This is a genomic window from Streptomyces sp. NPDC031365, assembly GCF_055569765.1.
Map to the genome: position 1 here is coordinate 187,120 of NZ_JBVIIM010000007.1, position 111,648 is coordinate 298,767.

The 111,648-nt window shown below is 72.1% G+C and carries 88 protein-coding genes and 4 pseudogenes; 35 read left to right on the plus strand and 57 right to left on the minus strand.

Going from position 1 to position 111,648, the window contains the following annotated elements:
* Window positions 1-138: 138 nt before the first annotated feature.
* The 3 genes from ACZ5C2_RS13900 to ACZ5C2_RS13910 all read left to right on the plus strand — a co-directional run bounded on the left by ACZ5C2_RS13900 (window position 139) and on the right by ACZ5C2_RS13910 (window position 2,673).
* Window positions 139-345, plus strand: a complete 207-nt coding sequence (locus ACZ5C2_RS13900; RefSeq protein WP_468789875.1) for a hypothetical protein — start codon at window positions 139-141, stop codon at window positions 343-345.
* Between the two features lie 141 nt (window positions 346-486).
* Window positions 487-1,725, plus strand: a complete 1,239-nt coding sequence (locus tag ACZ5C2_RS13905) for a PP2C family protein-serine/threonine phosphatase (RefSeq protein WP_468789877.1) — start codon at window positions 487-489, stop codon at window positions 1,723-1,725.
* Window positions 1,726-1,968: 243 nt separating this feature from the next.
* The gene (locus ACZ5C2_RS13910; protein WP_468789879.1) at window positions 1,969-2,673 is read left to right on the plus strand and encodes a S1 family peptidase; all 705 of its coding nucleotides are present in this window, start codon (window positions 1,969-1,971) and stop codon (window positions 2,671-2,673) included.
* A 101-nt stretch (window positions 2,674-2,774) separates the two neighbouring features.
* Here ACZ5C2_RS13910 and ACZ5C2_RS13915 read toward each other — a convergent pair whose 3' ends face one another.
* The 3 genes from ACZ5C2_RS13915 to ACZ5C2_RS13925 all read right to left on the minus strand — a co-directional run bounded on the left by ACZ5C2_RS13915 (window position 2,775) and on the right by ACZ5C2_RS13925 (window position 6,480).
* Complete coding sequence (locus ACZ5C2_RS13915) at window positions 2,775-3,851, minus strand: lytic polysaccharide monooxygenase auxiliary activity family 9 protein (RefSeq protein ID WP_468789881.1); 1,077 nt, start codon at window positions 3,849-3,851, stop codon at window positions 2,775-2,777.
* Window positions 3,852-4,054: 203 nt separating this feature from the next.
* A complete protein-coding gene (locus ACZ5C2_RS13920) occupies window positions 4,055-5,191 on the minus strand; it encodes a glycoside hydrolase family 12 protein (protein ID WP_468789883.1) in 1,137 nt (378 codons plus the stop codon).
* Between the two features lie 266 nt (window positions 5,192-5,457).
* Window positions 5,458-6,480 (minus strand): LacI family DNA-binding transcriptional regulator, encoded by a 1,023-nt coding sequence (locus ACZ5C2_RS13925; RefSeq protein WP_468789885.1) that lies wholly within the window; start codon window positions 6,478-6,480, stop codon window positions 5,458-5,460.
* Window positions 6,481-7,452: 972 nt separating this feature from the next.
* Here ACZ5C2_RS13925 and ACZ5C2_RS13930 point away from each other — a divergent pair.
* Together ACZ5C2_RS13930 and ACZ5C2_RS13935 are read left to right on the plus strand one after the other, a co-directional pair.
* Complete coding sequence (locus tag ACZ5C2_RS13930; protein ID WP_468789887.1) at window positions 7,453-9,015, plus strand: vWA domain-containing protein; 1,563 nt, start codon at window positions 7,453-7,455, stop codon at window positions 9,013-9,015.
* A gap of 103 nt (window positions 9,016-9,118) precedes the next feature.
* Window positions 9,119-11,035 carry an AMP-dependent synthetase/ligase gene (locus tag ACZ5C2_RS13935; protein ID WP_468789982.1) on the plus strand — a complete coding sequence of 639 codons (1,917 nt, stop codon included), beginning with the start codon at window positions 9,119-9,121 and terminating at the stop codon, window positions 11,033-11,035.
* Between the two features lie 25 nt (window positions 11,036-11,060).
* Here the strand turns inward: ACZ5C2_RS13935 and ACZ5C2_RS13940 are convergent, their stop codons facing one another.
* The 6 genes from ACZ5C2_RS13940 to ACZ5C2_RS13965 form a co-directional block, all read right to left on the minus strand.
* Window positions 11,061-11,633 (minus strand): GNAT family N-acetyltransferase, encoded by a 573-nt coding sequence (locus tag ACZ5C2_RS13940; RefSeq protein WP_468789984.1) that lies wholly within the window; start codon window positions 11,631-11,633, stop codon window positions 11,061-11,063.
* Window positions 11,634-11,681: 48 nt separating this feature from the next.
* A complete protein-coding gene (locus tag ACZ5C2_RS13945) occupies window positions 11,682-12,209 on the minus strand; it encodes a DUF1990 family protein (protein WP_468789986.1) in 528 nt (175 codons plus the stop codon).
* Complete coding sequence (locus ACZ5C2_RS13950) at window positions 12,202-13,425, minus strand: cysteine desulfurase-like protein (protein WP_468789988.1); 1,224 nt, start codon at window positions 13,423-13,425, stop codon at window positions 12,202-12,204. The genes ACZ5C2_RS13945 and ACZ5C2_RS13950 overlap by 8 nt, the downstream gene beginning before the upstream one ends.
* 38 nt (window positions 13,426-13,463) lie before the next feature.
* On the minus strand, window positions 13,464-14,561 hold the full coding sequence (locus ACZ5C2_RS13955) for an AI-2E family transporter (protein ID WP_468789990.1): 1,098 nt from the start codon (window positions 14,559-14,561) through the stop codon (window positions 13,464-13,466).
* Between the two features lie 142 nt (window positions 14,562-14,703).
* The gene (locus ACZ5C2_RS13960; RefSeq protein WP_468789992.1) at window positions 14,704-15,909 is read right to left on the minus strand and encodes a glycoside hydrolase family 64 protein; all 1,206 of its coding nucleotides are present in this window, start codon (window positions 15,907-15,909) and stop codon (window positions 14,704-14,706) included.
* Window positions 15,910-16,041: 132 nt separating this feature from the next.
* The gene (locus ACZ5C2_RS13965; RefSeq protein WP_468789994.1) at window positions 16,042-16,887 is read right to left on the minus strand and encodes a GntR family transcriptional regulator; all 846 of its coding nucleotides are present in this window, start codon (window positions 16,885-16,887) and stop codon (window positions 16,042-16,044) included.
* Window positions 16,888-17,194: 307 nt separating this feature from the next.
* Here ACZ5C2_RS13965 and ACZ5C2_RS13970 point away from each other — a divergent pair, with 307 nt between their 5' ends.
* From ACZ5C2_RS13970 to yicI, 5 genes and pseudogenes are all read left to right on the plus strand, one after another.
* Window positions 17,195-18,613 (plus strand): cellulose binding domain-containing protein, encoded by a 1,419-nt coding sequence (locus ACZ5C2_RS13970; protein WP_468789996.1) that lies wholly within the window; start codon window positions 17,195-17,197, stop codon window positions 18,611-18,613.
* Between the two features lie 226 nt (window positions 18,614-18,839).
* Window positions 18,840-23,147: pseudogene (locus ACZ5C2_RS13975) on the plus strand (GH92 family glycosyl hydrolase).
* An 89-nt stretch (window positions 23,148-23,236) separates the two neighbouring features.
* A complete protein-coding gene (locus tag ACZ5C2_RS13980; protein WP_468789998.1) occupies window positions 23,237-23,989 on the plus strand; it encodes an IclR family transcriptional regulator in 753 nt (250 codons plus the stop codon).
* A 102-nt stretch (window positions 23,990-24,091) separates the two neighbouring features.
* Window positions 24,092-25,357: a PP2C family protein-serine/threonine phosphatase gene (locus ACZ5C2_RS13985; RefSeq protein ID WP_468790000.1), complete on the plus strand. Its 1,266-nt coding sequence runs from the start codon at window positions 24,092-24,094 to the stop codon at window positions 25,355-25,357.
* A 264-nt stretch (window positions 25,358-25,621) separates the two neighbouring features.
* Window positions 25,622-27,892 carry an alpha-xylosidase gene (gene yicI / locus ACZ5C2_RS13990; RefSeq protein ID WP_468790002.1) on the plus strand — a complete coding sequence of 757 codons (2,271 nt, stop codon included), beginning with the start codon at window positions 25,622-25,624 and terminating at the stop codon, window positions 27,890-27,892.
* A gap of 5 nt (window positions 27,893-27,897) precedes the next feature.
* On the opposite strand, the gene ppk2 is transcribed toward yicI, so the two are convergent.
* The 12 genes and pseudogenes from ppk2 to ACZ5C2_RS14050 form a co-directional block, all read right to left on the minus strand.
* Window positions 27,898-28,905 carry a polyphosphate kinase 2 gene (ppk2, locus tag ACZ5C2_RS13995; RefSeq protein ID WP_468790004.1) on the minus strand — a complete coding sequence of 336 codons (1,008 nt, stop codon included), beginning with the start codon at window positions 28,903-28,905 and terminating at the stop codon, window positions 27,898-27,900.
* 287 nt (window positions 28,906-29,192) lie between these two features.
* A complete protein-coding gene (locus ACZ5C2_RS14000; RefSeq protein WP_468790006.1) occupies window positions 29,193-30,638 on the minus strand; it encodes a cellulase family glycosylhydrolase in 1,446 nt (481 codons plus the stop codon).
* A gap of 120 nt (window positions 30,639-30,758) precedes the next feature.
* Window positions 30,759-31,511, minus strand: a complete 753-nt coding sequence (locus ACZ5C2_RS14005) for a sulfite exporter TauE/SafE family protein (RefSeq protein WP_468790152.1) — start codon at window positions 31,509-31,511, stop codon at window positions 30,759-30,761.
* Window positions 31,512-31,783: 272 nt separating this feature from the next.
* Window positions 31,784-32,101, minus strand: coding sequence for an SCO5918 family protein (locus ACZ5C2_RS14010; protein ID WP_468790008.1), 318 nt, complete (start codon window positions 32,099-32,101; stop codon window positions 31,784-31,786).
* Between the two features lie 254 nt (window positions 32,102-32,355).
* Complete coding sequence (locus tag ACZ5C2_RS14015) at window positions 32,356-34,020, minus strand: DEAD/DEAH box helicase (protein ID WP_468790010.1); 1,665 nt, start codon at window positions 34,018-34,020, stop codon at window positions 32,356-32,358.
* Between the two features lie 944 nt (window positions 34,021-34,964).
* Window positions 34,965-36,236, minus strand: coding sequence for a vWA domain-containing protein (locus ACZ5C2_RS14020; protein WP_468790012.1), 1,272 nt, complete (start codon window positions 36,234-36,236; stop codon window positions 34,965-34,967).
* Entirely contained in the window at window positions 36,233-37,465 is a 1,233-nt protein-coding gene (locus tag ACZ5C2_RS14025; protein ID WP_468790014.1) for an AAA family ATPase, read from the minus strand. Before ACZ5C2_RS14025 ends, ACZ5C2_RS14020 begins: the two co-directional genes overlap by 4 nt.
* Before the next feature lie 62 nt (window positions 37,466-37,527).
* Complete coding sequence (locus ACZ5C2_RS14030; RefSeq protein WP_468790016.1) at window positions 37,528-38,931, minus strand: hypothetical protein; 1,404 nt, start codon at window positions 38,929-38,931, stop codon at window positions 37,528-37,530.
* Window positions 38,932-39,156: 225 nt separating this feature from the next.
* A pseudogene (locus ACZ5C2_RS14035) lies at window positions 39,157-39,252 on the minus strand (iron chelate uptake ABC transporter family permease subunit); the annotation flags it as partial.
* 270 nt (window positions 39,253-39,522) lie between these two features.
* Window positions 39,523-40,704 carry a spore photoproduct lyase family protein gene (locus ACZ5C2_RS14040; RefSeq protein ID WP_468790018.1) on the minus strand — a complete coding sequence of 394 codons (1,182 nt, stop codon included), beginning with the start codon at window positions 40,702-40,704 and terminating at the stop codon, window positions 39,523-39,525.
* A gap of 280 nt (window positions 40,705-40,984) precedes the next feature.
* Entirely contained in the window at window positions 40,985-43,261 is a 2,277-nt protein-coding gene (locus ACZ5C2_RS14045) for a catalase (protein ID WP_468790020.1), read from the minus strand.
* Between the two features lie 311 nt (window positions 43,262-43,572).
* Entirely contained in the window at window positions 43,573-43,809 is a 237-nt protein-coding gene (locus ACZ5C2_RS14050; protein WP_468790022.1) for a hypothetical protein, read from the minus strand.
* A 177-nt stretch (window positions 43,810-43,986) separates the two neighbouring features.
* Here ACZ5C2_RS14050 and ACZ5C2_RS14055 point away from each other — a divergent pair, with 177 nt between their 5' ends.
* Complete coding sequence (locus tag ACZ5C2_RS14055) at window positions 43,987-44,460, plus strand: carboxymuconolactone decarboxylase family protein (RefSeq protein WP_468790024.1); 474 nt, start codon at window positions 43,987-43,989, stop codon at window positions 44,458-44,460.
* 82 nt (window positions 44,461-44,542) lie between these two features.
* Here ACZ5C2_RS14055 and msrA read toward each other — a convergent pair whose 3' ends face one another.
* On the minus strand, window positions 44,543-45,055 hold the full coding sequence (gene msrA / locus ACZ5C2_RS14060; protein ID WP_468790026.1) for a peptide-methionine (S)-S-oxide reductase MsrA: 513 nt from the start codon (window positions 45,053-45,055) through the stop codon (window positions 44,543-44,545).
* 116 nt (window positions 45,056-45,171) lie between these two features.
* Here msrA and ACZ5C2_RS14065 point away from each other — a divergent pair, with 116 nt between their 5' ends.
* Entirely contained in the window at window positions 45,172-46,104 is a 933-nt protein-coding gene (locus ACZ5C2_RS14065) for a phosphotransferase family protein (RefSeq protein WP_468790028.1), read from the plus strand.
* Window positions 46,105-46,513: 409 nt separating this feature from the next.
* On the opposite strand, the gene ACZ5C2_RS14070 is transcribed toward ACZ5C2_RS14065, so the two are convergent.
* The 4 genes from ACZ5C2_RS14070 to ACZ5C2_RS14085 all read right to left on the minus strand — a co-directional run bounded on the left by ACZ5C2_RS14070 (window position 46,514) and on the right by ACZ5C2_RS14085 (window position 52,321).
* Window positions 46,514-46,957: an ATP-binding protein gene (locus ACZ5C2_RS14070; RefSeq protein ID WP_468790030.1), complete on the minus strand. Its 444-nt coding sequence runs from the start codon at window positions 46,955-46,957 to the stop codon at window positions 46,514-46,516.
* 90 nt (window positions 46,958-47,047) lie between these two features.
* Window positions 47,048-49,174 (minus strand): prolyl oligopeptidase family serine peptidase, encoded by a 2,127-nt coding sequence (locus ACZ5C2_RS14075; RefSeq protein WP_468790032.1) that lies wholly within the window; start codon window positions 49,172-49,174, stop codon window positions 47,048-47,050.
* The gene (locus ACZ5C2_RS14080) at window positions 49,147-50,931 is read right to left on the minus strand and encodes an N-acetylglutaminylglutamine amidotransferase (protein WP_468790034.1); all 1,785 of its coding nucleotides are present in this window, start codon (window positions 50,929-50,931) and stop codon (window positions 49,147-49,149) included. The genes ACZ5C2_RS14075 and ACZ5C2_RS14080 overlap by 28 nt, the downstream gene beginning before the upstream one ends.
* A gap of 193 nt (window positions 50,932-51,124) precedes the next feature.
* Window positions 51,125-52,321, minus strand: a complete 1,197-nt coding sequence (locus ACZ5C2_RS14085; RefSeq protein WP_468790036.1) for a carboxylate-amine ligase — start codon at window positions 52,319-52,321, stop codon at window positions 51,125-51,127.
* Between the two features lie 161 nt (window positions 52,322-52,482).
* Between ACZ5C2_RS14085 and ACZ5C2_RS14090 the strand changes: the two genes are divergently transcribed.
* Both ACZ5C2_RS14090 and htpG read left to right on the plus strand, forming a co-directional pair.
* The gene (locus ACZ5C2_RS14090; RefSeq protein ID WP_468790154.1) at window positions 52,483-52,791 is read left to right on the plus strand and encodes an LmrA/YxaF family transcription factor; all 309 of its coding nucleotides are present in this window, start codon (window positions 52,483-52,485) and stop codon (window positions 52,789-52,791) included.
* A gap of 103 nt (window positions 52,792-52,894) precedes the next feature.
* Window positions 52,895-54,793: a molecular chaperone HtpG gene (gene htpG, locus ACZ5C2_RS14095; RefSeq protein WP_468790038.1), complete on the plus strand. Its 1,899-nt coding sequence runs from the start codon at window positions 52,895-52,897 to the stop codon at window positions 54,791-54,793.
* A 47-nt stretch (window positions 54,794-54,840) separates the two neighbouring features.
* Here htpG and ACZ5C2_RS14100 read toward each other — a convergent pair whose 3' ends face one another.
* From ACZ5C2_RS14100 to ACZ5C2_RS14130, 7 genes are all read right to left on the minus strand, one after another.
* Complete coding sequence (locus ACZ5C2_RS14100; RefSeq protein ID WP_468790040.1) at window positions 54,841-55,410, minus strand: DUF2269 family protein; 570 nt, start codon at window positions 55,408-55,410, stop codon at window positions 54,841-54,843.
* Between the two features lie 387 nt (window positions 55,411-55,797).
* On the minus strand, window positions 55,798-56,190 hold the full coding sequence (gene mnhG, locus ACZ5C2_RS14105) for a monovalent cation/H(+) antiporter subunit G (protein WP_468790042.1): 393 nt from the start codon (window positions 56,188-56,190) through the stop codon (window positions 55,798-55,800).
* Entirely contained in the window at window positions 56,187-56,453 is a 267-nt protein-coding gene (locus tag ACZ5C2_RS14110; RefSeq protein ID WP_468790044.1) for an MrpF/PhaF family protein, read from the minus strand. Before ACZ5C2_RS14110 ends, mnhG begins: the two co-directional genes overlap by 4 nt.
* Window positions 56,450-57,052: a Na+/H+ antiporter subunit E gene (locus tag ACZ5C2_RS14115; RefSeq protein ID WP_468790046.1), complete on the minus strand. Its 603-nt coding sequence runs from the start codon at window positions 57,050-57,052 to the stop codon at window positions 56,450-56,452. Before ACZ5C2_RS14115 ends, ACZ5C2_RS14110 begins: the two co-directional genes overlap by 4 nt.
* Window positions 57,049-58,578 carry a Na+/H+ antiporter subunit D gene (locus tag ACZ5C2_RS14120; RefSeq protein WP_468790048.1) on the minus strand — a complete coding sequence of 510 codons (1,530 nt, stop codon included), beginning with the start codon at window positions 58,576-58,578 and terminating at the stop codon, window positions 57,049-57,051. The genes ACZ5C2_RS14115 and ACZ5C2_RS14120 overlap by 4 nt, the downstream gene beginning before the upstream one ends.
* The gene (locus tag ACZ5C2_RS14125) at window positions 58,575-59,006 is read right to left on the minus strand and encodes a Na(+)/H(+) antiporter subunit C (protein WP_468790050.1); all 432 of its coding nucleotides are present in this window, start codon (window positions 59,004-59,006) and stop codon (window positions 58,575-58,577) included. The genes ACZ5C2_RS14120 and ACZ5C2_RS14125 overlap by 4 nt, the downstream gene beginning before the upstream one ends.
* Window positions 59,003-61,831 (minus strand): Na+/H+ antiporter subunit A, encoded by a 2,829-nt coding sequence (locus ACZ5C2_RS14130; protein ID WP_468790052.1) that lies wholly within the window; start codon window positions 61,829-61,831, stop codon window positions 59,003-59,005. Before ACZ5C2_RS14130 ends, ACZ5C2_RS14125 begins: the two co-directional genes overlap by 4 nt.
* 564 nt (window positions 61,832-62,395) lie before the next feature.
* Between ACZ5C2_RS14130 and ACZ5C2_RS14135 the strand changes: the two genes are divergently transcribed.
* The 3 genes from ACZ5C2_RS14135 (at window position 62,396) to ACZ5C2_RS14145 (ending at window position 66,186) form a co-directional block, all read left to right on the plus strand.
* Window positions 62,396-63,304: a hypothetical protein gene (locus tag ACZ5C2_RS14135; RefSeq protein ID WP_468790054.1), complete on the plus strand. Its 909-nt coding sequence runs from the start codon at window positions 62,396-62,398 to the stop codon at window positions 63,302-63,304.
* 184 nt (window positions 63,305-63,488) lie between these two features.
* On the plus strand, window positions 63,489-64,664 hold the full coding sequence (locus tag ACZ5C2_RS14140; protein ID WP_468790056.1) for a S1 family peptidase: 1,176 nt from the start codon (window positions 63,489-63,491) through the stop codon (window positions 64,662-64,664).
* 199 nt (window positions 64,665-64,863) lie between these two features.
* Entirely contained in the window at window positions 64,864-66,186 is a 1,323-nt protein-coding gene (locus ACZ5C2_RS14145) for a lipase family protein (protein ID WP_468790058.1), read from the plus strand.
* Window positions 66,187-66,388: 202 nt separating this feature from the next.
* On the opposite strand, the pseudogene ACZ5C2_RS14150 reads toward ACZ5C2_RS14145, so the two are convergent.
* A pseudogene (locus tag ACZ5C2_RS14150) lies at window positions 66,389-66,652 on the minus strand (snapalysin family zinc-dependent metalloprotease); the annotation flags it as partial.
* Window positions 66,653-66,746: 94 nt separating this feature from the next.
* On the opposite strand from ACZ5C2_RS14150, the gene mgrA reads away from it, so the two are divergent.
* Both mgrA and ACZ5C2_RS14160 read left to right on the plus strand, forming a co-directional pair.
* On the plus strand, window positions 66,747-67,790 hold the full coding sequence (gene mgrA / locus ACZ5C2_RS14155) for an L-glyceraldehyde 3-phosphate reductase (RefSeq protein ID WP_468790060.1): 1,044 nt from the start codon (window positions 66,747-66,749) through the stop codon (window positions 67,788-67,790).
* A 107-nt stretch (window positions 67,791-67,897) separates the two neighbouring features.
* Complete coding sequence (locus tag ACZ5C2_RS14160; protein ID WP_468790156.1) at window positions 67,898-68,380, plus strand: MSMEG_6728 family protein; 483 nt, start codon at window positions 67,898-67,900, stop codon at window positions 68,378-68,380.
* 55 nt (window positions 68,381-68,435) lie between these two features.
* On the opposite strand, the gene ACZ5C2_RS14165 is transcribed toward ACZ5C2_RS14160, so the two are convergent.
* From ACZ5C2_RS14165 to ACZ5C2_RS14205, 9 genes are all read right to left on the minus strand, one after another.
* A complete protein-coding gene (locus tag ACZ5C2_RS14165) occupies window positions 68,436-69,722 on the minus strand; it encodes an ABC transporter substrate-binding protein (protein WP_468790062.1) in 1,287 nt (428 codons plus the stop codon).
* Complete coding sequence (locus ACZ5C2_RS14170; RefSeq protein WP_468790064.1) at window positions 69,719-70,858, minus strand: branched-chain amino acid ABC transporter permease; 1,140 nt, start codon at window positions 70,856-70,858, stop codon at window positions 69,719-69,721. The genes ACZ5C2_RS14165 and ACZ5C2_RS14170 overlap by 4 nt, the downstream gene beginning before the upstream one ends.
* Window positions 70,851-71,747 carry a branched-chain amino acid ABC transporter permease gene (locus ACZ5C2_RS14175; protein ID WP_468790066.1) on the minus strand — a complete coding sequence of 299 codons (897 nt, stop codon included), beginning with the start codon at window positions 71,745-71,747 and terminating at the stop codon, window positions 70,851-70,853. Before ACZ5C2_RS14175 ends, ACZ5C2_RS14170 begins: the two co-directional genes overlap by 8 nt.
* A complete protein-coding gene (locus tag ACZ5C2_RS14180; protein WP_468790068.1) occupies window positions 71,744-72,547 on the minus strand; it encodes an ABC transporter ATP-binding protein in 804 nt (267 codons plus the stop codon). The genes ACZ5C2_RS14175 and ACZ5C2_RS14180 overlap by 4 nt, the downstream gene beginning before the upstream one ends.
* Window positions 72,544-73,326, minus strand: coding sequence for an ABC transporter ATP-binding protein (locus ACZ5C2_RS14185; protein WP_468790070.1), 783 nt, complete (start codon window positions 73,324-73,326; stop codon window positions 72,544-72,546). Before ACZ5C2_RS14185 ends, ACZ5C2_RS14180 begins: the two co-directional genes overlap by 4 nt.
* 1,022 nt (window positions 73,327-74,348) lie before the next feature.
* Window positions 74,349-75,599 (minus strand): PucR family transcriptional regulator, encoded by a 1,251-nt coding sequence (locus ACZ5C2_RS14190; RefSeq protein ID WP_468790072.1) that lies wholly within the window; start codon window positions 75,597-75,599, stop codon window positions 74,349-74,351.
* A gap of 143 nt (window positions 75,600-75,742) precedes the next feature.
* Window positions 75,743-78,952, minus strand: a complete 3,210-nt coding sequence (locus ACZ5C2_RS14195; RefSeq protein ID WP_468790074.1) for a helix-turn-helix transcriptional regulator — start codon at window positions 78,950-78,952, stop codon at window positions 75,743-75,745.
* Between the two features lie 211 nt (window positions 78,953-79,163).
* On the minus strand, window positions 79,164-80,066 hold the full coding sequence (bdeA, locus tag ACZ5C2_RS14200) for a bis(hydroxyethyl) terephthalate hydrolase (protein WP_468790076.1): 903 nt from the start codon (window positions 80,064-80,066) through the stop codon (window positions 79,164-79,166).
* A gap of 430 nt (window positions 80,067-80,496) precedes the next feature.
* Complete coding sequence (locus ACZ5C2_RS14205; RefSeq protein ID WP_468790078.1) at window positions 80,497-80,709, minus strand: hypothetical protein; 213 nt, start codon at window positions 80,707-80,709, stop codon at window positions 80,497-80,499.
* Window positions 80,710-80,823: 114 nt separating this feature from the next.
* Here ACZ5C2_RS14205 and ACZ5C2_RS14210 point away from each other — a divergent pair, with 114 nt between their 5' ends.
* A complete protein-coding gene (locus ACZ5C2_RS14210; RefSeq protein WP_468790080.1) occupies window positions 80,824-81,030 on the plus strand; it encodes a hypothetical protein in 207 nt (68 codons plus the stop codon).
* Between the two features lie 65 nt (window positions 81,031-81,095).
* On the opposite strand, the gene ACZ5C2_RS14215 is transcribed toward ACZ5C2_RS14210, so the two are convergent.
* Complete coding sequence (locus tag ACZ5C2_RS14215) at window positions 81,096-82,781, minus strand: tetratricopeptide repeat protein (RefSeq protein ID WP_468790082.1); 1,686 nt, start codon at window positions 82,779-82,781, stop codon at window positions 81,096-81,098.
* Between the two features lie 433 nt (window positions 82,782-83,214).
* On the opposite strand from ACZ5C2_RS14215, the gene ACZ5C2_RS14220 reads away from it, so the two are divergent.
* Window positions 83,215-84,036 (plus strand): SAM-dependent methyltransferase, encoded by an 822-nt coding sequence (locus ACZ5C2_RS14220; RefSeq protein WP_468790084.1) that lies wholly within the window; start codon window positions 83,215-83,217, stop codon window positions 84,034-84,036.
* A 79-nt stretch (window positions 84,037-84,115) separates the two neighbouring features.
* Here ACZ5C2_RS14220 and ACZ5C2_RS14225 read toward each other — a convergent pair whose 3' ends face one another.
* Together ACZ5C2_RS14225 and ACZ5C2_RS14230 are read right to left on the minus strand one after the other, a co-directional pair.
* Window positions 84,116-85,036, minus strand: coding sequence for a helix-turn-helix domain-containing protein (locus ACZ5C2_RS14225; protein ID WP_468790086.1), 921 nt, complete (start codon window positions 85,034-85,036; stop codon window positions 84,116-84,118).
* A 157-nt stretch (window positions 85,037-85,193) separates the two neighbouring features.
* Window positions 85,194-85,424, minus strand: a complete 231-nt coding sequence (locus ACZ5C2_RS14230; protein WP_468790088.1) for a DUF397 domain-containing protein — start codon at window positions 85,422-85,424, stop codon at window positions 85,194-85,196.
* A gap of 172 nt (window positions 85,425-85,596) precedes the next feature.
* Between ACZ5C2_RS14230 and ACZ5C2_RS14235 the strand changes: the two genes are divergently transcribed.
* The 4 genes from ACZ5C2_RS14235 (at window position 85,597) to ACZ5C2_RS14250 (ending at window position 91,185) form a co-directional block, all read left to right on the plus strand.
* Complete coding sequence (locus ACZ5C2_RS14235) at window positions 85,597-86,163, plus strand: ATP-binding protein (protein ID WP_468790090.1); 567 nt, start codon at window positions 85,597-85,599, stop codon at window positions 86,161-86,163.
* Between the two features lie 29 nt (window positions 86,164-86,192).
* Window positions 86,193-86,738 carry a hypothetical protein gene (locus ACZ5C2_RS14240; RefSeq protein ID WP_468790092.1) on the plus strand — a complete coding sequence of 182 codons (546 nt, stop codon included), beginning with the start codon at window positions 86,193-86,195 and terminating at the stop codon, window positions 86,736-86,738.
* 216 nt (window positions 86,739-86,954) lie between these two features.
* A complete protein-coding gene (locus ACZ5C2_RS14245; protein WP_468790094.1) occupies window positions 86,955-89,687 on the plus strand; it encodes a SpoIIE family protein phosphatase in 2,733 nt (910 codons plus the stop codon).
* Window positions 89,688-89,814: 127 nt separating this feature from the next.
* Window positions 89,815-91,185 carry an FAD-dependent oxidoreductase gene (locus tag ACZ5C2_RS14250; protein ID WP_468790096.1) on the plus strand — a complete coding sequence of 457 codons (1,371 nt, stop codon included), beginning with the start codon at window positions 89,815-89,817 and terminating at the stop codon, window positions 91,183-91,185.
* Window positions 91,186-91,485: 300 nt separating this feature from the next.
* Here the strand turns inward: ACZ5C2_RS14250 and ACZ5C2_RS14255 are convergent, their stop codons facing one another.
* Window positions 91,486-93,858, minus strand: a complete 2,373-nt coding sequence (locus ACZ5C2_RS14255; RefSeq protein ID WP_468790098.1) for a glycoside hydrolase family 65 protein — start codon at window positions 93,856-93,858, stop codon at window positions 91,486-91,488.
* A 159-nt stretch (window positions 93,859-94,017) separates the two neighbouring features.
* Window positions 94,018-95,769, minus strand: a complete 1,752-nt coding sequence (locus tag ACZ5C2_RS14260) for a sensor histidine kinase (protein ID WP_468790100.1) — start codon at window positions 95,767-95,769, stop codon at window positions 94,018-94,020.
* Window positions 95,770-96,086: 317 nt separating this feature from the next.
* Here ACZ5C2_RS14260 and ACZ5C2_RS14265 point away from each other — a divergent pair, with 317 nt between their 5' ends.
* A complete protein-coding gene (locus ACZ5C2_RS14265) occupies window positions 96,087-97,289 on the plus strand; it encodes a globin domain-containing protein (RefSeq protein WP_468790102.1) in 1,203 nt (400 codons plus the stop codon).
* A gap of 58 nt (window positions 97,290-97,347) precedes the next feature.
* Here ACZ5C2_RS14265 and ACZ5C2_RS14270 read toward each other — a convergent pair whose 3' ends face one another.
* From ACZ5C2_RS14270 to ACZ5C2_RS14285, 4 genes are all read right to left on the minus strand, one after another.
* Complete coding sequence (locus ACZ5C2_RS14270; RefSeq protein ID WP_468790104.1) at window positions 97,348-97,722, minus strand: roadblock/LC7 domain-containing protein; 375 nt, start codon at window positions 97,720-97,722, stop codon at window positions 97,348-97,350.
* A gap of 88 nt (window positions 97,723-97,810) precedes the next feature.
* Window positions 97,811-98,329 carry a roadblock/LC7 domain-containing protein gene (locus tag ACZ5C2_RS14275; protein WP_468790106.1) on the minus strand — a complete coding sequence of 173 codons (519 nt, stop codon included), beginning with the start codon at window positions 98,327-98,329 and terminating at the stop codon, window positions 97,811-97,813.
* Window positions 98,330-98,367: 38 nt separating this feature from the next.
* Window positions 98,368-99,147 carry a hypothetical protein gene (locus ACZ5C2_RS14280; protein WP_468790108.1) on the minus strand — a complete coding sequence of 260 codons (780 nt, stop codon included), beginning with the start codon at window positions 99,145-99,147 and terminating at the stop codon, window positions 98,368-98,370.
* The gene (locus ACZ5C2_RS14285) at window positions 99,144-99,548 is read right to left on the minus strand and encodes a hypothetical protein (RefSeq protein WP_468790110.1); all 405 of its coding nucleotides are present in this window, start codon (window positions 99,546-99,548) and stop codon (window positions 99,144-99,146) included. Before ACZ5C2_RS14285 ends, ACZ5C2_RS14280 begins: the two co-directional genes overlap by 4 nt.
* Before the next feature lie 451 nt (window positions 99,549-99,999).
* Here ACZ5C2_RS14285 and ACZ5C2_RS14290 point away from each other — a divergent pair, with 451 nt between their 5' ends.
* The 4 genes from ACZ5C2_RS14290 to tgmB all read left to right on the plus strand — a co-directional run bounded on the left by ACZ5C2_RS14290 (window position 100,000) and on the right by tgmB (window position 103,417).
* Window positions 100,000-101,151, plus strand: a complete 1,152-nt coding sequence (locus ACZ5C2_RS14290) for a hypothetical protein (protein ID WP_468790112.1) — start codon at window positions 100,000-100,002, stop codon at window positions 101,149-101,151.
* Between the two features lie 627 nt (window positions 101,152-101,778).
* Entirely contained in the window at window positions 101,779-102,105 is a 327-nt protein-coding gene (locus tag ACZ5C2_RS14295; protein ID WP_468790114.1) for a YkvA family protein, read from the plus strand.
* Between the two features lie 120 nt (window positions 102,106-102,225).
* Window positions 102,226-102,417, plus strand: a complete 192-nt coding sequence (tgmA, locus tag ACZ5C2_RS14300; protein ID WP_004935783.1) for a putative ATP-grasp-modified RiPP — start codon at window positions 102,226-102,228, stop codon at window positions 102,415-102,417.
* Window positions 102,418-102,433: 16 nt separating this feature from the next.
* Window positions 102,434-103,417: an ATP-grasp ribosomal peptide maturase gene (tgmB, locus tag ACZ5C2_RS14305; protein WP_468790116.1), complete on the plus strand. Its 984-nt coding sequence runs from the start codon at window positions 102,434-102,436 to the stop codon at window positions 103,415-103,417.
* Between the two features lie 43 nt (window positions 103,418-103,460).
* Here tgmB and ACZ5C2_RS14310 read toward each other — a convergent pair whose 3' ends face one another.
* The gene (locus tag ACZ5C2_RS14310) at window positions 103,461-103,676 is read right to left on the minus strand and encodes a hypothetical protein (protein WP_468790118.1); all 216 of its coding nucleotides are present in this window, start codon (window positions 103,674-103,676) and stop codon (window positions 103,461-103,463) included.
* Window positions 103,677-103,770: 94 nt separating this feature from the next.
* Window positions 103,771-104,247 (minus strand): hypothetical protein, encoded by a 477-nt coding sequence (locus tag ACZ5C2_RS14315; RefSeq protein WP_468790120.1) that lies wholly within the window; start codon window positions 104,245-104,247, stop codon window positions 103,771-103,773.
* Window positions 104,248-104,434: 187 nt separating this feature from the next.
* On the opposite strand from ACZ5C2_RS14315, the gene ACZ5C2_RS14320 reads away from it, so the two are divergent.
* A complete protein-coding gene (locus ACZ5C2_RS14320) occupies window positions 104,435-105,406 on the plus strand; it encodes a GlxA family transcriptional regulator (protein WP_468790122.1) in 972 nt (323 codons plus the stop codon).
* 24 nt (window positions 105,407-105,430) lie between these two features.
* Here the strand turns inward: ACZ5C2_RS14320 and ACZ5C2_RS14325 are convergent, their stop codons facing one another.
* The 3 genes and pseudogenes from ACZ5C2_RS14325 to ACZ5C2_RS14335 form a co-directional block, all read right to left on the minus strand.
* Window positions 105,431-105,667 carry a DUF5133 domain-containing protein gene (locus ACZ5C2_RS14325; protein ID WP_468790124.1) on the minus strand — a complete coding sequence of 79 codons (237 nt, stop codon included), beginning with the start codon at window positions 105,665-105,667 and terminating at the stop codon, window positions 105,431-105,433.
* Between the two features lie 143 nt (window positions 105,668-105,810).
* Window positions 105,811-106,492, minus strand: a pseudogene (locus tag ACZ5C2_RS14330) (ATP-binding cassette domain-containing protein); the annotation flags it as partial.
* A 112-nt stretch (window positions 106,493-106,604) separates the two neighbouring features.
* Window positions 106,605-107,462 (minus strand): aldo/keto reductase, encoded by an 858-nt coding sequence (locus tag ACZ5C2_RS14335; RefSeq protein ID WP_468790126.1) that lies wholly within the window; start codon window positions 107,460-107,462, stop codon window positions 106,605-106,607.
* 226 nt (window positions 107,463-107,688) lie between these two features.
* On the opposite strand from ACZ5C2_RS14335, the gene ACZ5C2_RS14340 reads away from it, so the two are divergent.
* The 4 genes from ACZ5C2_RS14340 to ACZ5C2_RS14355 all read left to right on the plus strand — a co-directional run bounded on the left by ACZ5C2_RS14340 (window position 107,689) and on the right by ACZ5C2_RS14355 (window position 111,503).
* On the plus strand, window positions 107,689-108,102 hold the full coding sequence (locus tag ACZ5C2_RS14340; RefSeq protein ID WP_468790128.1) for a VOC family protein: 414 nt from the start codon (window positions 107,689-107,691) through the stop codon (window positions 108,100-108,102).
* A 595-nt stretch (window positions 108,103-108,697) separates the two neighbouring features.
* The gene (locus ACZ5C2_RS14345; protein WP_468790130.1) at window positions 108,698-109,594 is read left to right on the plus strand and encodes a Gfo/Idh/MocA family protein; all 897 of its coding nucleotides are present in this window, start codon (window positions 108,698-108,700) and stop codon (window positions 109,592-109,594) included.
* A 297-nt stretch (window positions 109,595-109,891) separates the two neighbouring features.
* Window positions 109,892-111,097, plus strand: coding sequence for a glycoside hydrolase family 64 protein (locus tag ACZ5C2_RS14350; protein ID WP_468790132.1), 1,206 nt, complete (start codon window positions 109,892-109,894; stop codon window positions 111,095-111,097).
* A gap of 199 nt (window positions 111,098-111,296) precedes the next feature.
* Complete coding sequence (locus ACZ5C2_RS14355; protein WP_468790134.1) at window positions 111,297-111,503, plus strand: hypothetical protein; 207 nt, start codon at window positions 111,297-111,299, stop codon at window positions 111,501-111,503.
* Window positions 111,504-111,648 lie beyond the last annotated feature (145 nt).

Below are 111,648 nucleotides of genomic sequence, written 5' to 3' on the forward strand. Positions count from 1 at the left end.
CTAACCTCCCCCCCCTCCCTCTCCCCCCCCACCCATCCCCACCCCCCCCCCCCCCCCCCCCCCCCCCCCCCCCCCCCCCCCCCCCCCCCCCCCCCCCGGCGCACACGGCCGTATCCTCCCTCCCCCGGAATGACCGCCATGCCACGCCAGCACGAGTCCCGTGAGCACCCTCCCCGACCGCAGGATCTGATCGACGAGGTCGTCGTCCGCTTCGACGCCTACGCCCGGGCCCGTGCGGCACGCGAGAGCCTCTTCCCGACCGCGCGTACGACTCCACGCCAGGAGCAGCGGGCTTTCGACGATCTGCAGGCCGCCGTCGCACGCCTGCGCAGCAGCCTCGGCTGAGCGACGCCCGGCGCGAGTGGCCCGCGCGGAGCACCTCCCGGGCGACGTCTGCCGCGAGCCGACCGCCCGTCGTTCGGAACTTGGGCGCATAGTCGAAGACAGGGATGAGCGAGAGTCGGCGGACGGACCTGGAGAGCGCACGTGACCACACCGCGGATCGACTACCGGACGTTGTTCGCCGCGACGCCCAGTGCCTATCTGGTGCTGACCCCCGACCTGGTCATCGTCGAGGCCAACGAAGCGTACCTTCGGGTCACCGGCCGGACCAGGGACGAACTCCTCGGCCGGCGCCTCTTCGAGGTCCACCCCGACAATCCGGAGGATCCGACCGCCGACGGGGTCCGCAACCTGACCGCCTCCCTGCACCGGGTTCTCCGCCTGAGGAAAACGGACACGATGGCGGTGCAGAAGTACGACCTCGTCGTCCCCGGGCACCCCGGGGTGTTCCAGGCCAGGTGGTGGTCCCCCGTCAACACACCCGTCCTGGGACCCGACGGAGAGGTCCAGTGGATCATCCACCGGGTGGAGGACCTGACGGATTTCATGCTGTCCCATCTCCGGGCCGAGCTGTCAGGCGCGGACAGTGATCGAGACGATCCTGAGGCAGAGCTCTTCACCCGCGCGCAGGACCTCCAGCGTCTGAACGAGGAACTCCGGGAGGCCCACGACCGGGAACGCCGGACCGCCCTCACCCTGCAAGAGGCCATGCTGCACTCCCCCGACCTGGCCGCGCACGACGAGATCGCCGTGCGCTACATGCCCGCCACCCGGTCACTCAACGTCTGTGGCGACTGGTACGACGTGATCGACCTGCCCGATGAGAAGTTCACCGTCGCGGTCGGCGACGTGGTCGGCCACGGTCTGGAGGCCGCTGCCGTGATGGGTATGCTCCGCAGCGCCCTGTCCGCCGCGGTCCGGGCCGTCCCCGAACCCGGCCAGGCCATGGACATCCTCAGCGGGTACGCCCGTACGTTCGAGGGCGCGCTGGCGACGACCGCGGCCAAGGCGGTCGTCGACCGCCGCAATCGCCACATCACCTACACCAGCGCCGGCCACCTCCCACCGGTCCTGTGCCGCCCGAACGGCACCGCCGTCCTGCTCGACCAGGCCACCGACCCCCCGCTGGGGGTTCTGACCGACCAGAAGCCCCGCCCCCAGGCCACGGTGTCCTACACGCCGGGCGACACCCTTGTGCTGTACACCGACGGTCTCGTCGAGCGCCGCGGCGAGGACATCGACGCCGGCCTGCTCCGCCTCACCGACGCCGTGGCCCGCCACGCCCGGCTGAGTCCCGACGACCTGGCCGACACCCTGCTCGCCCGCCTCGGCGTGGCGGACGGCGGACCCGACGACATCGCCTTGATCGTCGTCCGCCTGTAGCCCGGCCGTCCTGTCGGGGAGCGCCGGGTCGCCCTCATCCCTGCCCGGGTATAGCACCGCGCTATCCCCAAGTGTGAGTACCGCCGTTCAACGATTCTCCGGGATTCTGGGCCAAGCCCTGATGAACTCGCCCGTCACGAAGGTGAGTTCCACAGGGCGCGGCCCTCGGGGCCGTCACCCCCACACCCACACGCCCGTCCGGCGTGTCTCCCGAATCGAGGAACCTTGCGCATATCAAGGCTCATGCCCGCTGTCGCCGCGGCAGCGGTCTCCGTCCTCGCGCTTCTCGCCCCCAACGCCAGTGCGGCACAGGCGCCGGCACCCCCGGTCACCCAGGGCCCGCTGCCCATCATCGGCGGCGGGTACGCGGGCAGCGGCCCCTGGGCCGCCCGGCTGTTCTCGAACGGCAGGGAGACCTGCTCGGCGACGATCATCGCCCCCACCTGGATCCTCACCGCCAAGCACTGCGTCAGCGGCGGCGGGCTGTCGTTCCGCATCGGCAGCCTGGACCAGCACAGCGGCGGCACCGTCGCCAATGGCGTCCAGACCTACACTCACGGCTCGGACCTGGCGCTCGTCCGCCTCGACCGTTCCGTGTCGGCGACCTACGCCCGCCTGGGCCAGCCGGGCACCGTGCGCGTCGGCCAGAGCGTGCAGGTGTACGGCTGGGGTGCCACCTCCCGGTGCGGTTCCGAGGCCAACTGCCAGTCCCAGTACCTGAAGGTCGCGAACGTCACGGTCACCAGCGGGTGCAGCGACGCCTACGGCGGCTCCGCCATCTGTGCCCGCCGGGGCGACGGCATCACCGCCGGGGGCGACTCGGGCGGCCCGATGATGGCGAACGGCATCCAGGTCGGTGTCGCCTCCACCAGCGACCGCCAGACGACCACCGCGTACACCAACGTGACGGCGTACCGCTCCTGGATCCAGTCGGTCGCGGGCGTCTGACACGGACCGGGCACCCGTCGGGCCCCGCACCGCGTCGTGGACGCTGGTCGTGTGCGGGGCCCTTCGTGCCGGTCGTGGGGACGACGGCCCTCGGACGGGCGCTACGGTGCCACGCAGCCGATCGTTCCCGCCGGGAGGTCGTTGCCCGACGAGGTGGCCGTGAAGCCGAATGTCACGCTCCCGTCGGGCGCGATCACGCGGTTGTGGTCGACGTTCCTGACTGTCACGGTGCCGTCGGAGCCGGTGGACAGGGAGCCGTTCCACGCGCTGCCGATCCGGGCCCCGTCACCGGGCTTCCACTGTACGGCCCAGCCGTTGAGCGGTGACGTTCCGTGGTTCATCACCTCGACCGAGCCCTGGAAGCCGCCGTCCCAGGAGTTCACCACGTTGTAGACAGCCATGCAGGAGTCGGTGTGCGGGGGCGGATCCGTGGGAGTGGGGTCCGGGTCGGGCGTGCCGCCCGAGTCCCCGATGCCGGTGACCTCACCGTTTCCGCCGTCGAAGACGATGTCGGAGCACGAGAAGAAGTTCTCCTGGCTGTCCGATCGCACCCACTGCATGAAGATCAGCGCGTCGCCGGAGCGGCCGGAGGGCAGGTTCAGATCCCATTGGTAGTGACCGCCGTTGGTGCCCGGTGAGCCCTGCTGGGGCGGGTTGGTGACGGTCTGGATGAGCTCCAGGTCGTTCCATCCCAGCTGGGAGGTGGGCGACCAGCCGGGCTTGGTGAGATAGACCCGGAAGTCACCCGGGTGAGCGGCCCAGTTGCTGTACTTCACGTTGATCGTCGATCCGGACGTCAGATGCGTCCGGGGCCAGTCGGAACGGGCCGCGTTGTAGGCGGAGAAGTCGTACGGGGACCGGTCGCCGGCGCTGCAGAGCGTGCCGTCCGGCACGTAACCGGCGCCTCGTCCGCCGGCGTTGGAGTCCAGCACGGCGAACCAGTTGTACAGCGCCGTGGCGCCGCTCTGGTTCAAAGCGTCCCGGCACGCCGGGTTGGTGGGGTCCAGTGCCCCGGTGCCGGTGACGGCGTCGAGTTGGCAGAGGTACGTACGCGAACCGGGCATCATCGACACGCCGTGCGCCTGCGCGTCGTTCTGCCACAGGACGCTCAGGCCGAGCCCTCCGAGAAGGGTGGCCAGTACCGCTGCCAGGGAGACGAATCTACTGCGTAAGGCCATGGAATCTCCTGTGCCGGTGGTGGGTTGATCGGGCGGGGGTGGGCGAGAGGGAGAGGCGGAGGGGGTGGAACCCCTGCCCGTCCGGGGAGGGGCCTCGACCGGACGGGCAGGGGGCGCAAGCCGGGGCCGGCCCTGGCGGCGCAGGGAGGAAGAGCGGGCCCCGGAGCGGGAGGACACGACGGACGCAGGGCCCGCCGGACGTGTTACGCGGTCGTGCAGGCTGTGCCGTTCAGGCTGAATCCGTTCGGCTGCGCGAAGGAGCCGCTGTAGGTTCCCTGGAATCCGAAGCTCTGGCTTCCGCCGGGCGCGATCCGCGCGTTGCTGTCGGTCGCACGGGCCGTCACGGCTCCCGAGGCGGGGGTGACGGACGCGTTCCAGGCGTTGGTGACACGCTGGCCGGAGGGCAGGGTGAAGCCGAGCGCCCAGCCGTCGACGGGGGCCGAACCGGCGTTGTGTACGGTCACGTTCGCGGTGAAGCCGCCCGGCCAGACGTTGGTGGCGTACGACACCGTGCACGCCGCCGGGTCACCGGGGTCACCCGGGTCTCCGGGGTTGCCGCCGCCGGTCTCGATGCTGGAGGAGAAGGAGTTCACCGTGAGCCCCGCTCCGTTCTGCCAGGGCTCGAACCCCGCCTGAATGCTCGTCAGGTACCAGTCGTTCTGCGCCAGTCCGCGTGCGACGGTCTCCCGGACGAAGTCCATGACGTCGAAGCTCCAGCTGCCGATCGCGGACGGCGCGACGAACGACAGCACGTCGTTGGTCCCGTTGCCGCCCGACCACACCTGCCAGCTGCGTCCGCCCACGGTGGCCGTTCCGACCTGCGAACCGATCGGCTGGACCGGGCCCACCTTGTTGAACCAGATCATGATCTCGGTCCGGTTCACCCCGTCGGTCCGGGGCGTCGGGTCCAGCCAGATGTCGTACGAGGCGTTGTACACGGCGTCGCTGACATAGCCGTAGGAAATGCTGCTGGGCGCGCGGGAGATGTCGCCGAGCCGCGCGGGGAGCTCGGTCCCCGGCGAGCAGTTGGTGTAGTGGCAGCCGTTGAAGACCGACGGGTACGACTTGGGGGCGCCGTTGGTGGGCACCGAGCCGTCGGCCTGTGCGACGCGGAAGCCGGTGTCCGTGGCGGTGACGCACTGGGGGGCACTGGTGCCCCAGCGGTTGTTCTGGACGACGTAGCGCCCCTGGATGGTGGTCGATCCGTACTGTTCGCAGATCGTGGTGTCGGCCTGGGCCGGAGCCGTCGCGGTCACCAGCGCCGCGACCACGGCGAAAGCGGTGAGAAGTGTCGCGAACAGGCCGCGTGGGGCGCGGGTTCGGTGCCGTAACCGTCGCATGCGGGGGCCTCTCCAAGAGGGTGCGGGGGCAATCGGCGGGAGCGCTCCCGTCTCCCCATGTGATGGGAGCGCTCCCAAGTGGTTCGGGACCGGACTGTAGAAGGCTCACCTGTCCCTGACAAGACTGTGCGCGGAGATGCGTCGAATTCACTTCGAAGCCGCAGGTCAGCAAGATGATCCACAAGGGCACGCAGCTCGGGAGCGCTCCCGAAAACATTCGATGACCGTGATGCCCGCGCACGGGCGGTGGGGGCCGGCGGACGGGGTCAGGCGGAGCCGCGGAGCACCAGTTCCGTACGGAGGATGACATGCCGCCAGGCCACCGTCGTGTCCTCCATCTCCTCCAGGAGCAGCCGCACCATGGTCCGGCCGATGTCCTCCAGCGGCTGCCGTACCGTGGTCAGCTTCGGGTCGGTGTGCTGGGCGAGCGGGAAGTCGTCGAAGCCGATCACCGCGACGTCCTCCGGTACCCGTCGGCCGGCCGCACGCAGGGCGTTCAGCGCTCCCGCGGCCATGGTGTCCGAAGCGGCGAACACGGCGTCGATCTCCGGTGCCCGCTCGATGAGTTCGGCCGTCGCGCGGCGCCCGCTGTCCTCCGAGAAGTCGCCCTCGGCGATCCAGGAGGGCCTGCCCTCGACCCCGCCCCGCTGCAACGCCTCGCGGTATCCGCGCAGCCGGCACTGGGCCACGTACATGTCGAGGGGCCCGGTGATGGTCGCGATCGTGCGGCGGCCGGAATCGATCAGGTGCGTCACCGCGCTGCGGGCACCACCGGCGTTGTCCGCGTCGACGTAGGTCACGCCCTCGTCACCCGAGCGCCGCCCCAGCAGCACGGTGGGCAGACCCACCTCGGCGAGCATGTCGGGAAGCGCGTCCTCGGCGTGCACGGACATCAGCATGACGCCGTCGACCCGGCCGCCACGCGCGTACTCCACGAGGCGCCGGCGTTCGGCGTCGGTGCGGACCAGGGTCAGCAGCAGTTGCACCTTGGTGTCGGTCAGGGCGTCGCCGACAGACCGGACGATCTCGGAGAAGAACGGCTCGCCGAACATCCGCCAGTCCGGCTCCGTCATGACCAGGGCGACGGCGTCGGCACGCCGGCCCGCCAGCGAACGGGCGGCGAGGTTGGGGACGTAGCCCAGTTCGGCGATGGCCCGTTGCACGGCACGGCGCGTCGAATCCTTGACGCCCGCCGCGTTGTTGATGACGCGGGAGACGGTGCCCCGCCCCACACCGGCGAGCGCGGCCACCTCCTCGAGCGTCGGTGTGCCGGGACGCTGCCTGACCATGACCACCCCCACGAGACCACTCGATCTTACGGGGCCCGAGGCCCGGTACGAACGGTCCGCCCACGCGGCATCACCCCGGTTGCCGACCGGAGTCGGCGCATCGGCCCGGGGCCGCGCGTGCGGTCTCGGGCCCCACGTCCGGCGGACGGGTGTTCCGGGCCGGCGCGATGGCGTGACGGGCGGCACCACGGTCGGCCCGGTGCACGGGGGTCGGCACCGCGCTTCCGGCGACGAGGACCACGACGAAGAAGCAGCCGGACGCCGTCGCGCCGGTGAGCGGCGCGGGCATCAGGCCTGGGCGGTGAGGACGGCGCCGGGCGCCGGCACTCGCGACGCCCGGGCGTGGTGGCCGACGAGACAGCCGCCGGACACCCCGCTCACCCCCATGACCGGCCAGGCGGGCCGGCAGCCCGCCGCCGGCCGCCGGCCCGCCGTGCGAAAGCCGAATCCGTACGCGGCGCCGGCGAAGGCGGAGGCGGAGGCCAGGAAGAAGAGCGGCAGCGAGTCCGTGGTGGGTCAGGACGAACGGGGAAGGGAGCGTGGCGCAGTCGGCTCTCGTGACCGCGGACGGCGATCGCGTACAACCCGCCGGCATGACGGCACGGCGGACCGCCGACGCCGCGCCGGCCGTGAAGCCGGAGTGAGCGGCCGCAACCGCGCGGCCGGTCCCCGAACCGGGCCACCCGGGCGGGCGGCCCGATCGGTCCGCCGCACGGATCGCCACGCACCACCCGCGCCGGTCCGAACCGGCCGCGCATGACGTACGCCCCCGTACCGTTCGCCCCGGCCCGGCCCGGTTTCGGCCGCTGGGGCGTGAGACCGCAGGTCAACGGAGGATCACCCACCGGTCTCGGCAGGCCCTCTCCGTGCCCTCTTCGAGACACACCTGCAATGCTCCGTACCGCACGTTCCGGCCCGCCCCGCCGTCAGAGTCACAGAAGTCGGCATCAACCAACCAAGGGGGCACGGACGATGAAGTGGCACGGGACACGGCGGCCGGTCGGGGTGCTGCTCGCGCTCACGGCGGCGGGCGGACTGCTGATCAGCGGTTGCAGTGGGGAAAGCGACAACGGCTCCAAGGCGGGCGGCACCGCCTACGACCGCGGGGGCGGCGACTCGGCACCGCTGCCCGCTCCCGACCGCCCCCGGAGCTCGGGCGGACAGTACGGCGGTGAACGGCACGAGGGCGAGCAGGACTCACGTGACATCGCCCCCGCACCCGACTACCTGTCCACCTTCGCCCTGGACGTCGACACGGCCTCGTACGGCTACGCCCGTCGCACCCTCGCCGAGGGCCGGCTGCCCGACCCCTCGACCGTCCGTCCCGAGGAGTTCGTCAACAGCTTCCGGCAGGACTACGAACGTCCCGGCGGCGACGGCTTCACGGTCACCGTGGACGGCGCCCGCACCGACGAGGAGGACTGGTCCCTGGTCCGTGTGGGCCTCGCCACCAGGCCCGCCGACCCGGGCGGCGAACGGCCGCCCGCGGCCCTCACCTTCGTCATCGACATCTCGGGCTCGATGGCCGAGCCGGGCCGTCTCGACCTCGCCCAGGAGTCCCTCGGCACGATGACGGACCAGCTGCGCGACGACGACTCGGTCGCCCTCGTCACCTTCAGCGACGAGGCCGAGACCGTCCTGCCGATGACCCGGCTCGGCGGCAACCGGGGCGGGATCCACGACGCGATCGACAGCCTCGAGCCGACCGACTCCACCAACCTGGGCGCCGGTGTGAAGACCGGGTACGAGACGGCCGTCGAGGGTCTGCACAAGGGCGCCACCAACCGTGTCGTTCTCGTCTCGGACGCCCTCGCCAACACGGGGGAGACCCAGGCCGACGCGATCCTCGAACGCATCGCGGAGTCCCGGCGCGAGCACGGCATCACTCTCTTCGGCGTGGGCGTCGGCAGTGACTACGGCGACGCGCTCATGGAGAAGCTCGCGGACAAGGGCGACGGCCACACGGTGTACGTGTCCGACGAGGAGGACGCACGGGAGGTGTTCTGCGAACAGCTGCCCAGGAACATCGAACTGACGGCCCGTGACGCGAAGGCACAGGTCGCCTTCGATCCGGAGACGGTCGCCGAGTTCCGCCTCGTCGGCTACGACAACCGCCGGGTCGCCGACGAGGACTTCCGTGACGACCGCGTCGACGGCGGCGAGGTCGGTCCGGGCCACACCGTGACCGCCCTGTACGCGGTGCGCACCCGCCCGGGCGCGGAGGGGCACCTGGCCACTGCGACGGTACGCTGGCTGGACCCCGACGGCCGCACCCCGCACGAGGAGGCGGGCGACCTGGAGACCGGCGGTCTCGTCGGCTCCGTCTGGCGCGCGCGGCGCGGTCTGACGGTCACCGCGACCGCCGCCTACTTCGCCGACGCGCTGCGCTCCTCCGACCGCCGCTACAGCGCCCTTCCCGGTGCCCCCGGACTCGGCGAGCTCTCCGAGCGTGCCGGTTCCCTGGCGGACCGGACCGAGGACCAGGACATCCGCGCACTGGCCGAGGCGATCCGCGCGGCGGACCGTCTGGACTGACCCCGGCCCATTGACTCGTCCTTACGCACAGGTAAGTTTACTCCCGAGTAAGTAAGCACGGCAGCAACCAGCACGAGAGCACCAGCCGCGACCGGGAGCCGTCATGGGTGTACGCAAGGATCTGAAACGGGCGAAACGACGCACCGATCTGGCGGGTCGGGTCAGAGCCGAAACCGTCAGGGACGAGCGGGGCGTCGTCCGTGAGGCCCGTACGGCGGCTCTCGCCGCGCGGCAGACCACCGGCAGCACCGCCGACATCCCGTTCACCAACGCGGCCGAGGCGCCCGACACGGTGGTCCTGCGCCGCGAGGAAGCCGGCGCCTGGCACCCGGTCACGGCGGCGGCCTTCGCCCATGAGGTCACCGCCGTGGCCAAGGGACTGATCGCCGCCGGGCTGGAACCGGGCGACCGGGTCGCCGTGATGTCCCGCACCCGCTACGAGTGGACGGTCCTGGACTTCGCGATCTGGTCCGCCGGCGGCCAGACCGTACCGGTCTACGCGACCTCCTCGCCTGAGCAGGTGGAGTGGATCGTCCGTGACTCCGGCGCCCGGCACGTCGTCACGGAGACCCCGGAGAACACCGCCACCGTCAGGACGGGCACCGCAGCCCACGCCGCGCCGCCGCGCCTGTGGGAACTGGACGCGGGCGCCCTGGCCGATCTCACCGCCCTCGGCGAGGGCGTGCCCGACGAGGAGGTCACCAAGCGGCGTACGGCACTGGCCCCCGGGACCGTGGCTACCGTCTGCTACACCTCCGGCACCACCGGGCGGCCCAAGGGCTGCGTCCTCACCCACGCCAACCTGTACGCGGAAGCGGCCAACACGGTCGAGCTGCTGCACCCCATCTTCAAGGAGGTCACGGACCAGGTCGCCTCGACCCTGCTCTTCCTCCCGCTCGCCCACATCCTCGGCCGCACCCTGCAGATCTCCTGCCTGATGGCCCGGATCGAGATCGGCCACTGCCCCAGCATCAAGCCCGACGAGCTGCGGCCCCGGCTCAAGGCGTTCCGCCCGACGTTCCTGGTGGGTGTCCCCTATCTGTTCGAGAAGATCCACGACACCGGCCGGGCCACCGCCGAGAAGCTGGGCCGCGGCGCCTCCTTCGAGCGGGCCCACCGCGTCGCGGTCCGCTTCGGCGAGGCCCATCTGAACCGGTTCCTCGGCCGCGGCAAGGGCCCCGGACCCGGGCTGTACGCCGCCTGGGCACTGTACGACCTGCTGGTCTACCGCCGGGTCCGCAAGGAACTCGGCGGGCGCATGCGGTACGCCATCAGCGGCGGCTCCCCACTGGAGCGCGACCTCAATCTCTTCTTCTACGCGGCCGGAATCATGATCTACGAGGGTTACGGCCTGACCGAGACCACCGCGGCCGCCACCATCGTCCCGCCGCTGAGCCCCCGCCCCGGCACGGTCGGCCTCCCGGTCCCCGGCACCGCGGTCCGGATCGCCGACGACGGCGAGGTGTGCGTCAAGGGCGACATCGTCTTCGGGTCGTACCGCAACGACCCGGCGGCCACCGACGAGGTGCTCGACGACGGCTGGTTCACCACCGGCGACCTCGGCTCCCTCGACGAGGACGGCTTTCTGACCATCACCGGCCGCAAGAAGGACATCCTCGTCACCTCCGGCGGCAAGAACGTCTCCCCCGCCGTCCTGGAGGACCGGCTGCGCAGCCGCCCGCCCGTCGGCCAGTGCCTCGTCGTCGGCGACAACCGCCCCTTCGTGGCCGCCCTGATCACCCTCGACCCGGAATCGGTCGCCCACTGGCTCTCGGTGCGCAAACTGCCCGCCGGCACGCCGATGTCCGAGGTCGTCCGCGATCCCCGGATGCGAGCGGAGGTGCAGAAGGCCGTGGACTACGCCAACGAGGCCGTCTCCCGTGCGGAGTCCATCCGTGCCTTCGCCCTGGTCGAGGGCGAGTTCACCGAGGAGAACGGGCTGCTGACGCCCTCACTCAAGGTCAAACGGCAGGCGGCTCAGGAGATGTACTCGGCGGAGATCGCGGCGCTGTACCCCTGACCCGCGCGCGGGCCGCCCGGGTGCGTCAGCGCAGGTCGAGCCGCATCAGGACACGGGGGTGACCGGACAGGACCGAGGTCGTGTCGGCGGCATGGCTGAAGCCGGCCCGCTCGAAGTTCTTCCGGAGCCCGGCGTACGCCATCGTCAGGTCGACGCGGGCGTCGCCGTTGTCGAGGGGGTACGCCTCGACGGCGGGGGCGCCGTGCGCACGGGCGTACTCGACCGCGCCGGTGATGAGGGCGTGCGAGATGCCCCTCCCCCGGTGGCCGGGGCGCACGCGGATGCACCACAGGGACCAGACCGGCAGCCCGTCGACGTGCGGGATCTTGCGGTTGCGCGCGAAGGAGGTGTCCGCGCGCGGCGCGACGGCGGCCCAGCCGACCGGCTCGTCGCCGTCGTGGGCGAGCACGCCGATGGGCGTGCCCGTACGGCACAGTTCGGCGACGTACTCTCCCCGGGCCGGTCCGCGGAGCTCGTTGTTGAGCCTGGACGGGATGCGGTAACTCAGGCACCAGCAGACGCTGGCCCCGGGTGACTTGGGACCGAGCACGGCACGGACGTCCTCGAAGACGGAGGCGGGGCGGACTTCGATGGCCATACACCCACGATGCCACGCCGCGCGGGGCGGCGCCGTGCCGTACGGCGATCACGGCAGAGCGCGAAGGTACCGGGTACGGGCGCCGAGTTGGGCGAGCAGCAGGACGGGGAAGAGGAACCGCCAGGGGCCGGCCGGCGCCGCCCGGGTCAGTGAGCGGAGGGTCAGCAGGACCCGGCCTTCGTCGTCCCGGTGCACGATGAAGGCCTCCTCCCCGCTCACCGGGTGCCCCCGGCGGGTGCCGTACGCGAAACCGCACCGGTCCCCGGTCTCCACCACGGCGACGACCTCGACCGGCTCCCGGACGGCGAACGGGCCGACGCCCGCCGTGATGACGTACCGCCCGCCCTCCCGCACCCTGAGACCGCCTCCGTCGACGGGGACGACGGAGAAGCCACTGCGCCGTTTGACCTCCCAGCGCGCCACGGCGTCCGTGGCGGCCGTCCAGGTGTCCCCTCCCCGTCCGACGGTCACGGTTGTCTCGAACCGGCGGAACCCGGACGGGGACGCGGGCCAGAGCGGGATGTGCGGGGAGGTCGCACCGCGGGCGGAGTAGGTCAGGCCCGCGTCGTCACCCATGGGTCGGCGCCGTCCGGTCCAGGAAGGCCGCGAGACCTGCCAGGAGGCGGTTGACGTCCTCGGCATCGGTGTACGGGGCCAGGCCGATGCGGAGGCCGCCGGTGTCTCCGAGGCCGAGGTGGCGGGACGCCTCCAGGGCGTAGAAGCTCCCGGAGGGCGCGTGGATGCCGCGCTCCGCGAGGAAGCGGTAGGCGTCCTCGGTCCGGCGGCCGTCGAGCGTGACCAGCAGGGTCGGGGTGCGCCGGGCGGCCCGGGAGCGGACGGTGACCCCGTCGAGGGCCGCCAGGCCCTTCTCGAGCCGGGTCCGGAGCGCGGCCTCGTGCTCCTCGAGCAGCGCGTACGTCCTGGCCAGGCGGTTCCGGCGGTGGCCGTCCGACTGCCCGGAGAGACCGGCCAGGAAGTCGACGGCCGCACGGGTGCCCGCCAGGAACTCGTAGGGCAGCGTGCCGAGCTCGAAGCGCTCGGGAACGGCGTCCGCGGAGGGCAGCAGCTTGTCCGGGCGGAGGGTCTCCAGCAGTTCCGGGCGGGCGGAGAGGACCCCGTGGTGGGGGCCGAGGAACTTGTACGGGGAGCACACGAAGAAGTCCGCGCCGAGCGCCTCGGTGTCGACCAGGTTGTGCGCGGTGTAGTGCACGCCGTCGACGTAGAGCAGGGCGCCCACCTCGTGCACGATGCGGGCGATCTCGGCGATCGGGGGGATGGTGCCGATGAGGTTCGAGGCGGCGGTGACGGCGACCAGCCGGGTGCGTCCGGAGAGGTGGGCCCGGATGTCGTCGGCGGTGAGTTCGCCGGTGTCCGGGTCGAAGTCCGCGTGGCGGACGGTGGCGCCGGCCCGTTCGGCCACCTGTACCCAGGGGCGGATGTTGGCATCGTGGTCGAGGCGCGTGACGACCACCTCGTCGCCGGGTGACCAGTCGGCGGCGAGGGTGCGGGCGAAGTCGTAGGTGAGCTGGGTGGCACTGCGGCCGAAGACGACGCCCGCCGGGTCGGCGCCGAGGAGGTCGGCCATGGCAAGGCGGGCCTCGGTGACGACGGCGTCGGCGTTGCGCTCGCCGGGCAGCAGGCCGCCGCGGTTCGAAAGGGGCCGGGACAGCGCGGCGCCGATCGCCTCGATGACGGGCAGCGGCGTCTGGGTGCCGCCGGGGCCGTCGAAGTGCGCGGTGCCGGCGGCCAGCGCGGGCACCTGGGCGCGCAACGCGGTGAGGTCGTACGTCACGGGGGGGGCTTCCTCTCGATGTGGTGCCGGCGGGCCGGTCAGGTGGCCGAGCCGTCGGCCGCGGGTTCCCGCGGCGGGTCGGTGAGCTGCTCGCGCAGATAGTTCCAGACGACCGCGATCAGCGCGGCGACGGGTACGGCGAGCAGGCTGCCGACGATGCCGGCGAGGCTGCCGCCCAGGGTCACCGCGAGCAGCACGACGGCCGCGTGCAGTCCGAGACCGCGGCTCTGGATCATGGGCTGGAACACATTTCCCTCGAGTTGCTGCACCACGATGATCACGGCCAGCACGAGCAGCGCGTCCGCCAGTCCGTTGGACACCAGCGCGATCAGCACCGCGACGAGTCCGGCGAACAGGGCGCCGATGATGGGCACGAACGCGGACACGAAGGTCAGGACCGCCAGCGGCAGCACCAGCGGTACGTCGAGGATCCACAGGCCCAGGCCGATCAGCACGGCGTCGATCAGGCCGACGAGTGCCTGCGAACGCACGAACGAGCCCAGGGTGAGCCAGCACCGTTCGGCCACGACCGGGATGTCGGTGGCGAGCCGGCCGGGGAGCTGGCGGCGCAGCCAGGGCAGGAAGCGCGGGCCGTCCTTGAGGAAGAAGAACATCAGGAAGAGCGCCAGTACCGCCGTGACCACCCCGCTGACGACGGTGCTGACGCCGGTGACGGCGGTGGTGGCGATGGACCCGGCGCTGTCCTGGAGGCGGGCGGTCGCGGTGTCGAAGGCATCCGCGATCTGGGCATCGTCGATGTTCAGCGGCGGCCCGGCGGCCCATTCGCGCAGCCGCTCGACACCTTCGACGACGCCCTCTCCCAGCTTGCCGGACTCCGACGCCACGGGTACCGCGATCAGCGCCACGGTGCCCGCGGCCACCAGCAGGAAGAGCACGGTCACGAGGGACGCGGCGAGCGCGGGGGCCATGCCGCGCTCGCGCAGGTAGCGGGCCGGGGGCCAGGTGAGCGTGGTGAGGAGCAGACCGACCACGAGGGGCCAGACGACCGACCAGGTTCGGCCCAGTATCCACAGCACCACCGCGGCGGCCGCCAGGACCAGCAGCAGTTCACCGGAGACACGCGCCGAGGCGCGCAGCACGGCACGGGTCTTCCCCGCGTTCAACGTCGCAGACATGGAGGCACCTTACGGTGCCCGCGGGCCGCTGTGATCACCCGGGAACCGTGCCCGGCGCCGCTCGGGCCGTCCGGCGCCGTTGCCGGTGGCGGCACGTGTGCGGCGCGCCGCCACCTCTGCCGTGTCCGCCGTAGGGAAGCGGTCAGTTGAACGGGGCCAGCGTCAGGGAGGCCCCGCTCGGGTTGCCGTCGTGGACGAGCGACTCGTGGGCACCGACGTCGTCGAAGGCGAAGCCGTACGCCTTCCCGTCGGTCATGTGTGCGTGGATGATCCGGGAGTAGTGGTTGGTGACGGGCTCCTGGTAGAAGCCTGCCGCACTGGAATCGGGCTGGTCGGGGTTGGCGAGGAGGGTCGTGCGGTTGAAGCCGGCGCACAGGGTGCGCGAGATCGGGCCGCGCACCTGGTCGTTGGGGGCGTCGAGATTGCGGTGGCAGCCGAAGACGGACGAGGCGTCCGGTTTCTGGAAGCTGGTGACGACGGCGCCCGAGCTGTTGGTGAAGTTCATGACGCCACCGGAGACCCGGCCGTGGTACCTGACGTCGGGCCGGTCACGGAAGGGTGTGACCGTCAGGGTCGAGCCGGAGTACTTCTGCCAGACACGGTTGATGTAGTCGTCCATGATCGACGCCGGCAGGGCGCCCGTCTCCACTCCGTACAGGGGTGCCAGGGCGCGCAGCACGGTGCCGTCGGAACGGGTCTGGATCAGGTTGGCCCAGCCTCCGGACTGTCCTCTGAGGGCGTTGAAGACTCCGTTGTAGCCGCCCGGTTTGAGCGCACCGGCGGTTGCCGTGCTGCCGTCGCCACGTCGCACTCCCACCGTGTAGGGGGCGGAGAACATGTCGACCTGGGTGCTGTTGAGCCACAGGCCGTCGTTGTTGAGTGTGTACTCCGACCAGTTGAACAGGATGTTCCGGTTCGGGTCCGTGGGGTTCTGCACGGCGGGCTGCACCAGGCCGCCGGTGGTCAGCTTGAAGACCATCTTCTGGCCGTAGGAGAAGTAGATGCGGCCGGAGAACTTCGGAACCTGGATGGTTCTGCTCTGCCCTGCCGCCGGGCCCGGTATCGAGGCGTCGGGTGCGGGCGTGGGCGGGTTGCCGCCTGCGGGCCAGGGGTGGAAGGTGCCGTTCGCGTCGGCCCAGCCCTGTCGGCCGGTCGACAGCTGGGTGCCGAGGTTGTAGACGTACACCTGCTCGCCACGGGCCGAGTTGTTGGTGATGGTCAGGGGGATGGTGTCGGGGACCGCGGCATGGGCGGGGGTTGGCACTCCGGTGGCGAGCAATGAGCCGCCGAGCGCCGTGGCGATGCTCAACCCGGCCACCATGACCCGGCGTTTGAGTGTGCGCAGCATGCTCCTTCTCCGTTCAACTGTGGCCGAGAACCGTTCTGAGAGCGCTCTCAGAAGCGTCCCGCCCTGGTATGGACCTGTCAACGGGTCGGGAGTCGGTGATTCCGGATTCATCCACGGCGCCGGGACGGCCGGTCAGTCTCCGCCCTGCACCACACCGTGCGTCGAGAAGATGACAGGAGCACCGGAGGTGAAGTCACCCGGGGGAATACCCGGATGGTGCCCCTCGGGCGGCTTCGGCCGCGCGGCGGCCGGGCCGAGCGTGAGCCGGGACACGATGCGGTAGCGGTCGCCCCGGTAGAGGGAGTGGACGTACTCCACCGGGCGGCCGCCGGTGTCGGTGGTGAGCCGCTCGAACAGCAGGGCGGGCGACAGCTCGGGCACATCGAGCAGATCCGCCTCGGCCCGGGTCACCACGGTGGGCTCGATGGACTGCACCGCCTCACTGACCCGCACACCGTGCCGGTCGCTGAAGTGCTCGTACAGATCGCCCTGTTCGAGCTCCTCACTGGTGAGGTCCGGTACCAGGTCCGCCGGGACGTGCAGATGCTCGATGGCCATCGGCGAGCCGTCGACCAGCCGGAGGCGTGCCACGTATCGGATGCGGGCCGCGGGCGAGACGCGCAGCCTGCGGCCCACCCGGGCGCCGGCCGGCAGGGTGCGGGTCTCCAGGACCCTGCTGGTCCACACACCGCCCGCCCGGGGCACGGTGAAGGAGTTCCGTTCCGGGACCAATTCCTGGGTGATCTTCTCGGCGGCCACGAACATGCCCCGTCCGTGCTCACGCACCAGCAGCCCCGCGACGACGAGTTCGTCCACCGCGGCACGCAACGTCGGCCGTGACACGCCGAGTCGGGCGCACAGGACACGTTCCGAGGGGATGGCGTCGCCGGGGCGCCGGACCTCGATGAGTTCGAGGATCGCGTCACGGACCCGTTCACGCTTGAGCATGGCGCCTGAGGCGGCGGGGTCGATCTTCATGGAGGACTCTCGTTCTTCATCAGCCAGGGGCGGCCGTCGGGCCACTGGTATGGCTCCGACCATAACTGGCGTGCCTGGTGCACGAGTCGCTCCTGTCGTATGAAACCCCGCTCCTGCAAGGAGGGTTGACGCGCCTATTGGTCTATGCCACCTTCTGTCGACATCGACTGGTAAGGCTCTGGCGGCCAACTGGTCAGGCCGTAGGGCCGGGGCCGTCACCGTGGGCTTCATGGCAATGCGGCAGACCCCACGCCCGCCGCGCACAGACGATCCACCGTGCGCCACCCCCACCACGAAAGGACCACGGATGAGTACTCGTCCCACCGGCCGCCGCACCCGCGCGGCACTCGCGCTGACCGCTCTGCTGGGCAGTGCCGCCCTGGCCGGTCTCCCCGCGACCACCGCGACTGCCGCGGACGGCGCCGTCACGGTGCAGTACCGCACCAGCTCCGGCGGGGCCACCGCGGACCAGAGCGAGCCCTGGTTCAAGGTCCGCAACACCGGTTCCTCGCCCGTGCGACTGAGTCAGGTGAAGGTCCGCTACTACTTCAAGGCCGACGCCCCGGGCGCCACGTACCGCTTCGCCTGCTCCTGGGCGGTCAAGGGCTGCTCTTCCCTCACGGGCACGTTCGGCACGCTCTCCCACCCCACCCCCACGGCCGACCGCTACCTGGAGATCGGATTCGTCCCGTCCGCCGGTTCACTGGCTCCTGGCGCCGACACCGGCGACATGCAGCTGCGTTTCCACCGGTCCGACTGGCAGACGCTGAGGCAGAGTGACGACTACTCCTTCGGCGGCGCCCAGGCCTCGTACGCCGACTGGAACAAGGTCACCGCCCAGCTCTCCGGTGCCACGGTGTGGGGCACCGCCCCGGAGGGCAACGACCCGACCGACCCCACCGACCCTCCCGGTGACGGCGGCCAGACGCTGTTCGACGACTTCGACTACACCTCGCACACCGACCCCGCGATCTCCGCGCACGGCTGGAGTGTGCGTTCCAACTCCGGTGGCCCGGGGGTACCCGGCGCAGCCTGGGACCCCTCGAAAGTCACCTTCAGCTCCTCGGGCGGCAACTCGGTGATGAACCTGGAGACCTCCACCGCGGGAACCGGAGCCTCCACGACACACACCGAAGTCCTGACCAGAAGCACGAAGTTCAGGAACGGCACCTACGCCGCCCGGGTCAAGTTCTCCGATGCCCCCAAGTACGGTCCCGACGGCGATCGCATCGTCCAGACCTTCTTCACCATCAACGACCTCAAGGCCCCGATGGCCGACGACTACGCCGAGTACGACTTCGAGTACCTGCCCAACGGCGGCTGGGGCGAGCCGGCCAACATCCTGTACACGACGTCCTGGGAAACCTACAACCCGGACCCCTGGCAGGCCGTCAACCAGCACAGCGAGAGCCGGCGGAGCTTCGCGGGCTGGCACGACCTCGTGGTGACCATCGACGACAACGCCATCACCTACTACGTCGACGGTCAGCACTTCGGCACCCATGACGCCGCGTACCTGCCCGAACGCCCGATGTCGATCAACTTCAACCAGTGGCTGATCGACCTCGACGGCCAGACGTCGACCACGCCCCGCGCCTACGACCAGCAGGTCGACTACGTACTGCACGTCAAGGACCAGGTCCTCACCCCGGCCGAGGTCGGCGCGCGGATCGGTGCGCTCCGCGGCGCCGGCACGTCCTTCGTGGACGAGGTCCCGGCGCCGTGACGCTCTGACCGTCGCGCCGCTTTCCCGACTCACCGGCCGGGGCCCCACGTCGAGGGGTCCCGGCCGCCGTGCGTGACCTCGCGTGCCAGTTCCCGCGAAGTTCACCCGATCTTTCCCCGGGTCTTCCGCCGGCGAGCCCGAGGCGCTGAACTATAGGCCGCGACCGCAGGACGGCCGCAGCTAGACAACGTTGTCACCTTTGTGGGAAAGCAGGAACACCAACACGATGTGGAACGCCACGGAGTCTTCTCCACCCAAGCCCCCGCCGGGCCGCCGCAGACTTCTCACCACCGCGCTGGTCCTCGGCGCGCTGATCGCCGGGCTGACGCCCGCGGCCGGTGCCGCCACGCGGAGCAACCGGGACATCACGGCGTTCGACGCCGTGGACCCGTTGATCGGCACCCGCCTGGACACGTCGCAGAACAAGGGGAACAGCGCGTACGGCAACACCTGGCCGGGTGCCACGGTGCCGTTCGGCATGGTGCAGTCCTCCCCCACCACGTACCGCACGTCCGACGGGGACCAGAAGGGCGGATACGAGTACACGGCCGACAAGATCCGCGGCTTCGGCATGACCCGGCTCTCCGGGACCGGCTGCGAGGGGCGCTTCAGCGGCTTCGACTTCCCGGTGCTGCCCTACACCGGCCGGCTCACCGAGGGCGCCCTGCCCTCCAGCCCGGCCGAGAAGATCACCGACTACTACGTCGGTTTCGACCACGCCGACGAGACGGCCGGCCCCGGCCACTACTCCGTCGACCTGGCCAACGGCGTCGAGACGGAGCTGACCGCCACCACCCGCACCGCCGTGAGCCGCTTCGGCTTCCCCTCCGAGGGCAGCGCCACGCTGCTGTTCGACGTGGCCGGTTCCAACAACCGGGTCTTCGGCAGCGAGGTGAAGGTCGACGGGAACACCGTCAGCGGCTGGGTGGAGACGGCCTCGGTGTGCGACGAGGGCGGGCGCTACCGAGCGTACTTCTCCACCACCTTCGACCGCCCGGTCAGAGCCCACGGCACCTGGCAGGCCTCCGACGTACGGCCGGGGTCACAGGCCGCCTCCGGTGGTGACACCCAGCACGGTGCGGGCGCCTATCTCGTCTTCGACCGGGGTGCGAAGGTCACCGCGAAGACCGGCCTCAGCTACGTGAGCGTCGCGGGCGCGTCCCGCAACGCCGCCACCGAGACCCGCGGCCGGGGCTTCGACCGGGTACGGGACCAGGCCGCACGTGTGTGGCGGGACGCGCTCGGCACCGTCGACGCGGACGGCGGCACCCGCGCCGAGCGGGTGAAGTTCTACACCGCGCTGTACCACTCGCTGCTCCACCCGAACGTCTTCGACGACGTCGGCGGCGAGTACCGGGGCTACGACGGAAAGACCCACCGGGTCGCCAAGGGCCGCCACCACTACGTCACCTACGCGGGCTGGGACACCTACCGCAGCCAGGCACAGCTGATCGCCCTGCTGTTCCCGAAGGTCGGCAGCGACATCAACCAGTCGATCACCGACATGGTGCGCCAGACCGGCACCTGGCCCAACTGGCCGCACCTCAACCAGGCCCAGCAGAAGATGAGCGGCGACTCGCTCCAATCGGTGGTCGCCTCGATCGACGCCTTCGGCAGCACGGACTACGACCGCCGGGCCGCGCTGGAGTCGATGAAGGCGACCCAGAGCCTGCCCGCCGACTCCACGCTGCGGCGGCACGCCTACCAGTACGCGAGCGTCGGTTTCATCGAGAACCGCAAGGGCGACTCGGCGACGTCGAAGACGCTCGAGTACGCCGTGGACGACTTCGGCATCGCCCAACTCGCCCGGCGCCTGGGCGACAGGAACACGTACGACCGGTTCATGGTCCGTGCGCAGAACTGGCAGAACGTATTCGACGAGGCCGGCGACCACATCCGGCCTCGCGGGCGTACGGGCTTCGACCGGGGCTTCAACCTCGGTGAGCGGGGCAACCAGTTCGAACAGGCCACCGGCTACCAGTACGGCTGGATGGTGCCGCACAACGTCGGCACCCTGATCGAGAAGCGGGGCGGCATCGAGGCCACCACCAAGGCGCTCGACGGTCACACCCGTGAGCTGGACGCCGGCGTGTACAACACCTCGGGCGCGTACCTGAGCAACCAGCCCAGCTTCACCATGCCGTTCGTCTACAACTGGCTGCGGCAGCCGCACCGTACGGCGGACGTGCTGCGCCGCGCCGTGGACGAGATGTACGACACCACACCCTCGGGGCTGCCCGGCAACGACGACCTCGGCTCGCTGAGCAGCTGGTACGTGTGGACGAACCTCGGGCTCTTCCCCGCTGTCCCCGGCACCGCCGATCTGGTGGTGAGCGGCCCGATGTTCGACCGGGTCGTGGTGGACAGCGCCGACAGCCGGCGGAGGATCACCCTTGACGCTCCCCGCGCGGACGAGGCGTCCTACGTCACGGGGCTGAGGGTGAACGGCCGCGCCACCACGCGCTCCTGGCTCCCCGCGGAGTTCACCCGCGAGGGCGGCAGGCTCAGCTTCAGGATGTCGGCGAAGCCCGGTGCCTGGGGCACCCGCGCGGGCGACGTCCCCCCGTCGCACACGGACGGCACGGACGCCCGGAACAACATCGGCATCACCCCGGACGACCACGGCAACCTCGGGTCCCTCGACCTCAGCGACAACTCCCTGTCCCGTCAGCGGCTGGCCGAGGCCGGAGCGGCGCCGGGTGCGAAGCTCGCGCTGGGTGACACCGGTGTCGAATTCAGCTGGCCGGACACCGGGTCCGGGGAGCCCGACAACTGGATACCGCACGGCCAGCGCATCCGCCTGGACGGCGCCCCGGCCACCGGGATCTCCTTCCTCGGCCTCGCCACCAACGGGCCCTCGCAGGGCACCGCGGTGGTCGAGTACACCGACGGCTCCACCCAGTCCGTACCGGTGCGGTTCACCGACTGGACGCCCGGGACGAACTACCAGTTCGGCAACGAGCCGCTCGTGACCACGACGGGCCGCAACCGGGCCTCGGGCGGGGCGGACACCGTGGAGACCAAGGTCTTCGCCACGCGTCCCCAGCCGCTGGACCCCAAGAAGCGGGTCGCCGCCGTCGTCCTGCCGCAGGGCACCGACCGCGGCGTCATGCACGTGTTCGATGTCGCGCTCACCGACAACCCGGATCTCGAGGTTCCCGGTCTGGTGCCCGCACGCATCGTCCTGACCCCGACCGGGACGCCGGAGTCCGCCCAGGCCGTCACCTGGCGGACGGCGGCCGCACTCACCTCCGGCGAGGTGCGGATCCGCGAGGCCGGCACCGAACGGTGGCGGACCGTGGCCGCCCGCGCCAACGAGGAGCTGGAGGCGGGCGGCGAGCGGGTGCGCACGCACTCCGCGGTCATCGACCGCCTCTCCCCCGGCACCGCGTACGAGTACCGGGTGGGCACCGGCGACCGGTTGAGCCCCGCGTACCGGTTCACCACCGCCCGGCCGGCGGGCGAGGAGTTCACGTTCCTCTACTTCGGCGACGCGCAGAACGAGCTGTCGGCGAAGTGGGCACCGGTGGTGAAGCAGGCCTACAACCGCTATCCGGACGCCGTCGGCAGCGTCAACGCGGGTGATCTGGTCAACTCCTCGGGCAACGACAGCGAGTGGCGCGACTGGTTCGGGGCGATGAACGGATACAGCCAGACGACCAATGTCATCGCCGCGCCCGGCAACCACGAGTACGCGGGTGACACGTTCCTCAAGACGTGAAAGTCGACGTTCGAGTACCCGGGCAACGGGCCGCGCGCCACACCGGCCGAGGGTGACACACCCGCCGAGCGGCAGCGCGCGGCATACGAGGCGCACATGGCGGAGGCGCTCGCCGAGACCGCGTACTCCACCGACTACCAGGGGGTGCGGTTCATCTCCCTCAACGCCGGCACGCACGACGCCCGCTCGCTGATGACGCCGGACGATCTCCCGGCGTGCAGCGAGAACTGCCCCGACCCGGAAACGCTCTGGCTCGGCATGCAGGCCCGCTGGCTGGACCGCCTGCTTGAGGACAACCCCGGAAAATGGGCGGTGGCGGTCTTCCACCAGCCGGTGTTCTCCGGGGCCGAGGGGCGCGACGAGAAGGCGGTGCGTGACGCCTGGCTCCCGGTGTTCCAGCGGAGCGACATCGACCTGGTGCTGATGGGACACGACCACGTGTACGCCCGTGGGTACGCGGACGCCGATGCCACCGCCACTCCCGGCGTGACCACGGGTCCCGTCTACACGGTCGCCGTCTCGGGACCGAAGTACTACGAGCTCGCCCCCGACGACGACAACGTGTGGACCCGCAACGGGGCGACCCAGGTGGTCCGCGCGGGGCACACCTCCACGTTTCAGGGGATCAGGGTCACCAAGGACACGATCCGCTACGAGGCGGTCGTCGCCGCCAAGTGGGACGACCGGTCCACGACGGACAAGGAGGTCGGTGAGGTTCTGGACTCGTTCACCATCACCAAGTACGACGACGGCACCACGTACGTGACCGAGGACGGAGTGGCGGTGCCGCCCGAGCGGACCACCGACGACTGACGGCCGTCCCGGGACAGCCCCCGTCCCACGCCCGGGTGGGACGGGGGCCTGCCTTGCCTGTGGCGGGGGTCTGGCGCAGGCTGGGTCACATGGGTGCGAGCCCGACGCTCATCTCCTCCGTACAGCGTGCCTTCCGGCTGCTGGAGGCGACGAGCGCCCATCAAAACGGTGCGCCGGCGAAGCAGCTGGCGCGTGAGACGGGGCTGCCCCTGGCCACGGCCTACCACCTGCTGCGCACGCTCGTGCACGACGGGTATCTGCGCAAGCTGGACGACGGCGGTTTCGTGCTGGGCGACCGGTTGCAGACCCTGCACACGACGGGCAGCGGTCAGGCGCTGCTCAGCCGGGTCCGGCCCGTGCTCACCGCGCTCCGCGACGAGCTCTCCAGCGCCGCCTATCTCACCTTCTACGAGGACGGAGAGATCCGGGTCGCCGAGATCGTCGACGGGCCGCGCTCTCCGCGGGTGGATCTCTGGGTCGGTTTCGAGGATGCCGGGCATGCCACCGCCCTGGGCAAGTCCGTGCTCCGGGAGCTCGGCGACGAGGCGCGCCGGGAGTACCTCTCCCGGCACCCGCTCAATGACCTCACTCCCCGGACGGTCACCACGGCTCCGGCGCTGATCCGCCAGATCGAGACCACTGCCATGGCCCCGGCCGTGGCGGATCTGGAGGAATACGCCCTGGGTACCGTCTGTGTCGCGGTCCCGGTCTACAGCGGCCGCACGCTGGGTTCGCTCGGTGTGTCGATGCCGAAGGACCGGCTCTCCCGGCTCGACGAGGTCCGACAGCGGCTTCTTCCCACCGCCGGCCGGGTGACCCGAAGCCTCTCGCTCACCATCTGAAAAGCCCACCCTTGCGACGGTCCACATTGACCATCTTTCCTGAATAAGCAGATATTTCGGGACGCGCGCATGCCGCGCAGAGGTGAGGACACCGGACGACGCATGAGTCACGCCCCTCGGCACGGACGCGACCACTCGCCCATACGGCCGCACCGGTGGGGGACCGGGCGTACCCGGTCCCCCCGGGTGCTGGCACTCTCGCACTGGGCCGCCGGCACACCGGCCCTGTCGATACTGATCGTCCTTCTCATCGTGTGCGTCGACCTCCTCGGCGAAACGGGCAAGGTCTGGCTGCCGCTGCTGGCCGCCGGGCCGGCGCTGGCCGCCGCCACCAGCCGGCCGCTCGGGGTCATGGGGGTCGGTCTCCTCGCCACCCTGCTCGGCGCCGCGATCGGCGTCCGGCACGGCATGCCCGTCCCGCAGCTGACCGTCGTACTCGCCGCGCTGGTGACCGTCACCCTGGCCGGCGTTCTCGCCAGCGCCCTGCGCGCCCGCCGCGAGCGGGTGCTCGCCGCCGTCCGCTCGGTCGCCGAGACCGCCCAGCACGCCCTGCTCACACCGGTCCCCGAGACGGTCGGCCCGTTCCAGGCGGCGGTCCGCTACAGCGCCGCCGCGGCGGAGGCCCGGATCGGCGGTGACCTCTACGCCCTCATCCCCACCCCGTACGGGGTCAGGATGATCGTCGGCGATGTGCTCGGCAAGGGCCTGCCGGCCGTCGGGACCGCGGCTCTCGTACTCGGCGTCTTCCGGGAGGCGGCCCACGACGAGCCGGATCTCCGGGACGTCGTGAGCCGGATCGAACGGAGCCTGGCCCGCAACCTCGGCAGCGACGACTTCGTCACCGCCGTGGTCGCCGGATACCCGGAGCCCGGGCGGCTGGAGATGGTCAACTGCGGACACGCGCCTCCGCTGCTGATCCGCGGCACCGACGTGGTACCGGTGGATCCCGTCCGCCCCGCACCGCCCCTGGGGCTGCGGTCCCTGTCGACCGAGTCCCCGTGCCTCCAGGTCGTGCCGTTCGTCGAGGGGGACCAACTGCTCCTCTACACCGACGGAGTCACGGAGGCGCGCGACGCCGCCCGTGAGTTCTACCCCCTGGCGGAGGGGCTGGCCCGGCACCTGTGCGACGAGCCGGCCCGCACCCTGGCCGCGCTGCACGAGGAACTGCTGCACCATGTGGGCGGCCGGCTGCACGACGACGCGGCGCTGCTGTTGCTGCGCAAGCCCGTCGCCGCTACCGGGTCGGCGGACGCCGGCGCGCACCCCGCCGCACTCGCGCCGGCCGGCACCCCCGCGGTCCGGCCGCTCACCGACCTGCGGGAACAGGCGGCCGACGACCCCTGCGACGACCGTGAGGACGTCGCCTGATTCCCCTGTCCCGGCCAACCCTTCCCGCCTCGTTGGTGAAGCGCTTCGACGAAAAACGGCTCCTGTCGAGGTGGAGCCTGGCGTTGCACCGGGTGCAATTTGTCTGGCCCGATTACTGATACGTCAGCAGGAGCCGGCCGCGCTGGCCCTCCAGCGGCACGATGCGCTGACGCAAGGGCGTGACAGGTTCCAGAGCTCCTGTCATAGTTGCTGGTCAGAGGCTGATACTCGGCCCCATGCCGCCCTCCCCCTGCGAGGAAGACCATGAAATTCACTGACGGCTTCTGGCGCATCCGCGACGGTGTCCAGATCTCGTATGCCACCGAGGTGCGTGACGTACGCTCCGAATCGAAGCGCTTCACTGGATACGCCTCCTTGAAGAAGGTGACACGCAGGGGCGACACCCTCAACGCACCGCTGATCACGGTCGAGTGCTTCTCCCCCGCCGAAGGCGTCATCGGCGTCCGGGTCACCCATCACGCGGGCAGACACCGCCCCGGACCCGACTTCGCGCTCACCGGCGAGGCGGACGGCGCGGGGACGGTACGCCGCGAGGGCACGGTCACCGAGCTGACCAGCGGCCCTCTGACGCTGCGGCTCGACGGCGCGGGTCCCTTCGGTCTGACGTTCCACGACGCGGACGGACGGGAACTGACCCGCGCCGGTGCCAAGGGCACCGCTTTCGCCACCACCGGCGAGGGGGCACACCATGTGCTGAGCCGCCTGTCGCTCGGTGTCGGCGAACAGATCTACGGCCTGGGCGAGCGCTTCACCCCGTTCGTCAAGAACGGCCAGACCGTCGACGTCTGGCAGGCCGACGGCGGAACGAGCAGCGAACAGGCCTACAAGAACATCCCGTTCTATCTCTCCTCACGCGGCTACGGTCTCTTCGTCAACCACCCCGGCGCCGTCTCCTTCGAGATCGGCTCCGAGTCCGTCGGACAGGTCCAGTTCAGCGTCGAGGACCAGTCACTGGAGTACTACGTCGTCGCCGGGCCCACTCCCAAGGAGGTCCTCGGCCGCTACACCGCCCTGACCGGACGCCCGGCCCTGCCCCCCGCCTGGTCCTTCGGTCTCTGGCTCAGCACCTCGTTCACCACGTCCTACGACGAGGAGACGGTGACATCGTTCGTCGACGGCATGGCGGAGCGGGGCATCCCCCTGTCGGTGTTCCACTTCGACTGTTTCTGGATGCGCGAGTACCAGTGGTGCGACTTCCAGTGGGACCCGGACGTCTTCCCCGACCCCGACGGCATGCTGGCCCGGCTCAAGGAGAAGGGCCTGCGCATCAGCGCCTGGATCAACCCGTACATCGCCCAGAAGTCGCCGCTCTTCGAGGAGGCCGCCGCCCTGGGACACCTGGTGCGCCGGGCCAATGGCGACGTGTGGCAGTGGGATCTGTGGCAGGCCGGCATGGGCCTGGTCGACTTCACCAGCCCGGAGGCGCGGGCGTGGTTCCAGTCGAAGCTCACCCCGCTGCTCGACCAGGGCGTGGACTGCTTCAAGACCGACTTCGGCGAGCGTATCCCCACCGACGTCGTCTGGCACGACGGCTCCGACCCGGAGCGGATGCACAACTACTACACGCACCTGTACAACCGGACCGTGTTCGAGCTCCTGGAGAAGGAGCGCGGGCAGGGCGAGGCCGTGCTCTTCGCCCGGTCCGCGACCGCGGGCGGACAGCAGTATCCGGTCCACTGGGGCGGCGACTGCTGGTCGTCCTTCGAGGCGATGGCCGAGTCGCTGAGGGGCGGTCTGTCCCTGTCGCTGAGCGGGTTCGGCTTCTGGAGCCACGACATCGGCGGTTTCGAGGGCACACCGAACCCGGAGGTGTTCAAGCGCTGGCTCGCGTTCGGTCTGCTGTCCTCCCACAGCCGGCTGCACGGCTCCACGTCGTACCGGGTGCCGTGGGAGTTCGGCGAGGAGGCGGTCGACGTCGCCCGGCGGTTCACCCTCCTCAAGCACCGCCTGATGCCGTACCTGTACGGCGCCGCCGCCGAGACCCACCGCACGGGCGTCCCGATGATGCGGCCGATGGTGCTGGAGTTCCCGCACGACCCGGCGAGCCGCCTCCTCGACCGCCAGTACATGCTGGGCGCCGACCTCCTGGTCGCGCCGGTGTTCAGCGAGGACGGCGAAGCTGAGGTGTACCTGCCGGACGGCACCTGGACCCATCTGCTCAGCGGCGAGCGGGTCACCGGCCCGTGCTGGCGCACCGAACACCATGGCTGCGACAGCCTCCCCCTGTACGTCCGTGAGGGCGCCGTGCTGCCGCTGGCGGGCGACGACTCCCGGCCGGACGGCGACTGGCTGAACGCCCCGGTCCTGCTCGCGCACCCGCCGGCCGCGCCCGACTACACGGCGGAGGTCATCGTGCCCGACACGGCGGGGCTGCCGGCCGCGACGTTCCGCGTCCGGCGGGACGGTGACGTCCTGCGGGTCACGGCGTCGGGCACCGACCGTCCGTTCACGGTGCGCGTCGCCGGCGGGGCGCGGGCGGAGGGTGTGGGCGAGGTGACCGTGCCGTTGGGATGAGCGGGTCAGGTGCCCGGGTGACTGCCCGGGCCGTGGCCGGGGCCCGCGAGGGGGGTCGGTGAGAGGGCCTCGGGTTCCTCACCGGCCTCCATCAGGGTGTCCGCCGCCCCCACGATCAACGGGTCCGGCTTTCCCAGCGCCTCGTGGTCCTTCGCCGGATAGTCGCAGCGGTCGAGCAGGCTGCGCATGGCCTCCAGCCGGCCCCGGCGCTTGTCGTTGTTCTTCACGACGGTCCACGGCGCCCGGGGCGTGTCCGTGGCCCGGAACATCTCGACCTTGGCCTTGGTGTAGTCGTCCCAGAGGTCGAGCGAGGCGAGGTCCATCGGGGACAGCTTCCAGCGCCGCACCGGATCGACCTGCCGGATCGCGAAGCGCGTCCGCTGTTCGGCCCGGGACACGGAGAACCAGAACTTCACCAGCATGATGCCGTCGTCGGTGAGCAGCCGTTCGAACATCGGCGTCTGATCGAGGAACTGCCGGTACTCGCTCTCCGTGCAGAACCCCATGACCCGCTCGACCCCGGCGCGGTTGTACCAGGAGCGGTCGAAGAAGACGATCTCGCCCCGGGCCGGCAGATGAGCCACGTAGCGCTGGAAGTACCACTGTCCCGCTTCCCGCTCGGTCGGCTTCTCCAGGGCCACCACGCGGGCACCACGGGGGTTCAGTCTCTCGATGAACCGCTGGATGGTGCCGCCTTTGCCGGCCGCGTCCCGCCCCTCGCAGACCACCACGATCCGCTGACCGGTGTCCTTCACCCACCGCTGCATCTTGAGCAGTTCGATCTGCAGGATGCGCTTGTTCCGCTCGTACTCCGCCCTGCGCATCTTGCGGTCGTAGGGGTGGTTCTCCCGCCAGGTCCCGATCGGGGTGCCGTCGGCGTCGAGGAGCACGGGGCGCTCCGGGCGCCGGTCGTCCACCTCCAGCCCCTGGAGCAGATCGTCACCGGTCGTGCCGGAGGGCGTCCCCTCGGCTTCCGCACGGCCCTCTGGTGTGTCCGGGTGTTCGGCCGTCACGTCGTCTCCCGTCTCTTCCTGCCCGCTGACTGAAGCCTATGCCGCCCGAGGACGTCGCGATGACTCGACCGGGGGCTCGGGGAAGCGGCGGGACTTCGTCCACGGGCCGGTGGACCGTGAGCCTGCGTGACCCGGCCGTCTGCCTCGCGTCCGACCTGGCCTCCGCGAGGAACGGTGGGGCGCTGCCCGCCGACGGCGGGTACGCCGGCGCGATCCCTGCCCTGAGGGCGCCGGAACGCCCGTCCGTCCGGCCGCGGGCGCCGGACGGACAGGTGCCGGGTGGCGGATCAGCCGGTGGGGAAGCTGTCCGGGGTCCGGATGTGGTCACGGATCCAGACACCGGCGGGCTTCAGCGAGGACGTCCCGGTCCACGGACCGTTGTTGCCGCACGTGCCGGTGGTGAAGACGGCACCGGAGCGGTGGTCGTCGGAGAAGTTCCAGTTCACCCAGCTGATCTTCTTGTCCGCCATCAGGTCGAGGTAGCGCTGGGACATCGTGAAGTCGTCGGCCCCCTCGCCGGCGTAGTTCTGGGTGCCGAACTCGGTGACGAACATCGGGATCCGGTCGGCGGCGCGGGAGAGGGCCGCCAGGTACTCGTCCCGGTGCGAGGCGGCGTAGAAGTGGAAGGTGTACATGATGTTGGAGGCGTTGACCGGGTTGTTCACGACCTCGGACTCGTCGGCGCCCTCGGAGACGCCGAGCGAGGACCAGGCACGTGTGCCGACAAGGACGGGGGCGTCGGAGTCGACCCCGCGGATGACCGGGATGATCTGCTCCGCGTAGTTCTTGATCCGCGACCAGCTCACGTCACTGGGCTCGTTGGCGATCTCGTAGAGGATGTTGTCGCGACCCTTGTTGCGGCTCGCGATGTCGGTGAAGAACTTCCGGGCGTTGTCGAGGTTCGCCATGGGATCGCCGGGGTCGAGCATGTGCCAGTCGACGATCACGTACATGCCGCGGTCGCTCGCCTGCTGGATCAGGGAGTCGGCCAGGCGGGTGAAGTGCGCGGGATCGGTCTCGTAGCCGCCCTCCTGCACATAGGTGGAGACGCGCAGGACGTCGGCCTTCCAGTCCTCGGCCAGGGCGTCGAGGGATCCGCCGGTCAGGCACTGGGGGTACCACTGGGTGCCGTGGGTGCTCATGCCGCGCAGCTGGACCGGGTTGCCGTGCTCGTTGCAGAGCTTGGTGCCGCAGACCTCGAGCTGTCCGTTGACGTCCACGGGGGTACCGGCCCGGGGCGGGTCGGTGGGCGGGTCGGTCGGTGTGGTGCTGCCGCCTTCACAGGGCAGCCCGTTGACGGTGCAGTTGAGGGGCAGTCCGGTGCCGGTGGCGTTGAAGCCGAAACTCTGCCGGCCGCCGGGGGTGACGGTGGCGTTGTAGGCGACGCTGCTGAAGCGGTAGTGCTGCCCCTGCTGGGTCTTGGTGGCGGACCAGTGGCTGCCGATCGTCGTTCCGGCGGGCAGGTCGAACTCGATCGTCCAGCCGTCCGCCGGGGTGGCGCCTTCGTTGGTGACCGATACGTCGGCGCCGTACCCGGTGTCCCAGGCGGTCGTGCGCGTGATCTCTGCCGTGAGGCGGGCGTCCGCCGCCCCGGATCGCACGGTGGCCGCGTCCGCGCCGGTGGGGGCCGGTGCGGCCGGTGCGGCGGTGGCGGTGGTCAGGACGAGGAGGAGGGCACTGGCGAGGGCCGCGGCGGCTGCGGCGGGACGTAGCTGGAAACGTGCCGGTGTCATGGGGGCTCCGTCCAGGACGTGGATGGTTAGGAAAGTTTCCTAACCAGACGGAAGCAGAGGTGGCCTTGGATTGCAAGGTGCATGGCAAGCCCGGTCGATCGGCCCGGGAGAAGGGCCTGGTCAGCGGAGCAGCAACTGCACGAGGGCGACGGTGCCGATCACGACGATGAGGGCGCGCAGTACCGCGGGACTGAATCTGCGGCCCGTCATCGCCCCGAGCTGGCCGCCCAGCGCCGATCCGGCGGCGATGAGTGCGACGGCCGTCCAGTCGAAGTCGGCGACGAACAGGAAGAAGGTCGCGGCGACCGTGTTCACGATCGCGACGAGCACGTTCTTGACGGCGTTGAGACGCTGCAGGGGCTCATCGAGGAACAGGCCCATGAGGGACATGTAGATGATGCCCTGCGCGGCGGCGAAGTAGCCGCCGTAGACGCTGGCCAGGGTCAGGCCGGTGAACAGCGGCCATCCGCCCTCGCGCCGGACGGGCTGCTCCTCGTTCCGGCGGCGGTGCCGCACCTTCTTGCTGATCAGGGGCTGGAGCGCGACGAGGACGAGGGCGAGCCCCACCAGGGTCGGCACGATGGTCTCGAACGCCTCGGCGGGCAGGGCCAGCAGGAGCGTGGCCCCCGCGAGCCCGCCCAGCGCCGAGCCGACGCCGAGCCGGCGGACGCGGCGGGCCTGCCCGGCGAGCTCCCGCCGGTAGCCGACGGCCCCGCTGACGGCGCCGGGGATCAGGCCGAGCGCGTTGGAGACCGTCGCGGTGAGGGGCGACAGTCCGGTGGCGAGCAGGACGGGGAAGGTGACCAGGGTTCCCGAGCCGACGACCGCGTTCATGGCACCGGCGCCGATGCCCGCCGCGAAGACGCCGAGCATCTCCACCGGAGTCACGCCGTGACTCCGGTCACGTCATCGCCGCTCGGTGATGTCCTGCACCGGTGGTGGCCCGGGGAAACGTTCATGGCACGACGCTGGCCCGGGGGGGGGGGGGGGGGGGGGGGGGGGAGGGGGGGGGGGGGGGGGGGGAGGGGGTGGTGGGGGCGTCCCCCCCCCCCCCCCCCCCCCCCCCCCCCCCCCCCCCCCCCTCCCCCTCCCCCCCCTCCCCCCCCCCCCCCCCCCCCCGCGTCCGGCTCGCCGGCTCTCATGCCTCAGCCCTGCGGGCCTGCCGGGTGGCCGAGCAGTTCCGATGCCGTCTCGAGCGGGGAGAGCTCACGCACCGGCGGCACGGCCTCGGGGTGGGCGTGACAGGTGAAGCCGAGGCGGGTCATGGCCCGGACGACTTCGCCGCTGGTGAAGTCGCGGCGGTCCTGGCGGGTGATGACCTGTCCGACCTGCTTGACGGGGTAGCGGCGGCGACCGATGGTCACGGACTCACCCGTGACCGGCTCGGGTGTGATGCCCTTCATCGACTCCAGGACTCCGGCCTTGGTCAGGTCGAACGGGTATCGGGCGATGACGCAGCGCATGGTGCCTCACTGGGGAGAAGGAAGACGGGCCGACCTGGTGGGGTGAGTGGCCCACAGGGGACTGAAGCGGTTCGGGAGCGAACGGCGACATGGCGGGGCCGCTTCCACGGCCGTGACGCCTTGTCGCCATGACGCCTTGTCGTCGTGACATCGCACGCACAGGGGGTGCCGGGCGGGAATGCCGTCCGGATCATTCCGGGGCTGCGGGCCCCGGCACCGCTCACTGGAGCCGGCGTGATCCAGACGGCAGATCCCTAGGCCGCGCGGTCCGCGGCCGGCTTCCTCGGCGCCCTGCGGCGCGATGCCTCGCCGGTGGGTCGCCCCTCGGCGTTCCGGGTCTGGGCGACCACCCTCTGGCCGGTCCGGCCCTGTGCCGTACGGCCCTGTGCGGCGCGTTCGCCGGTGGTGCGGCCGCCGCCCTGGGTGCTGCGGCCTTCGGCGTTGCGGGGCTGCGCGTCGCGTCCCTGGCTGCTGCGGCCCCGGCGACCACGTGATGCCGAGGACGCGGCGCGGCGAGGGCGCTCGACGACCGGCGCCGCGATCACGACCGGAACGCCGGAGGGAGCCTGGGCACCCGTGATGCGGCTCAGCTCCTCATCGCCCGACCGCACCTGGGTGATGCGCGGGGTGATGCCCGCCTGTGCCATCAGTCGGCTCATGTCGCGCCGCTGGTCACGCGTCACCAGGGTGATGACGCTGCCGGACTCGCCGGCGCGGGCCGTGCGTCCGCCGCGGTGCAGATAGTCCTTGGGGTCGCCGGGCGGGTCGACGTTGACGACCAGATCGAGGTTGTCGACGTGGATGCCCCGCGCCGCGACGTTCGTCGCCACCAGCACGGTCACCCGGCCGTCCTTGAACTGGGTGAGGGTCCGGGTGCGCTGGGGCTGGGACTTGCCGCCGTGCAGGGCCGCGGCGCGCACGCCGCTGCTCAGCAGGTGCTTGGTGAGCTTGTCCACCGCGTGCTTGGTGTCCAGGAACATGATCACGCGGCCGTCTCGCGCCGCGATCTCGGTCGTCGTCCGGCGCTTGTCCGTGTCGTCGACGTGGAGCACATGGTGTTCCATCGTGGTGACCGCGCCCGCGGACGGGTCGACGGAGTGGACCACCGGGTCGGTCAGGTAGCGCCGTACCAGCAGGTCGACGTTGCGGTCGAGGGTGGCGGAGAAGAGCATCCGCTGGCCGTCGGCACGCACCTGGTCGAGCAGCCTGGTGACCTGCGGCAGGAAGCCCATGTCGGCCATCTGGTCGGCCTCGTCGAGGACGGTGATGGTGACATCGTCCAGGACGCAGTCCCCGCGATCGATGAGGTCCTTGAGCCGCCCGGGCGTCGCCACGACGACCTCAGCGCCGGCCCGCAGGGCCGAGGCCTGCTTGCCGATCGAGAGACCACCGACCACGGTGGCCAGACGGAGTCGCACGGATCGGGCGTAAGGGGTCAGCGCGTCGGTGACCTGCCCGGCCAGCTCTCGGGTGGGGACGAGCACGAGGGCGAGCGGCCGGCGGGGCTCGGCACGACGGCCCGCCGTGCGGGCCAGCAGCGCCAGCCCGAAGGCCAGGGTCTTTCCGGAACCGGTGCGACCACGGCCGAGTACGTCACGGCCTGCCAGGGAGTTCGGCAGCGTGGCCGCCTGGATGGGGAACGGCACCGTCACGCCTTCGTGGCCGAGCGTGGCCAGCATCTCTCCCGGCAGGGCGAGTTCGGCGAAGTCCTCCACCGGGGGAAGCGCGGGGGTGGTCGTCACCGGGAGAGCGAACTCCCCGGTCACCGGGGTCCGTCGGCTACTGGAGCCCGAGCCCTTGGAACGCCGCTGCGCGCCGACGCGGTCGGCCGCGGCGCCTGTGCGGCGGCCGCCCTTGGCGAAACCCTGACCGCCGGAGCGGGCGCGGGTCGTTCGATTGTTCGCGCGAGCCTGTGTCAAGTGGAACCTTCCTTGATGTGGCACGTATCAAGGAATGTCCGCCGCAGTGGAACAACGCAGGGAATTGCAAGAACGAGCCGGATTGAGGTGGTCACGTCGGCTGTTCCGCCCGGTTCATGAGACGAGACCCTGAAAAGCAGCGAACCGGAGCCCGCACCTTCTGGTGCCGACCCCAGCTGCGACGTAGACGTCAGTATGGCGCACACGCGGTCTTTCCGGCCTGCGGCTTTTTCGATTACCACGACTACAACCGAGATCGACAGTAGCACGGAGCGTTTGGGCCCGTACAGCAGGCCGTGTCCGGGCTGCGCCGCGCTCCGGGGCGGTGGCCGGGGCGCGGAACCGGGCGCGTCTCCTGCACCATCCGGACGACGCGGCCGCCCGGGTGGCGCAGGGCGCGGAGGAAGCAGGCCCGGGGCAACGGCCTGCCGTGGCACACCCACTGGTCCGCCTCCGGCGCAGTCCGTGCACACCGCCGACATGGTGTGTCCCGCGTGGCGGCGGTGTGCGGAATCACCCCTTTCGGGGACGCGGGCGCCACCTGCACCCGTGACCGCGATGGGAGTGCGGACGGTCCCCCCAGGACGGGGAGCCTCACGCTCCTCGTGCGGTCGCGGACGGTCCGGGTGATGTCGGTCACCTCTGCGCGGGAGGCGCCGATGGCCCGGCTGACAGCGTCGGTCCGGGCCCGGGTGAGGATGCAGCCGGTTCTCGCGCCGGTGCCCGCCGAGGAGATGGGTGATGCGGGGCCGGCGCGGTGATCCCACCCCGGGATGAGGGTCGGGCGGAGCCCGGTCGTCGGCGGGGGCAGCGTGGTGACCACCGGAGTGCCGCCGATGCCGGTCGTCGCCGAACCCCGTCCCGGGTACTGCGGCCGATCACCGACGCGGACCGGGACTGGGCCCCCTGCCGCCCCGTACCGCGCGGAGCTGAGCGGGTCCCGTTCACCGGCCGGCCTGCCCCGCGCCGATGGTCACCACGCGCGCCCAGTCGGGCGGGGTGTCCGGTACGCAGTCGGGGTCGTCCTCGTTCCACGAGCCGCGCTCGTACGGGCGGGGGAACAGGCCCACCACCGTCCGGCACGGAGGCCGAGAGTCCGGCCAGGGTGTCTGTCCGTCGGTGAGGACGACGACGACATCCGGCCGGGGCCGCGAGGAGAGCGCCCTGGCGAATCCGGACCGCAGATCCGTGCCGCCGCCGCCGACCAGGGGGATGCCCTCGGCTCGGCACAGCTGGTGCGCCTCGCCTGCCGCCGCGTCGCAGGGCACCACGGAGACCGTGTCGCGGCGGCCGCCCACGGCACGGGAGATCGCGGTCACCTCCAGCAGCGCGCTGCCCAGTTCGGCGTCGCTGACCGAGCCGGAGGTGTCGATGACGACCGACACCCGGGGCGGCGTGCGCCGCAGGCTCGGCAGTACGGCGCCGGGCACCCCGGCCGATCTCCGGGCGGGCCGGCCGTAGCTGTAGTCGTCGCCCGCGCCGGAGCCGGAGACCGCCGAGCGGAGCGCCGCGCCCAGCAACTGCCGCCAGGGCTGCGGCGGATGAAAGGCCTCCTCCGCCCAGCGCCGCCACGTCTTCGGTGCGTTGCCCGGCCGGGCGGTGATGCCACGCGCCACGCGGAAGCGCACCGCGTCGCGTTCCTGGCCGGTGAGACCGTGCGCGCCCTCCGGGCCCAGGTCCCAGTCCCGTTCGAGTCCGTCGGCGCCGCTGCCGCAGTCCAGCCAGACCATGCCCTGGGTGTGCGGGCCCAGCCGGAACTGACGCAGGTAGTCCTCCATCAACTCCCCGGAGTGCAGTCCCAGCGTCCCCGGGAAGATCACGTCGTCGGGTGGCCGCAGCCCGTCGCCGTACACGTCGTCGTTGATCTCGCAGTCGGCGGCGATGTTCATCCGCAGCCGCTCCCCGGGTCCGTTGAGTCCGCGTTCGCGGGCCACCCGGTCGCTGCGTCCGTGATGGTCGCGCAGCAAGTGGGACACCTCGTGCACCCAGGCGCCGGCCAGCTTCTCCTCCGGCGTGGCGGCCACGAACGCCGGCGAGACGTAGCACCGCCAGTACCGGTCGACGGCCATCGTGGGGACGCGCCGGGACTCGACGGGGTGCAGCGCGAACAGCGCCGTGGCGAGGTAGGGCCGGGCGCGGGCGGCCTGCAGCCGGGCGGCGAGCAACTTGTCGAGGTCGAGTGCGGGGGCCGGCTTCACCGGCGGGTGCGTGGTCATCGGCCCGGTCCCGCTCCGTTCCCGGTCCTGGCCGCGGCCCGGTCCGCGCGCCGGGACAGGGACACGGCCGGGGTGAGCCGTTCGATCGTCGCCGGTACGTCCCAGTCCTCGCGGCGCAGCGTGGCGAGGGTGGTCGCGGGAACGACGACCAGGTCGGGCGCACCGGTGTCGACCGCGCGGGCGAGGAGGCGCCAGGCGGCGTCCCAGCGGGTCTTCTCGGGACGGGCGCGCACGGCGGCCACCACCGCGTCCAGCGCGGCCTGGCGCAGATCACCCCGCTCGGGCAGCTCGCCTCCCTCGGGGTCGGCGAGCAGTACCTCGGGGTCGGGGAGGTCCATCCGGTCCAGGCTCGCCAGCAGTTCCAGCCCCGGTCCGTCACCGACGGTGCCCCGGACCAGCAGGGAGAGGACGTCCCGGGAGGAGCCGGCCGCGGTGGCGAAGGCGATCAGGTTCAGGGTCATCTCCCAGCTGCGCGGCGAGGGCCAGGGGCCACCGCGGCGGGTTTCGCTGGTGGGCAGCCGGTGTGTCAACGGGGGCCGGGCAGTGAGGAACGCGCACACCGCGCGGCGGGCGAAGGCGACCGCCTCGGGCAGCTTGTGCGGGTCGAGCCGGGGCAGAGTGGCCCGGGGCCAGGTCCCGCCGAGACCGCGGACGACGACCTCGTGGTCGTGGGTCCAGTTCAGGTGCACGAAGCGGTTGGCCAGCGGCGGGCTGAGTTCCCAGCCGTCGGCCGCCGAGGCGCGCGGGTTGGCGGCGGCGACGATTCGTACGCCGGGCGGCAGCCGGAGGGCGCCGATGCGCCGTTCCAGCACCAGGCGCAGCAGCGCGGCCTGCACGGCGGGCGGCGCGGTGGACAGTTCGTCGAGGAACAGCAGGCCCCGGCCGGCCCGCACCAGCCGTACGGCCCAGTCCGGCGGGGCCATCGGCACGCCCTGTTCGGCGGGGTCGTCCCCGACGATGGGCAGTCCGGAGAAGTCGGACGGCTCGTGCACGCTGGCGATCACGGTGGTGAGCGGCAGGTCGAGTGCGGTGGCCAACTGGGTGAGCGCGGCGGTCTTGCCGATCCCCGGCTCCCCCCAGAGGAGAACGGGCAGGTCGGCGGCCACGGCGAGGGTGAGGGCCTCCAGCTGGTTGTCGGGGCGCGGTTCGGTGGTGGTGTCGCGCAGGAGGGTGAGCAGGTCGCCGGCGACGTCGAGCCGGGAGGGGGCGGGGAGGGCGTGTACGGGCATGGATCATCACCTGTGGGTGTGGGGAGCGGGTGGGCATGGAGGAACGCGGGGTTCCCGGGACGTCAGGAGCAGGCCGCGTGGCGCGGGTGGGAGCGCTGGTCGCCGGGCCGGGCGGGCGCCGGGCAGATCCGGTCGTCCGCGGGCCCTCGCAGGCCCGTCCGGTACAGCCCGTGGGCGAGTCGCCGCAGCGCGGCTGCCTCGAGTTCGTCCCGCAGGGGTCCGCCGCGCAGGCGTGCGTTGGGTCCCAGCAGGTTCTCGACGACGGCCAGCGCACCGGCCGTGTCACCGTGGTGCAGGCGTTCGCGTACGCCCGTGAGACAGTCCGGCCGGCGGTGTGCCCGGTCGATGATCTGCAGGCAGGGCACCGGTGTGCCGGTCAGTTCGGCCAGCAGTTCCTCCCGCCTGATCTCGTCCGCGGCGTGGTCCAGGGGGACCAGTACGCCGTCGGCCAGGCCGATCCGGTGCCGTGCTCCGCGGCACTCCACGATGTGAGGCTGCGCCGGGCCGGGTACCGGGCGCGGACCGGTCGCCGTACGGCCCGGTGCGAGGGCGGCGGCGACCAGGGGATGCAGCCGGCCGGCATCGATCGCAGCTGCACGGAGCAGTTCGAGGTCGGGGAGGGCATGCGTCGCGGCGTCCGGCAGGACGGGCAGCCCGGACAGCGGGGCGGCGGTGCCCGGCGGGCCGATCCGCGCGGTGGACGGAGCGGGTCCGTCGCCGTCGTCGGGGACGGTCAGGACCAGCCGGTGCCCTGCCCCGATCCGCACGGCGACCGCGCCCGACGTGTGACCGGCGTCGCGGAGGACGATGCGCGCCTCGTCGGCCCAGCGGTCCACGGCGCAACGGTGCCCGGGCGGGAGCAGCCCGGAGGAGTCCGTACCCACCGTCTTCCCGAGACTGCCACCGGCCGGCAGGCCGGCCCCGGACCGGTCCCGCAGTTCGTCCGCGCGGCGGGCGTCCCACAGATGACGGTGGAGGTCGAGCCGGAACCGCGGGCCGGGACGCGGATGCGGATGCCGCCGGACGGGGTCACGCAGACGCGTGCCGTCCCACAGTGCCAGGCTCATGCGCTGACCGCCCTCCGCCCAGGCGGGCGGTGTCCGGACCACGAGATGCACCGGGCACGGCCCACCAGAGGCCGCCACGTCGTAGCGGGCCAGGGCGACCGTGAGGCCGGGGCGCAGCAGTCCGTCGGGGGCAATTCTCGGCATGTGCCAACGCAGCAGGTCGGGCGCCAAGTGGCGAAGGTCCGAGCGGACTTGCGTCGCGAGTTCCCGGCCGTGGGTGCGGGCCAGCGGGCGTAGGCGCAGGTCGACGTCGATGCCCGCGGCGGCGCATGCCCCGGCCCAGTCGCCGACGTGCCGGCGGGCGGTCGCGGTCTCGATCATGGAGGGCGGCACGGCGTACTCACGCACGCGCAGCCAGAGGGAAAGGCGGGAGTCCCCGTCTGCGGAAGGTGTGTGCATCAGCACTCACCTTGCGTGGACGGGACCCCCAATCTGAGAACAGAGTGAGTGGTCATCGCGCCGAGCATAGCCCGTCACTCACACCGTGTCAGGTGACTGCCCTCCGCCGCCGCCTTCCGCGCACACGAGGCACGGTGTGACAGCCGCCCTGCCACGCACCGCGGCCCCTCCGGTGGAGCGATGGACGCCCTCGCCGCGGGGCCCGCGGTTCCTCCGGCCGGTCCGCTAGCGCCGGCTGCGCACCAGCACGTACAGGAAGTACGGCGTTCCGATCACGGCCGTCATGAGGCCGGCGCCCAGCTGGGCCGGTGCGATCACGGTCACGCGGCCGGACGCGAGGAGCACGATCCGGTCGGCGACGGCCGCCGCCTGGTCGAGGTCGTGCAGGACGACACCGACCGCGATGCCGTGCTCCTCGGCCAGGTCGCGTATGAGGTCGAGGAGTTCGACCTGGTAGCGCAGGTCGAGGTAGGTGGTGGGTTCGTCGAGAAGGAGGACACCGGTCTCCTGGGCGAGGCAGTCGGCCAGCCACCTCAATGAGCGTTGTCGGGGGGTGACCTGCGGCAAAGCCGGACAGGTCCTGCCGTCCTGTCAGAAGGCGTACCGCACACCGAGCCACGGTGCGTGACGGGCGAGAAGTTCGCGCAGGTCCGCGAGAGCGCGCCGTTTGATGTCGGCGCGGTAGCGGAGGTTGAGGGCGCCGTTCTGGGAGCGCTTGGTCTCCTGGGCGGTGGGCTGCCACAGGACGTCCTCGCCGCGCGGATGCCAACGGAGGTTGACCCCGTGCAGGTCCGCGTTGTGGGTAAGCATGATCACTTCGGCCAGCGCCTGCCGCTTGACGCGCTGCGGCAGCACGTCGTCCATGTGCCGCAGCAGTTCGGCCCAGGCCTCCATCCAGCCGGGGCGGATCACGACGGGCGAGAGGTTGAAGTGCACCTCGTAGCCTGCGTCGAGGAAGTCCGCGGCGGCGGCGATCCGCCGGTCGACCGGGCTGGTGCGCAGGTCCAGCAGGCGGGAGTCCTCGGCCGGCATGACCGAGAACCGGACGCGGGTACGGCCGCGCGGGTCGAGTTCCAGCAGGTCGGGGTTGACGAACTTGGTCGCGAAGGACGCCTTCGCGGTGGGCCAGTCACGGAAGGCGCGGACCAGGTCGGCGGTGTTGTCGCAGACGAGGGCGTCGACGGAGCAGTCGCCGTTCTCCCCGATGTCGTACACCCAGGCCTCGGGGTCGCACTGGTTGGGCTCCGGTTTGGTGCCCTGGGCGGCGACGTGGCGTCCGAGGTGGGAGATGATGTGGTCGATGTTGGTGAAGAGGGTGATCGGATTGGCGAAACCCTTGCGGCGGGGCACGTAGCAGTACACGCAGGACAGGGCGCAGCCGTTGGACGGGCCGGGGGCGATCCAGTCGGCCGAGCGGCCGTTGGGCCGCGTGGTGAGCGTCTTCTTCACTCCCAGCACGAGCGTTCCGCGTTTGATCCGCATCCAGCGGTCGGCGCTGCCCTCGTTGCCGTGCAGCCCGGGAATGCGCCAGTGGGAGTCCACCTCGATCAGCCGGGCCCCGGGGAACCTGGCCAGGATCTCCCGGCCGCGGGGCGAGACGGCGGCCGCCGGTTCGGCGTGGATCTCGCGGATCGTGAGGAGCCGGCGCGCGTGGTCGGAGTCCCGGAATGCCGGCCCGGACGGCGCCGGCCGGGCCGCGGGCTCCCGCGCCAGCTCGTCGAGGCCGAAGAGCGGCTCCTGCGGGCCGTGGGACGGGGAAGAGTGGTGGCACATGTTCTGACCGGCTGTTCGGACGGGGAGGCGGTACGGAGTGTCCGCCGGCCGGGTCCGGTGGAATCCGGCCTTCCTCCCCACTGTACGGCGCCGAGCCGCCCCCCGCGGCCGACAGCACCGCAGGTCACCGTGCGCGGCGACACTCCCCGGCGCTCGCGCTGCACGGAGTGGCCAGGGGGCGCGACCGGCCCGCGGGCATCCGTCGCCGTCAGGGCCGAAAGGCCGCCGGGGTTCGCCGGCGGCCGTTCGTCCGGCTCGTGGTCGCGGAGGCAACAGTGGGTCAGGCCCGGGTGGTGAAGCGTTCCCAGACGCGGTGTGAGCCCAGCAGCTCGCGTACCTGCTCGAGGGTGGTGGAGCCGGAGTCGGCGACGACGACGCCCGGGGCGTCGGCGGGGACGCCCGCCGCCGTGAGGGCCGTCTCGCCCCCCGCCCACGCACCGATCGCCTTGCCGTGCCGGAACGCCTCCGCCAGCAGCTGGTCGACCCTCGGGTCCGTCGACGGCCGCTGCGCCGACGGCGCGCCCTTGCCGTCACGCACGCCGGTCGCGTCCCCGCCCACCGCGGGCGGACCTGCCACCAGTACGGCGTCGAACTCGATGGAACGCGCGGTGACGTAGGTGCGCTGAGCCGTCAGCGCGCCCGCGCCCGTGCCGAGCGTGCCGCCGTTCGGTGCGACGACCAGGGGAACCATGCCCGCTTCGAGTACCGCGTCGCGTACCGCGTGCACCCCGTCGAGGTCGCCGTCCGGGGCGGTGAGGATGCCGATGACGCGTCCGTCCACCGGCCAGGTCTGCCCGACCTGCGAGAGCGCCGGACTCGGCGCGACGTCGGCGAGCGGCACGGTGGGCTCCGGCGCGGGCAGCCCGAGCCCTTCGGCGACTCCGGCGCACAGCTCGGGGTCGATGTTGGCCAGGACCTGGAGGGTCCGTTCCCTGATGGCCTCTTCGTAGCACTTGCCCAACTCGAAGATGTAGGCCCCGATGATGTGCTCGCGCTCCACCGGGCTCATGCTCAGCCAGAACCGGCGGGGCTGGCTGAAGTGGTCCGCGAACGACTCCGGCGCCTCGCGCACCTTCGACGCCTCCGGAATGCGCACCGGTGTCTCGATGAACGCGCTCGTGTCGGCGCCCGCGGTGAACGGGCATCCGCCGTCGAGGGAGTTGGGCCGGTAGGGGGCCACACCCCGGTGCACGGCGGTCTGGTGCATGCCGTCGCGCAGCATGTCGTTGACCGGGGCCTGGGGCCGGTTGATGGGCAACTGAGGGAAGTTGGGCCCGCCGAGACGCGTGATCTGGGTGTCCAGGTACGAGAACAGCCGGCCCGCGAGCAGCGGGTCGTCGGTGACGTCGATGCCGGGCACGAGATGGCCGACGTGGAAGGCCACCTGCTCGGTCTCGGCGAAGAAGTTGGACGGGTTCCTGTTGAGGGTCATCAGCCCGATCGGCTGCACCGGCGCGAGCTCTTCGGGGACGATGTTCGTCGAGTCCAGCAGGTCGATGCCCTCGAAGGTCTGGTCCGGGGTGTCGGGGAAGGTCTGGATGCCCAGTTCCCACTGCGGATACGCGCCCGCCTCGATGGCGTCGGCGAGGTCCCGGCGGTGGAAGTCCGGGTCGTTGCCGTTGATGAGCTGTGCCTCGTCCCACACCAGGGAGTGCACGCCCAGCTTGGGCTTCCAGTGGAACTTCACCAGCGTGGTGCCGCCCTCGGCGTTCACCAGGCGGAAGGTGTGGACGCCGAAGCCCTCCATCATCCGGTAGGAGCGCGGGATACCGCGGTCGCCCATGAAGAAGATCGTGTGGTGGGTCGCCTCGGTGTGCAGCGAGACGAAGTCCCAGAAGGTGTCGTGCGCGCTCTGCGCCTGCGGGATCTCCCGGTCGGGGTGCGGCTTCACGGCATGCACCACGTCGGGGAACTTGATGGCGTCCTGGATGAAGAAGACCGGGATGTTGTTGCCGACCAGGTCGAAGACGCCCTCGCTGGTGTAGAACTTCGTCGCGAAACCGCGGGTGTCGCGCACGGTGTCGGCGGACCCGCGCGAGCCGACCACCGTGGAGAACCGCACGAACACCGGCGTTTCGACATCCGCGGCGAGAAATCCCGCCCTGGTCACGGAGGCCGCCGTGCCGTAGCTCTGGAAGACCCCGTGCGCGCCCGCCCCGCGGGCGTGGACCACGCGCTCCGGGATGCGCTCGTGGTCGAAGTGCATGACCTTCTCACGCAGATGGTGGTCCTGCAGCAGTACGGGGCCGCGAGGGCCCGCCTTGAGCGAGTGGTCGGTGTCGTACAGGCGCGTCCCCTGCGCGTTCGTCAGATAGCTCCCGGACTGGGCCATCCTGGCCTGGTCGGCCCCGGTCGGCTGGCCGGTGGGCGACACGGTGTCCGGGCCGCTCTGGTCGGGCTTCGGCGGCAACGGATCGCGGGGTTCGGCCGGCTCGGCCACGCTGGGCGGTTCGGATCCCGGCCGGCCGGGAATCCCGTCGGCCGGGGCAGACCCGTCGTCCTGCAGGCTTTCGGTGATCTTCTTCGCTGCCCGCTTGACGGGGTTGGCCTCGCTCATGGGGGTGACACTCCTCCGCTGGGGACCGGCCACGGACGGGGTGGCCGTGCGTTCAGTTGCCGACTGCGGGCAATCCGATGGAACAAAGGGTCAAGAAAGGTCATCGGGTGCCGCAAACGTCTCACGGTGGGGCTTCCCTCGCAGCGGGCATGGCGCGATGGGGTGAACTCCCGTGCCGCCCGCAGCACCCACGTCCCGCGGCTCCCTCCCTGCCCCGCCGGATCCGACCGCTCCGCCCGCGTACCCGTGAGCCGGGCGTCTAAGGCATGGAGGTTCGGGACAGCGCCCCGCAGCGGATTCGGGACGGAAATTCAGAACAACTGACCCTGCTCGGCGGAGGCGGTCCGGCGGGGGGCACGGGCCGGGGTTCGAGGCGGGCCGGGACGCCGCGCCGGGGTCTGCTCACCGAACAACGGCTCGGTGCCGTACTCGTCGGGCTCGGCCGGCACCGCGACGGGGCCCGTACCCACGTTGAGGTGCAGCGGGGCGTCCCGGTCGAAGTCCCCGGGCGTCATGTCCGTCCAGTCGCGTTCCCGACGCTCACTCACTGGCGCTCCGCTCCCCGTCCACCCGGCCAGGCTATCGGCCGGACGACGCCCCGGGGACGACGCGCCGCACAGCGTCACCCGGCCAAGAGACGGAGGTCACAGTCGCGTTGGCGTCACACAGGGAGGCGCCGGTCCGTCAGTGGTGTGTCACCGCGAAGCTGACCCAAGGAGAACATCATGAACGCGCGTCTCGACTTCTTCGGCAACCCCCTCGCCGCCAAGGTGCTGCGGCACATCAACTCGGCGGGCAAGGCGGTGACGGACTCAGGGCTGCCGCACGCGACCCAGGAGCTGGTGAAGATCCGTGCCAGTCAGATCAACGGCTGTGGCTTCTGCACCGACATGCACACCAAGGACGCCGCCGCGGCCGGGGAGACCTCGGTCCGCCTCCATCTGGTCGCCGCCTGGCGCGAGGCCCCGGTCTTCACCGAGGCCGAGCGCGCCGCGCTGGAGCTCACCGAACAGGGCACCCGGATCGCCGACGCGGCCGGTGGCGTCAACGACGAGGTCTGGGCGAACGCGGCCAAGCACTATGACGAGGAGCAGCTCGTCGCCCTCGTCTCCCTCATCGCCGTCATCAACGCCTACAACCGCATCAACGTCATCAACCAGCAGCCCGCCGGCGACTACCGGCCCGGCCAGTTCGGCTGAGCGGGCACCGGCCCACGACGCGGGGGCGCGCCGCCCAGCGTGCGCGCCCCCTGTTTCACGTCCCCTGTTCCACGTTCCCGGGTCAGGACTCCGTGCGCTTCGGCAGCCGCCAGTTCGGGCGAACGAAGTGGCAGGTGTAGCCGTCCGGGTAGCGCTGCAGATAGTCCTGGTGCTCCGGCTCGGCCTCCCAGAAGGGCCCCGCCGGTATGACCTCGGTCACCACCTCGCCCGGCCACAGCCCGGAGGCGTCGACATCGGCGATCGTGTCCTCGGCGACGCGCTTCTGCTCGTCGTCGAGGTAGAAGATGGCCGAGCGGTAGCTCGTGCCGATGTCGTTCCCCTGCCGGTTCTTCGTGGTCGGGTCGTGGATCTGGAAGAAGTACTCCAGGATCGTGCGGTAGTCGGTGGTGGCGGGGTCGTAGGTGATCTCGATCGACTCCGCATGGGTGCCGTGGTTGCGGTAGGTCGCGTTGGGCACGTCACCCCCGCTGTATCCCACCCGTGTGTTCAGCACGCCCGGAAACGTGCGAACCAGTTCCTCCATGCCCCAGAAGCAGCCACCCGCGAGCAGCGCCCTCTCCTCGGTCCTCGTCATCTCGTCTCGCCCTTCTCCAGGTGTCCTGCGACGTTCGTCAGTGAGAACCGCGTCGCCGGCACCATTGTTCCGGCTGTCCCGGCGCCGTCCTACGGCGGGCTGGCTAGCCTGACCGCATGCTGATCAACACGCGGGCCTGGGTGGAGAAGGAGCTGCCGGCGGGCGAGCGCGTCGAGGGTGTGGTGACTCTGCGGGGCGGGTGGACGTCGGAGATGCGCCGGCTGGATCTCCGGGGGCCCGAGGGGCGGCGGTCGCTGGTACTGCGATCGTTCGTCAAGCCGTTCTTCGTACGGCATGCGGAAGGGCTGCTCAGCCGTGAGGCGGCCGTCCTGTCCCTGCTCGGGGACACCGATGTGCCCGCCGCCACGCTCGTCGCGGTGGACGCGACGGCACGGCACTGCGATCATCCGTCCCTGCTGATGTCCCTGCTGCCCGGCGCGGTACGGCTGGATGACGAGGGTGCCGACGAACGTGCCGAACTGCTCGCACGGCAGCTGTCGCGCATTCACCGGATACGGGTGACCGCGCGGACCCGGCCCCGCGCCTACCAGGCGTGGACCTCTCCCGAGCGGGTGCGTCCGCCCGGGGACACCGGGCGGCCGGAGCTGTGGCGGCGCGCCGTCGACGTCCTCCGCCGAGAGCCGCCGGAACACCGTGGCTGCTTCCTGCACCGGGACTTCCACCCCGGCAACGTGCTGTTCTCCGAAGAGGGCACCCGCCCGCGGATCAGCGGGGTCGTCGACTGGGTGGAGACGTCCTGGGGCCCGCCCGACCTGGACGTGGCCCACGGCGCGACGGCCCTCGCCCTGCTGCACGGAGTCCCCGCGGGGATGCGTTTCGCCGACCGCTATGCGGCCGCCGGAGGGAGCCTGGACGAGGATCCCGGCGCTCACCTCTACTGGCGGCTGCTCGACGCCCTGGCCTTCGCTCCCGACGCGGAGAAGGTCGCCGTTCCCTGGCGGGAACTGGGCCGCACCGATCTGACGCCCGGAATCCTGGCGGCCAGGCTGGAGGGGTACGTCGAGGCTCTTCTCGAGCGCTACGGCTGAGGCACGGACCCGCCGGCGGGGGCTGCCCCGGCCGGCCACGCCGCAGAGCCGGCACCGGCGACCGGGACCGGGATGGCCTGGGTGCCCTGCGCGTCGAACAGGTCGGCGACCAGGGCGCCCGGTGCACCGTCCAGGGGCAGCACGTGGTGGCGGCTGCCCGGTCGACGGGCTTCCGGCGCGCGGCGGTCCACCGTGTGCCCGTTTCGAGCGTCGGTGCCGGAAAGGCCATGGCTGGTTCCGGCCACCTCCGCCCGGTGGCGACCGCGCGCTGCGATCGCCCACTGGGCACCGCCGGCCCGCTGCACCGGTCGGCTCGACGTCGCGGTCCCCCTGGCGGGAGCTGGACCTCGCGGTGCGTGCTGGACGGCTGCGTCCGGCCGATGCCCCGGCGCCCCCCTGGGAGCAGGGCTCAGGCGAGAAGGGAGATGCGCGCCATGATGCTCTTGCCGGCCGCCTCCTGGCGTACGTCCAGGGCCAGGGCCAGGGCCATCACGATCTCCAGTCCGTGCTGGCCCACCCGGCCCGGATCGGCGTTGCGCGCCACGGGCGCCTCTGGGTTGCCGTCGTGGACGATCACCTCCACGGCGTCGCCGGCCAGCCGCAGGTCCAGTCCGACGGGGCCCGGCGCGTACTTGCGGGCGTTGGTGACCAGCTCGCTCACCACGAGCTGGGTGACCTCCACCGCGCGTGTCGACACCGGCAGGCCGTCCTCCGCTCGTACCCGGGTCAGGAACGTGGCCGCGAGCTGGCGGGCCTGGGCTATCCAGGCGCCGTCCCCGTCCAGGGCGTACGAAACCCGCAGCCTGGGTGCGCCTGGCACCGTTGCCCCTTCGTCGACAGGAACTGGTTCCATCCGGTCCGCCTTTACTCACCGATCACACCGCGCGACTACCCGCATCGCTCCCCCGCACGCCCCTGAAGTGTGACAGGTACCTCCGACATCTCAGTCCGCCAGGTGCCGCTCCATCCAGTCGGCGGTGGTCCGGCGGAAAAGGCGGCGGTTGTCGGCGCGGCGGAAGTCATGACCCTCGTGGCGCAGCAGGACGAGTTCGGCCTCCAGTCCGCGCTCCCTGGCGGCCCGGACGAACTGTTCGGACTGGCCCGGGGGCACGTTGGTGTCGTACTCGCCGTGCACAGCGAGTACCGGGGCCCGCAGGGCGTCGATGCGGCTCATCGGCGACAGCGTGCGCAGCAGTTCCCGGTCGTGTTCCGGGTGCCCGTACTTGTGGGCGGCGGACTGCGCGATCCAGGGTTCGGTCCCGGCGAAGAAGGTGGCGAAGTCCGACATTCCGCAGACCGCGACACCGGTGCGGAACAGGTCCGGGTGCCACACCAGTGACGCCATCACCAGATAACCGCCGTACGAGCGGCCCATCACGGCCATCCGGCGGGGATCCGCCAGGCCCTGAACGATCACGTGCGCCGCGCAGTCCGCGACGTCGTCGATGGCGTCGAAGCGTCCGGTGCCCAGGTCCGCGTCGACGAAGGAGCGGCCGTGTCCGGACGAGCCGCGGACGTCGGGCGCGAACACGTCCAGTCCCCTGCCGAGCAGTTCCAGGTAGAGCGGATCGAGTACCGGGCGTTCCTGTTCCTCCGGCCCGCCGTGCAGGTGCAGGACGCACGGTGCCGGTTCGCCGGGCGAGCGGCCCGGGGCGCGGTGGTACCAGCCGCCGAGGGTGAGTCCGTCGCGGGCGACCGGGCTCATGGGTATCGGCCGTACGGGCGCACGACCTGCCGGGAACGCGTCCTCGTCACGCGAGGACCACGGCGTACGCAGGGGCAGTCCGTGCGGCAGCCACCACACTCCGGGGTGGCGCCGGGATCCGGACAGCGCGACCACGGGTGCGTCGGGATCGGCGGCGGGCGCGATGCGCGTGACCACCTCGTGGGGCAGTCCGACGGTCCGTGCGGCATCCGCTGTGGCGGTGGTGACCGGTCCGCCGGCGGGCGACCGGGCGGCCGCGGTCAGCCCGGCCGTCTCCAGTTCACTCACCCCGCGCACGTTCCACGCCAGGACCGCGCGCCGACCGTCCCGTCCCAGGGCGAGCAGTTCCAGGCCGCAGTCGGGACGCTGGGCGACCACCGTGGTACCGAGCAGATGTCCCCGCGGATCGAGCTGTGCCGCGACGAGGGCGGCATGCTCCCGGCCGCCGTCGCTGCGCAGCCACACCGTGCCGGCGTCCGGCGAGAAGCCGCCGACCCACGGGTCTCCGTCGGCGACCGGCAGCGCGCAGGTGACCACCCGGTCGCCGGTGCGGACGACGAGGGCCTCGCGGCGTCCTCGGGGACCCCGGTACACCAGGGCGAGCCGGCCGTCCCGGCTGAGGTCGCACACGCGTTGGTTGGCCGCGCCGCGCTCGCTCGCCAACAGCACCGGTGCGGCGACGCCCTCGGGGTCGATGAGATACGCGGACAGGGCCCTGCGTCCCGCCTCCTCGGCGGACGCCGTCCGGTCGTCGTCGGCCGTCGCGGGCCCGAATCGTGGAGCGCCGGGTCCCAGCAGCACGGCACGCCTGTCGTGGCCCGCCCCACGAACCGTGTGGGAGGCGCCCGGCGGCCCGGGCGTCGCGGCGCCGGGGTGCGCGGCCGGGCCGGAATCGGTGACGGTCACGGCGACCGCCGAGCCGTCGTGCTGCCAGCAGCCGAGGCGTGCGGAGGTCCCCGGTTCGCCGCCGGCCAGCAGATGCCGCCCGGTGCCGTCGGGGCGGACGCACAGGACGCGGGTGAGTTCGCCGCCGTCCGGAGCGGTGGTGTAGGCGATCCAGCGTCCGTCCGGGGACCAGGACACCTCCGTGACCGGATGGGGGTCGGCGTCGAGCCGTCGCACCTCCTCGCCGTCCACGGCGCCGGTCCACAGTTGCGGCACCCCGGCCCGGTCGCAGATGAAAGCGACATACCGGCCGCCGGGGTCGACCGAGGGATACCAGCAGCCGTGGACGGCCGGGGGCGGCACGTCGTACGGCGTCGCGGTGTCGGCGAGGGGCGCCGGCTCCGGTGCGGGACGTGCCCGCGTGGAGGCGTCGGTGCGCGTCTCCATGTCCGTCAGCGGATCTCGTGCGTCTGCAGCCATGTCTCCAGCAGTGCTGTCTGCCACAGGGCGTTCGCCCCTCGCCTGGTGCGGTGCGCGTCGGGTGCGGCGAGCAACCGGTCGACGTAGTCCTCGCGGAAGACGCCGCGGGTCCTGGCCTCCGGGGCGGTGAGGGTCTCGCGGACCCGCTGGAGGACGGGTCCGGCCATGTGCCTGATCGCCGGGACGGGGAAGTAGCCCTTGGGCCGGTCGACGACCTCGCGCGGCAGGACGCGCCGCCCGGCGGCCTTGAGGACGCCCTTGCCGCCGTCCGCGAGCTTCAGTTCGGGCGGGCAGGCGGCGGCCAGTTCGACCAGTTCGTGGTCGAGGAACGGCACTCGGGCCTCCAGACCCCAGTCCATCGTCATGTTGTCGACCCGTTTGACCGGATCGTCGACCATCATCACGAGCGTGTCCAGGCGGAGATCGGCGTCGAGCGCCGTCTGCGCGCCCTCGGCCGCCATGTGCGCGCGGACGAACTCGGCCGAGGTGTCCCGGGCGGGCAGCACGCCGGGCTGGAGCATGCCCGCGAGGTCGGCGTGCGAGCGGTCGAAGTAGGTGTCGATGTAGGCCTCCGCGGCTCCCGGGCGCGGCACGTCCGCCATCCGGGGGTACCAGTCGTAGCCGGCGAACACCTCGTCGGCGCCCTGGCCGCTCTGCACGACCTTGACCTCCTTGGCCACCTGCTCCGACAGCAGGTGGAAGGCCACCACGTCATGGCTCATCATCGGCTCGCTCATGGCGCGGACCGCCCCGTCCAGGGCGCCGGCGACCCGGTCGGAGGGGACCATCAGCTGATGGTGGCGGGTGTCGAAGTGCCGGGCCACGAGATCGGAGTAGGGGAACTCGTCGCCCTCCTCGTCGCCCTCGGACTCGAAGCCGACGCTGAAGGTCGCGAGGTCCCCCTGGCCGCCCTCGGCCAGCAGCGCCACGATCAGGCTGGAGTCCAGGCCGCCCGAGAGCAGCACGCCGACCGGCACGTCGGCGACCATGCGGCGGCGCACGGCGGTGCGCAGGGCGTCCAGTACGGCGTCGGTCCAGTCGCCGGCGCCGAGGCCGGCGTACTCGGGCCGGCGGGTGTGGACGGGGTCCCAGTAGCGGTGGTCGTGGTGGCTGCCGTCGGGCTGGACGACCCGCACGGTGGCCGGGGGCAGTTTGCGCACGCCGTTGAGGAGGGTGTGGGGCGCGGCGACGGTGGCGTGCCAGCTGAAGTACTGGTGCAGCGCGACGGGGTCCAGTGAGGTGTCGACGCCGCCGGCCGCGAGCAGCGCCGGCAGGGAGGAGGCGAACCTCAGCCGTTCGGTCGTGGCGGAGAAGTAGAGCGGCTTGATGCCGAGCCGGTCGCGGGCCAGGACCACGCGACCGGTGTCCTGCTCGACGATCACGAAGGCGAACATGCCGTGGAAGTGCGCCACGCAGTCGGTACCCCACTGCTGGTACGCCTTGAGCACCACCTCGGTGTCGGACCGCGAGAAGAAGCGGTGGCCCAGGGCGTGCAGTTCGTCCCGCAGCTCGCGGTAGTTGTAGACGCAGCCGTTGAAGACGCCGGCGAGGCGGGTGCGGGGGTCGGTCATGGGCTGGGCCCCGCTGTCCGACAGGTCGATGATCTTCAGCCGGCGGTGGCCAAGGGCCGCCGGCCCCTGGGACCACAGGCCGCGGCCGTCGGGACCGCGCGGTGCGAGCCGGTCGGTCATGCGTTCCACCGCCGCGATGTCCGGCCGTCCGCCGTCGAACCGAATCTCCCCGCTGAGGCCGCACATCAGTGGGTCCTCCCGTCGCTCGGGGCCAGGCCCGGGTGCCGGTCCTGATCCTGCTCCTGCTCCTGGTCCTGGTCCTGGTCCTGGTGCGGGGAAGCATGAGTGCTGCTGGACATGGCGGTGTGACACTCTCCTTGGTCAGGGGTGACTGAGGACGCGCATGAGGGGTGTCCCGGGGGCCGTCTGCCCGTCCGGATCAGCCGGGTGTGCCCGGGGTCGTGGCCGAGTGGGCGTAGGCCCGGGTGCGGCCGGCGCCGCGAGGGCCCGCCCGACGCCGGTCACGGCGGCGGGAAGCGCTGGGCAGGAGGCGGTCGCCGCGGGTCTCGGCGACGAGCATGTCGACGCCGGCGAGCAGGTCCCCGTCCTGGGCGGCATGCCGCAGCCGGTGCGCCGCGCCGCCCGCCGCGAGGGCCTCTTCGAGGAGCGTGTGCACGGTGGCGAAGTCGCCGGACGCCTCCAGCGCCGGGCGCAGCCGGTGCAGCATCCCGCGCAGCACCATGGCGGCCGGAGCCCCGCGGCGGGTCTCCGGGTCCACGAGCCGGCCTTCGAGGCCCGAGCGCGCTGCGCGCCAGGTGGCGGCGCGCAGCCACTCGTGGTGTCCGTCGCACCCGTGGTCCGCCCCGCGCTCCAGACGGTCGCGGGCGTCGAGCACCAGGGCGCGGAACAGTCCGGCGATCAGCACCACGGTCTCGGCGCGCGGGCAGGCGTCGCAGACGCGCAGCTCCAGTGTGCGCTGATGGGCCGACGGCCGTACGTCGTGGTAGAGCATCCCGGTGTCGGTGATGACGCCCGAACCGATCAGCTCCGTCATGGCGGCGTCGTACTCGGCGGCGCTGCCGTAACAGCCCGCGGGGCCCGCGGTCGGCCACCGCTGCCACAGCATGGTGCGCCAGCTGGCGTATCCGGTGTCGGATCCGAGCCAGAACGGCGAACTGGCCGACAGGGCCAGCAGCGGTGGCAGCCAGGGCGACACCAGGCACATGGCGCGTACCGCGGTGTCCCGGTCGGGTACGTCGACGTGCACCTGGGCGCTGCAGATGAGCTGCTCGTCGGCGACCTGGCGGTAGTCGTCGGCCATGCGCCGGAAACGGGGGTCGGCGGTGACGTCGCGGGAGGTGACGCGGGCCAGCGGAACGGTGCCCGCGGCCACGACGGCCAGGCCGGAGGAGGAGGCGGCCGCGTCAAGCCTGCGCCGGGTGCCGGACAGGTCCGCGAAGAGGGCGTCCAGTGTGTCGTGGACCTGGCTGTTGCTCTCCACGGCCGACCGCTGCAGCTCACGGCTGAAGCCGGATCCGCCGAGCCGGCCGAGCAGCGTGTCGGCCCGTGGCACGAGCCGGCCGCTCTCCACGTCCAGTACGTGAAACTCTTCCTCTGCTCCGATACGCACCGTCACCGCTCGTCCCCTTGCCCTAGTCCTGTGCCGCTCCCGCGCGGGTCCCTGAGGTCACCGGCGGTGAATTCGGCGCGTCCCGGGTGCCCCGAATACGGTGAGGGCAATCGGACCGCGAGATCACTGGCCCTGCCCGAACCGTCGCCCGGCGGACTGTCGCCGGGATCGCCACGCAGTGGAGCGAGGTGTACGAGACCCACGGGTCCGGCGCCGGCCGTCCCGTCGCCGCCACCACCGGGGACCTCGCGACATCCACGGCCTCGACGCCGGAGGCCGTGTCCTCGGCCTCAACCGGGTGGACGGGATCGGCCGCCCGGGCCCTGTCGCACATGGGGTCCCCGCCGCACGGACCTCTCGCCACGCTCATGATCAGCTCCCTCGAAGGGGCGATCCTGATCACCCGCGCCGAGCGGAGCGAGCGCGCCCTGGCGACGGTGTCCCGGGAGCCCGGGCCCTGCTCGAAGCGGCGGTGACGGGGCCCGACTCGGGACATGCCGCCGGGAGATGACGCCGTGTTGACTACAGTGAGCACGCCAGTATCCGGCGACTGATGGACCAGTGAGGTAATCGAGAACCATGCCGACCGAAACGTTTGAGTTCCAGGTAGAGGCCCGTCAGCTGCTCCAGCTGATGATCCACTCGGTCTACTCGAACAAGGACGTCTTCCTTCGGGAACTCGTCTCCAACGCCTCGGACGCGCTCGACAAGCTGCGTCTGGCCGCGCTGCGGGACGACACCCTCGACGCCGACGTCTCCGACCTGCACATCGAGCTCGAGATCGACCGGGACGCCCGTACGCTCACCGTGCGGGACAACGGCATCGGGATGTCGTACGACGAAGTCGGGCAGCTCATCGGCACCATTGCCAACTCGGGTACCGCCGAGTTCCTGAGGGAGCTGAAGGAGGCGCAGGACGCGGCCGGGGCGGAAGGCCTCATCGGCCAGTTCGGCGTCGGTTTCTACTCGGGCTTCATGGTTGCGGACGAGGTCACCCTGCTCACCCGGCGTGCGGGAGAGGGCCAGGGCACGCGCTGGACGTCGCGCGGCGAGGGCACCTACACACTGGACGCCGTCGACGACGCGCCGCAGGGCACCTCCGTCACACTGCACCTCAAGCCGGCCGACCCCGACAACCAGCTGCACGACTACACCTCGGTGTGGAAGATCAAGGAGATCGTCAAGCGCTACTCCGACTTCATCACCTGGCCGGTCAGGCTGGTCGGCGGGACGGGCGAGGACGGCGAGGCGGCCGAACCCGAGACGCTCAACTCGATGAAGGCGCTCTGGGCGCGTTCACGAGAGGAGGTGTCCGAGGAGGAGTACCACGAGCTGTACAAGCACATCGGGCACGACTGGCGCGAACCGCTGGAGACCATCCAGCTGCAGGCCGAGGGCACCTTCGAATACCAGGCCCTGCTGTTCGTCCCGTCCCACGCCCCGCACGACCTGTTCAACCAGAACTTCCGGCACGGGCTCCAGCTGTACGTGAAGCGTGTCTTCATCATGGACGACTGCGAGGCGCTGCTGCCGCCGTACCTGCGGTTCGTCAAGGGTGTGGTCGACGCGCAGGACCTCTCGCTGAACGTGTCGCGCGAGATCCTCCAGCAGGACCGGCACATCCGGATGATGCAGCGCCGGCTGACGAAGAAGGTGCTGGGGTCGGTCAAGAGCATGATGACCGGTGACACCGAGCGGTACGCCACGTTCTGGCGGGAGTTCGGCGCCGTACTGAAGGAAGGGCTCGTCACCGACCCCGACAACCGTGACGCCGTCCTCGCGGTGACGTCGTTCGCGAGCACGCACGGGGACGACGGAACCGTCACGCTGAAGCAGTACGTGGAGCGGATGCCGGACGGGCAGGACGACATCTACTACATCACCGGCGAGTCCCGGGAGAGCATCGACAGCTCCCCGCACATGGAGGCGTTCCGGGAACGGGGCATCGAGGTGCTGCTGCTCACCGACCCGGTCGACGAGGTGTGGACCGACGCCGTGGGCGAGTACGAGGGCAAGCGGCTGCGGTCGGTCGCCAAGGGCGAGATCGATCTCGCCGCGCGTGAGGACGACAGGAGCGAGGGCGAGCGGGAGAAGCAGGCCGAGGCGTACGCGGGTCTGCTCGGCTGGATGCGGGAGCGACTGGAGGAGGACATCAAGGAGGTGCGCCTGTCGTCGCGGCTGACGGTGTCCCCGGCCTGTCTCGTCGCCGACGCGAACGATCTGACGCCGGCGCTGGAGAACATGTACCGGGCCATGGGCCAGGAGGTTCCGCGTACCCGGCGCATCCTCGAACTCAACCCGGATCACGCCCTGGTGAAGGGACTGAACGAGGCGTACGGGGAGCGCGAGGACCACTCGGACCTCACCGAGACCGCGGAACTGCTGTATGCGCTCGCCGTGCTGGCGGAGGGCGGCCGGCCGAAGGATCCGGCACGGTTCGTGCAGCAGATGGCGGACCGGCTGGAGCGCACTCTGTGAGCGGACCCGTCCGGAGCGCGGTGAGGTGACGGCGCGCCCGTCCGTGCTCAGACGCGGGCGGGCTCGGCGGGTGCCGGCCTCCGGGCGGCCGGGCGCAGGCGCCGGCCGCGGCGGGTGAGGCCCCAGGGCTTGAGGACCGAGATCGCCGTCATGAAGAGATAGGCGGTCAGGGAGACGACCGGCCCCATGAGGACGTCTCCCCCGTCGGGCAGCAAGTCCCCGGCGGCGACGGCCTCCGCGGCCGCGTTCACGCCCGGCCGCAGGGCGAGGACCGTGGCGGTGGTCGTGGCCAGGGTCAGCCAGAACTTGGTCCACACCCAGCGGTGCCTCGCCAGCCCCCAGGGCGTGCCCAGGGACAGGACGAGCCCGCTGACGAGGGTCAGGAACGCGATCGGCAGCAGGAGCCAGTCGGCGAAGAGCTTCATGGCCCGGACGGACGCCTCCACCATGGCCGCCGACCCGGTGGTGTTCGCGGTGACACCGAGCGCGAGCAGCCCGGCGGTGAGTCCGAGCCAGCCGGCGGAGGCGATGACGTGGACAACGAGATGGGCCCGGCGTACGGGGCGGCTGAGTTTCTTCACCCGACCCACGGTGCCGGGCCCGGACGGCACGGACATCTGACGGCGGGAGTAACCGCGCCTACTGACGTCGGCGTACGCCGCGGGGCATGGCCGAGCCGCGTCAGGGTGCTCGGGGCCGCGCCGGCTCCCGGCCCAGCGGGTACGCGGCCCCGACGGGAACCGCGAGCCTGCGCTGTGACGGGCGGGACCGCTGCCCGGGGCCGACCGTGCGGATCCCGTCGGCGACGGCCGTCCGAAGCACCGGCGGCAGCCCACGGTGAGGAGCGGCCCCGGCCACGGTCGTACGCCGGAAAACCCAGGAGAGCACGGTGGCCGGGCACGCCCGGTGGCGGGCGGCCGTCGGCGTACGCACGGCGAGCGGTCCACGGCGCTCCGGGTCGTCGCCGTTCCGCCGGCCGCGAACGCTCCTCGTCCGCCTCACGGTCAGCGCTCCGCGTCGTCGTCCCGCTCGGCGGAGCCCTGTCCGTCCACGGGGGTGCCGTCCCGGGCGAGACGGTCCGCGAGTTCGTCGCGGAGCAGCCGGTCGCGGTCGAGCCCGTGGGTGCGGTACGCGGTACGGGCGATGATCTGGCTCGTGATCGGCACGGTGAACAACTGGAACAGGGCGACGAGCAGCAGCACCGGGGCATGACGCAAGGGCATCTGCGCGGCTGCCCCCGACAGGATGAGCAGCACCCCCAGGGTCTGGGCCTTGGCGGCCGCGTGCAGACGGCTCATGGTGTCCGGAAAGCGGAGCAGCCCCAGCGCTCCGAACAAGCAGAAGAGCGCGCCGGCCGGGAAGAGCACGGCCGTGATCGCGTCCCGCATGACGGTCATCGCATTCCTTCCCGCTTCTCCAGCAGGTGCGCAGCCGTCACCGATCCGATGAAGGCGAGCAGGGCGAGGACGACGAGGAGGGGAACGGCCGTGGTGTCGTCACGCATCACCATGCTCATGGCGATCCCGGCGATGACCATGGTCACGAGGACATCGAGTGCCATGATGCGGTCGAGGGCGCTCGGGCCGCGGACCAGACGCAGGAGTGTCAGCAGACCGGCCACCGCCATCACGGTCAGTGTGACGCTGTACAGCACTGTCATCGTTCCCCCTCCCGGTTCTGCGTTCGTGTGTGGTCCGGCCCACCGGGTCGTGGGCCGAGTGCGTCGCCGTCGTGGCGGTGGCCGACCACACGGATGACCCGGCGCTCCACGGCCCGCACCTCGTTACGGCGGCGGGTGATGTCCTGCTCGTCGTGCGCCGGGAGCGCGTGAACGTACAGGAGCCCGTGACGCCGGTCGATCTCCGTCACCACGGTGCCCGGGGTGATGGTGGTGACCTCGGCCACGGCTGTGATCAGCAGGTCGCTGTCGACCCGCAGCGGTACCTCGATGATCGCGGAGGAGGTTCTCCCGCCGTGGCGGACGACCTGCCATGCGACGGTGAGCCCCGACCTGACGAGGTCGGTGAGCAGGTGGGCCACCAGTCGCCCGACCCGCAGCGGCCGGGGCACTGCTCCTGGCAGCACGGCGGGCAGCGGGAAGGGCAGCACCACGGCGACGGCGACGAGCAGCCCACCGACGAGGACGAGCGCGCCGGCGGAACCCCACAACAGGACCCACAGGATCCACAGCCAGACGATCAACGGCAGATGGCTCAGTGCCGTGCGGAGCCGTCGCGGACGGCTCGGAGGACGAGTCACCGCTCCCCCTCCCCCAGCACGACGGACCGGTACGCCTGCGGGTGCAGCAGGTCCTCGGCGGCCCGCTCGCCGAGACGGGCGAGCGGGCCCGCGCACGCGGCGATCGTCAGCCCGGTCACCGTCATGCCGGCCGCGGCGGCGAGCATCAGTCGCGTCCCGCGCGACCGGGCCGTCGCCGCGTCCGGCGCCGTCGGCGGCGGTGCCTCCCCGTGGTCCGGCACCCGGGTGGCGAAGGCCGATGTCCATACCCGGCTCATGGCGTACAGCGTCAGCAAACTGGTGAGAAGAGCCGCCGCGGCGAGGGCGTACGCCGCCGGGCCGCCCTGTGCGACGCCGGCCCGCAGCAGGGCCAGCTTGGCGATGAAACCGGAGAACGGCGGGATCCCCGACAGGCTCATGGCCGGGATCGCGAACAGCACGGCCAGGACACCCGGGGATGCCCGTCGCGTCAAGCGGTGCAGCGCCGCGGTCCCCGTACGGCGCACGGCGAGACCGGCGGCGAGGAACAGTGCCGCCTGGACGACGATGTGGTGGACGACGTACAGGATGCAGCCGGTCAGACCCCGGGTGTCGAAGAGCGCCAGCCCGAACAGCATGAAACCGATGTGACTGACGAGGGTGAAGGACAGCAGCCGGTTGAGGTCGTCCTGGGCGATGGCGCCGAGGATCCCCACCAGCATGGTGATGATCGCCGCACAGGCCAGCAGGATCCACACATCGGTGCGGGGGAAGAGCAGTGTCTGGGTGCGCAGGAGCGCGTACACGCCGACCTTGGTCAGCAGCGCAGCGAACACGGCGGTGATCGGTGCGGGGGCGGTGGGGTAGCTGTCGGGCAGCCAGAAATGCATCGGGATGATGGCCGTCTTGATGCCCAGGACCACCAGGAGCAGCAGGGCGAACGCGCCACGCAGCCCATCCGGCAGTTCGGCGAACCGTGGGCCGAGCTGCGCCAGCGTGACCGTGCCGGTGGCCGCGTACACCAACGCGACCAGGGAGAGGAACAGCAACGACGACGTCAGGCTGACGATCGTGTACGTCATCCCCGCGCGGGTGCGGTTCTCGTCCGCGTCCAGGGTGATCAGAATATAGGACGAGGCGAGCATCACCTCGAAGGCGACGAACAGATTGAACAGGTCGCCGGACAGGAACGCCAGGCTCACGCCCGTGACGAGCAGCAGGTAGGCGGGATGGAAGAGAGCCGCCGAGCGGGGGCGCTTCTCGGCAGTGCCCTGGCCGATGGCGAAGACCAGAACGGCCAGCGCGACCATCGTCGACACGGTGAGCAGCAGGGCCGAGAGCCGGTCGGCCACGAGGGTGATGCCCAGGGGAGCGGGCCAGCCACCGACGTGCAGCGCCTGCGGCCCGCGCGTGTCGGCCAGGACCAGCAGGGCGGCCTCACAGACCAGGACGGCTGTGAGGACGCCCGTGCTGAGTGCGCGCACCACGGCGTGGGGCAGGCGGAGCAGGGAGAGGCCGGCACCGAGTACCGGCAGCAGGACAGGGAGGACCGGCAGTGCCGCCGTCATCGGTCTCCTTCCCTCGTCGCGTCGCCCGCACCGTTCTCCGGCGCGGGGTCGTTCCCGGCGCGTTCCCGGGCGGTGCCGATCCTCCGGTCCTCCAGGTCGTCACGCACCTCGTCGTGCCCGGACAGGCGCCAGGACCGGTAGGCGAGGGCCACCAGAAAGACGGTGAGGCCGAAGGTGATCACGATCGCCGTGAGCGCCATGGCCTGCGGCAACGGGTCGGCCATCTGGGCGGGGTCCTGTCCCTTCTCGGGCACTACCGGGGGCCGTCCGGGCGTGCCCCCGGCCACCAGCAGCAACAGGTTGGTGCCGTGCCCCAGGAGGATGAATCCGAGGACGATCCGCATCAGCGACCGCTGCAGCATGAGGTAGAAGCCGACCGCGAACAGGCCGCCGACCACGAGTGACATCGTCACGTCGACCGAATTCACCGGGAACTCCCTTCCCCCTCGCGGTCCGCCCGAACGCCGTCGCCACCCAGCGAGACACCCACCGCCGACAGCAGCTTGAGAACGACCCCGACGACGAGCAGGTAGACCCCCACATCGAAGAACAGGCTGGTCGCGAACTTGACGGTGCCGAGCACCGGCGGGTGGACCGTGACCACCGCGCTCTGCAGCGGCACGCCGCCGAAGGCGAGTGGCAGCAGGCCGACGGCGGCCGCGAGGAGCAGGCCCGAGCCCGCGACCACACTCGCGGACACCCGTGCGGCCGTTCCGAGATCCGCCCGTCCGCCCACCAGATACCGCAGCACGAACGCGAGGCTCGCCACCAGGCCGCCGGAAAAGCCTCCGCCCGGTCGGTAGTGGCCGGAGAACAGCAGGAAGAGCGACAGCAGCAGGATCGAGGGGAACAGCAGACGGGTGGCCACCTCCAGCAGGACCGATCGCTCGCCGCCGGGCCGCTCGTCGGCGCCCGGCAGCCAGGTCCGCGCCGGTTCGTCCCAGTGCGCGGTCGGAAAGGTTCCGCCCGAACCCGTGCTCGGCGCCCGCCCTTCGTCTCCGTCCACGCGTACCAGGCTCGTGACACCGACCGCCGCGACCAGCAGCACCGAGATCTCCCCCACCGTGTCGAGCGCACGAAAGTCGACGATGATCGCGTTGACGATGTTCTTGGCCCCCGCCTCCGCCACCCGGTCCGCGTACTGCGTCGAGATCGCCGGGGCCGTGCGGGCGGCGGAGACGACCAGGGCGAAGCAGGTGACGAGGGCGCCCACCGCACCGGCCGCCGTGGCCCGCAGGAGGCGCACGCGTGGCCTGGCCCGGCCCGTACCGAACCGGGGCGGCATCCGGCGCAGCACGAGCACCACCATGACCAACGTCATGGTCTCCACGAGGAACTGGGTGAGCGCCAGGTCCGGCGCGCCCCGCACCACGAACACCGCCGCCACCCCGTAGCCCACGGCCCCGGCCAGCAGGACGCCGGTCAACCTGTGCCGGGTGGCGACCACGGCCGCGGCCGCCGCCAGCACCACCACCGCGAGCAACGGTTCGACCGGGGACCACCACGCCTGCAGGGGGCCCAGTGAGGGCGCCGCACCCGCCAGCGCGGCGCCCGGCACCACCACCAGGGTCGTCAGCAGCACCGTCAGGTAGACCGGCAGTGACCCGACCTGCGTGTGCCCGGTGACGACCGTGGCCAGCCGGTTCAGGGCCGCGGTCCCGCGGTCGAACGCACGCTGCACGTCCGGCAGCCGTGGCACCGGCCACGCGTCGCGTCCCGCCGTGTGCACGAGGCCGCCGAGCACCAGGGTCAGCGCGGACAGGCCGAGCACGGGCGTGAAACCGTGCCACAGGGAGAGCTTGTACGGGCCGTGCGGCCCCGGCGGATACACGTCGGCGTAGGCGGTCGCGACGGCCGCGGTGGCCGCGTAGCCCAGACCGAGCACCAGTCCCCCGGCCGACAGTACGGCCACCGGCGCGACGAAACCGGATGCGGGAGGCTCCGCCCTGTCCACCGCCTCGTTCGGACGTCCGCGGAACGCACCCGAGACGAAGCGCGCGGCGTACGCCACGGTCAGGGCGGATCCGATGACGAGCACCACGCTCAGCAGCTTGTGCCCGTCGATGCCGGTACCGTTCCAGAACGCCTCCAGGGCGGCTTCCTTGCCGACGAATCCCACCAGTGGCGGGAGACCGGCCATCGATGCGGCGGCAAGCACGGCGACCGCGCACAGCACCGGCATGCGACGCCCCACGCCTGAAAGATCTCGTATGTCCCGTGTGCCGGTCTGGTGATCCAGGATGCCGACCGACAGGAACAGCGCGGCCTTGAACGCCGCGTGGGCGAGCAGCATCACCGTGCCGGCGAGGGCGGCGGTCCGTGTTCCGGCCCCCATCAGGGCGTTCAGCAGGCCCAGTTCGCTGATCGTGCCGTAGGCGAGCAGCAGCTTCAGGTCGGTCGCGCGCAGCGCACGCCAGGCAGCCAGCACCATCGTCGTCAGGCCCACCGCGAGCACCGTCGGCCGCCACGGGGGCACCTCCGCCAGGGCGGGTGCCAGCCGGGCCACGAGGTAGACCCCGGCCTTGACCATCGCGGCCGCGTGCAGGTAGGCGCTGACCGGGGTGGGGGCCACCATCGCCGCGGGCAGCCAGCCGTGCAGCGGCATCTGCGCGGACTTGGCGAACGCTCCGATCAGGACGAGCACCGCGGCCGCGGACACCGTCCCGCCCCGCGGCGGGTCGGCGAGGATCGCCGAGACGCGGTAGGTGCCCGCCTCCTGTCCGAGCATGACGAAACCGAGCAGCATGACCAGGCCGCCGGCCGCGGTGACCAGCAGCGCCTGCCGGGCGGCACGGCGCTCTTCCGCCTGCTCACCGCGCCCTTCGATGAGCAGGAAGGACGCGATCGTGGTCAGTTCCCAGAAGACGTACAGGACGAAGAGGTTGTCGGCCAGTACGAGTCCCGCCATCCCCCCGGCGAAGGCCAGCAGCAGGGAGGCCTGACGGCCCGCGTCCCGCTCGACGTAGTACCGGCAGTACAGCAGCACCAGGGCTCCGACACCGGCGACGATCCACAGCATCAGCAGGGACAGTGCGTCCAGCCGCAGGTCGATCGTCAGTCCGAGTGACGGGGCCCAGGACAAGGACTCCCGGTAGTCGCCGCCCTCCAGAACATCCGCCGCCCGCGTACCCGCCCAGACGACCACCGCCAGCGGCACCAGGGCCGCCACGGGCCACACCGCACGGCCGAGTCGCCGCTGCCACCAGGGGATCGCCGCCGCGACCCCCGCATGGGCGGCAAGCAGAAACAGCACCGCACCAACTCCTTCGTGCATCCCGGCCGTCGGCAGCGGTCGGGGCCGCCCGGTCGTGGAGGTCTACCCCGGTCGCCGGCCTTGGGTGCCCGATGCCGTGGCGATCAATCCTGACGGGTGCGGCAGACGGGTGTGCGACCGCGCAGGGCCACGCCGGAGGCGGCGACGACGTTCCGGCCGGCGACAGGGCCGGCCGGCTCCCGGGCCTCTCCCGTCCGGCGGACCCTCCGAGCGCGACGCCACCCGGGGGCCTCGCGCGGCCCGCTCCACGCCGTTCTGCCGGCGAACCCCGTCACCACCGGCCGTCCCTGGCAGGAGTACGCCTTCGTCACCGAGGCACCGAGGCACCGGGGCGGTGCTCGGGCTGTCGCGGACGGGCCGCGGGTCAGGCGGCTGCCTGCCCGGGCTCCGCGGAGACGGCCGCCCCGGTGGGCCACGACGGCCCGACACCGGCCACGGCGGCCCGGAACCGGTTCGGCCGGCCCTGTGCCTCTGTGCCCCTGTGCCTCCCCGGGCGCCGCTTCCGATGTGCGTGGTCGTCGGGTCCGGTGGAGTCTGGGGGTCATGCGGCGCAGGGACATGAGGGATGACGAGGCCGGCGATGCGGAGGCGGTCCTCGACGAGCTCTACGCGCTGCCGCCGTCCGACTTCGTCGCCCGGCGCGAGCAGCGGGCCGTGGCCGCCAGGACGGCCGGGCGGGCCGATGACGCCCGTCGTATCCACGCCGCCCGCCGCCCCACGCTCGCGGCCTGGGCGGCGAACCTGCTCCGGCGCTCCCGGCCCGACGAGGCGGAGCGGTTCCTGGAGCTGGGGAGGGCGCTGCGCGAGGCTCACGCCACCCTCGATCCGGATGGCCTGAGGGAGCTGTCGGCCCAGCGGCGGCGTATCGTCTCCGAGCTGTCCCGGCAGGCGGCGGCGCTGGCCCGGGAGGCGGGGCATCCGTTGTCGGACGCGGTTCAGCGGGACGTCGAGACGACCCTGCGCGCCGTGCTCGCCGATCCGGAGGCGGCAGGCCTGTGGGCCACCGGCCGGGTGGAGACCGCGCTGACACCGCCTTCGGGGCTGTCCGCGCCGACGGTCGCCGTGAAGAACCCGGCGCGGAGGACGACCCGCACGCCGTCGCCCCCGGCGCGGAAGAGGGACCAGCTCGCGGAGCAGCGTGCGAAACGGCTCACCCGGGCTCGGGAGGCGGCCCGGGCGGCCGAGGAGCGGCTCCGTGAACGGCGTGCCGAGCAGGAGGAGGCAGAGGCCTCACTGAAGCGGGCGCGCGAGCACCACCGCGAGTCCGAGGAGCGGGTGTCCGCGCTGGAGGAGCAACTCCACGGCGAACGCGCCGAGCTGAAACGGGCGGAGCGCGAGCGGCGGGATGCGGAGAAGCAGGACCGGACCGCCACTGACGCCCTCACCAGGGCCCGGCGGGAAGCGGACGAAGCCACGGAGGAGGCCGAGCGGGCGGAGCAGGACACGCGCTGAACGGGGCGGCCGGGACGGGCGGTTGACACGCGGTGCTGACGAGGTGCGAACCGAAATGAGCCGTGCATTGGCATAGACCTGACACTGGTGGCCTCGCTAAGCTCTGCTCACCTCACGATGAGAGCGCTCTCACACTGCGGTTGTTCCACCCCCACCTTGCTGGAACGACGAAGGGCAACCTTCCATGAGACGCACCCGACTCACACATGCCGGCATAGCCGCCCTGCTCATGATCGGCAGCTGGACAGCGGCCGGCACCCTGCCCGCCTCGGCGCAGGACGCACCCGACTCCCCCGCCGCCCGCGGCGCCGACTCCGCACCCGCCTCCACCGCCCTGCTGGACGCGATGCAACGGGACTTCGGCCTGACCCTCGCCGAAGCGGAGGACCGGCTGGCCGCCGAACGGGAGGCCACCGACCTCGCACCCGAGGCACGGAAGACCGCCGGACCGGCCTACGGCGGCGCCTGGTTCGACACCGGGAACGAGAAGCTGACCGTCGCCGTCACCTCGGACGCCGACGCCTCCACGGTCCGCGCCCTGCGCGCGTCCGGCGCCGCCGTACGCACCGTGGAGCACAGCGCGAAGCAACTCGACGCGGCCAAGTCCCGTATCGACCGCCTCGACGCGCCCTCGGGCGTCAGCAGTTGGTCCGTGGACCCGACCGCCAACACGGTCGTCGTGAACGTCGTCGGCGACCAGCGGAACGACAACGATGTCCGCGCCTTCGTCACCGAGGCCCGCGAAGCCGGTCCGGTCACCGTACGGACCGTACGGGCGCCGGCCGAGACCTTCGCCGCCGGAACCGTGGGCGGCGACCCCTACTACACCGGCAACGTCCGCTGCTCCATAGGCTTCTCGGTGCACGGCGGCTTCGTCACCGCCGGGCACTGCGGCGGGGCCGGCCAGCAGGTCAGGGGCTGGGACGGTTCGTACATCGGCAACTTCCAGGGCTCCTCGTTCCCGGGCAACGACTACGCCTGGGTCAACGTGGGCAGCGGCTGGTGGACGGTCCCGGTGGTGCTCGGCTGGGGCACGGTGTCGGACCAGCTGGTGCGCGGCTCGGCGGAGGCGCCGGTCGGGGCCTCGATCTGCCGCTCCGGCTCCACGACCCACTGGCACTGCGGCAGAGTCCTGGCCAAGAACGAGACCGTCAACTACAGCCAGGGCGCGGTGCATCAGATGACGAAGACGAGCGTGTGCGCCGAGGGCGGCGACTCGGGCGGCTCGTTCATCAGCGGTGACCAGGCCCAGGGCGTCACCTCCGGCGGCTGGGGCAACTGCTCCAGCGGCGGCGAGACCTGGTTCCAGCCGCTCAACGAGATCCTCAACCGCTACGGGCTGACCCTGCACACCGCCTGACCGTCCGACCACCCACGAGCGGGCCACGCCGAACGACCGGCGGGGCCCGCTCTTCGCGTGCCCGGGGTTCGCGACCCGCGCCCGTTCCGGGCGGACACCACAAGAGTTACCCGGCCGTAACTTACCGAGGGGTTACCGCCGGTAAGTGAGCGCTGCTAGTTTCACATTTCACCTTCTGGAGCAGAGCGAGGAGTGAGCCGTGAGCCGTATCAGCAACGTGCTGACCACCGTCGTCGCCACGACGGCCTGTGTGTGCGTGTCCGCGTCGCCCGCCGTCGCGACCGACCCCGTGGTCTCGCGGGGCGTCACCATCCCCGCCTTCTACACCCCGCCCGCCGAACTGCCCGCGGGCAACGGCGTGCTGGTCCGGCACGAGCCACTGCGTCTGGGGCTGAGCCTGCCCGGTCTGGACGGCCGTTCCCTGCCCGGCACGGCGACCCGGCTGATGTACACCTCCACCGATTCGGGCGGACAGCCGGTTGCCGTCACCGGGGCCTACATCGAGCCGTCCGCCGCCTGGAAGGGCGACGGCCCCCGCCCCCTGGTGGTCGTCGGCTCCGGAACCATGGGCCAGGGCGACCAGTGCGCGCCCTCACTGGCCCTGCAGAATCCCCTGACCCTCAACGGACAGACCGTGTCGTTCGGGTACGAGACCCTGGCGGTCTACCGGCTGCTCGCCACCGGGGCGGCCGTCGTCGTCACCGACTACGTCGGCCTCGGCGCGACCGACCGGCTCCACACCTACGTCAACCGCGTCGACGAGGGCCACGCCATGCTGGACGCCGCCCGCGCCGCGCGCTCCGTGCCGGGCGCGTCGATCACGGCCGCCTCCCGCGTGGGCATGTACGGCTACAGCCAGGGCGGCGGGGCCAGCGCCTCGGCAGCCGAACTCCAGAGCACCTACGCGCCCGACGTACCGCTCGTCGGCACCTACAGCGGGGCGCCGCCCGCCGATCTGACGGAGGTCATGAAGGGCATCGACGGCAGCGCGCTGGCCGGCGCGCTGGGCTGGTCGATCAACGGCTTCTCGCAGGCGGAACCCGAACTGCGCCGGGTCGTCGACGCGAACATCAACGCCACCGGACGCTCCGCGCTGAAGGACATCTCCACCACCTGCGTGGGAGACGCGATCCTCGGTTACGGATTCACCAAGAGCACCAAGTGGACCACGACCGGGAAGTCCCTCGCCGAGATCATCGCCGCCGAGCCCGCCGCCCAGGCCGCCCTCGACAAGCAGCGCATCGGCACGATGAAGCCCACCGGGCCGGTCCGCCTGGTCACCGGCGTCCAGGACGACATCGTCCCGCACGAGCAGGCACGCCAACTGGCCGTCGACTGGTGCGAGAAGGGCGGCGACGTCACCTACAAGGCCGTCCAGCTGCCCAACCTCGGCGACAAGCTCCTCACCAACCACCTGGCGCCGCTCCTCACCGACCAGGGCGACGCGGTGGAGTGGCTGACCGACCGGCTCGAGGGCAGGACGACCCGCTCCAACTGCTGGACCATGCCGCTGCAGCGCTGAACCTCCGGCAACGCGACGAGCCCCGTCCCGGATCTCCGGGACGGGGCTCGTGAAGGAGCGCCGGGCAGGCCTTGCACCTGCATCTCCCCGCAGGAAGCGGGGCGTCTTTCCTTGGACCACCAACGCACGGTCCGGGTGGGGGAAGCTTCCCTCGCCCGACCTGAGACAACCGTAGCGGTGATCACCTCGGTTGTCACATCAGTCACATGAATGCGCCGGTGCGGGCTCCCTCGATGTTCTTCTCGACCTGCGCCTTCTCCGCCGGGCTCGGGTACGGGTTGGTGCACGGGGTTCCGTCGCTGGCGCCCGACATCAGGCGGGAGCAGGGGCCGGGCTTGCGGTCCGGCAGCCCCAGCATGTGGCCGAGTTCGTGGGCCGTGACACGGATCGTGGAGTGGGCCTGGTCGATCGCCCGGCGTCCGATGCAGACGGTGCCCCGGCCCAGCGAATCGGGAAGGGAGCGCGGATCGGTTGGACTTCCGGATCACGCGGGGGCACTGTGGTCGAGGATCAACACCGCCCCACGGGCCACCCCCGCTCGCATCACCGGAGACCACCCGATGAACCACCCCGCCCGTCCCGAGCGCTACGACGGCAGCATGCGCTACCGGCGCACCGGCCGCTCGGGACTCGACCTCCCCCTGCTGTCCCTGGGCTACTGGCACAACTTCGGCGACGACCGGTCCTTCGCGGCGCAGCGCGAGATCGCCCTGCGCGCCTTCGACCTGGGCATCACCCATCACGACCTGGCGAACAACTACGGCCCGCCCTACGGCGCCGCCGAGATCAACTTCGGCCGGCTGATGCGTCAGGACCTCGCGCCGTACCGGGACGAGCTGGTGGTCTCCACCAAGGCGGGCTGGGACATGTGGCCCGGCCCCTACGGCCAGGGCGGCGGCTCCCGCAAGTACATGCTGGCCTCGCTGGACCAGTCCCTGGAGCGCATGGGGCTGGAGTACGTCGACATCTTCTACTCGCACCGCCTCGACACCACCACGCCCCTCGAGGAGACCATGGGCGCCCTGGACACGGCGGTCCGCCAGGGAAAGGCGCTCTACGTCGGCATCTCCTCCTACGACGCCGGGCGCACCCGCGAGGCCGTGGCGATCCTCCGCGACCTCGGGACTCCGCTGCTGATCCACCAGCCGTCGTACAACATGCTGAACCGCTGGATCGAGACGGACGGTCTGCTGGACGTGGCCCAGGAGGAGGGCTTCGGGATCATCGGGTTCACGGCGCTCGCCCAAGGCCTGCTGACCGGGCGCTACCTGGACGGCGTACCGCGGGACTCCCGGGCGGCGGCGGGCACGTCGTTCGACACCGCGTGGCTGACCGACGACATGCTGCACCGGCTGCGCGCCCTGAACGAGATCGCGGCCCGGCGCGGGCAGACCCTCGCGCAGATGGCGCTGGCCTGGGCCCTGCGCGACCGTCGGGTCACCTCGCTGGTCATGGGCGCCTCCCGCCCCGAGCAACTGGAGCAGAACATCGCCGCGCTGGAGAACCTCGAGTTCTCCGCCGAGGAGCTGGCCGAGATCGACACGTACGCCACCGAGGGCGGCGTCGACCTGTGGCGCGAGGCCCGGCTGGGCACCATGGGCTGAGTTTCGGGGGCGCCCCGGGGTGTGGCCCGCCGGGGACGGGGAACTGCGGTGCGGTGAGCCGCGCTCCGACGGCGCGGTGGACCCGGGCCCCTCTGGACGGCGGACGTATGCAGACCTTCCTGCCGTACCCCGACTTCCACGAGTCGGCGCTGGTGCTCGACCGGCGCCGGCTGGGCAAACAGCGGGTGGAGGCGATCCAGGTGCTGCGCGGCCTGATCGTGCCCGGATACGGGTGGCGCCACCATCCCGCGGTGCGCATGTGGACCGGGTACGAGGAGGCCCTGGTCCGCTACGGCCTGGACATCTGCCGGGTCTGGCGCGACCGGGGCCATCAGGACAGCTGCGCCGCCACGCTCGTCGCCGATCTGGCCGTCGTACGGCCGGGCGCGCCGGTGCGCGGCCTGCGGGAGCTGGCCGAGGCCGGCGAGCTCCCGCCCTGGCTCGGGGACGACGCCCTGCACCGCAGCCACCGCTCGGCGCTGGTCCGCAAGGACCCGGCCGTCTACGCCGGACTCTTCCCCGGGGAGCCGGACGACCTGCCGTACGTGTGGCCGTCGTCCGACCGCGATCCGGAGGCGGTCGGCGGCTGACCCCGGTGTCCCCTCCCCGGGATCAGCTGGGGAGGGGACACCGGACGGCGGTGCGTCACCGCGCGGACAGGTAGTCCTCCACTCCCGGGGCCGCGTGCGCGTCCTCCGCGTTCACCACGCCGCCGACCGACTTGGCGTCGGGCTTGAGCACATAGGCCTTGACGCTCGCGGGACGGTCGACGTCCGAGAAGTTCTGCGGGGTGCCGAGGCCGGTGTCGGCGTTCGTCTGCGCACGGTGCGCCTTGACGACGTCCTCACGGGTGAGGCCGCCCGCCTCGCAGGCCTTCTTCAGGTCGGCGCCCATGAGCTGGGCGGCGTTGTATCCGGACAGCACGCCGGAGTCGACCGGCGAGTCCGGGTACTTCTTCTGGTACGACGCCACCATGCGCTTCACACCGGGCAGGTCGGAGCTGACCGCGGGTGCCGCGCTGACGATGTTGAGCATGGCCGCCAGGGCGGGGGCGGCGGGGGTCTTCATCAGCTGGGGCGCGAAGCCGGGGGCGCTGCTGACGACCGGGACCTTCAGGCCGCGGGAGGCGGCGACACCGACCAGGGAGGCCGTCTGTGCGGGTCCCGCGCTGATCAGGATGGCCTTGACGCCTGCCTTGCGCAGCGCCGAGACCTGGGCCGACAGGTCGGTGTCCGTCGCCTGGATCTTCTGCCCGGTCACCTTCAGACCGGCCTTCTCCGCCGCCCAGGTGGAGCCTTCCAGGGCATTGGCGCCGTAGTCGCCCTCGAAGTAGACGTGGCCGATGGTGTCGCCCTTCTTCAGGCCCTTGGTACGGGTGAGGAACTCGACCGCGGCGATCATGTCGACGTCGTAGGTGGTGCCGAGCACCTGGATGGCGTCCTTGCCGAGCAGGGAGGCCGCCCAGGCCTGCGGGAAGGTGAGCATCTTGTCCCGCTCGATGTCGTCGAGCAGTGCCGCGACCACCGGGGAGCCGATGACCTGGGGCAGCGCCACGACGTCGGGGGCGATGTCGGCGTAGGCGGTGACCGCCTTCTGCACGTCGTAGCCGTGATCCTTGACGACGATCTCGACCTTGCGGTCGCAGATGCCGCCGTCGGCGTTGACCTCGTCGGCCCACATCTGCTGGGCCTGCACGATGCTCTTGCCGAGCGTGGCGTAGGGGCCGGTCAGGTCGGTGAGGGCGCCCAGTTTGATGGTGTCGGCGCCGACTCCGGGGCCGGTGCGGACACCGTCGGCCGCTTCACCGCCGCCCTTGCCGTCCTCTGCCTTGGAGCTGCATCCGGTGGCCGCGAGGAGCAGGACGAGGGCGCCGGCCAGGACGGTGCCGGCGGTGCGGTGCCGGTTGCGGGGCCTGTGGTGCGTGGTGTTCACGGGGTGTGCTCCTTGGGTCGTGCGTCTGCGGACGGCTGCGGAGGCGGGGGGACGTCGGTTCGGGTGGCGGGGGTACGGGATCGGCGTACGCGGTCACGGGCCCGGCGTGCCAGGCCGTGCAGTCCGTCGGGTGCGTACAGCAGGACGAGGACGATCGCCGCGCCGTAGAGGTAGCGGGCGGCCTCGGTGGGGCCCACGGCGCCCTCGGACGAGCCGGGGGCGGCGACCAGCGGGAGCTGGTCGGCGTAGCGGGTCATCAGCAGGGGCAGCGCGGTGACGAAGACGGCGCCGGCGGTGGCTCCGGCGACGGAGCCGAGGCCCCCGATGACGATCATGGCGAGGTAGTCGACGGAGAGGACGAGGGAGAAGTAGTCCGGGACGACGCGGCGGAAGGCGAGCGCCAGGAGCACTCCCGCGAGACCGGCGTACATCGAGGACACCACGAAGGCCGCGGAACGGTGGCGGGCGACGTCGACGCCCATCACGGCGGCCGCGGTTTCGCTGTCGCGCAGGGCGGCCAGTGCCCGGCCGGGGCGTGAGCGCAGCAGGCCGCGGGCGGTGAACCAGGTGAACGCGAACAGGGCCAGCCCCAGGAACCACAGCCGTTCCTCCGCGCCGAACGGGACGCCGAGGACGGTGAGTCCGGGGTCGCTCTCCGCGAAGGTGAATCCGCCGAGGGTCAGCGGCGGCACGGAGCGGCCGTTGAAGCCTCCGGTGACGGAGTCCGCGGTCAGCAGGACGTGGTGGCCGAGGAAGACCAGGGCGAGGGTCGCGATCCCGAGGTAGATGCCCTTGACCCGGGCTGCCACGGGGCTGAACAGCCCTCCGGCCGCTCCGGCGAGCAGCACCGCGAGGACCGCGGCGAGGGCCGGTGGCAGGCCCGGCCCGGGTTCACCCGCGAACCAGGCGTAGCCGTAGGCACCGACGGCGAGGAAGAAGGCGTGTCCGAGGGAGAGTTGGCCGGCGGTACCGCTGAGCAGCGCGAGACCGACCGCTCCGATGGCCGCGGCCATGGAGAACAGGCCGATGCGCAGCCAGAAGGCGTCCAGGTAGAACGGCGGCAGGCACAGGACGACGGCGAGCAGCAGGAGCCGGGCCCGTCGGCGGGTCAGGGCCCCGAGGAGTCGGTCAGACACGGGCCGATCCCTTCGCGCCGAACAGCCCGGTGGGCCGCACGAGAAGCACCAGCAGCATCACCGCGTAGGGGGCGACGTCGCCGAACCCCTCGCCGAGTACGTGCAGCTCGGACTGGTAACCGACGACGAGTGCCTCGGTCAGGCCGATGATCAGGCTGCCCGCGAGGGCGCCGGCCGGCGAGGCCAGCCCGCCGAGGATCGCTGCGGGGAAGGCGTTCAGGGCGATCTGGCCGGTGGTGCGCTCCAGGCCCGGGGCGGGGAACGCGGAGAGGAACACCGCCGCCAGCGCGGCGAGCGCGCCCGCCAGGCACCAGGCGCCCGCCCGGACCCGGCTGAGCCGTACGCCCATGAGTGCGGCGGCCTCCAGGTCCTCGGACGCCGCCCGCAGGGACAGGCCCCAGGAGGTGAACCGGAACAGCGCGAACACTCCGCCGATGACCACGGCGGACACCACGATCGCGGCGAGCCGGCTGTCCGCGACGGTCAGCGGGCCCAGCTCGGTCACCGCGTCGCCCCACGGATCACCGAGCGACAGCAGGTCACCGCCGATGCGCCGGGCCAGGTCGGTGAGCAGAACGATGTCGATACCGATGGTGACGATGGTCTGGACGTGGGCGGAGTGGGCGTCCTGGCCGCCGCGTTGCAGCAGGAAGCGGTCGAGCGCGCCGGCGAGGGCGGCCGTGGTCAGGATCGCCAGGGCGAGCGCTCCGGCGAAGCCCAGGTCGTCGTGGAGTACGGCGGTGAGGTAGCCACCGAACAGGAGCAGGGAGCCATGGGCGAAGTTGAGGACGCCGGAGGCCTTGAAGATGACGACGAAGCCGAGGGCGACCAGCGCGTAGACCGCGCCGAGTGCCAGTCCGCCGAGGACGTTGTCGAGAAACCCGGTCATGCCGCGTCCTCCCCTGGTGCGTCGGTGCCGAGGTAGGCGCGCAGCACCTCGGGGTCCTGGCGGACCTCGTCGGGGGTGCCGTGGGCGATGGACCGGCCGAAGTCGAGCACGGTGACGTCGTCGGCGAGGCGCATGACGAGGCCCATGTCGTGTTCGACGAGGACGACGGACAGACCGAGTTCGGCGCGGAGTTCACCCACGACCTCGGCGGTGCGGGCGCGTTCGGCGGCGTTCATGCCGGCCACGGGTTCGTCGAGAAGCAGCACGCGCGGCTCCAGGCAGAGGGCGCGGGCGAGTTCGACACGCTTGCGGTCCCCGTACGACAGCAGCGCCACAGGGCTGTCGAAGTAGCGTGCCAGACCGGTGAGTTCGGCGATCTGGCGGGCTCGTCCGAGGTGCTCGCGCTGTTCACGCACGGCGCTCGGCAAACGCAGCGCGCTCGCGGCGAAACCCGCGCGGGACAGGGCGTGGCGGCCGAGCATGAGGTTGTCGGCGACCGTGCCGTGGGTGGTGACGATGTTCTGGAAGGTGCGGGCCACGCCGAGCGCGGCGATGCGGTGCGGGGCGAGCCGGGTCAGCTCGGTGTCGCCGAGGGTCACCGTGCCTTCGGCCGGACGGCACAGACCGGACAGCACGTTGAAGCAGGTGGACTTGCCGGCGCCGTTGGGTCCGATGAGCGCGTGCACCGAGCCGGGGACGACGGTGAAGGAGACACCGTCGAGTGCGGTGAGCCCGGCGAAGCGCACGGTGACGTCCCGTACGTCGAGCACGGGCGGTGCGGTGGTGGTGCGGTCTTTCACGCCGCCCCCTGGTCCTCTGCCGACTCACCCAGGTAGAGGCGGCGTACGGCGTCGGTGCGGGCGAGTTCGTCGGCCGGGCCGGACAGGCGGGTCTCGCCGACCTCCAGGACGTGGGCGTGGTCGGCGAGGGACAGCGCCATGCCGGCGTTCTGCTCGACGAGGAGGACGGCGGTGCCCTGGGCGTTGATCTCGCGGATCACCTCGGCGATCCGGTACACCATCTGCGGTGCGAGGCCGAGGGAGGGCTCGTCGAGGAGGAGCAGGCGGGGGGCGGCCATCAGGGCGCGGCCGATGGCGAGCATCTGCTGCTCGCCGCCGGAGAGCAGGCCGGCGGCCTGGTGGGTGCGTTCGGCGAGCCGGGGGAACAGGGCGAACACCCGGTCACGTGACTCCTGGACCTGGGCCCGCCCGCGCCGGCCGAGGCCGAGGCCGCCGGAGCGGAGGTTGTCGTCGACCGAGAGTCCGGCGAACACCCTCCGTCCCTCGGGGACCTGGACGACTCCGGCGCGTACCGCCGCGACGGGATCCTTGCCGTCGAGCACCGTCTCGCCGTAGCGGATGCGGCCGGCCGTGATCGCGCCGCGGTGCAGGCGCAACGTGCCGGACACGGCCCGCAGCAGGGTCGTCTTGCCGGCTCCGTTGGCGCCGAGCAGCGCCACCACGGCGCCGGGCGGCACGGTCAGGGACACGGAACGGAGAGCGGACAGCGCACGCCCGTACGTGACGTCGACGTTCTCGACGTGCAGCGTGGGCAGGCCGTCCGGTGGTGCTTCGGGCATCACGACTCCTCGGGACCGCACCGCTGGGCGGCGACGGCTTCGGGGGAAGGGAAGCCCACGACAGCACGGGCCCGGCCGGCCGGTACACCGTTCCGGGCCCGCTCGCTGCGGCGTACCAACGGGGGCGGGCGGGGGTTGTGCGGGTGCCCAGGCGGGGGCCGGGGCCCGGTCGGGGCGGCGGCCGCCGGTACGGCTTCGCGGCGGGGCCGGGGCGGCGGTGCGCCATGTCGGCGCGGGCCGGGGAGGTGGCGGGTGCTGCCCGGGGGCCAGGGAGGTGGTGCGGCCGGGAACGGTGGCAGCGGGTACGCCCGCCGTACGGCCCCTGCGCCCAGCCGTGGCCGGGTCGGGCGCAGAACGGCCGGACCGTCACCGCGCCCACCTCGGCCCCGAGCCCGCCGGAGCAGCCGGCAAGGGGACCGCAGACGCACCCGTCCCCACGGCCTGCGTCCAGCACCGCCCGGGCAGCAGAAGGACCGGCCGGACCGTCACCGCGCCCGGCCAGGAACACGCCCACCCCGGGCCCGAGAACCCACCAGTCGGCCGGACATGCGCCCTCGGGTACGCCCGTCTGTGCGGAACCGCGCCCGGCCGTTGGTCGCACGGGGGCCTGCCGGGTTCTCGCGGTGCGCGTTCGGACAGCGTCGGCTGGCCCCCGGGGCCACGCCGGGGCCTCGTCGCCGGGGGTGGACGCTGCTGGTGTCACGGACCTGCCGCTGTGCTTCCGCCACAGCCGCACGGACCACGCTCATGGTGGCCTCGCGGTCGGCGGGCCCACCGGTCCTGGCCGTCGCCCGGCAGCCCTTCGGCGGGCCGGGTCGAGGGCCACGGGGTGCGGTCACAGCCGATGAGAGCCCTGTGGTGGGCTTCGTTGGGGGTGGGGGATCCCCGCCGCTGCCCCTTCCCGTCCCGTCCCTGGGGGCTTCGCCCCGGAGGGCCCGTGTCGCACCCCGCGCGGCGGAGCCGCTTGTTGACACAGCCCCGCGCTCCTCCCACCGCGCCGGGCGCGGACGGGTCGCCAGGGATCAGCGATGGAGGAGGCTGCGGGCCGTCAGGGCCAGGCTCACCTCGACCAGGTCGCCGGGGCGGGAGAGGGATCGGCCGCTCAGTTGTTCGTAGCGGCGCAGGCGGTTGAGGACGGTGTTGCGGTGGCAGTACAGGCGCCGGCTCGCCCGCTGCGCCGAACCGTCACAGGCCAGCCAGGTGGCCAGGGTGTCCAGCAGGACCTCCGCGTCGGCGGGTTCGAGATGGGCCAGCGGGCCGAGGAGCCGGTCGACCAGCGCGGCGCCGAGTTCGGGGCTCGACGCCACCAGCGCGGCCGGGAGGTGTTCGGCGAGCCGGACGGTGCCGCCCGACTCGGGGCACAGGGTCAGCGCGGTGTCCGCCAGACGCCGTGCGTCGCCCACGGCGGCCAGGCCGTCGACCGCACCGCCGACGCCCACCCGTGCACCGGGCGGTTGTTCCTCCTGCACGATCAGCTCCTCACCGTCCTCGACCAGAACGATGCCGTAGTCGGCGTCCACACCGGTGTGCCAGTGCACGCGCACACCCGGGGCGAGGGCCGCTTGGGCACCCGGACAACCGGCGAGCCGGCCCCCGGTGGCCGCGACGACCACGTACCGTCCGTGCTCCGGCAGATCCAGTGCCTGCGCGGCCTCCGGCAGTTCGGCGATCCTGCTCGTGCCGTCCAGCAGGGCCGCGGCCAGCAGACGCACCCTGTTCTCCCTCCGCCACGCCAGCTGCCGCTCGGTCTGCCGGTAGGCGTCCGCGACGAGCGTGGAGTGCTCGTCGACGAAGTTCCACACGTCGGACGCCACGTGCACCAGCAGCCGTACGTCCTCCGGTGCCGCCCGGGAGGTCTCGTCGACCAGGCCCTGCCACACCAGCGAGCCGCCCAGCCGGAAGGCGTGCAGCAGCGCGTCCAGCGGCAGGCCCTGTTCGGCACGGGTGGCGCCTATCTTCCAGGAGCAGCGGCGTGCTCCCTCCCGGGCGCCCGTCGGATCGAGCAGGGACGAGATGCTGTGCCGCAGCGAGCGGTGCACCTCCTGCCAGGTCGCGGCGGCGTCGCCCTCCACCGCGGTGCGGTAGGCGGGCTCCTGCTCCTGCAGGACGGCGATCAGCCGGTCGGTGAGCTGGGGCAGGTCGTCCAGCAGGACGCGGGCGGCCCGGTGCAGCACGCGCAGCGCGTCGGCGTCGATCAGCGACCGCACGCGCGGTGTCCGCGGGCGCGGAGCGGGCATGGCTCCGGGGCGAAGTGGCCGTACGGCGTGTTGCATCGCGCATCTCCCCCAGGGTCGGCTTCCCGGCAGTGCCCGCGTGGCGGTCCCCGCTCCGGCGCCCGGCCGGAACGGGGAGCCCGTGGGCCGGCCGCCACCGGACTCGTCCTGTCCCGAAGGATGGCATACCGTCCGGTCGGTCCCTAGAGCTGTGCACCGGTCTTTTCCTCCTGTTCGACCAGTCGGACAAGCTCGACCCGTGAACGGACGCCGAGGGTGGCGAACACATTCCGCAGGTGGTAGTCGACGGTGCGGGTGCTGACGGACAGGCTCAGGGCCACCTCCCGGTTGGTGGCGCCCTCGGCGACACACCGTGCGATACGCAGCTGCTGCGGGGTCAGCCGGGACAGTTCCCCCGCCTCGGCCCCGGCCGGGGCCGCGCCTCCCGCCCTCAGTTCGGCGGCGGTCTGCTGCGCCCACAGACGCGCGCCGCACCCCTCGAAACCCATCAGCGCCTCCCCCAGGCGGGCCCGTGCCTCGCGCAGTCGGCGCCTGCGCCGCAGCCACTTGCCGTGGAGCAGTTCCGTACGCGCCCGCTCGAAGTCACCGGCCGTCCCCTCGTGGTGGTCCAGGGCCCGCAGGTACAGGGTGTCGGCCGCCTCCGGAGCGGCCAGCAGCGCGCGGCAGCGCAGTAGCTGGGCGGGGGCCTGCGGGTCGGCTCCGCAGGCGGCCCACAGGGCGAAGTCCTCGACCACCGCCGGAGCCTGCTCGGGCCGGCCGGCGAGTGCGGCGGCCTCCACGAAGCAGGGGACGGCCAGCATCCACACCGCGAAGTGGCCGCGCCGCGCCCCGGGGCGCACCAGCGGGCCGAGCCGGTCCGCGGCCTCGCGGGGGCGCCCGGCGCCCAAGTCGGCGCGGGCCGCGGCCCACTGGGCGAGCGTGGCCGCCTGCGCCAGTCCGTGCCGGCGGGCGGTGCGCAGGGCGGCCGCCGCATGTTCGGCCACGACCTCCTGCTCTCCCTCGATCGACGCGGCGAGCGCCAGTACGGCATGGTGGTGGGCGGCCGTGTTCCGCTGACCCGTCCGCGAGGCGGTGCGCAGGCCCTCCTCGGCGTGGGTGCGGGCGAGCTGGTGACGTCCGGCCCGCAGTTCGGCGTAGGCGAGGTACTCCAGCGCCCTCGGTTCGAGGGCGGCGGAACCGAGGGTCCGGGCCGCCGCGAGTGCCCGGGCGCCGGCGCGGCGGGCGGCGGACACCTCTCCGAGCATCAGCGCGGCGGCGGCGGACCGCAGCAGCCGTTCGGGCTCGTCGCCGCACAGCCCCCGCTCGACCACCCGCCGCAACGGCACGGTGGCACGGTCGAACCGCCCCAGTAGCACGGCTCGCATCCCGTCCCGGTGGTCACGGAGCACGGCCTCGTGAGGTGAGGTGACCCCCATGGACCCACTCCCCTGACCAGGCCGGTCCGCACCCTCGGCCGTCGGCGCACGACCACCGGAGGCGCCGGCCGTGCCGCCGGCGGTCGGCATACCGGCACCGTGGGCACCGCAGGTTCCTGAACCGACGACGGACGACGCGTTCCCGCCGGACGCGCCGGTGCCCACCGGACCCGGGACGGGGGGCTGCCCCCGACCGACGGAGGGCTGCGCCGAGCCGATGAGCGAGACCGCCGTGGTGGGAGCGCACGCGGCCGGCGTGCCGGTGACCGAGGTCAGGACTTCGGCGGCCGCGATGCCTGCGGTCGGCGCCGGAGAGCTCACCGTCGGAGCGCCCGCGGCCGGCACGCCGGGAGCCGGGGCCGGAGTCCCACCCGCCGGGATGTCCCTGGCCGAGGCAGCAGCGCCGCCCGCCGGAGTACCAGGAGCCAGGGCGGGAGCACCGGCGGGCGCGCTGCCGACGCCCATGGCCGGGACGCCCACCGCCTCGGCGCCGGGAGCCGGGGCCGGGGTGCCGGCGGATGGTGGGGGCGTCGTCGGGCGGGCCGTCGTGCCGGTGGTGAGGGCCTCCAGGCAGGCCGCGGGGTCGCCCGCGGACCAGGCGGCGTTCGCCGCGCCCAGGGCTGCCGTGGCGGCGGCCCCGGGGTCGGTGGCGGTCAGCAGGGCGGCGGCCAGCAGGAAGGACTCGCGGGCGTCGTCCACCGGGCCGTCGGCCAGGAGTACCGCGCCCCGCAGCAGTTCCGCACCGCCGCGTACCGACGGGGGCACCGGACGGCTCCGGGCCGCGTCCAGCAGGCGCAGCGCCTCGGACGGGTGACCGGCGAGGAGCGCCTGTTCCGCGGCGGCGGTGCAGTGGTGGACCCGCTCCGTGTCGTCGGTGGTGAGGGCGGCCGCCCGGGTGAGCGCCCTGCGCCGCAGGACGGGTGAGACCGCCGCCGCCGGGTCCGCCGCCGCCCGCGCCAGCCGGGCCGCCAGGGCGGGGGCGTGGCCCGGGACGGTCCATGAGCGGTGCAGCAGCGCGAGGATGCCCTCGGCGTCCGGCAGGGCCCCGGCCAGTGCGCGGTGCGCGGCACGGCGTCGCTCGGGCGGGGCACCGGCGTACACCGCCCGTCCCAGCAGCGCGCTGCGGAACCGCAGCCGGCCCCCTGCCCGCACCAGTACCTCGGGCAACGGCCCCGCAGCGAAGGTCTCGTCCGCTCGCAGCACGAGGTCCGCGTCGGCGTCCGGCTCCCCGGTCGCCCGCAGTGCGGCCGCCGCCGTCAGCAGCAGTCCGGCCCGGTCCGGCGGGACGCCGGTGAGACATCCGCCGGCCACCTGGGCCAGCACCTCACCGTCGGCCAACGGCCGGGGCAGTGCCCGGCGTCCGCCGAGCTGGGCGGGCGACAGCCGGTGGACCAGCGCCAGCAGCAGCGCGGGGTTGCCCTCGGACGCCGTCACCAGTTCCTCGCGCACGGCGGGGTGGACGGCTCCGTCCGTCACGTCGTCCACCAGACGCGCCGCGTCCCCGGCCGCGAGCGGGCCGAGCCGCAGTACGGGCAGCGCCGCCAGCTCCCGGTCGACGGGCCGGTGCCCGGGAACGGTGAGGAGCAGCCCCACCCGGACGCCCGCGCAGTGGACCCGTCCGGCCGCGTGCCCCAGTGCTGCGCGCGACGCCGCGTCCCAGAGGTGCACGTCGTCCGCGCACACCAGGAGCGGCACCGCGTCGGCCGCCGCGCGCAGGGCCTCGAACAGCGCCTCCCCCTGCGTGCCGCCTCCGGGTACGGAGCCGGAGTGGCCGGCGGTGCGCAGCAGGGTGTGCAGGCCGCCGGGGTGCCGTACGTGCCACACCGGTCCGGCGTGGAAGGCGCGTGCGGCGTGCTCGAGGAACGTCGTGCGGCCGCAACCGGGCTCACCGGTCACGACGCGGGCGCCGCCGTCGGCGCGGAGCGCGTCCAGCAGCTCGGGGATCGCCTGCCGCCGCAGGGCCGTCTGTCCGGTCATCTCCGCGACCTTACTCATGCGTAAGGTGACGTGGAAGGAATGCGTCCATGCCTGAGTGAACGCTCAACTGCCGTTTCACCAGCGGGTCTTCGCGTGCTGCGGAGGAACCGGAGTGTGCCGCGGCCCAAGGCGACCGATGCCGGGCGGTGCACCCGCACAACGCCGGTGGCGGCCCGCGTCGTACGCGGACCGCCACCGGGTGCTCGGAGTCTCAGGAGGTGTGCGGGCAGTTGCCCCGGGACTCATCGATCGTCAGGCTCCGCTGCGGCAGCGGGCACAGGAACTGCTCGTAGCGGGTGTCGTTGTCGATGAACCGCTTCAGCCAGGAAATGCTGTACTTCGCGATCGTCGTGTTCGAGGAGTTCGGCGTGAAGTGGGTGGCGTTGTTCAGCTCCAGGTAGGCCCGGTCCAGGGAGGACGGCAGACCGGTGTACAGGGGCTCGGCGTGGCTGGAGACCGGGGCGATCGAGTCGCCGTCGGCACCGAAGATCAGGGTGGGGGTCCGTACCTCGGGCCAGGTCTTGTCGAGGTTCCAGGGCGTCAGCGGGATGGCGGCCTGGAGTGAGGGCCGGTCCTTGGCGGCCTCGAGGCTTCCGCCGCCGCCCATCGAGTGGCCCATGACGCCGAGCCGGCTGCTGTCGACACGGCCACGGACCACGCTGCGCTGGGTGAGGTAGTCCAGTGCGGAGAGCAGTTGTTCGCCGCGAGAGTCGGGCTGGTCGAGGGTGGTTCTGGTGTCGATGGTGAAGACCACGAAGCCCTGTGAGGCCAGGCGCGGGCCCAGCCAGGCGATGGAGGACTCGTAGGCGGTGAAGCCGGGCGAGATGGCGATCGCGCCGAAGGTGCCGTCGGCGGTGCTGGTCGGGTAGTAGATCGTGCCCCCGCCGAAGCCGGTGACGGAGAGCGAGGAGACGGAGATGTCCGACACGGCGTACGGGCCGCGCGACGCCTCGATGCTCGATTCGGTCGGTGCCGGGCCGCGCTCGTAGGGATTGTCCGCCGCGTGCGCGCCGGGGCCGCCGAGCGTGCTCAGAGCGACGACGGCGGCGAGGGCGGCGGTCAGTCCGGCGAGCCGGCGGCCCTTGCGCCTGCTGGTGTGGGGGTGCTGCTGCACGACGAGTGGTCCTCTCTGTCGCGGCGAACCACCCGGCCGGCCGGTGCACGGGATCATGGCGTGGGTTGGGGCCGTGCCCGGCCGGGGGCGCCGCCGATTGACTGGCGGTGCCACTGTCGGAGAGGAGGGGACCGGTGCGGATCGGCAATCTCACCGGTCTCGTGCGCCGCGCACCGGCCCTGTACGGCGAGGCGGCCGCGCGCACGGCATGCCGGGGAGAAGCGGGGGTACACGCAAAGGCGCGGTCACCGTCGGAGTCGGCGCCGACGGTGACCGCTGCGCGTGCCAGCGCCTGCGCCGCTCAGCCGCTCGCGAATGTCCGGGCGTGCAGGACGGCGCGGACGCCGCTCAGCCGCTCACGGCGGTGCGACGACGCGGCGAGGCAGACAGTCCTCACCCACGGAGACCCTGCGGCGCGACAGCCGCCTCGTCAGGCCGCGTCGTAGGCGTGGGCCCGGCCACCGGCCCATTTCACCCACGACGGATCGTCCAGGAGCTCTTCGCCCTCCGGCAGCCCCGCACGCCGCAGGAATTCCACGACGTCGCGGTCGGAGCCCGCGAGGCCGACGATCTCACCGCGCACCGTCACCCGGCGTCCGCCCGAGCCGAGCGGCGGGTGTACCACGATCGGCGCCTTCTTCATCCTTCCAGGATCCGGCGAGGGCCTCCGGTATGCATCCCGGCCCGGACTGTCACCCGACTGGCCCGCCGGACGAGCCGTCCGGGGCCGCGCCGTGCTCGTATGGAAGCGGCCTCCATGCCTACCCGGAGGGAGCTGGGAATGCACGAGATGTGGTGCGGTGCAGACACTTCGGGGGAGCCGGTGTGGCATGTCCTCACCCCGGACAAGTCATCGACGCTGTGCGGAGTGGACAAGGAGGAGGAGTCGCCACGACGTGACACGACGGACCGGCACTGCTTCTCCTGCATGCAGTCGTTCCAGGCCGTCGTCGCGTCGCGCTGAGAACCCCGACGGACCGGTCCGGCCGGCGTCCTCGCCGGGCGGACCGGTCCGCCCCCGCGGGCCGCTCAGTGACAGGGGTGGTCCCCGCCCGGGGCCGTCGCCCGGTGGGTCTCGAGGCGGCAGAAACAGGACGCCTCGATCGGGACGTCCGCCACCGCCGCCGCATGCTTGAGCTGCCGGGCGATGATCGCCGCCTCACCGGTCTTGCCGGTGCGCAACAGGCACTCGTGGAATCCGTGCAGCGCCCAGACGTTGTTGGGGTGTTGCAGGGGCCTGGGCAGGGTGGCGTCCAGCCCCAGATCCGCGCGGTAGACGGCCTCCGCCTCGGCGACGCGGCCCCGCTCCAGGAGCAGCGCACCGTAGGCGTGCCGGGTGGGCTGCATCCAGCCCCAGGGCTCGTCGTAGGGCAGGTCGTCGTCCAGTTCGACGGACCGTTCCAGCGCGGCGAAGGCGGTGTCGTACTCGCCCTTGCGGTAGGCGAGTTCGCCGTCCAGCATCGCCGACGCGATGGCGAGGATGTCGTGGCAGGTGTTGTTGAAGAGCATCCGGGAGACGGGAACGCGGCCGACAGCCGTGCGGAAGCTCTCCCGTTCGGCCTCGGCCCTGTCCGTGGCGCCGGTGGCGGAGAGGGCGACACCCCGGGCATAGTGCAGCATGGCGGTGGTGACGCAGTACAGGTCCGGGTCGTCGGGGAACGGCAGCGCCAGGATGTCGTCCCACCGGCCGAAGCGGATCAGAACGTGGACGCGCATCGCCAGGAACCCCTCGAGCCAGTCGGCCATGGGAGGGCTCTGTACCCGGAGCAGCTTCTCGGGGACGGCGTTCTCGAGCCGTGCGGCCGCGTCCAGGGCCACCTTCGACTGTCCGGCGAACATGGCGCCGTAGATCCTGAAGTGGTGGTTGTGGGCGCGGTAGAGCGTGTAGAAGTTCATGGCGCCGGCACGTCGGAGGTATCTCTCGTCGGCCGCGATGGCGACGGTGTTGTCCGAGACGACCCGGCGGTAGTCGCCGCAGAGCACTTCCAGGTGTGAGGGCATGTGGTGCAGGTGCCCGGCGTCGGGAACGGCGCCGCGCAGCCGGTCGGCGACGGTGAGGGCCGCTTCCGGGGTGGGGGACATCTCCATCAGGTGGATGTACAGGTGGAGGACGCCGGGATGCCGGCCGCCGGCCTCGGTGGCGAGCGCGCCGTCGAGTACCGCCTTGGCCTCCAGCGTGCGGGCGCCGTCTGCCGGGCGGCCCGTGCCGAGGTCCCACAGCTGCCAGGGGGTCAGGTTCATCAGGGCATCGGCACAGAGGGTGGCCACGTCCGGGTCGTGGGGGTGGCTCTCGTACACGGCGAGCATCCGGTCCGCGTACGGCTCGTTCCACACCGAGCAGTCGTCCGTGGCTCGCGCCTGGGGGTAGCGGGCGCGCAGGGCTTCGACGAGAGCCCGTTCGACGGGGGTGGCGTGCGCGGCCTTCTCGTGCGCCCGCTCCACGGCCCCGTGGGTGCGTTCGACGGTGTGGGCGAGTTCGTCGCCGTCGAACGACTCCCAGGGTTTATTGTAGTTGGGGCCAAGGGCGTAGGCGATGCCCCACTGCGCCATGGCGCAGTCCGGATCGGCTTCGGCAGCCTTCTCGAAGCAGGCGACCGCCTCCTCGTGGTTGAAGGCGTACGTCCACATCAGCCCGCGGTCGAACCAGAGTTGGGCCCCGGGGGAGGACGTCGTCACAGGCCGGCCGTAGGTGCCGAGGTCGAAGTAGTCGTCCATGGGTGCCTGCCTCCCGGGGAAGCGGACGGGCCGGCGCCACCGGTCCGCCGGTGACGCACGTCCCGTGGGGACGAAAACGACGATAGCGGGGCACAAGCGCTCGCGCAGGCGCCAGCCGGATCCCGCTTCCCGGGGTGGTCCGTGCCGGTTGCACGCTGACGGGGCACCCCCAGGGGTTCGTGATCCGGCCCGGCGAGCCGTCCGAGGTCCGGCCTCCCACGGGGATCGACGTCACCCCGCGAGCACCCCTTCCCCGAACCGCCGGACTCTCACGCTGCACATCCGCAAGGGCACGCTCGGTAGCCACCCGGCATAGCTCACGCCATTCCTTCGAGGGCTTTCGCCGACGGGCTGGCACGGGCCCTGCGCCGCTCCCTAGGATGTATTTCCTGTCCAGCCAGCCCAGTTGGCGCGGTACTCCGCAGGGGGAACGATGCACACCGGTAAGCAGCTGTCCACCGAGATCGACGCAACCGTGCCGACAGCCGCACGTATGTACGACTACTATCTGGGCGGCAAGGACAACTACGCGGCGGACCGCGCCGCCACCGAGGAACTCGACAAGGTGGTGCCCAGCACCCGCCGCCTGGCGCTGAACAACCGCCGCTTCCTCCAGCGCGTGGTGCGCACCCTCACACAGGAGTACGGCATCCGGCAGTACCTGGACCACGGCTCCGGTCTGCCCACCCAGGACAACGTCCACCAGGTCGCCCAGCGCATCGATCCGACCACGCACGTGGTCTACACCGACAACGACCCGATGGTACTGGTGCACGGCCGGGCCCTGTTGGAGCAGGACGAGCGCACCGTGGTCATCCAGGCCGACCTGCGCGACACCGACGGCATATTCGGCCACCCGGAGACCCAGCGTCTGATCGACTTCTCGGAGCCGGTCTGCGTGCTGTTCAACTCGGTCTTCCACTGCATCCCGGACAGCGACACCGACGGCCCGGTCGCCGTGGCCCGCCGCGTGCGCGAACAACTGGCTCCGGGCAGCTTCATGGTGATGTGCCAGCTGGTGAGCGAGGACCCGGAGGTCCGCACGTTCGTCACCGACTTCATGGACCGGGCGACCCAGGGGCACTGGGGCCGGGTGCGCGAGCCGAAGGACGTCGAAGGCTACTTCGACGGTCTGGAGATCCTGGAGCCGGGCCTGGTGGAGGTGTCCACCTGGCGTCCGGACACAGAGGTGGCGCCCCGTCAGCTCACCCGGGAGTGGATCGAGTTCGGTGGTGTGGGTCGGCTCCCGCTGTAGCCTTCGACGACGCGACGCCCCTCGCCGGACCGCTGAGCGGTCCGGCGAGGGGCGTCGGTGTTCTTCCGTTCGACCGGTGCTATGAGGTGGCGTAGCGCTCCTTGATCGTTCTGTGCAGCAGTTCCACGGAGTCACGGGGCTTGAGGGCCTCGTCGGCGAGGCGGTCCAGCGCGATCCGGTACTCCTCCGTCTCGTCGCGGTCCTCGAGAAAGTTGGCGCTTCTGATGTGCTCCAGGTAGACCACGTCGGGCAGATCGAGTCCGCCGAAGCGCAGATAGGTCACCGGGATCGCGGGAGCGGACGCGTTGGTCACGGCCAGCGGCACGAACTGCACCGTCACATTGGGCCGCTCGGCCATCGTCACGAGGTGCTCGAGCTGTTCACGCATCACATCGGGGCTGCCCAGCACGCGCAACAGGACCGACTCGTCGATGACGGCCCACAGTTGCGGCGCGGCCTCACGCCCCAGCAGTTCCGCGCGGCGCATGCGCAGTTCGACCCGGCGCTGCACCTCGGCCGCCGGGGCGTTCGGCAGTCCTCGCTCGACCACGGCACGCGTGTACGCGGCGGTCTGCAGCAGTCCGGGGACGTACTGGATCTCGAAGGTGCGGATGGTGGCGGCGGCTTCCTGGAGTCCGACGAGACGGTCGAACCACTCGGGCATCAGCCGCTTGTCGTACCGCTGCCACCAACCCGGCTCACCGGCCCGCTGAAGCAGTTTGAGCAGCACCGAGGCCTCGTGGCCGTCGACGCCGTACAGCTTCAGCAGCGCGCGGACATCGCTCTCCGTGGGCGGCCGGCGGCCCTTGCCGGACTCGATACGGGACAGCTTCGCCCCGCTGAAGCCGACGGAGCGCGCCGCCTGGTCCTGGGACAGCTCGGCGTCCTCGCGGAAGCCGGCCAGCTGCACGCCGACCAGCATCTTCAGCAAGGTCGGCGCGGGCTCGGACCTGTCCAGATAGGGTTCCAGACGGGAGATTCGACGCGACGCGGCGGACATCCTGACTCCCAGCAGACCGGCACAAGGGCGATTCACACTATCGCATCTGACAGTGCCTCACCGCATCCACGCGGGGAAGCCCCGCGGCAAGTGGGGGATGGAGCTCCGTTTCACCGGCGCCGCCCCGAGCGGCCGGTGCCGGCTTCCCGGGAACGCCTCAGACGAGGTGGTCGAACTCGCCGTCCTTCGCGCCGGCCAGGAAGGCCGCCAGCTCCGCGGCCGTGTAGACGAGAGCGGGACCGTCGGGGTCACGGGAGTTGCGCATCGCGACTCCCCCGCCGGCCAGCGGGGCCACCTCGACACAGTTGCCCTCGGCGTTGCTGTGCCGGCTCTTGATCCAGCGGGCGTCCAACTGGCTGGCCCGCACTCCGTTCCTCACTCCGGGCACCGCTGTCTCCTTGCTGTTCACGTTCCACCGCGCACGGCTTCCCTCCGTACATGGCGAAAAATCTCGCGCAATTTCTCGTGCAATTGCACGCGAGCTCTGTCAGCGTGGATACTAGCTGCGGCGTCAACCCCTTCGTAGGCGCCGCGTCCTGACGACGCATCAAGGAGATGCCGTGCCCTCACCTGCGCTTCCTGTGCTCCGGCCGCCGGCCGGGGCCGTGGCGGTAGTACCGGCGGGTGGCCCCGGCACGGCCCCGGACTTCCCCCACGCCCCGCTCCCGGCGGTGCCGTACGGAGAACCGCACCCCACACCGGAGCCCGTCCGCGCGGTGCCCGCCTCGGTGGCGCTGCGCATCACATGCAGCCGGGAGGGCCTCGCGCGAGCCCGGTCCTTCACCCGGGACACCCTGGGCGCCTGGTCGCTCGGCCACCGTCTCGACGACGCGATCCTGGTGATGACCGAGCTCGCCGCGAACGCCGTGACCCATGCGGCGCCGCGGTGCGCGGGTGTCCCGGACGTCCGGCTGGGGTTCCGGCTGGAACCGGCGCATCTGCTGCTCACCGTCTTCGACCCCGACGACCACCCGCCGGTCCGCGCGCCCGGTGCCGGCTCCGACCTGGAGGAGCACGGCCGGGGCCTGCGCATCGTCGACGCCCTGTCCGAGGCGTGGGGCTGGACCCCCACCGTCCCGGCCGGCAAGACGGTGTGGGCCCGGTTGTCGACCCGCCCACCCACCTGACACGACTGCCGCGGAAAGGCATCCACGCCATGCGCAGCGCTTCGACACAGCAGCCGAGCAGCGAGCGCCCTGTGCGCCACACGTCCCCCACCGGAGTGGCACGAACCACGCCCCTCACCGCACTGTCCCGCGTGCCCTGGGCCGAGATGCAGGACTCCACCGGATCGGCGGCAGCCATCCCGCTGCTGCTCAACGGCATCGCCTGGGGGGACTCCGCCACGGCCCTGGCCGCCCTGGAGGACCTGCGGAAACGGATCTGCCAGTACGGCTTCGTCACGGAGCAGGCGACCGCGGCCACCGTCCCCTTCCTCTGGGAGCTTGCCCAGCTGCCCCATGTCACCTGCCGGGCCCGCATCATCGAGCTGCTGAAGGCCATCGCCGACGCCCGGCAGTGGGAGAGCACCGCCGCCGCGTATCCCAAGCTGCTCAACCGCCGCGAGAACCCTGTGGTGTGGGAACGGGCCGCCCGGCAGGCGGTGCGTGCCCGGCGCAGCGACCTGGACCGGCTGCTCACCGAGCCGGACACCGACATCGCCCGGGCCACGACGGAACTTGCCCGCGCACTGGCTGACTAAGAGCCATGGGCCGCCCCCCTGGGGAGCGGCCCGGCCGGGAACGCGCGCGACCTTCGGGGGACGAGTCGCGCGCCGGGGGAGGGTCGCGCGCGGCCAAGGGGGGAAGGCCGCGCGCGACCCGCGACGGCGTGGGGGGAGTGACGACCCGCCGGTCAGCGGCGGGCGCCCCTCGCCTCGCGTCGCGCGGCGGTGTAGACATGGCACATGGTCCGACTCATGGGTCGATTCCGGACCCGGTCGCCCCTGCGGCCCGGCACCGCGGCGTCGGCACGGCGCCGACAGCAGGGGGGCAGCCGCTCCCGAAGGCATGCGGCGGCGGGACTGCGGTCGGTGCTGAGCGGGCGCAGCGTCGCCGGACAGGTGTTCGTCCTGCACCTGGTGATCGTGCTGCTGCTGGTCGTGGCCGCCGTCGTGGCGCTGGTGCTTCAGGTGCAGCGGGACAGCACGCAGGAGGCCCGCAATCGTTCACTCGCCGTCGCGGAGACGTTCGCCAGCGCGCCGGGCATCATCGAGGCTCTGGACTCCCCCGACCCCACGGCCGTGCTCCAGCCGCGCGCCGAGGCGGCCCGCGAGCTGGCGAACGTCGACTTCGTCGTCGTCATGAACACCGACGGCATCCGCTATACACATCCCAAGCCCGACCGCATCGGCAAGCAGTTCGTCGGCACCGTCGAGCCGGCACTGGCCGGGGAGCCGGTCGTGGAGGAGATCGAGGGCACCATCGGGGAGCTGGTGCAGGCGGTGGTCCCGGTCAAGGACGGCGACGGCACGGTGGTGGGCCTGGTGTCGGCGGGTATCACGACCGAGAACGTCGGCGGGGCCGCTGAGGACCAGCTGCCGCTCGTCCTGAGCGCGGCGCTCGCGGCACTCGCCCTGGCCATCGGGGGCGCCGCCCTGGTCAGCAGACGGCTGCTGCGGCAGACCCACGGTCTGGGCCCGCACGAGATGACCCGGATGTACGAACACCACGACGCGGTGCTGCACGCGGTGCGCGAAGGGGTGATCATCGTCGACGGCGACGGCACCCTGATGCTCGCCAACGACGAGGCGCACCGGCTGTTCAGCCTGGCCGAGGACGCCGAGGGCCGACATGTACTGGACGTCGGCCTGGATCCCGGCATCGCTGACCTGCTGGTTTCGGGGCGGGTGGCCACGGACGAGGTGCACCGGGTGGGCGGCCGGCTGCTGGCGCTCAACCAGCGGCCCACCGACCGCGCGGGCGGCCCGCCGGGCAGCGTCGCCACGGTCCGCGACTCCACCGAGCTGCGTGCCCTGTCCGGCCGGGCCGAGGCGTCGCGCGAGCGGCTCAACATGCTCTACGACGCGGGGGTGGGCATCGGGACGAGTCTGGACATCGCCCGCACGGCCGAGGAGCTCACCGAGCTGGCCGTGCCACGGTTCGCGGACTTCGTCACGGTGGACCTGTTCGAGTCCGTGCTGGCCGGCGGCCACCCCGACTCCGCCGCCCCGGTGCGCCGTACGGCCGTGACGGGGATCGCAGAGGACGCTCCGCTCTATCCCAGGGACGAGAAGATCCACTTCGTCGCGTCGTCCCCGCAGGGCCAGAGCCTCACCACCGGACGGCCGGTCCTCGCGCCCCGGCTCGGAGAGACCCCGGGCTGGCACGCACAGGACGTCGAGCGCTCCAGGCAGGTCATGGAGTACGGCATCCATTCGCTGATCACCGTGCCGCTGCGGGCCGGGGCGCTGACGCTGGGTGTGGTCAGCTTCTGGCGGTCGAGGAAGCCCGAGCCGTTCGACCCCGAGGAGCTGGCACTGGCGGAAGAGCTGGTGACCCGGGCGGCGGTCTCCATCGACAACGCCCGCCGCTACACGCGCGAGCACAACATGGCGGTGACGTTGCAGCAGAGCCTGCTGCCGCGCAGTCTGCCCGAGCAGAGCGCCCTGGAGATCGCCTACCGCTACCTTCCGGCACAGGCCGGGGTGGGCGGGGACTGGTTCGACGTCCTGCCGTTGTCCGGCGCGCGGGTCGCACTGGTGGTCGGCGATGTCGTCGGGCACGGCCTGCACGCGGCGGCCACCATGGGACGGCTGCGCACGGCGGTGCACAACTTCTCCGCGCTGGACCTTCCGCCCGACGAACTCCTGGGACTGCTCGACGAGCTGGTCGGCCGCATCGACCAGGACGAGGCACAGGACGAGCACAGTGCCCCGGTGACCGGGGCGACCTGTCTGTACGCCGTGTACGACCCGGTCTCGCGGCGCTGCACCGTGGCCCGCGCGGGCCATCCCCCACCGGCCCTGGTCCGCCCGGACGGCGGCGTGGAGTTCCCGGAGGTGCCCGCCGGGCCCCCGCTGGGGCTCGGCGGTCTGCCGTTCGAGTCGGCCGATCTGGAGCTGCCGGAGGGCAGCCGGCTGGTCCTCTACACCGACGGCCTGGTCGAGGACCGGGAGCACGACATCGACGTGGGCCTGGAGCAGTTGCGCGAGGCGCTGTCCCGGGCCGGGGACTCCCCCGAGGACACCTGCAGGGTCGTGCTGGAGTCCCGGCGGCCGGTCCGGGCCGGGGACGACATCGCCCTGCTCGTGGCGCGGACGCGGGCGCTGGCCGCCGACCGGATCGCCGAGTGGCCGGTGCCGTCGGATCCGGCGGCCGTCAGCGAGGTGCGGGCCGCGGTCACCCGGAAGCTGGCCGAGTGGGGGCTGGAGGAGCTGACGTTCGGCACGGAGCTGATCCTGAGCGAGCTGGTCACCAACGCGCTCCGCTACGGGGGCACCCCGATCCAGGTACGCATGCTGCACGACCGCAATCTGGTCTGCGAGGTCTACGACAACAGCAGCACCTCGCCCCACCTGCGGTACGCCACCCTGACGGACGAGGGCGGCAGGGGACTGTTCCTGGTCGCCCGGCTCGCCGAACGCTGGGGAACCCGCTATCTGCCCGCCGGCAAGGTGATCTGGGCGGAGCAGCCGATCCCCGGGCCATAAGGAGTCCCAGGGGGTAGCCATAAGAGAGACTTATGAGCTCATAGACCGGACCCGCGTACCAGGTAAGGCATACCTCAGTTTAGGCTTCCCCACGAGACGCCTGTCCTCGCTCGAAGGGAACCTGACCATGCCCCGCCCCCTGCGGGTAGCCATCGTCGGATCCGGCCCCGCCGGGATCTACGCCGCCGACGCCCTGCTCAAGTCCGACGTGGCCGCCGAACCGGGCGTGTCCATCGACCTCTTCGAGCGGATGCCCGCACCGTTCGGACTGATCCGGTACGGCGTCGCTCCCGACCACCCGCGGATCAAGGGCATCATCAGCGCCCTGCACCAGGTGCTCGACAAGCCGCAGATCCGCCTGTTCGGCAATGTGGACTACGGCACCGACCTCCACCTCGACGATCTGCGCACGTTCTACGACGGCGTGATCTTCGCCACCGGCGCTACGGCCGACCGCGCGCTGCCCCTCCCGGGCATAGGCCTCGACGGCTCCTACGGCGCCGCGGACTTCGTGTCCTGGTACGACGGCCACCCCGATGTGCCGCGCACCTGGCCCCTGGAGGCCGAAAAGGTCGCCGTGCTCGGTGTCGGCAACGTCGCCCTCGACGTGGCCCGGGTCCTCGCCAAGACGGCCGACGAGTTGCTGCCGACGGAGATCCCGCCGAACGTGTACGAGGGACTGAAGAAGAACAGGGCCCTGGAGGTGCACGTGTTCGGGCGCCGTGGCCCGGCGCAGGCGAAGTTCAGTCCGATGGAGCTGCGGGAGCTGGACCACTCCCCCACGATCGAGGTCGTCGTCGACCCCGAGGACATCGACTACGACGAGGGTTCGATCGCGACCCGGCGCGGCAACAAGCAGGCCGACATGGTCGCCAAGACCCTGGAGAAGTGGGCCATCCGCGATACGGGTGACCGTCCGCACAAGCTGTTCCTGCACTTCTTCGAATCCCCCGTGGAGATCCTCGGCGAGGACGGCAAGGTCGTCGGCCTGCGCACCGAGCGCACCGAACTGGACGGCACCGGCAACGTCAAGGGCACCGGCGAGTTCAGGGACTGGGACGTCAGCGCGGTCTACCGGGCCGTCGGCTACCTCTCCGACAAACTCCCCAAGCTGCCCTGGGACATCGACTCCGGCACGGTCCCGGACCAGGGCGGCCGGGTCCTCCAGGAGACCGGCGAGCACCTGCCGTCCACGTACGTCACGGGCTGGATCCGGCGCGGTCCGGTGGGTCTGATCGGTCACACCAAGGGCGACGCCAACGAGACCGTGGCGAACCTGCTGGAGGACTACGCGGGCGGGCGGCTCCTCACGCCCGAGTCGCCGGCCCCGGAGGCGGTGGACGCGTTCCTCTCCGAACGCGGTATCCGCTTCACGACGTGGGACGGCTGGTACCGCCTGGACGCTGCGGAGAAGGCGCTGGGCGATCCCCAGGGCCGCGAGCGCGTGAAGATCGTCGAACGCGAGGACATGCTGCGGGAGAGCGGCGCACCGGCCTGAGGCGGCGGTGCGGATCCGGAGGAGGCCGAGGGCGCCTCGCCACCTGGGTGAGCGGGGTCCGCCGCGTCCCGCTGCCCTCCCCCGCCGCCCGGAGGACCTGCGCGGTGCTCCGGGCGCAGGGAGGGTGTACCGGCGCCGGTGCTCCCGGCCGCGGAGAGGGCACCGGCTCCCGCGTCTCCGGCACGATCCGCCGGACAGTGCACCCCGGGCCGCCGGACAGGCACCCGGGGCCGCCGCCCCGGTGAGGACACATCGTCGAGCACCCGTCCGTGCAGGGATCGGGCGGGCGCTCGGAGTGGGTCAGTCCGGCAGGGCCAGCCGGCCGGTCTCGCCCGGCTCGACGCGGACCGTGCGGCGGCCCGGGAGGTGCACCTCGATCGGTGAGCGGCCGGACGAGGGCACGGTGATCTCCAGCAGACCGCGTTCCAGCCGCAGCCGCACACCCCAGTGGCCGTGATAGCGCAGGGTGAAACCGTAGGAGGACAGCTCCGGCAGCGGCACCGGGTCGAGCCACAGGGCTCCGCCACGGGTCTCGAGACCGGTCAGTCCGCGCTGTACCAGATCGAGGGTGCCGGCCATGGCACCGAGGTGGATGCCCTCCCCGGTGGTGCCGCCCTGGATGTCGGCGATGTCCGCCTGGAGGGCCTCCTGGCAGAACGTCCAGGCGTCCGCGCGGCGGGCCCGGGCCAGAACCCACCCATGGACGAGACCGCTGAGGGTGGATCCGTGACTGGTGCGGTGCAGATAGTGGTCCACCGTGCGCCGCCAGGTCCGCTCGTCCAGGCTCAGGCCCAGCCGGTGGAAGACCCCCTGGAGTTCGACGGGCGAGAAGAGATAGCCGAGCATCAGGACGTCCGCCTGCTTGGAGGCCTGGTAGCGGTTGACGCTGTCGCCCTCCGCCTCCAGGATCCGGTCCAGGCGCCGGATGTCGCCGTACCGGCGCCGGTAACCCCGCCAGTCGAGCTCGGCGAGCTCGCCGTAACCGTCGAACTGGCTGATGACACCGTTGTGGAAGGGGACGTGGAGCATACGGGAGATCTCCTCCCACTGCTCAAGTTCGCCCGCGTCCAGCCCGGTCCGCTCGGCGAGCTCCCGGCGCCTCGGCTCGGGAAGGCCGCGCAGCACCTCCAGAGTGCGGGTGAGTACCCAGGCGGCCATGACATTGGTGTACGCGTTGTCGTCGAGGCCCGGTCCGGCGGCGTCCGGGTAGGCGTCGTGATACTCGTCGGGACCCACGACGCCCCTGATGCGGTACCGGCCCAGACCCTCTTCGAAACCGGCCGAGTCCGCCCAGAAACGGGAGATCTGCAGCAGCATCTCGGCGCCCTTGGTGTGCAGGAACTCCTCGTCCCCGCTGGCCTCGCAGTACTGCCACACGTTGTACGCGATGGCCGATCCCACATGGTGCTGAAGGTGGGAGTGGTCGGGGAGCCAGCGGCCGGAGCGCGGATTGAGGTGCAGCTTCTGGGTCTCCTCCCGCCCGTCGCTGCCGCTCTGCCACGGGTACATCGCGCCCCTGCGCCCGGCGTCCCGCGCGGCGGTGCGGGCTCGTTCCAGACGCCGGTACCGGTGGTGCAGCAGCGCGCGCGAGACCTCCGGGAGGTGCAGGTTGAGGTAGGGCAGGACGAACAGTTCGTCCCAGAAGACGTGCCCCCGGTACGCCTCGCCGTGCAGTCCCCGAGCCGGGACCCCCACGTCCAGGTCCGCGGTGTGCGGGGAGAGGGTCTGCAGGACGTGGAAGAGATGCAGCCGCAGAATGCGCCCCGCCTCGTCGGCCACGTCCAGTTCGGCCCGGCGCCACAACTGCTCCCAGGCCGTCAGATGCGGCCCCAGCAGTTCGTCGAAGCCGCCCGCGCGGCTCACCCGGTCGACGGCGGCGTGCAGCGGGTCGCTGATCGCGGGATCGCGGGAGGTGTGCAGGGCGACGATCTTGTCGACGGTGACGGTGCGTCCGGCGACCAGGTCCAGCCGGGTCGTCTGGACGGCACGCGGGCGCTCGTGCCGGACCGTCACGGGCGCCGGTGACGTGAACCGGGCGGCGAAGGCGATCCGCACGTCCGAGGTGCGGGTGCGGCAGCCCAGCCACACCGTGTCCGTGGCGGCCGTGCCGGTGAGCACCCCGGTCAGATGGCTGCCGTCCAGATCCCGGTAGCGGGACACCCCGGCGTTGGTGACTCCCCCGTCGAGCGCCGCCTCGGTCTCGAGAGCGCCGGAGAATCCCTCCGCGGTGAACTCGGTTCTCAGGCCTGCCAGATGAGGGTCCGCCATGTGCACGAACCGGAGCTGGCGCACGAGGAGCGCCCGCCCCGCACCGAGGCCGTACCGCGTCCTGCGCTCCATCAGCCCGGAGGACAGGTGCAGCGTCACCACATGGTCGAGCACGGCCGCCGTGTCGGGGGTGAGCCAGGACTCCCCGGGCAGGCGGAAGCGCAGGGGAAGCCAGTTGGGCAGGTTGACCATGTCCTCGTTCTCGACCTGCCGTCCGACGACCTGGGAGGTGAGCCTGTTGTAGATGCCGGCCGCGTACGTCCCCGGGTAGTGCACCTCGTCGGCCGAACACTCCGCCAGCGCTCCCCGAGTGGCGAAGTACCCGTTGCCCAGCGTGCACAGCGACTCCCGCAGGCGAGCGCCGGCGGGGTCGTAGCCCTCGTACTCCCACGTCCAGCCCGTCACTCGACGCTCCTCCCCGACTGCACACGCCTCCTCGCACGTCCCGTGACGGCGGCGGACCGCCGTACCGCGGCGGCCGTGGCCCCCCGGCGGCACTGCGGCCGAACGTCGTCACGAGTACCCCCGGTGGGTGCTCGTGACACACCGGGCCGGCGGAAGCGCCTACTCCTCCGCCACCGGCACCCGCCACAGGAGCGTGGTGCCCTGTTCGGGGGAGCTCGTGATGTCGAACGTACCGTCGAGCTGCTGCGCGCGTTCGGCCATGTTGCGCAGTCCGCTGCGGCGGCCCTCGGCCGGGATGCCCACGCCGTTGTCCGCGACTGTCAGCCGTACCTCGCGCCCGTCGGTCTCCAGGGCCACCTGGGCACGGTCGGCACGGGAGTGCCGGGCGATGTTGGTCAGGGCCTCGGAGAGCACGGCCACCAGGTGGTCGGCGGTCTCCTTCGGCACGTGGGTGTCGATCAGGCCCTCCATCCGCACACTGGGCGGGAACCCCAGCAGGGGCGCGGCATCACCGGCCACCCGCACGACGCGCGCGCGCAGACCGGTTCCACCGGCGCCCGTGGCCGCCCGGGAGCGCAGGCCGAAGATGGTGGACCGGATGATCTTGATGGTCTCGTCGAGGTCGTCCACGGCCCGCAGCACCCGCTCCGAGGCCTCCTTGTGCTCGATGAGCCGGCCGGCGCTCTGGAGGGTCATGCCGGTGGCGAACAGTCGCTGGATGGCCAGATCGTGCAGATCGCGGGCGATGCGGTCGCGGTCCTCGAGCACGGCGATCTGTTCGGCGTCCTGGCGGCGTTCCGCCAGTTCCATCGCCACGGCGGCCTGCGCGGCGAACCCCTGCAGGGGTTCGATCTCCTTGTCCGAGAAGGGGTTGCGGTCGGCGGCCCGGGCCAGCAGGACGATGCCGCGCACCCGGTCGCCCGACCCGATGGGCACGACGGCGGCCGGGCCCAGTTCCTCGAGACGCTGAGGTCCCGGGAAGACCCGGTCGTCGCTCGTGATGTCCGGGCTGGTGACGGGAGCGGCCGTGGTGAAGGCCCGGCCGAGCAGACTGCCCTCGACGGGCACGACGAGCCCGTGGTGGGTGTCCGCACCCTGTCCGATGGCCAGTTCCACGGTCAGCGAGTCGGTGCCGGCCATGGGGACCGCGACCACGGCGAGGGCGGCGCCGGTGATCTCGCGGGCGCGCTCCGCGATGAGCAGCAGTGCCGTGCCGCGTTCGCTGCCGGACATCAGGCCGTGGGTGATCTCGGCGTTGGCCCGCAGCCAGCGTTCGCGCTGCCGGGACTCCTCGTACAGGCGGGCGTTGTCGATGGCGACACCGGCGGCGACCGCGAGGGTGGACAGGACCGACTCGTCCTCCTCGTCGAACTGCGCCCCGCCCCGCTTCTCGGTCAGGTACAGGTTGCCGAAGACCTGGTCGCGGACCCGGATGGGTACGCCCAGGAAGGTGTTCATCGGCGGGTGGTGCGCCGGGAATCCGTACGAGCCGGGGTGGTCGGAGAGATTCGCCAAGCGCAGCGGTTCCGGATGACGGATCAGCTCGCCGAGGATGCCGTGGCCCTCGGGGTAGTGACCGATGCGGGCGATCTCCTCCTCACTCACCCCGACGGTGTGGAAGGCGGACAGCCGCTTGCCGTCCGGACCGATCACGCCCAGAGCCGCGTACCGCGCGTCCACCAAGGCCGCGGCGGCCTCCACGATGCTGTGCAGCACCTGCTCCAGCTCCAGCTCCCGGCCGACCGAGAGCACGGCCTCGAGCAGACTGTGCACCCGGTCGCGGGTACCGCGGGCCGCGTCGATGCGTGCCTGGAGCTCCTCCAGCAGCTCGTCGAGCCTCAGCTGGGGTAGCCGTACGCGGGCGTCGTCGTCCCGCTCGTCGCCTGCCACCCGTGTGCCTCCTGTCCCCATCGCCTGCGCACCGTCACCCGGTTGCCTCCCGACCGGCGCCGCGGTAACGGTCCAGTAAAGGCGACGGTACGGCATCGGCCGGACGGCGGTTCCGGTGGGGACCGCCGTCCGGCCTTCCCGGGCCCGTGGGCCGTTCGGCCCTGCCCCAGCCCGTCCGCCGGGGCCGGAGGTCCCCTGCTGGCGGGACGACGGTCCCCCGTTGCCGCCGGGGGCCCCGTTACCCCCGGGAACAGGCGTTCCGCATTGCTATACAGGTCCTGCCGCCGGTCCGGATCCGCGGTCCAATTCCTCTGTCACGTCCCGCCTTTGGAGACCTCATGCTGTCCGAAGAGTCCGCCGCAGTGCTGCGGGCGACCCTGCCCGCCGTGGCCGGGGCCCTCGACGAGATCACCACGCGTTTCTACGGCGCGATGTTCCGCGACCGGCCCGAGCTCCTGGACGGCTTGTTCAACCGGGGCAACCAGGCCAGCGGGGCGCAGCGCCGGGCTCTCGCGGGGTCCATAGCCGGTTTCGCCCAGGCCCTGCTCAACGACCCGGACAGCCGGCCGGACGCCCTGCTGGCGCGGATCGCCCACAAGCACGTGGCGGTCGGGATCACCGACGACCAGTACACGATCGTGCACAAGTACCTGTTCGGCGCGATCGCGGAGGTGCTGGGCGACGCGGTGACCCCGGACGTGGCGGCCGCCTGGGACGAGGTGTACTGGCTGATGGCCGGCGCCCTGATCGCGCGCGAGGCCCGGCTGTACCACGACGCCGGTGTCGTGCCGGGCGACATCTGGCGCCCGTGGACGGTCGTGGAGCGCCACGAGGAGACGGACGACGTGGTGTCGTTCCTGCTGCGCCCCGCCGACGGCCGGCCGGCGCCGCGGGCCCGGGCCGGCCAGTACGTCAGCGTGAAGTTGCTCATGCCGGACGGGGTCCACCAGCCGCGCCAGTACAGCCTGTCCTCCGATCCCGGTGACGAGCTCCGCCGTATCACCGTCAAGCGCGTCCCGGGAGCGGAGGGCGCCCCGGACGGCGAGGTGTCCAACCTGCTGTTCGAGCGGATCGGCACCGGGGACGAGCTCACCCTGTCGGTGCCGGCCGGCGACGTCGCGCTCGACGAGGCCGACACCCCGCTGGTCCTGGTCTCGGCCGGTATCGGCAGCACCCCGATGCTCGGCATGCTCGCCCGGCTGCGGGCCACCGGCTCCACCCGGCGGGTGCTCGTCCTGCACGCCGACGGCTCACCCGCCGAGCACGCCCTGCGCGCCGAGACGCGCGAGACGGTGAACGGGCTGCCCGACGCGGAGGCGGTGTTCTGGTACGAGCGTCCCGGCGCCGAGGAGCCCGATGCCCGCAGCGGCCTGATGAGCCTCGAGGACGTCGACGTCCCGGCGGACGCGACGGTGTACCTGTGCGGCCCGCTGCCGTTCATGCGTGCCGTACGCGGTGAACTGCTCGCCGCCGGAGTCCCCGCCCGGTCCGTCCACTACGAGGTCTTCGGCCCCGACCTCTGGCTGCCCGAGGCGGCCTGAGCGGCCGGACGCCGGGGCCCCGCGCGCCCAGATGGCGCGCGGGGTCCCGGCGTCCCGCTCAGACCTCCAGTTCGGCCTCGATACGGCGCAACTGGTGCCGTGCCATGGCGAGGTTGGCCCGAGCCCCGTCGAGAACCAGGTACAGGAAGAGACCGTTGCCGCCGCGCCCCTTGAGCAGGCGGATCAGGTGGTACTGGCTGTTCAGGGTGATCAGGATGTCCTCGATCTCCTCGTTCAGCCCCAGGTGTTCCATGGTGCGCAGCTTGGACCGGACGACGTCGGTGTTGCCGGCTGCCGCGACCTCCAGGTTGAAGTCCTTGCTGCCGCCCAGCGTGCCGAGGGCCATGCCGCTGGTGTAGTCGACGAGCGCGGCGGCCGTCGCGCCGTCGATGGAGCTGAGGCATTCCTTGAGCGAGGTCTCCGTGTTGGCCATGAGTGGTGTCCTTTCCGTCATGAATGGGTGGTTCGGGCCGGCCGCCGGGTGATGCGCCGGCGTCCGGCCGGGGGAGAGATGTCGGGGGTCAGCCGCCGGGCTGGGTCCGGGGCCGGTGTGCGGGCAGTTGCGGGGTCCGTACCGGAAGGGTGCCGATGGGCCGGTCCGGGTCCCTGTCCCGTGCTGCGATCTCCCGGGGCACGAGCCGGTCGGCGTGCCGCCCGCCGCCCGGGCCGATGTGGGTGTCCACCAGCTCCGCGATGCGGGCGCCGCTGCGCCGGCCCTCCAGATGCAGACGGCCCACATTGACCCGGTCGTCGGCGAGGAGGGTGAGGACTGCCGTGGTGCCGGCCGCATAGGTCGCGATGTAGCCCTGGCTGCCGCGCACCAGGAGTTCGCGGAACTCGCCCCGCGCGGCCGCGTCCGTCATGCGGTACGCGACGCCGAGGGCGGCGGCGGTGAGCGCGGCCAGTCCTTCCGGTTCGGTGTCGGGGACGTCGTGGGCCAGGACGAGTCCGTCGACGGTGGCCGCGAGGGTGCCCGCCAGGCGAGGAATGCGGGTGCGGAGCCGACGCAGTTCGTCCAGCACGTCGGTCTCGACGGCCATGAGCAGTCTCCTTTCGGCACGCTGCCGGCGCGCGCGGATCACAGTGCCTCCAAGGCGTCCAGGAGCCGTCTCAGCAGTGCTGTGTCGGGCTCGTTCCACGCCGCGCCGCCCGCGTCGGGGACGGGGTGGACCGACGTGGCGGGCGGGGGTGGCGCGGGTGTGACCAGCCCGTCGGCGGCGAGGCGGCGTAGTTCGACGAGGGTGTGGAACGTGCGGCAGGCGAGGGCCGAGGCGATCTGTGCGGCGGTGCGGCCGCCGTCGACCAGGGCCAGGGTGCGTCCGCGGCGGGGTGGCAGTTCGGCGGGGTCGGCGCCGGCCGCGCGGGTGAGCGGTGCGGTGTCGACGGCCGGGTCGGGCCAGATGCGGTGGAGCAGCTCACGGCGGCGCCGCGACTCGCGCAGCACCGCCGCCACCGGCACGGGGCGGACGGCACCGAGCCAGTGCGCGACGCCGGGGCGGAAGCGGAGCGCGGCTCCGTCGTGGGCGAGCGCGAAGTACGCCGCGTCGAACAGCGCGCCCAGGTGGCACAGCTCCAGCGCGCCGGCGCTGAGGCGTCCGCTGTCCACCAGCTGGCGGCCGACGCGGTGCACGGCGCCCGCCCGCTCGACCGCGTCCCACCAGCCGGCCGGCGCGACGGCGCCGCTACGGGTGAGCAGGTCGCCGAGATCGGGGCTGCAGGCGGACTCGACGTGCACGACATGTCCCGCCGAGAGGTAGAAGATCCCGGACTCCGTGGAGAGCGCACCGGTGGCGTGGTCGGCCGCGAGGGTGCCGAGTAGCTCGGGGGCGGATCCGTCGGTGCAGGGTGCTGTGGTCATCCGAGCACCAGCCGGTCCGCCATGTCGGCCAGCCGGATACGGGCGAGGGCGAGGTTGCCGTCGGCGCGGTCGAGCCACAGGTAGAGGAACACGGTGCTGTCGAAGGTCGTGACCACGAACCTCAACAGGTGGTAGGCGTCCGCGCCGGTGAGGATCAGGTCCTCGACGGGTGGTTCCTTGCCGGCGGTCCCCGTCCCGGCACCGTCGGCCGGGGCGAGGGTGCCGCTCTCCATGGCCTGACGGGCGAGTTCCGCGGTCTCCGCGGCCGTGGCCTCCGCGTCGCCGCCCGGGGCCTCGCCCACCGCGCCCAGGGCGAGCCCGCTGATCCAGTCGACCACCAGTGCCCCTCGGGCACCGGGCAGTCGCATGGCTTCCAGCAGACTCTCGTCGATTCCGGGCACGCCGGATCCCCCTCCTCGCACGGCTGTACCGCGAACGTGACGTCGACGCTACGGTGTGTGCTCGATCGAGGTGGGAGCTTTGGTGATTTCCCGGGGAATATGCGACGGGAGTGAAGGACCGCTGGTAGGGTACGGGCTTTTGCCCTCGCGACGGGTCCGGCTCCCGGGCTGCGGTGCGGGCAGGACCGGCCCCGATGCGGATGGTGGACCGGCCCTGCTCAGGGGGCCATTGTGGTCACGTGCGCCCCGCCGGACCAGGGGTGAACCGTGGTCACCGCGTGTGCGCCGCGCACACCCCGCACGTGACACGCCGGGCGCTCACCTCATATGAGGGCCGTAGGGAGCGGGTGGACACCGGCAGGGCCCGCCCTCCGGCGGCACCCCGCGTCACGTCGCCGCCCGACGGCGACGATACTGGCAGGAGCACGTGCCCCCGCTCACCACTGGACCCATGCCGACCTCCCCCACAGCCCGCGCCGCCATCCCTCCCACGGTCTGGCTGGCCCGCGGCCGCCATGCCAGAAGTCAGGCAGACGAAGCGCTCCGGCGCGGTCTGCGCCGCCTCAGGGACAGCCGGGACATCGACGACTTCCTGGAACTCCCCGCCTCCGAGAGCACCCCTGACCTGGTGTTCGAATCCCGGGCGCGGGTCGACGGAGAGGTCACCGTGCGCGCCCGGCTGAGCCTCTCGCCCGGCACGGCCGAGGGCTGGGACTGGACGCTGGTCGCGGAGGCGGAGCGACCCTGGGACCAGTCCTGGCCGTCCCCGGCCGGGATGTTCTGGGAGCGGGAGCGGGACGCCGAGTGGAACCATGCGGCGACCGGACTGCGAACGGGAGAGATCAACCCGCTCCCGGAGGACGACAAGGCCGTACGGCGACTGCTGCGCGACTGCGCACGCGACGCCTGGCACATCCATGTCGTCGTCCATGAGGCGATGACCACGGACGAACGCGGCCGGGTGCCGCTCGCGCACTGGCTGCCGCCGGGACTGCGGCACCGGGTCGTGGAGCACCGGGCCGTCCCCCAGCAGTCACGGGTGGCGAACTGGGCGCTGCGGGAGTTCGGCGTGCAGGTCCCGCGAGGGGGCGCCGTGGTGCTGCCGGGCGCCGCGGTCCCGGAGGGATACGACGCCGACGCCTTCGCCGTGCGGGCGGTGTTCCTGGACGGCACGGAACCGGCCGGCCTCGTCGACGCCGTGACCCGCTTCGACGCGCTGGGGCGCGCACTGCCGGACGGCGCGCAGGACGCGCTGACCGCGCTGCGGGAGGACTGGCACCTGCTGACCCTCGCGGAGGAACTCGACCGTGAGCGCGCGCTGGTGGCCATGTACGCCGAGGCCCTGGAGGCCATGACGAAGTCCCGGGACCTGTACCGCGAGGCCGCCGAACGAGCCCACGAGGCGCTGGCCGCCCACCAGGACTCGGCCTCGGGCACCCCGGCCGCCGCAAGGCAGCCGGCCCCGGCCCCCTCCTCCCCCCTCCAGCACCTGACTCGCACCCTGGAACGTTTGAAGGCCGGCACCAGTAGGCCCCGCCGCCCCATGCCGGGAGAGCCCGGGGAACCGACACTGGAACGGCAGTCGACGACGTCCGACGGTTGAGGCCGCCCGCAATCGGCCCCGCATACTCCGGCACCGGGCCGGAAACCACTCCGCGTCCGGCGTCCGCGGGCGGGGTGGGACGCCGGAGCGGCTATGCCTCGGCGGGCGGGTGCTCCGTGGCGTGGGGGCGGTTGGAGGGCCGCCAGGGGGAGAAGCGGGTGCCGGGGAGGGGGCGCCAGCCGGACGAGCAGGGCCGCCAGTGCCGGCAGCACGGCCGCGACGGCGGCCGAGGTGGCGAGCCAGGCGGGCGCGAGAGCGAGGTCCAGCGCACGGGAGAGCGCGGCCGCCGGGAAGGAACCGCCGTAGGCGTGGCACCGGCCAGGACCGCGGGCACCACGACCGCTCCGGTCAGGACGACCGCACGGGGGCGCACCACCATGATCGACTCCATGGGGAGGGCTGATGACCAATACCAGGCGCCCCGCAACTCGCTGCCACTTGACTGGTCCACCGGGATGACCTGCGGCGATCTGGCGTTTCACGGGAACAGGGCGGGGCATCGGACGCGTGCGCCCCATGGCCGGTCCCCGCCGTCATACCGGGGCCGTCAGCGGGAATCCGCTCAGAGAAGGCCGTGCCGCGGCAACGGGCCGCGGCACGCCGGTCACCGGAAGGAGGGCAGTGACGTTGGAGTCGACCACCGTACTGCTGACCGTCGTCGCGGTCCTCGCGGTCGTGGCGCTGGCCGGAGCCCTCGCCGCCCTGGTCCGCCTGGTCCGCACGCGTCGGGAGTTGCGGCGGGCGGGTCTGCCCACGGGGCCGCGCTGGGTGTTCTGGGGCGCGGTCCTCTATCTGGTGCTGCCGGCCGATCTGCTGCCCGACCCGGTCTTCCTGGACGACATCGGCGTCCTTCTGCTCGCCCTGCGCTCCATGCGTGGCTCCAGCGGTGCGACTCTGTCCGGTGGTCCCTCGCACCACCCGGTCCGCCAACCCGCCGACGACTACGCTCCGTAAGGAAACCAACCACCCGTTCGATTCGTATAAGTCTCTGGAAGCCAAAAGAAGTCGGCGGACCAAGCGAGGGCGCACCGTGGGCCGTTGCCTGGTCGGCGCAGCACCGACGAGGGAGAGACGATGCAACCGTTCGCGCTCAACTACGCACGTCCGGCAGTGGAGTTGGCCGTAGCCACTCCGTATGCGTATGACTCCGGACTGCAGTTGAACGTCCTCGGTGACGGGCGGATCGCGGCCTGCGACCACGCGTTGTTGCGCGAGGTGGGGACGACGACGTCCACCGCGGGCTCCAAGACCCACTTCGACGACTGAACGCGGACCGTAGACCATGACCGTGCTGATCCTCACATGCGAGGAGGATGTGACCGCCGACATGGTGGTCGTGCATCTGAACGGTTCCGGAGTGCCGGTGGTGCGCCTCGATCCCGCGGATCTGACCGGTGGCGTCTCGCTGTCCGGCGAGTTCGTCCACGGCCGCTTCCGCGGCCATCTGTCGGCGGGAGGGCGGCTGGTGAGCATCGGCGGGCTGCGGTCCGTGTGGGTGCGCCGGCCCGGCACTCCGGCCGGGCGCGCGCCGCAGCCGTCCGCGTGGCTGACCGAGGAGGCCTCGCAGGCCCTCTACGGCCTCCTGCGCGGCTGCGACGCGCGCTGGATGAACCACCCGGACGCGGCCCGGCAGGCGCGCCACAAGCCGTGGCAGCTGCGTCTGGCGCAGCGCTGCGGCCTGCCCGTGCCCGCCACGGTGATCACCACGTTCCCACGAGCCGCCCGGGAGTTCGCGGAGCGTTTCCCGGATCTGGTGGTCAAGCCGGTGTCGGGGGCGCATCCGCAGGACCCGCCGCGGGCCGTGCCGACCAGTCGGGTGGCGCCCGACGCGGACTTCTCCGCGGTCGCGTACGGCCCGACGCTGCTCCAGCGGCGGATCGCCAAGCGGGCCGACATCCGGCTCACCGTGGTGGGTGAGCGACTCCTGGCGGCCCGTAAGGCGACGGCGCCGGACGCGGACCCGCACGAGGTGGACGTGCGATTCGCCGCGCCCGGTGCGCCCTGGGAGCCGGTCGAGGTCCCGGCACGCACCGCCGACTCCGTTCGCACCTATATGCGCCGGGCCGAACTGGCGTACGGGGCTTTCGATTTCGCCGAGGACGCGGACGGGACATGGTGGTTCCTGGAGTGCAACCAGTCGGGGCAGTTCGGGTTCGTGGAGGTGGAGACGGAACAGCCGATCGCGCGCAGCGTCGCCGAGTGGCTGTGCCGTCCCGTTCCCCACGAGCCCGCGGAGCTCAACGGGGCCGGCACCACGGTGCGGTGAGGGGTCGTCACCGCGGTCGCAGGGCGGCCGTCAGCACACGGGGTCAGTGCGGTCGCGGTCCGGGCAGCAGAGCCGTGCGCTGCCAGCCGTTGCCCGGTGACTGCGGCCGGTCGAGGCCCGGACCGTGGCCGGGGGACCGCAGCGGCCGCATGACCAGCTCCAGTTCCCTGCTCACGCGTTCGGCCTCGCGGCGAACCTGTGCGGGCACGTCGCCGCACTCCGCGATGAGTCGGTCGTAGATGGGGGAATCCTGGAACACCCGGCAACGTGCCTTTCTGCTCGGCGGCCCCGGTGCGGGGACGCGACTGACGAGTGTAGGCGCCCGTGCGGTGTGAAGTGGGCGTTCCGGGCGGTCACGCGCCCGTTGTCGATCCGGGGCGGACGATCATGAGGACCGTGACGGTCGCCCAGGCAAGGTTGAACACCCCGGTGAACATCGCGAGTTGTACGGTGCTCCGCCGGTCGACCGGCCGGTGCTCGGTCAGCTGCTCGACGAGTTCCTCCTGACGGGGCAGCACGAAGGCGAGGAGTATTCCGGCGGCCACCGCGGTCAGGGTGATCGAGGCGAGGAGCCAGCCGTCGTTCAGGACGCCCATCGCGAGGGCGGTGGCGAGGCCGAGGAGGGGAACGGCGATCCCCGCGCGGGCGTAGACCCGGCAGATGCGGTGGAGGAGCGCGACGGTGGTCAGCGCCTTACCGCCACGGCCGTCGCCTCCCTCCGCCGGGACGGCTCGGCGTACAGCCGGCGGGAACATGCTGGCCGCGACGGACACGGGACCGACGGCGATGATGGCGGCCAGGACATGGAGGGACAGCAGAAGCTTGGTCACCGGGGCTCTTTCCTTGGTGTGATCGGCGGTGCCGGGCTCACGCTAGAGGCCCCACACGTGATCACCCAGAGGCTGAAACGCCAGGTTCCAACGGGTTCCCGCCAATCGTGTGACCGGTTGGTTCAGTGCACCACCACCCTGATGCCCTGGTTCCAGCCTTGGCGGGAATCCGCTTATCGTGGAGTTCATGCACTCCGTGGTGATTCTGGTCCTCGATGGGGTCGTGCCGTTCGACATGGCGGCGCCGATGCAGGTCTTCGCCTACACGCGTCTGCCCGACGGCCGGCGCCCCTACCGGGTCCGGCTGTGCGCCGAGCGGCCGGAGGTGGCGGCGGACGGCGGCTTCACCCTGCGCGTCGACCGTGGACTGGAGGCGCTGGCGGACGCCGACACGGTCATCGTCCCGGGCCGCGCCGAAGGAGCGCCGCCACCCTCCCCCGCGACGCTCGCCGCGCTGCGGCGGGCAGCCGGGGCGGGGACGCGTATCGCCTCGGTGTGCGTGGGCGCCTTCGTGCTGGCGGAAGCAGGGCTGCTGGACGGCCGGCGCGCCACCACGCACTGGGTGGCCGCCGACCGGCTTGCCCTCGCCTTCCCGCTGGTCGATGTGGAGCCGGACGTGCTCTATGTCGACAACGGCCAGATCCTCACCTCGGCCGGCGCCGCCGCCGCGCTGGACATGTGCCTGCACATGATTCGCCGGGACCTGGGCTCGGCCGTGGCCGTGAACGCCGCCCGGATGTCGGTGATGCCCCTGGAACGGGAGGGCGGCCAGGCCCAGTTCATCGTGCACGACCACCCGCCCGCGCCCCGCGGCTCGGATCTGGAGCCGCTGCTGGACTGGATCGAGGACAACCTGGCGCACGAGGTCACGCTCGGGGCGATGGCGGCGCGCGCCGGCATGAGCGAGCGCACCTTCAGCCGCCGGTTCCGCGAGCAGATGGGCACCACGCCGTTGCAGTGGCTGCTGCGGGCCCGGGTGCGGCGCGCCCAGTATCTGCTGGAGACCAGCGACCACACGGTCGAACGGATCGCCCAGCAGGCCGGCTTCGGCTCACCCACCGCGTTCCGTGAGCGGTTCCGCAAGGTGGTGGGCACCACTCCGCACGCCTACCGCTCGACGTTCAGCGGGAGGCGCGCCGTCGGCGCCGGCGTCCTCTAGCGAGATTTCGGCGGTCCCGTGGGCTCAGACGGCCAGGGACAGGCCGCTCTCACCGTCCGCCTCCGGCGGCCGGCCGAGCAGGGCGTCGGCCCGCGCTATGGCGTCATGGATGCCGGACGTTCCCGTCATCACGCAGAGTGTGTAGCTGACGTCCTCCAGTTCGCGCGCCGCCGCCGGCGAATGCCGCTCCGCCAGAGCGATCTGCAGCGTCGCGTACCGCGTCAGCAGTTGTCGCACGACCTTGGGGTCCGGTACGAGCACGAAGCGCCCCTTTCTGGTTTTCGCTGCGTATGCCCCCACCGGACAGAAGCACTCACCTCATGTGATCAAGTGGCCGCACTTGACCGAAAACACACGCACGCGGAGCCGGTGGGTCGGACCGCCCGGGCGGAGCCGCACAGCGGTCAGGCCGCCTGTCCTCCGTGCAGCTCCGTGCAGGCCCCGCCCCGGCGCAGCAGGTCCTCGCGGGTGCCGATCTCCTGGCTCCGGCCGTCCCTCATCACCACGATCCGGTCGGCGCCGCGCACGGTGGACAGCCCGTGCGCCACGACGAAGGTGGTGCGCCCTCGCGGCAGCCGGGCGAGGGCCTCCTGCACCAACGCCTCCGAGCGGGTGCCCGGCGCGGGGTGGCCTCGTCCAGCAGCAGCACCTCGGGGTCCCGTAGCAGGGCGCGGGCAATGGCCAGGCGCCGGCGCTGTCCAACCGGACAGCCGGGCCCCGCACTCTCCGACGAGGGTGTCGAGGCCCCGGGGCGGCCGGTCGACGAACTCCAGCGCGTTGGCGTCACGCAGTGCGGCCCGAACCGCCTCCTCGTCGGCGTCGTCCATGCCGTAGGCGACGTTCTCCCTGATGGCGCCGTCGAACAGAATCGATTCCCGGGGCACCACCGGGAGGAAGCGCCGGTAGGTGCGCAGGTGGAGGCTGTTCATGTCGGTGCCGTCGAGCAGCAGCCGGCCCGAGGCCGGCCGGATGAAGCCGATCACGAGGTTGAGCACCGTGGACGTGCCCGCGCCCGACGCGCCGACCAGGGCGACGGTCCCCGGGGGCGACGTCGAGGGTGAAGTCGCGCACGGCGGGGCGCCCGTCGCTGTAAGCCCTGCTGGGTAAGCGCTGCGGGTAAGGGCTTACCCTCGGGTGGCTGCACCAGGCCCGGGAGGGGTTCCGGCGGCGTCCACCCGCTGAGACGGAAGCGACGGTCTCAGGTGGCGTCCAGCTCCACGATCTCCTCGGCGCTCAGTACCAGGTCGGCGGCCCCCACCGAGTCCCGGACGGACTCCGGCCGGCTCGCCCCCGGAATCGGTACGACGACCGGCGACTTGGCGAGCATCCACGCCAGGCACACCTGGTGCGCGCTCACCCCGTGCGCCCGCGCGATCCGGGAGAACGGTGCGTGCTGCGCGGCGAGTTCACGGGCCCGGGCGATACCGCCGAACGGGCTGTAGGGCAGGAACGCGATGCCGAGTTCGCCGCACAGGCGCAGCTCCGGCTCGCTGGAGCGGAAGGCCGGGGAGAACTGGTTCTGGACGGAGACCAGCCGGCCGCCGAGGATCTCGTCGGCCTGGCGGATCCGCTCCGGGTCGGCGTTGGAGATGCCCGCCATACGGATCTTCCCCTCGTCCAGCAGTTCGCGCACCGCGCCGACGGAATCCGCGTAGGGGACGCGGGGGTCGGGCCGGTGGAACTGGTAGAGCCCGATGGCCTCCACGCCGAGCCGGCGCAGCGAGGCCTCACAGGCCCGTTTCAGGTGTCCGGGGCTGCCGTCCAGGGTCCAGCTGCCGTCGCCGGGGCGCAGATGACCGCCCTTGGTGGCGACCAGGACGTCACCGCCCCGGTGGTGGGAGGCGAGGGCCTTGGCGATCAGCGTCTCGTTGTGACCCACCTCGTCGGCGTCCCGATGGTAGGCGTCCGCCGTGTCGATCAGCGTGACACCGGCGTCAAGCGCGGCGTGCAGGGTGGCCAGGGACCGGCTCCCGTCCGGGCGGCCCTCGATGGACATGGGCATGGCGCCCAGGCCGATGGCGCCGACCTGAACATCACCGATACGTCGGGTGTGCATGTGACCTCTTCCGGGCTGTCGCTTCGATGATCGCGGAAAGCGCGTACCAGCCTGGTCCCGGTACGGCCGGAAATCCAATAGAAGAATGCGAACGCATTCAGCGGGCGGGTCACTGAATCGCGAGAGTCGGCGCTGCGCCACGGGAGCCGCCTGCGACCGCGCGGGGGCCGGTGTCCGGCGCTACGCTGCGCGCAACCGACCTTTTGCACCCTTTTGGGAGGTATTCATGGCCTCACTCCTCAACCCGTATCTGAGTTTCGACGGGGACGCACGGCAGGCGATGGAGTTCTACAAGGAGGTCTTCGGCGGGGAGCTGCGCCTCAACACGTTCGGCGATGCCGGGCAGCCCGGCGCCGAGGGATCCGACAAGATCATGCACGGCATGCTGACGACCACCGACGGCTTCACCCTCATGGGCGCCGACATGCCACCGGGCATGGAGCACGCCCCGGGGAACAACTTCGCCGTGAGCATCAGCGGCGAGGACGAGAGCTCACTGCGCGGCTACTGGGACAGCCTGTCCAGCGGCGGCTCGGTGTCCGTGCCGCTGGAGAAGCAGATGTGGGGCGACGTGTTCGGGATGTGCACGGACCGCTTCGGCATCCCCTGGATGGTGAACATCAACCAGCCCGAGGGCTGAGTTCGGCTGGCGCGCGGGCCCGCCGTTGTGTCGCACGTCCTGACACAGGTGTCGGCGCGTCCGGGGCGCACGTGACGGGCGGCCGAGGGCCGGCGGCCCGGCCGCTGCAGGAGCAGCGGCCGATCCCGCCGGCAGCGCGCGGCGCCGGCTCGCGGGGTCCGCGGCCTGCTCGCGGCCAGGGCGTCCGGCGCCGCCGTGTCCCCGGTGTGGGGACAGGGTGCCCAGGGCCTGGCCCTGCGGGCGGGCGTGGGGGCGTTGTTCCCGTGCGCGGGTGTCTCCATGGCGGACTCCCCGACAGCGGCGGACTCCCCGACAGCGGCGATCGTGCGGCCCGCCCGGTTCGCAACCGTTTCGCGGAGGAGGATCGAGACGATGGCGCGGGGCACCCCCGGCCTTCGGCGACATCCGCGTCGTGGGCCGCCGCCTTCCGCGCCCCGCTTCCCCGTGCCTCTCCGTCCAGCACCGGCCCGTCGTCCCGTCTCTCCCGTCGAACGGCTGTTGACACGGCATTTCGGCAGGGATCATCGTACGGACCTGGAGCGCGAGGAAGGCTCCGGTCCGGCGGCGGACGCCGGTCCCCGGGAGAGGCGGCGGCATGCGGATCGGACTGCTCGGCACCGGACCCTGGGCGCGGGTGGCACACGCCCCCGCGCTGAGCGGGCACCACGGCCTCGACTTCGCCGGTGTGTGGGGCCGCCGTCCCGACGCCGCCAGGGAACTGGCCGCCCTGCACGGCATCCGGGCCTACGACGACGTCGACGCGCTGTTCGCCGACGTGGACGCGGTCGCCGTCGCACTGCCGCCGGCGGTACAGGCGGAGCTGGCGGTGCGCGCGGCGCGGGCGGGATGCCATCTGCTGCTCGACAAGCCGCTCGCGCCGACGGTCGCGCAGGGGCAGGCCGTGGTCGAGGCGGCCGAAGAGGCCGCGGTCGCCTCGGTGGTCTTCTTCACCACCCGCTTCCAGTCCGGACCGGAGGCGTGGATCACCGAACAGGCCCGCGTGGGCGGCTGGTTCACCGGGCGGGCGCAGTGGCTCGGGGCGGTGTTCACCGTCGCGGACAACCCCTTCGCCGCCTCACCGTGGCGGCGGGAGAAGGGCGCCCTGTGGGACGTCGGTCCGCACGCCCTGTCCGTCCTGCTCCCGGTGCTCGGCGAACCGCGGCGGATCACGGCGGCGGCCTACGGCCCCGGGGACACCGTCCACCTCGTCCTGGACCATGCGGACGGCGCGTCGAGCAGCCTCACCCTGAGCCTGACCGCTCCTCCGGCCGCGGCCGGCGCGATGGTCGAACTGCGCGGCGACGCGGGCGTCACGCTCCTCCCGGAGGCCTCGGAGGGAGTCGTACCCGCTCTCACCCGGGCCGTGGACGCCCTCCTCACCGCGGCCCGTACCGGCGTATCGCATCCCTGTGACGCGGCGTTCGCCCTCCGGGTCACGCGCGTCCTGGCCACGGCGGAGACGCTGCTGCACGGCGGGGCGCGCGCGTCCTGACGTCCTGCCGGCTGCGCAGTGGAGCGCTCCCAGCGCGCTGCGTGGCGTCCGGACCCTACCGGCTTAAGTGCCCCTTAAAGGCCGGTTAAGTGATCGTGCGGGCTTCGCCGCTCCTTCCAGTATGCCCAGGTCAGGGCAGGTTGAGGACAAGTCGGACCGTTGGCGGGGGTCCGTCGGTGTCCCTAGCATCAATGTCGCGCGCCGGTCCCGACGCACACCTGAGAGCGCTCTCTCAGGCATTCCCCCACGTCGGCCGGCACGGTCAGGAACCCGCACGAACACTCCAGGAGACCCCACATGACTCCTCGTCACCAGCGCACCCTCGGCCGCCGCAAGGTCCTCTTCGCTCTCGGCGGAGCCGCCGTGGCCCTGCCCGCAGCGGCGGTGATCGCCCCGCACGCCCTCGCGGACCAGTCCGGGGAGCGGAAGGCCGGCGCGGCAGCGGCGGGAGCCCTGCCCCTGACGATCGTCAACAACAGCGGTTCCTTCGGCAACGCGAACGTGCACCTGTACGTCGTCGGCAACGCCGACGGCCGCCAGGTGCGGCTCACCCCCGAGGGCACCGTCACCCCGGTGGCCGCCTCGGACAACGGCCCCGACGGCTTCACCGACTACGCGATCAGCCTGTCCGGCGGCGGCGAGACCAGGCTCTCCCTGCCGTACATGTCCGGCCGGATCTATGTCTCCCTCGGCGCGAAGCTCAAGTTCAAGGTCGTCACCGACGGCAACGGCAACGCGGCGTTGCAGTACCCGGCGGGCTGGGTCACCTCCGACCCCAACTACGGCGTGCTGCACGACTGCGCGGAGTTCACCCACAACTCCTCCGGCATGTTCTGCAACACGACGATGGTCGACATGTTCAGCGTGCCGCTGAGCATCCGGCTCACCGGCTCCGAGGACCAGACGACGGGCACGGTGCGCGAGGGCGGACGCGCGGCCGCGTTCGCCGCCGTGAAGAACGTGGAGGCGTTCTCCCGGCTGGTCGTCGACGACACCCGGATCATCGCCCCCGGCCACGGGCTGGACGCCGGTCTGTTCGCCGAGGACTACCTCGCTCCGTACATCGACGAGGTGTGGAGCACCTACACCGGCCAGGACCTCGAGGTCACCACCAACGCCGGTACCTTCACCGGCCGGGTGCGCGGCGAGAGGTTCACCTTCGACGGGCCCGCCCAGGTCTCCTTCGGCAAGCCGTCCACGCGGGACGTCCTCTTCTGCGACGGCGCCCTGGCCGCCCCCAACGACGGCACCACCGGTCCGGTCGCCGCGGTGCTGGGTGCCGGCTTCAACCGCTCGACGCTGCTCAGCCACCCCGACCAGCCGACCACCGATCCCTCGGTCTTCTACCGGACCGAGCTCACCAACCACTATGCCAAGGCCATGCACACGGCCACCGAGGACGGCAGGGCGTACGGCTTCGCCTTCGACGACGTGGCCGACTTCGCCTCGTACATCCAGGACACGGCTCCGACGGGCCTGCGGCTGACGCTCACGCCCTTCTAGAGGGGCCGCTTCCGAAGAGGCCGGGCGGCCAGGTTTCCCACCCGCCCGGGACGGTACCCCGGCATCCAGGAGGCGGCCCTTCACCGCGGCGCCGCGAGCACTTCCGGATGCACGGCGGGCTCCCGCGATGAATGGTGAGTATCGGACCCGATGACAGCACCGGGGCCGCAACAGCGATCCGGACCCGAGGAGCCAGAAGATGTCGACGTCCCAGCCCGACGCGTCCCGGCAGCCCGAGGACAGCGCCACCCCGGACAGCCTGCTCCACGCCCGCACCGGCACCGATGTGTCACCGGAGGACCTGGTTCTTGCCTCCGGCAAGGACATCACCCCGCACAACCTCGAGTGGGCCAGGCGGAAGCTGGCCGAGGAGGGTCCCGCCGCCCTCGACAAGATCCTGCCCTGAGTCCCCGCGTCCCCCGCTCCCCCGGCCGTACGGGGGGGGGGGGGGGGGGGGGGGGGGGGGGAGGGGGGGGGGGGGGGGGAAGGGGGGGGGGGGGGGGGGGGGGGGGGGGGGGGAGGGTGGGGGGGATCGTTCGGGGGGGGGGGAG

Bases quoted from the DNA above. Each gene is read 5' to 3' on its own strand.
- ACZ5C2_RS13900 (WP_468789875.1), top strand. From the start codon at position 139: ATGCCACGCCAGCACGAGTCCCGTGAGCACCCTCCCCGACCGCAGGAT.
- ACZ5C2_RS13910 (WP_468789879.1), top strand. From the start codon at position 1,969: ATGCCCGCTGTCGCCGCGGCAGCGGTCTCCGTCCTCGCGCTTCTCGCC.
- ACZ5C2_RS13915 (WP_468789881.1), bottom strand. From the start codon at position 3,851: ATGGCCTTACGCAGTAGATTCGTCTCCCTGGCAGCGGTACTGGCCACC.
- ACZ5C2_RS13920 (WP_468789883.1), bottom strand. From the start codon at position 5,191: ATGCGACGGTTACGGCACCGAACCCGCGCCCCACGCGGCCTGTTCGCG.
- ACZ5C2_RS13925 (WP_468789885.1), bottom strand. From the start codon at position 6,480: ATGGTCAGGCAGCGTCCCGGCACACCGACGCTCGAGGAGGTGGCCGCG.
- ACZ5C2_RS13930 (WP_468789887.1), top strand. From the start codon at position 7,453: ATGAAGTGGCACGGGACACGGCGGCCGGTCGGGGTGCTGCTCGCGCTC.
- ACZ5C2_RS13935 (WP_468789982.1), top strand. From the start codon at position 9,119: ATGGGTGTACGCAAGGATCTGAAACGGGCGAAACGACGCACCGATCTG.
- ACZ5C2_RS13940 (WP_468789984.1), bottom strand. From the start codon at position 11,633: ATGGCCATCGAAGTCCGCCCCGCCTCCGTCTTCGAGGACGTCCGTGCC.
- ACZ5C2_RS13945 (WP_468789986.1), bottom strand. From the start codon at position 12,209: ATGGGTGACGACGCGGGCCTGACCTACTCCGCCCGCGGTGCGACCTCC.
- ACZ5C2_RS13955 (WP_468789990.1), bottom strand. From the start codon at position 14,561: ATGTCTGCGACGTTGAACGCGGGGAAGACCCGTGCCGTGCTGCGCGCC.
- ACZ5C2_RS13960 (WP_468789992.1), bottom strand. From the start codon at position 15,909: ATGCTGCGCACACTCAAACGCCGGGTCATGGTGGCCGGGTTGAGCATC.
- ACZ5C2_RS13965 (WP_468789994.1), bottom strand. From the start codon at position 16,887: ATGAAGATCGACCCCGCCGCCTCAGGCGCCATGCTCAAGCGTGAACGG.
- ACZ5C2_RS13970 (WP_468789996.1), top strand. From the start codon at position 17,195: ATGAGTACTCGTCCCACCGGCCGCCGCACCCGCGCGGCACTCGCGCTG.
- ACZ5C2_RS13980 (WP_468789998.1), top strand. From the start codon at position 23,237: ATGGGTGCGAGCCCGACGCTCATCTCCTCCGTACAGCGTGCCTTCCGG.
- ACZ5C2_RS13985 (WP_468790000.1), top strand. From the start codon at position 24,092: ATGAGTCACGCCCCTCGGCACGGACGCGACCACTCGCCCATACGGCCG.
- yicI (WP_468790002.1), top strand. From the start codon at position 25,622: ATGAAATTCACTGACGGCTTCTGGCGCATCCGCGACGGTGTCCAGATC.
- ACZ5C2_RS14000 (WP_468790006.1), bottom strand. From the start codon at position 30,638: ATGACACCGGCACGTTTCCAGCTACGTCCCGCCGCAGCCGCCGCGGCC.
- ACZ5C2_RS14005 (WP_468790152.1), bottom strand. From the start codon at position 31,511: ATGCTCGGCGTCTTCGCGGCGGGCATCGGCGCCGGTGCCATGAACGCG.
- ACZ5C2_RS14010 (WP_468790008.1), bottom strand. From the start codon at position 32,101: ATGCGCTGCGTCATCGCCCGATACCCGTTCGACCTGACCAAGGCCGGA.
- ACZ5C2_RS14020 (WP_468790012.1), bottom strand. From the start codon at position 36,236: ATGACCACGCACCCGCCGGTGAAGCCGGCCCCCGCACTCGACCTCGAC.
- ACZ5C2_RS14025 (WP_468790014.1), bottom strand. From the start codon at position 37,465: ATGCCCGTACACGCCCTCCCCGCCCCCTCCCGGCTCGACGTCGCCGGC.
- ACZ5C2_RS14030 (WP_468790016.1), bottom strand. From the start codon at position 38,931: ATGCACACACCTTCCGCAGACGGGGACTCCCGCCTTTCCCTCTGGCTG.
- ACZ5C2_RS14040 (WP_468790018.1), bottom strand. From the start codon at position 40,704: ATGTGCCACCACTCTTCCCCGTCCCACGGCCCGCAGGAGCCGCTCTTC.
- ACZ5C2_RS14045 (WP_468790020.1), bottom strand. From the start codon at position 43,261: ATGAGCGAGGCCAACCCCGTCAAGCGGGCAGCGAAGAAGATCACCGAA.
- ACZ5C2_RS14055 (WP_468790024.1), top strand. From the start codon at position 43,987: ATGAACGCGCGTCTCGACTTCTTCGGCAACCCCCTCGCCGCCAAGGTG.
- msrA (WP_468790026.1), bottom strand. From the start codon at position 45,055: ATGACGAGGACCGAGGAGAGGGCGCTGCTCGCGGGTGGCTGCTTCTGG.
- ACZ5C2_RS14065 (WP_468790028.1), top strand. From the start codon at position 45,172: ATGCTGATCAACACGCGGGCCTGGGTGGAGAAGGAGCTGCCGGCGGGC.
- ACZ5C2_RS14070 (WP_468790030.1), bottom strand. From the start codon at position 46,957: ATGGAACCAGTTCCTGTCGACGAAGGGGCAACGGTGCCAGGCGCACCC.
- ACZ5C2_RS14075 (WP_468790032.1), bottom strand. From the start codon at position 49,174: ATGGCTGCAGACGCACGAGATCCGCTGACGGACATGGAGACGCGCACC.
- ACZ5C2_RS14080 (WP_468790034.1), bottom strand. From the start codon at position 50,931: ATGTGCGGCCTCAGCGGGGAGATTCGGTTCGACGGCGGACGGCCGGAC.
- htpG (WP_468790038.1), top strand. From the start codon at position 52,895: ATGCCGACCGAAACGTTTGAGTTCCAGGTAGAGGCCCGTCAGCTGCTC.
- ACZ5C2_RS14100 (WP_468790040.1), bottom strand. From the start codon at position 55,410: ATGTCCGTGCCGTCCGGGCCCGGCACCGTGGGTCGGGTGAAGAAACTC.
- mnhG (WP_468790042.1), bottom strand. From the start codon at position 56,190: ATGACCGTCATGCGGGACGCGATCACGGCCGTGCTCTTCCCGGCCGGC.
- ACZ5C2_RS14110 (WP_468790044.1), bottom strand. From the start codon at position 56,453: ATGACAGTGCTGTACAGCGTCACACTGACCGTGATGGCGGTGGCCGGT.
- ACZ5C2_RS14120 (WP_468790048.1), bottom strand. From the start codon at position 58,578: ATGACGGCGGCACTGCCGGTCCTCCCTGTCCTGCTGCCGGTACTCGGT.
- ACZ5C2_RS14135 (WP_468790054.1), top strand. From the start codon at position 62,396: ATGCGGCGCAGGGACATGAGGGATGACGAGGCCGGCGATGCGGAGGCG.
- ACZ5C2_RS14140 (WP_468790056.1), top strand. From the start codon at position 63,489: ATGAGACGCACCCGACTCACACATGCCGGCATAGCCGCCCTGCTCATG.
- mgrA (WP_468790060.1), top strand. From the start codon at position 66,747: ATGAACCACCCCGCCCGTCCCGAGCGCTACGACGGCAGCATGCGCTAC.
- ACZ5C2_RS14160 (WP_468790156.1), top strand. From the start codon at position 67,898: ATGCAGACCTTCCTGCCGTACCCCGACTTCCACGAGTCGGCGCTGGTG.
- ACZ5C2_RS14175 (WP_468790066.1), bottom strand. From the start codon at position 71,747: ATGACCGGGTTTCTCGACAACGTCCTCGGCGGACTGGCACTCGGCGCG.
- ACZ5C2_RS14185 (WP_468790070.1), bottom strand. From the start codon at position 73,326: ATGCCCGAAGCACCACCGGACGGCCTGCCCACGCTGCACGTCGAGAAC.
- ACZ5C2_RS14190 (WP_468790072.1), bottom strand. From the start codon at position 75,599: ATGCAACACGCCGTACGGCCACTTCGCCCCGGAGCCATGCCCGCTCCG.
- ACZ5C2_RS14195 (WP_468790074.1), bottom strand. From the start codon at position 78,952: ATGACCGGACAGACGGCCCTGCGGCGGCAGGCGATCCCCGAGCTGCTG.
- ACZ5C2_RS14205 (WP_468790078.1), bottom strand. From the start codon at position 80,709: ATGAAGAAGGCGCCGATCGTGGTACACCCGCCGCTCGGCTCGGGCGGA.
- ACZ5C2_RS14210 (WP_468790080.1), top strand. From the start codon at position 80,824: ATGCCTACCCGGAGGGAGCTGGGAATGCACGAGATGTGGTGCGGTGCA.
- ACZ5C2_RS14215 (WP_468790082.1), bottom strand. From the start codon at position 82,781: ATGGACGACTACTTCGACCTCGGCACCTACGGCCGGCCTGTGACGACG.
- ACZ5C2_RS14220 (WP_468790084.1), top strand. From the start codon at position 83,215: ATGCACACCGGTAAGCAGCTGTCCACCGAGATCGACGCAACCGTGCCG.
- ACZ5C2_RS14225 (WP_468790086.1), bottom strand. From the start codon at position 85,036: ATGTCCGCCGCGTCGCGTCGAATCTCCCGTCTGGAACCCTATCTGGAC.
- ACZ5C2_RS14240 (WP_468790092.1), top strand. From the start codon at position 86,193: ATGCGCAGCGCTTCGACACAGCAGCCGAGCAGCGAGCGCCCTGTGCGC.
- ACZ5C2_RS14245 (WP_468790094.1), top strand. From the start codon at position 86,955: ATGGGTCGATTCCGGACCCGGTCGCCCCTGCGGCCCGGCACCGCGGCG.
- ACZ5C2_RS14250 (WP_468790096.1), top strand. From the start codon at position 89,815: ATGCCCCGCCCCCTGCGGGTAGCCATCGTCGGATCCGGCCCCGCCGGG.
- ACZ5C2_RS14260 (WP_468790100.1), bottom strand. From the start codon at position 95,769: ATGGGGACAGGAGGCACACGGGTGGCAGGCGACGAGCGGGACGACGAC.
- ACZ5C2_RS14265 (WP_468790102.1), top strand. From the start codon at position 96,087: ATGCTGTCCGAAGAGTCCGCCGCAGTGCTGCGGGCGACCCTGCCCGCC.
- ACZ5C2_RS14270 (WP_468790104.1), bottom strand. From the start codon at position 97,722: ATGGCCAACACGGAGACCTCGCTCAAGGAATGCCTCAGCTCCATCGAC.
- ACZ5C2_RS14275 (WP_468790106.1), bottom strand. From the start codon at position 98,329: ATGGCCGTCGAGACCGACGTGCTGGACGAACTGCGTCGGCTCCGCACC.
- ACZ5C2_RS14280 (WP_468790108.1), bottom strand. From the start codon at position 99,147: ATGACCACAGCACCCTGCACCGACGGATCCGCCCCCGAGCTACTCGGC.
- ACZ5C2_RS14290 (WP_468790112.1), top strand. From the start codon at position 100,000: ATGCCGACCTCCCCCACAGCCCGCGCCGCCATCCCTCCCACGGTCTGG.
- tgmA (WP_004935783.1), top strand. From the start codon at position 102,226: ATGCAACCGTTCGCGCTCAACTACGCACGTCCGGCAGTGGAGTTGGCC.
- tgmB (WP_468790116.1), top strand. From the start codon at position 102,434: ATGACCGTGCTGATCCTCACATGCGAGGAGGATGTGACCGCCGACATG.
- ACZ5C2_RS14320 (WP_468790122.1), top strand. From the start codon at position 104,435: ATGCACTCCGTGGTGATTCTGGTCCTCGATGGGGTCGTGCCGTTCGAC.
- ACZ5C2_RS14335 (WP_468790126.1), bottom strand. From the start codon at position 107,462: ATGCACACCCGACGTATCGGTGATGTTCAGGTCGGCGCCATCGGCCTG.
- ACZ5C2_RS14340 (WP_468790128.1), top strand. From the start codon at position 107,689: ATGGCCTCACTCCTCAACCCGTATCTGAGTTTCGACGGGGACGCACGG.
- ACZ5C2_RS14345 (WP_468790130.1), top strand. From the start codon at position 108,698: ATGCGGATCGGACTGCTCGGCACCGGACCCTGGGCGCGGGTGGCACAC.
- ACZ5C2_RS14350 (WP_468790132.1), top strand. From the start codon at position 109,892: ATGACTCCTCGTCACCAGCGCACCCTCGGCCGCCGCAAGGTCCTCTTC.
- ACZ5C2_RS14355 (WP_468790134.1), top strand. From the start codon at position 111,297: ATGTCGACGTCCCAGCCCGACGCGTCCCGGCAGCCCGAGGACAGCGCC.